We start from the raw sequence: 109,864 nt of genomic DNA on the forward strand, positions 1-109,864 counted from the left end.
CTCCTCTGGGGGTTATCCCATTGCGGATACCCCCTCTCCCCAACCTCCCTCGCAAGCGAGGAGGGAACGCACCGTCACTGGCAAGCCCTTACTGGCAAACCCTCATTGGAGAAGGTCATGTCCAGGCATTTGGAGATGTCGGAGCCGAGGCCGGAGGAGATGATGATGCAGCCGCGGACCTTCTGCGCGCTGACGTCGGCGGCCCAGACCGAGTAGCCGCCGGGGCCGAAGAACGAATTGGTGTTAGGCGGCTCGGTCTCGGTCGCGTCGAAATCGTAATGGCCGTCGGTCTCGAAGACGCGCGGCTTCTTGGTGCAGCCGCCGTCGGTCTGGACGTTGATGACTTCCTTGTTGTCACGGGTCAGCGCCAGCGAGACCTGGCAGCGGAAATATTCCGAAGTCTTGGTATTGAAGAGGTAGGTGTAGGACTTGCAGGTCGCGGTGTTGAGCTTGCCCGGGGCCAGGCCGCGGCTGCACGAAATCCGCTGGTTGTGGCTGAGCTGGTAGTCATCGGCCCGGGCGGCCGGCGCCAGCGCCGTCAGCAGCAGCGCGGCGGCCCAGCAGGCTTTAATGACATGGTGCATCCGAATCATCCCTACCCAATATTTTGTCGAATTGCGTTCTAGCAGTCTGCTGAAAAACCTTGAAATGGAGAATTTTCATTTTTCCGCCGGTCGTTTTTGGAGCGGCGCGGTAGAGTTGGATGTAATTTCTAGCTTGGTATTGAGTGTGCCCCGGCGCGGGGTGGCTATGCGGCGAGCAGTTTGGGAATTCGGATCAGGTTATAGGCGATCAGATTAAGCAGGAAGTCGGCGGCGACGCGAGCGATGCCCCGATGTTTGGTCTTGCGCATGGTGCCATGCTGCTTGCCCCATCCGAAAATGCACTCGACCATCGCCCGGCGTGATTGCGACATGCCGTATCCCGGATGCCGCGTGGTTCGTTCGTCGATCGCGCTGTTACGGTTCTTGCCGGTTTTGGTGATGGCCTGGTTCTGTGTCACATGCGGCGTCACGCCGATAGCGCGAAGGTTGGCGACATGATCGGCCGTATCGTACGCCTTGTCCTCACCAGCCGTGATGCGGCGACCTGCGGCTTTGCGTCTCGCCTTCAGCATGACCTCCGCAGCCCGGCGTTCGGCGGTGCCATTGGCATGCGTGACCCTGCCGGCCACCGCCAGCCCATGCCGGTTCTCCATGGTGGCGTGGCCCATATAGCAAAGCTTGGCCTCCCGTCCGGCCGCCTTGCGATAAAGCCTGCTGTCCGGGTCACTGGTGCTCGCATGGGTGTCGTTCTTGCGTTTCTGGCCATGGAAGTTGGCGCCGTCATCATCGTCGCCGCTGCCGTCCTTGGGGCGAAAACTCTTCTGCGAAGCCCAGGCTTCGATCAGCGTTCCGTCCACCGAAAAATGCTCGTCCGACAATAGCGGCTTGACCTGAGAATGGTTCAGAAGCCTGGTCATGAACTTCGTGAACACATCGCCGTTCTGCAGCCGCTCCCGGTTCTTGGTAAAGGTGGTCGGGTCCCAGACCGGATCGTCCGGCGACAGTCCCACGAACCAGCGATACAAAAGATTGTAGTCCAGTTGCTCCATCAGCTGGCGTTCCGAGCGGATGCCGTAGAACACCTGCAGCAGCAAGGCGCTCAGCAATTGCTCCGGAGGGATCGAAGGACGTCCCTCGCTGGCGTATAGCTCTCCAAGGCTGCGGTTCAAATCATTCAAAACATCCCGGACAAGTTCCCGGACCTTCCGCAGCGGATGGTTCGCTGGCACGCGCTTATCCGGCGCGATGTACGAAAACAGGCCGCCCTGATCCGTAAACCTGCCGCGCATGATCGTCTCCGCCGATTCGAGATGATAAAGTGAATCATCAAGTCCCCTCCCTGGCGAGGCGGTTTTTCAGCAGACTGCTAGACGGAAAGCGGAACATAGTCGCGCGGGGACGATGGGAAAATCACAACTGCTGGGCAAGACGTGATGCGCTGCGGCACTTACGCAGGTTGACCTGTAAATGCCGTTCGTGATTTGTTCAAGACGGGCAACCCCAATGGCGGGGAGGATGGATGATGATATTTCCAAAGAAGACATTTGCACTTGTTTCGGCTGCACTCGTAGCAGTGCTCGGCACGTTCGCGGCTCCCACATCGGCGCAGACCGCGGCCACGCCGTGGGAGCTGAAGCCCGACACGGGCTATGCTTATGACAAGGAAGGCAAGACCTTCTCCTACAAGATGGGCACCAGCAATGCCGGCGAACTTCTGAAGGGTGCCAAGAAGGTGCCGAAGGGCACGCTGTTCTTCATCGGCCACAACGGCCAGCTCTACATGCGCAGCGGCCCTTATCTGGAAGGCGACGGCAAGTTCAAGTTCGGGGCGGATCAGTAGGGGCGGCGCGTTACACTCAGTGTCATCGCCGGCGAAAGCGGGTGATCCAGTATTCCAGAGGCCGTGATGGGGATACGGAGAAGCCGCGGCGTACTGGATGCCCCGATCGAGCCGGGGCATGACATCGACCTGTTCTGACGCCAGCTAAAACGCCCCCGCCAGCTCCCGCGCGCCGGCATTGTTGCTGTTGCTGTCCATCCGCGTATCCGTCACCGCCAGCAGCTTCGCCACCGTGTTGTGGCGGATCGCGACCGGGTTGCGCTCGTAGCCGCCGCGCTGGAAGAAGTTCGAGGTCGGCACCTGCTCGCGCATCGCCTGCGGCATCGTCACCATGTCGAGGCCGGTGCCGTCGCCGGTGAGGTTCATCATCTCGAGCTCGGCGGCAGTGAGCGGACGGCTGTACCCCTTGGTGCGCGCGAACAGCACCGAGGTGAGCAGCTTGTGGGTCTGCAGCATCGGCCCGATATCGATGTCGAGCACCATGGCATGCATGGCCCAGCCTTGCGCGGTGTTGCCGATCTTCTCATGCTCCGACCAGGTGTCGGGCACCGACTTGGCATGCGCCACCATTTTCTTCAGAACCATGAGCTTGTGCTCGAGCGACTGGCGCGCCGGTCCCGAGGTCCGCGCTACCTTGTCGGAAAGCGCGCGGATGAGTTCATGGCCCTGCTCGGCCAGCAGCTCGACGCTGTTTGTGGTCAGCAACTGGTTGTATCCCATCGCGGTCGAGATCGCGCGCTTGCCGCCATGCTCGATGCCCGCCTGCACGTCGTAATTGCCGGTTCCGCCGGTTTCGAACGCATAGACCCGCACCGTCTGCTCGCGCGTCAGCCCCGAGGCCAGCGCGTAGCGTGCATAGACGCGCTTGAACTCGACTTCGCTGGACGGCCGTTGCGGCGTGAACTGGTAGAGCTCCTGCGCCGCGCGCAAGAGATCGGCGACGACGGGTATCGGCTTTCTGGTGGGACGGTCCGGGGTTTCCTCCGGCTCCGGATTCACCGGTCGCTTCGGCCCGTTATAGAGCGGCGGATGCTCCAGCACGTAGTCCTCTAGCGCGACCTGCTGTCCACTGCGCCGCTTGGCGTTGCGGCCACGACGCTTCTCGGAGATCTGGCTCCAATAGGCGCCGGCCTCCTCATCGAAGGCGCCGCGTGCCGCCTGATATTCCTGCAGCTTGCGGCGATACTCGAGCACCGCCGGCGACGCTCCACCCTGCGCAAAGAACTGCGACAAGAGCTGGGCTCTGGCATTGCTGACGGCCGGCGGCAGCGCGTCGGATTCGCTACCGCGCGCGGCGGGCGCGAGCAGGACGAACGCGAGTGGAACCAGCCTCACGGCATTTCGAATCGATCGATGCATGCCGCCTTCTTAGCAGCTAGCCGGTAACCGTCACGTTAACGCGCCGTTTACCTCTTTTTTCGTCTCTTGCATCACTTCCAGGCGAATACCGGCTGTTCCAGCTCGGTGACGCGGGTGTGCCGTCCCGCCAGTACTTCGCGGAACTGGTAGATCAGCGCCGCCGTCGGTGCGTGGATCAGGCTCGTCTGATGATGGAAGCGGATCACACGGCGCGTGCTCTCGGGGATCGCGACGAAATCGAAGGCGTCGTCGCGCTCGATCGTCGCGAGAGCGATGCGGTGAACCGAAGCCACCTCGTCCGGATTTGGTTCGATCGCAACACTGTCGGCGGCCCAGACCACGACAGGCGTGATCAGATAGCCGGAGCGGGTCGGATAATCGTCCAGCGTGCCGAGCACCTCTGCACTGGTGAGACGGAGGCCAAGCTCCTCGTCGAGTTCGCGTAGCGCCGCTTCGATCGGCGTCTCGCCAGCATCGCAGCGTCCGCCGGGCAAGGCCCATTGGCCGCGATGAGCGCGCAGATGCGATGCACGCAGCGTGAGCAGTAACGCCGTGTCATCGCTCTCGCTGGCCGCGGTCAGCGCAACCACCACTGCGGCACGCTTCAACGCCGCCGGCGCTTCATCCTCCGGCAGCCGCGTGAAGGCAGCGCAGGCGGCCGCGATATTCCGTCGTGTGGCATCGTCGAACGGTCTCATGATGCTTGACTACACCACGTCCGGCCCCGATGAAATGAGATCGCAAGGCCCGCGCAGGAATGGACGACCACATGACCAACAAGACGGCCGCAAGGCTCAAGTCAGACGGCTGGACCATCCTGGAGACCACGGGCTTCATGCACCTGATCGGTCCCCTGTGGGAGCGCAAGGTCGACGGCCAATACGAATTCGCCCTTGCGACCGAGGACAAGCACCACAACCGCCGCGGCATGGTCCAGGGCGGCGTGATGATGACGTTCGCGGACCGCACCTGCGGCATGACCGCCCGCTACGTCTCCGGCAAGGAGTTCATGGCGACGGTACAGCTCGACACCCATTTCGTCGAAGCCGGCCAGATCGGCGACATCCTGATTTCCCGCCCACGCGTGGTACGCTCGACGCGCAGTCTCGTCTTCATGAGCACCGAGGTGACGGTGGATGGCCGTTGCGTGGTGATGGCAAATGGCGTGTTCAAGATTTTGAAGGGGCCGGGGTAGGTCGATTGATCAGGCCGCCACCGCTGCCCAACTCCGTCATTGCGAGCGCAGCGAAGCAATCCAGATTCTTTCTGCGGATGCATCTCTGGATTGCTTCGCTGCGCTCGCAATGACGGAGCTAGGTGGATATGCTGTTGGCCAATGAAGCACTGAGGAGCCAGCCCATGCAATACCGCCAGCTCGGCCGCAGCGGCCTCAAAGTGTCGCCGATCTGTTTGGGCACCATGATGTTCGGCGGGCCGACCGATGAAGCTGCCTCAAAGCGCATCATCGCGAAAGCACACGAGGCCGGCATCAACTTCATCGACACCGCGGACGCCTATTCGAAGGGTGCATCCGAAGAGGTCGTGGGGCGCGCGATCGGCAACAACCGCCATGCCTGGGTGCTTGCGACAAAGCTCGCCAACCCCATGGGCACCGATCCAAACCGTGTCGGCCTGTCGCGGCGCTGGGTGTTGCAGGCAGCTGATGAAAGCCTGAAGCGGCTCGGCACCGATCACATCGACATCTACTATCTGCACAAGGAAGAGCATGCGACGCCGCTGGAAGAGACGGTGCGCGCGATGGGTGACCTGATCCGCGCAGGCAAGGTGCGCTATTTCGGCGTCTCGAACTACCGCGCCTGGCGTGTCGCCGAAATCTGCAACATCTGCGACCGGCTCGGCATCGACCGGCCCGCGGTGAGCCAGCCCTATTACAACGCCATGAACCGCATGCCAGAGGTCGAGCACTTCCCGGCCTGTTCCTATTACGGCCTCGGCATCGTGCCCTACAGCCCACTGGCGCGCGGCGTGCTGACCGGCAAATACAAGCCCGATGCAACTCCCGACAAGGAGACGCGCGCGGGCCGTAACGACACCCGCATGATGCAAACGGAATGGCGGCCGGAATCGCTTCAGCTCGCGCAGGAGATCAAGACCCATGCCGAGAAGAAGGGCATCACCGCCGGCCAGTTTGCGGTCGCCTGGGTGCTGAACTCCGCCTTCGTCTCCTCGATCGTCGCCGGCCCCCGCACCGAGGAGCAATGGGACGGTTACATCAGCGCGCTCGACTACCGCTTCACTGCGGATGATGAGGCGCTGATCGACCGTCTGGTGACGCCGGGCCATCCCTCGACGCCGGGCTACAACGACCCCGCCTATCCGATCGAGGGCCGCCGCGCGCGGACGGCTTTAAATCGCGGAGACGACGATGGCGCTTGACGACCGCTACGGCCTGCCGCTCTCCACCACCTCGCATGAAGCGGCAAGCGCTTATCGCGAGGGCATCGATCTCATGCTGGCGGGCTGGACCGGCACGGCGGAAGCGTTGGAGCACGCGATTGCGGCCGATCCGGACTTCGCGCTTCCCCATATCGCCCGCGCCCGCGTCCATGCCTTCTACCAGCAGGGCGATCTCGCGCGAGGCAGGGCGGCGCTCGCGCGCGGGCTCGTTGCGAAACACGGCACGGAACGCGAGCGTTCGCATGTCGAGACGCTGGCGCTGGCAATCGAGGCCCGGCTGCCCGAGGCGATCGCGGCGACGATGAAGCACGTCGAGGCGTGGCCGCGCGACGCATTGGTGCTGTCGCTGCCGCTCGGCGCGTTCGGCCTGTTCGCCTTCTCCGGCATGGCCGATCACGACCGCGCGCGGCAAGAGCTGTGCGAGCGCGTCGCCCATCACTATGGCGAGGACTGGTGGTTCCTCACGATGTACGGCTGGGCGATGACCGAGAACGGCGACATCGCGCGCGGCCGCGGCGTTACCGAGCGCGGCTTCGACCTGCGCCGGCAGAATGCCCATGCCGCGCACGCCGTGCTGCATGCGATGTTCGAGGACGGTTCGATCGCGGCGGCCGATCGGCTCGTCGACGACTGGATCCCCTCTTACGACCGCGCCGGAATTTTGCACGGCCATATCCGCTGGCATCAGGCGCTCGGCGCGCTGGAGCATGGCGATGCCGCGCGGGCGCTTGCGATCTATGCCGATGTGCTGCAGCCGCAGGCCACACAGGCGCCGCCGCTCAACGTCCTCACCGACGCCGCGTCCCTGCTCTGGCGCCTGTCGGCTTACGGCCACGCGGTGCCGAGAGCGCTGTGGGTCGAAGGCGATGACAACGCGCAAAAACTGTTTCCGAAATCGAGCCTGCCCTTCGCCGACATCCACATGGCGCTGTTCGCGGCTGCGACGCAAAATCGCGAGGCGCTCGCCGCGCGCCTTGCCGTGATCGAGCAGCGGCTCACTGAGGGCAAGCTGCCGGCGGGTCCCGTGGTGCCGGCGGTCTGCCGCGCCCTGGCAGCCTTCGCGGACGAGAATTACGCGGCATGCGTGCAAATGCTCGCGCCGGTTCTCAGCGAGGTCGTGCGCCTTGGCGGCAGCCATGCCCAGCGCGAGCTGATCGAGGACACCTTTATTGTCGCTTTGATGCGCAGCGGCGAGCTGCCCCGCGCCCGCGCCCTGCTCGATGCCCGCCTGCACCGCCGCCCATCCTTGCGCGATGCGTGCTGGCAGGCGGCGATGGGGTAGCCTTGCCACGAAAAAAACACCCGGCTGACGGAAAGTGCCAGCTGGGAATGGGTTGGCGACAGGGCAAATCGCCGTTGGGGTGACGCGGTGGTATTCCAGGCGGGTTCGGCAGAACAAACGGGATCGCAACCAATTTGCGGTTCGCTGGTTATTGGACGGAACTTTTCCGTGGTTCCCAGGCATGTGAGCCTTCCGATGCGCCTCTGCCGCCCAGTGCTCGCTGCCGCCCTTCTCGCCTTGGCAAGCCCTTGTCTTGCCGAATCTTTCGCGCCGATCGCCGTCAAGAACCCGCTCGGACAGCAGACCGCTTTTATCGACCTGTTGGCGCTGATGTCAGGCCACTGCAAGACGTTGAAGGTCGCCGGCCGCACCTTCGCCTGCAAGACGGTGGCCTACGCCCATGGCGGCAGCGGCCGGGTCAATTTCGCGGTCGCAGTCGACGATCCCTCCGATGGCAACCACGTCGTGTCGTTCTCCGGCGAGAACGGCAAGCGCGCCGACGACAATTCCTACGAGCTGCCGATCGACCGCATGCTGCTCAACTCCAAGGACCGTCCCAAGGTCGACGGGCTGCCGGTGCCGGCCGAGCAGACCTCCACCGGAGTTTGCCGGCAGACCGGAAATTTCGCCGCCAAGAAGGTGACAGACGTGACCTGCTCGGCCACCGACAGCGAAGGGCGTCGCTACGAGCTGCTGTTCGTCTCCGACGGCACGCCGGTGAGCGTGCGTCGTATCAGGCAGTCGGCGCCGTCGATCCAGGATCCGTTCAAGTAGCGGCATCCTGTCCTGACGAAAACCGGAGCGCATACCCCGGACATCAGTCATTTGTGTATGATCGCGGCCATGCTTCGGAGCGACCCATGACGCGCGACCGCCTGTTTCTGCTGCGCCCCGGTTTCGAGGATCCGGCCTTTCCGGGACACCGCTTCTATTGCTGGCATTGCGCGCTGATCGAGGGCGTGCTGGTTTCGTTTCGGCAGCTCGCGGAGAAGCTCGACGTCGAACGCATCGCGTGGCCGCGCCCGCGGCAGCCAGTGATCGCGCTGGTCGGCGAGGAGAACCAGTCGCTGCCGCTGCTCGTGCTGGCTGACGGAGCGACCTCGCCGCACCAAACCGGCAGCCATCAGGGCCGCGCGTTCATTGCCGACAAAGACGCAATCCTCGCCGCACTCTCCGACCGCCACGGTTTTCCCGATCCGCATCCGTGATGGGTGTGGGCGCGTAGCCCGAAGGAGCGCAGCGAAATCCGGGCTACGGACCTGCCGTCGTAAAACGAGGGAAGATTGACATTGCGCGTTGTCTTCTTCGCCTCGCATAGTCGGTGCAGCAAGCAAGTCCGAAAGCCACTCCTGATGCCTCACCCCCTCCCCGCCCTCATCGTCGTCGACGTCCAGCGTGCGTTCGACGAATGGGAAGCAGCGGGCAAGCGGCGCAACAATCCGGATGCGGTGGCGCGCATTGCCGATCTCCTGAAGGCGTTCAGAACCGGCGGTGCGCCGATTTTCCACATCCGTCATGAGGGCACCAGGCCGACATCGTCGTTTCTTCCCCAAAACTCCGGCTACGCCGTCAAGGACGAGGCGCGCGAGCAGCCGGGCGAGACGGTGATCGTCAAGCGCGTCAACAGCGCCTTCATCGGCACCGATCTGGAAAAGCGCTTGCGCGCAGGCAGCATCGGCACGCTCGTTATCTGCGGCGCCACCACCAATCATTGCGTCGAGACGACGACGCGGATGGCCGGAAATCTCGGCTTCGACGCGCATCTGGTGCGCGATGCGACCTGGACGTTCGAGCGGGTCGGGCCGGATGGCGACAAGCATTCCGCCGAGGAGATCCATGCGATGACGCTGTCGAATCTCAACGGCGAATTCGCACGCATCGTCACTACCGATGACGTGGTTGCGTCATTCGCGGCAGACTGATGGCAGAGTTGCGATCTACGCCGGTGATGCGACAATAAATCTCACGAAACGCACACAGTCGCGCGAATCATACATCCATGAACTGCGTCGATGAACTGCGTCGTTTCGACGCCCGCACTGGCTGGAACGCGCAGCCTGCCCATCTGTTGTCACACGACATTCAACTGGAGTGATGACATGAAGTATCTCTTTGTCGCGATGGCCGTCGGTGCCGCGGCGCTTGCCGGCGGGACGGCGGCAAACGCGGCCAACAATTCAAGTGCGAAGCAGAACGCGCAAGGCCAATCGACCGATATCAGCGCGCAGCACAGGCACCACTATGGCCATCGCCAGCATTGGCGTCCTCACCACCATCGTGGCTATCATCGTCCGCACTACCGCAGCTACGGCTATTACCCGCGGCATCACGGCTATTACGGCGGAGGACCGTACGGAGCTTACGGCCGCGGCGGTCCCGGCGTGACGTTCAGCTTCGGCGGCAGCCGCTGGTAAGACGCAGGCCGGTAAGACGAGGGGCCCGCGGGATGCGGGCCTTTTTCTTGCTCGTCAGCTATCCCCGCAAGATCATACGCGCCGTCTCCAGACCGCTCGCCAGCGCCGCTTCGACTGTGCCCATGTCGGCTCCGCGATAGAGCGCCTCGCCGGAGAACAGCACCGGGCTGTCGGCGCGCGCAAGGATCGTTTGCGCCTCGCGCGTTCGCGGCGTCGCCCAGGAATAGGCGCCGCAAGCGTAGGGATCGTGCGCCCAGTTGGTCGCAGCGGACGCCACGAGCTCGCGCGCGATCTCTTCGCGCGGCTGCTTGAAAATGGCCGCCAGCGAATCGAGCCCGGCATCGATCAGCGCTTGCGGATCGAGATGCGACAGCGCTGCCGTGCGCGGGCCGCCGAACCAGCCGGTGAGCACGGGATGCAGGTCCGGATATCGCGTCCACCACACCGGGATCGTCTCGTCCGAGAGGAGGAAGGTCGTGTTCGCGAGCTCCTGCTTGCGCTCGCGCCACCATGGCCGTGAGAAGCGCAGCAGGATTTTGATCACGTTGCCGAAGCCGATCTCGTCGGCAGCCGCGGCTTTCCCGCGTGCGCTCTCCGGAAGCGCGATGTCGCGCAACAACGGCAACGGAACAGTGAGGATCACACGATCGCAGCCCTGCACGTCGCCGCCGGCGCAGCGGACCGCCATCGTGCCGCCGGCCTCCTCGATCGCCAACACCACGCAACCGAAGCGAAAAATCACGCCAAGCCTGCGGCACTCCGCCACCAGGAAGTCAATCAGCGCACCATAGCCGCCATCGATGCGCGCCTGCGGAGAGTGCCCGCCGTGCATCCACTCCTCGCGCAGCGCCAGCGTGGAGGCGCGCTCGGGGTCGGCCGCGTCGTAGCCTTCGACCATTCGCTCGATCGAATGGCGCATCGGCGCATAATCATCCCCGGCAAAATGCCGGCGCAGGAATTCGGCGACGGTGAGGTCGTCGTTCAACTCCCGAAGCACGGCTTGCAGCTCCGCTTCATGCGGATCGTGGCGATCCTCACGCATGATGTCTGCGCCGTCAAAGCTCCACCGCTCGCCTTCGATCCCCTGAAGGGATAGCCCGGCCTCACGCAACAACGCGCGCGTAACCGGCGCCTCACCGTGGACGAATTCGGCGCCGCCATCGGCGGGATAACCGAACTCCGAAGTCGACAGCGGATGGATGCGACCGCCGCAGCGCTCGCGCGCCTCCAGGATCGTCACCGTCCTGCCGGTGCGCGCCAGCTCGCGGGCCGCCGTCAGGCCGGCCGCGCCGGCGCCGACGATGACGATGTGCTCTGATTGTCCCGGCATGCCGATGCTTTACGTGCCCGCTGCCTGTGGGTCGTTCTGGATGAGATAGCGCAGCAGCAGCACGCCGCCGCCCAGCGCCCGCGTGCTTTCCAGCGTCATCGCTGTCAGTGGCGCGCGCTGCTCGCTGTCCGCGTCGGTCGAATCGAACACGAAGGGTGCGCCCTTCGCGCCATCGATCGCAGGGCTCAGGATCAGATTGAATTCGTCGATAACGCCGGCACGCAGGAATGCGCCATTGGCGACGCCGCCGCCCTCGACCAGCAAGCGCTTCACGCCCAGCTCGCGATTGAGAATGTCCAGCGTCAGCGCGAGGTCGATCTCGGACTTGCCGGCAAAGATATAGGACACGCGCTCGCGGCGGAGCCCGGCGAGATGGGAATCGGAGACGCTCTCGGTCAGCACCACGACGATCGGATCGCCGCCGATATCGGAGCGGCCCCAGCCGATCTTGCCCTGCACATCGAGCACGACGCCATAGGTTTTCGCGTCGCGTCGCGCGAACCAGTTTTCGCGCGGAAGTTTCGCGTCCGTCGTCGTGGGATAGGGCTTGCCCTTGGCGAACTCCGAGCCGGTGACGCGGCCGATCACCCAGGCATCGCCGCCGAGCTCGTCATGGATCTTCTCGAACCAGTCCGTCCCTGCCGCCTTCGGGCGCCAGCGGCTGGGATGCGTGCGGCCATCCAGGCTGGAATGCATCAGACAGATCACGTAGGGCTTCATGCGAATCTCCGGTCGGAATTCAGGCGGCCGGCCCATTCCCGTTGGCCCGATCGTTCACGATCACCGCGAGGGGATTGAGCTTTGGCGGCGCGACGAGTTTTAGTGTGTTGGTGTCGCGATGGTTGAACGGCGCGCCGCGCACGAACAACTCGGTCTGGATCAGATAGGTCCAGCTGCCGTCGCCGTTGAAGGTGATGTCGCAGCGGTAAGCATCAGTGCGGAACGCTTGTTCCAGAAAGTCTGGTCGAGCAAATCCCGTAAGCGGTGTCGCCGCGCTTCGCTGTAACGGAGATCTCTTTGTCGTCCGGCCCGGCCTTGCCCGACGCCAGCAGCACCTGCCCGCGCGGGATCGCCAGCGTCTGCATGATCAGCCCGGTCGCGGGCTCCCACAACCAGTAGCCGACCTGGTCATGGAAGGTGATGTCTTCCTCGGGCGTGTTGATGTGGATGTGATAGCGCAGCCCGTAAAGCAGCTGCGGCCCGTTAGCCTGCGGATCGATCGGGTCCATCCGGATATGCTCGATGAAGGTCCGCCGCTCCGGCCCCTCCGCCTTCGGATTGATGTCGATACCCTTGTCAGCCTGCCAGACGCCGGCGAGACGGCGGAGCGGACCGAGATTGGCAAGACCGTCGGGCGAGACGTCCGCGGGCTCGGTGAAGATGTCGGCGGGAAGGGGCAGCATGGATGTCCTCGCGTCGTTGCGAGGCAGGAATAGCATGAGAGCGCGGGCGTGGCTCGTGCTCAAGCCTCACAATCGCGAATGGACACAAGCGCCACGCGCAGACGATACATGACGCGATGCGGAGCCGAACCTCCTGAGTTCGGCTCCGCCGCCAGGACGTCTAGTAACGGTGGTCGCGGACCTCAGGTTGATTCCGGTGATCCCGGACGATGCCGACGCTTCCCAAGATTTTGTGTTCGGCGCGCCCGTTGCGCCGCCGGCAGCTGGTATTTGCTCGCCGGCGCTGACGCCGCTGAAGTTTCCGGTGTGAACGCCCCTCAAGCAGCTTCCGACGTTGATCTCGCACGCTGCTCGAGCACGCCGATCGTCGAGACCAAATTGTCGCGCCGGGCGCGAAGGTTCAGTGCGAGAAGCGGATATTCCGGCTGATGCACGTCGAACACGCGCGCTCGGGCTTCTTCCTCGAGAATGTCGGTGTTGATGAGTCGAACGCGCCACCACAAATCGGCGATCAACCCATCGAGCCGGAGTTCGCCGGCAGCACCAGAACGGGACATATCTTGCATCGCTTGCCTCAACCTGAAACGGCCTCTCTACCAAGGCCGGAGTTTGGTCCTGACTGAGCAAGCAGAGTGCCAGCAATGGGCGGGCACGATCTGGTTCCGGAATTAAGCTCGGGGCTGCGCATGACGAACTGCTGAACGGACGCTCCTGTCGATCCTCCGCGTTGGCGGCGGAACGGTCGTTGACCCTCGAAACGTCTCGGCTTAGCGTTTCGTCTTGGGAAGCACCATCCTGCCCTGTGTAGCAATGCCACCCCACTTGGCAGACCAGCTGACTTCCGGGGCGGAGGATCGCTTGATACCCTTCTGATCCCACGCCCCCTGCAGCGCAAACAGGGCGCCTTGGGGATCGACACATCGCACGATCCAGCAACCATCGGGCAACTCGATTGGTTCCTGGAGAACCCGACCCCCGCCAGCATTGATCCGCCGGGCCGCCGCGCCGACGTCCTCGACATTGAAGTAATGGAGCCAACACGCCTGCGATACGCTCGGAAGCTTGGTGAGCATGCCTCCGATCGTCTGCCCGGCCGCCGAAAACAACTCGTACACGCTTGCCGGGCCGGCGTCGGCGGAGGCCCGTTGCCAGCCGAGAAGCTCGCCGTAAAACGGAAAGACCTTGCTTCGGTCTTCGGCCAGCAACTCGTGCCAGCCGACGCGCCTGGGCTGGTCCGGCCCGCTCGGTTGCGATTGGCCATATGTCAGCCCGGTGACCAGCGCAAAGGTCGCTCCTTGCGGATCGGCGACCACTGCAATGCGGCCGATGTTGCTGTCGGTCGGCGATACCAGGATCGCGCCTCCAAGCCGGCGGATCTGCGCGGTCCTCGCATCCATGTCATCGACGGCGACGTAGCCGAGCCATCTCGGCGTAGCTCCCATTCGCACCCCCTCTTCGGGGAGATCCATAAGCCCGACGACCGGAGCTTCGCCCGCAGTCAGCAGCGAGTAAGCCAATTCCGCGCTCGACGCATCTTTCACGGCCCAGCCGACGACCTCCGCGTAAAAAGCAGCCGCCGACGGCATGTCCGTCGTCAGAAGCTCGTACCAAACGAAGCGTCCGGGTAGATCGACCAAGCTAGCTTCCCCGTTCGAGCGGGCAGACCATTGCGCACTGCATCATGCGCCGCAGCCCGGTGTCATCGACAGGAACTTACCGCGATGTCGTTCATGAAGATGAATGCGATCTGAACGAGCGCCACTACATTTCGTGTTCACGTGAATCTTGCCCGCTTTGATTGCTCGGCGTAGCATCATTGCACAAGATCGTTCTTCCAACCATGGAGGATGCGGCCATGCGACGAACGAAGCAAGCTTCGAAAAAGAGGCGAATGACCAAAGCCGCGGTCCCGGCGCTCGGATTCGCCGGACTGACTTTTTCGCTGGCGGGAAGCGCGATGGCGTCCGCGGTGCCGCCAAGCGAGCCTCAACAAAGACCGAACTTCGCGCCCGGCCAGTTCACCACGCTCAACGAGGAAGAACTCGCCGACGTCAACCTCGCCACCTTCCATCTCGCCACCGATGAGAGAAGCTTAAGCGGAGTGCTGCTCGCGCGCGGATGCGGTGGCTGTCGTGGCTGCGGCGGTTGCCGTGGCTGTGCGGCCAGAGGTTGCGGTGGCTGCAGAGGTTGCGCAGGCTGCAGAGCCTGTCGCTGCGGCGTCGGATGCGGTGGCTGCGGCGTTGGCGTGATCGGCGTACCAGTGGCATGCACAGGGTGCTGTGCGTCATGGGGCCGCTGCCGCTGGTGCTAGAAAGCAGCACTCCCTGACTGTGTGTCGACAGGTCGCGATTTCATTGGCCGGGCTCGCAAACGACCCGGCCAATTTGCTGTTTTTGTTACAGCGTTCGCTGCGCCCGGCTGGTCAGCTTGCCGATGGCGAGCGAGTGTGTTCCAACTTATCCGAAGAAGAAGGCCGGTGGTCGAGCTCGGTGCACAAGTCGGGCCAGGCCAAGCGTTCGTCGCGCGCCGGCAATCGGGATGACGGGAACAGGATCGGCGTGCTGACCCGATGACAGTCAAGCGAAAGAGCAGCGCTACGAAGCAAACCCGCAAGGACATCTTGCGATTCGCACCGAACTTCACCGCCTATCTGCTTCCTCCCAATGTGGTCTGTCTCTATTCCGAGAACCGCAAGTTCTTCCTGCACGGCGATCTGTATTGCGCTGTGGCGAGCGCGATTGGAAAAAACGGCAAGACTGCGCCGGAAATCATCCGCCTGCTTTCGAAGAGTTTTCCCGTTGCCGAGATCGAGGAAGCCATCAGGCGGTTGCTGGAGCGCAAGTCCGTCATCAGCGGAGCATCGCACGCATTTGCAGGCGCCGTTAATGGATATTGGGCAAGCCTCGGCCTGCCTCCCGAGGTCGCCGAAGAGAATCTGCGCAATTGGCCTGTACGGGTGGAATCGATCGATGTCAAAGGCGCGAGCGAACTGAGCGCGGCGTTGAGCAAGCTCGGGGTTCGAATCGCCAAGCGGTCGCCCCGACTTATCATCACGCTTGTGAACGATTACCTCGAGCGGCGGCTCGCCGAGTTGAACGGCGAACGCGTGACCGCCGGGACGCCCTGGCTGCTGGTCCAGCCGTCCGGCGTGTTTCCGCTGGTGGGACCTGTGTTCATGCCGGGCGAGAGCGCCTGCTGGACCTGCCTGCACGATCGCATGATCCGCAATCGCGAGATCAAGGGGTTTCTCGACCGCGGAGTGGCGCAAGCGGTCGCAATATCGCCCCTGGTCAGCGACACCGTAGGACAAACCGGGATCCACTTCGCTGCGGTTGAAATCGCGAAGGCGATCGCCTCCGGATTTCGCACTGATCTCAGCGATCATATCGCGAGCTTCGACCTGACCGGGGCTGCGATCGTCAAGCACTACGTCGCGAAACGCCCGCAATGCTCGACCTGCGGCAGCAAGAAGCTCAAGAATCCACGACGGGCAGCAGTGCCGATCGAGATTGCCGAGGGCAGAAAGCTCGTCATGACCAGCGGCGGACACCGCACCGTGACGTCGCGAGCCACCGTGGCACGGTACCGCAAACACGTCAGTCCGCTGACCGGCGTGGTGTCGCGGCTCGAGCGGATCGAGGCCGATCTGCCGATGAACACCAATTTTTTCGCCCACCACAATTTCTCTGCGCCGGCCTGGAACGTCGACCAGCTCAGGTCCGGCCTGAGCGGCGGCAGCTTCGGCAAGGGCTCCACGGCCGAGCAGGGCGAGGCCAGCGCGCTGATGGAAGCGATCGAGCGCTACTCGGGCATTTTCCAGGGCGACGAGATCAGGACAAAGCGCCGCTTTGCCGATTTCGCTCCGGGTGACGCTCTTCTTCCCAACGACGTCCAGTTCTTCAGCGACATGCAGTTTCAAGACAGGCATGCCCCGCAGCCGGACGATTCACATCCGGTTCCAGAACCGTTCGATCCCTCGACCAGGACCGAATGGTCGCCGGTCTGGTCGTTACGCGACAAGCGTTTCAAATATCTTCCGACGGGCCTTTTGTATTTCTTCTATGGCGGCTTCCACACGGATTCCAACGGATGCGCGGCCGGCAACACCCGCGAGGAGGCCATCGTTCAAGGCTTCCTCGAACTGGTCGAACGCGATGCCTACGCGATCTGGTGGTACAACCGCGTCCGGCGCGCCGAAGTGGACCTTACGCAATTCGAGGATTCCTATGTGCGGGATCTCCAGAGCCAGTTTGCCGACGCGGGGCGACGGCTCTGGGTGCTCGACATCACCAGCGATCTCGGCATTCCCTCCTACGTTGCGATCATGCACTGGATGCAGAACGGACACGAGAATATCGAGTTCGGGTCCGGCTCGCATTTCGACCGCCGCATCGCCTTGCTGCGTTCGCTCACCGAGCTGACCCAGTTCATGTCGATTGGCATGATGAGCGGCGGAAGCGGCGAGAAACCGTCGCTTGACGGTGTCACGCCGCTGCGGCTGGACGATTATCCGTTCCTGATCCCGAGCGACAATCCGATCATCCCGCCGGCACCTGACCTCGAGGTTCACGCCAATACGCGCCACCAGGTCAATGCCTGCGTCGAGATTGCCGCCGGCGCAGGATACGATTTCCTCGTGCTCGACCAGACGCGACCCGACGTCGAGGTCCCCGTCGTCAGGGTGCTCGTTCCGGGCTTGCGGCATTTCTATCGCCGCTTCGGGCCCGGCCGGCTTTACGATGTCCCGGTGAAGCTTGGGCTGCTGGATCGCCCGCGACTGGAAAGCGAACTGACTCCGTTCCTGCCACACACCTGAAGGCTGGCCTCGTTGCACGTTCCCCGGAAAAAGCCGACGAGGAAGATCACACCGATCATCGCCGCCCGACTGAACGGCCGTTTCTCCCTTCAAATGCAGGCCGACGGAAGCATTGCCGCGGTCTCGGGCGATTATTCGGTCGGTCTGGGACAATTCAACGCCGCGGCGATCGCTCGCGCGGGGCATCTCGCCTCCGGCCTGCCGCTCGCCTCCCTTGCCGGCAAGAGTGTCCTCTCGGGACAAGTTCATGTTCTGGTGCGGCGACTGGCGCAGCATGGGCTGCTCGACTATCGCCTGTTCTCTCCCCGTGACGCGCAAGATTTGGTGGTCATCGAGCCACAGGTCGCCGAATACTGGCCGCAACGCGCGAAGCTATCGAGCAGCGATACGATCGTGTTGTCGCGCTTTGCCTATCTGCGCCGGCGCGGCAACGAGATGGTGCTGGAATCGCCGCGCGCCGGCGCGCTGTTCCGGATTTGCGATCCCGTCGTCGCCGCCACGCTGGCTGCCCTGTCGCAGCCGCAGAAGATCAGCAAGCTTCGCAAGCAGGTGCCTTCCCTGAACCTCGATCTGCTCGGACTGCTGCTCGACAGCGAGATGCTGATCAAGCTCGATACGAAGGACAGAGACGGCCTTCGAGCGAACGAAGGCAACCGCAATCTCGTTCTCTGGGACTTCCACGATCTCGTGTTTCACACGCGGAGCACGGAGGGCCGGCATACCGATCCGGTCGGCGGCGCGTACGCCCATGCGGGGATCGTTCCGCCGTTGCCCGCGGTGCGCCCGCCCTGGCCCGGCAAGAAAATCTCCCTCGGCAAATTCGCCACGCCAGACCCGGCGTCTTCCTTTGCTAAGCTGTTGCGCGAGCGCCATTCAACACGGGATTTCGACGACCAGCATCCGATCACACTCACCGAGCTCGCGCAGTTTCTCGACACGACCGCCCGCGTGCTGTCGAAATGGAAGAGCGGCGCAGATGTCAACGGTGGCCTTGAGGTCGCCTACAGCTCAAGGCCGTATCCGGCGGCAGGCAGCGCCTACGAGCTGGAGTTGTACCTGACGGTCTCGAACTGCGAGGGGCTTGCGCGCGGACTTTATCACTACGACGCCGGTGGCCACGCACTGGTCGCGATCGACGCCTCCGCCCAGCAACTCCAGGCGCTTTCAATGGCCGCCGAGTTTGCCATGGGCGCATCCGGTCCGCCGCAAATCCTGATCACGATCGCCGCGCGGTTCGGGCGGATCTCCTGGAAATACAGCGCGATCGCGTATTCGCTGATCCTGAAGGACGTCGGCTGCATGATCCAGACGTTCTACCTGGCAGCAACCGATATGGGCCTCGGCGGCTGCGCCATCGGCACTGGCAATATCGATCTGTTTGCAAAGATGACGGGGCTCGAATTCCACGTCGAGGGCCCTGTCGGTCAGTTCGCGCTCGGACGCGGCAGGAAGCCAGCGAGCCTAGGCTAGAGGACGATATTTTTTGGATGTTGCCGTTTGGACCGTGCGCAAAAATGGTGCGCCATTCAGAACAAAACTACGAACTCATATATAATTGAAATTCAATTCTATTCGAAAGAGGCCGGACTGGAGGCTAGGTCCGCCGCGCATCTGCCAAGGCCTGCGGCTCGACCAGCAAACCTTGTCGTTCGTAACGGCCACGGGTCGTGCTGAAGCGCACGACCACGGCATGTCGAGTGCTGTTCGCTTTCACGCGCCGCGTCAGCAAGGCATCGCCCGCCGGCAGAAACTCGAGATCGCCGAGGCCAACGCAGCGCAGGCACGCCGGGCCAGGATTCTCCATTATCAACAGATCGCCGGTGCCGCCGCACCGATGGCATCGCCACTCCGCGTTCAATGGCTGGACGACCACCAGTTCCGGCGCGCGGCTTGCCTTTTCCGCCAGGCGCTCACGCTTCTTCTCGGAAAGCTCCGGTGACACCCAATGTGTTCGGTATGACGCTTCGATCGCAGGATTTCCGCTTCGGCTGAAACGCAGCCTCTGGCGTCCCACCGTACGGGCAACATACACCATCTCGCTGGCAGATAATCCCTTGGCCACCGCCCACGACCGGAATAGCCGCATAGCTTCCGAGATTCGCGGCGGATTGGTTCGGACAACCTCCTCCAGGCAGCCGATCTGGCCGCGGCGCCAGCGCTCCACCGCTTCTGGATCAAGCCAACCGAGCTCAAGGAGAATGTCGATGCTGCTCACAACGAGCCGGGCGGCAAGCGCCGTTTCAGCCGCTCTGGCGACACGATCAGCAAGTGGAACCCGATTCTTCCGGCTCATTTTTTAAGTCGAACTCGCTATGCCGGGGTGGAAAGCAAACTTTATCCGTCCAGCGCCGACGCATGCGCCAGGTCCTCTCGTCGCTGCTTGGCACGCCGCTCGTAGCTGGCCTGGTTCTTGGTCGCGATCAGCGTGTGGGGGCTGCCGCGCCTTTCCGTCGTGAGGTCAAGGTCACACGCCGTACTCCGAACGCTTTGCTCGACATGGGTCCTTCGATCCTGGATCGCCTTCAGGCGCCATTGCTGTTGATCCGGCGCGGCCAGGAACGCGCCCAGTCGGCGGCACTCGTCACATGTGCATTTGAGCGGGTTGGTCCTGGTCCAATCCCGTGGTGCCTCCAGCGGCAGGGCGATGCGCCTGCGCAAATGGTCGAGAGACGCCTCGCGGAGCCGCCGCACCGCCGGCCAAACCCTGCTCTCCACCAGCTTGGCAAACGCGCGAGCGGCGGGGACCAGCACGTCGTCTGGTTTGTATGTCTTCGGCCAAGCCAGCAGGTGCTCGATCGCTCGCGCCGCGAGCCCCGCGTCGATCCGGCTTGTCGCCGTCACAAGATCGACGACGAAGCCCGGCTTCACCGGCGTTGGCCGGGTCCAGGTGTCTACCCGCTCGCTCTTGGTCGGATCGCCCGGCAAGGCCTCTATCAAGGCTGCGCCGATCTGCTCCAGGTCGCCCGTCGCACCCGTCGGCGCCGCGACGCATCGCTGCAGCAGATCGCCGCAGGCACTGAGATGGGCCGAAGCGCTATGCCTGACGATCCGGACCAGCAGCTCCGTTGCGCGCGGGGCCGGAAGAAGCGCGGCGGCGCGCACGATGGCGGCGTTGTCGGGCGCAGCGTAATGGCCTTCGGCGGATCGCTCGGCGAGAAACGAATCGATGCGCGCCACGTTCCCCAGCCGGACCTGCAAATCGAGCATCCGGCCGGCTTCGGCGTCGTCGTCCGCCCGCCAGGACGAGCGCGACCAGGAGCGCAGCATGTGCCCCGAAAGCTCATCGGCCTCACGCCACAACGGCGACTGGATCGATGCGTTGCTCGTCTCCCAGCGCGCCGTCAGATCTTCGAGATACGGCAGCGTGATGCGGAGGCCGGCCTGATTGAGCACCGCGAGCCTCCGCGCGATCGGCCACAACACGAAGCCGGCACGGCGATAGGTACGCTCGAAGGACGCGCCTTCGTTGCCTGTCGCTTCGTGAAAATGCTGCTCGTCCGGCGTCAGATCCTCAAAGGCATCGGGCGGGCAGAGCTCGTCCTCGGCAAATGGAAAATCGTCGAACCCGGCCTCGCCGCGATCCGGACGCCGCCACTCGGACAGGATCAGCGCCCGGTCAATGACCTCGGCGGCCTCAAATTCTTCTTCGTCATCCTCCTCCTCGTCGCGACTCCAGCGACGACGGCCGTGGTAGCCGGTATGTTCGGCGCTGCCGCTTTCCTCGATCGACACGAGAGCGAGGTGGAGATCGCAATCCGCCTCTGCGGCCGCTTTGGCCAGCACGGACGCAATACCCGCATCGGCACCCTTGAGTGCCCCGAACGACAGTTCCGTCGGCGTATAGGCGTGCTCCAAGGGCAGGATCAGCTTATCGGGCTCGTCCTCCGCGCTCGCCCAACTCCGCAGCAGCTCAACCACGCGCCCGTGCTCCGCGCGATAATCGGGCGCCTTCAGCTGACGCCTCTTGCCGGCGAAATGCAGGTTATAGACGAGCGTCAGGCGACATCCCTTCTTCACGGGACGCACTTCATGCAGGCAGTCGGCATAGAAGGCCGCGAAGCCGATCTCCGACGGCTCCTCCGGACATAGGTCGAGCACCACCTCCCGGCCGAGATGCTTTACGACCAACTCGCCGCCGCTGTGGGCCGAGGGCAGCACCAGCACCATCGTCGCGAACATGCCGGGCACCTTCTCGGTATCGCGGTGATCGACGAAGAAGCCGCCGGGGTCGTAGACAAGAAGCTTATAGAAGTCGGCCGCAACCGGTTCGCTCACGCCAAGCCCAAGGGCTATGTCGGCGACGAGTCCGGCCAGGGTCTTCTCCCAGTGACGCCCTCCAATCCGAACCTTGGCCGGATCGACCTGCCAAGTTCTCCGGACTTTGCGATCGACCACCGTCTCCTCGCCGCGCCCATGGGGAGCTTCCTCGGCGATCGCGACGAGCCGCTCGGCTTGTACGGGCAGAATCGGAAACGCGATCCTTCCCACGCCGTCGACATCGATCGCCGGCATGAAGATCTCCCGAATTCCACCGATACAAAAGTCGCCCGGACGCTCGACGGAACGAAGACTGTTGAGCAACGCGGTACCGATCGGCGACATGGCAACTCCCTGCAAGCTGGACAGCGTTTCGTGAACGATCGACACGTCGACGCGCTGGGCCTTCAGGAAATTATACGCAGCGAACGCACGCGTGTGAAATCACGGTCATGCGTCACCAGGGCGGCCGCGTTGATCGCCAATGCGCTGGCCGCTTGAACAGCGTCTGCCAGCTTGAGGCGGAGCGACGCCCGCAGCCTCGCAGCACTTTCCGCAATGTCGATGTCAAGCGCGATCGGTTGCCACGATTCGAGGATCGCACGGTAACGCTGCGCGAGCGCGTCATCACGTGCCTGCAGGGGCCCGGTCAGCACCTCGGCGACGGTGATGGTCGTTACGGCGAAGCGCAGACGCCCAGCTCCATGGGCTTCGAAGAGCGGCTTGAAGCGCGGTCCGAATTTCGTGTGTCCCTCGAGAAAGTAGATGATGGGCGCCGAATCGACGAGAACGAGCGCATCCTCCGGCAGATTTCCAAAATCTAGCGGTTCCATTCGTCACGCAGCTTTCGAAGCGTACGGGTGCTATTCTTCCCCCATAGCCCATGTCCGGATCCTGCGACGGTCATCAGCGACTGCTGGCGAATGGCAGCGCCATACGCCTCGATCGGCACTAACGCTGCAACCGGACGGCCATGTCTGGTAATGACCGTCGAACGGCCCTTCTCGGCTGCTTCAAGAAGATCCGGGAGCTGATTGCGGGCTTCTTCCGCGCCTTTACGCAAGATGGGGTTCACTGCGCTTCTCTCCTAAAGAACCGTACAGCACCGTACAGATTCAGTCAACATCCGGCCGCCCGAGCCTCTCGGACCTTCGCTGGAATTTTCCATACCGCATTTTTGCGGCCGCGAGGACGACGACGAAGGGCGGCGCCATGACGGCATCGAACCGGAACGAGCTCGATGATTGGACGGGAGAACGATATGCGGGCTTCCCTTTGCTGACAAAAATCGATGGAGGTTCGAAATCGCCAGTCTTCCAGCGGTATCCGCAGAGTTCGCTGTTTTGATCTGAATGCTAGGTTGATGGTGCCCAGGGGCGGAATCGAACCACCGACACTGCGATTTTCAGTCGCATGCTCTACCAACTGAGCTACCTGGGCGTGCTCCAAAGAGGGGCCAAAGCCCATCGAGCGGGCGGTTTATAGTGGGCTGAAGGCTGCCTGTCCACCCACGCTTCGCCTTCGGCCGAGCGGGCGCGCGGCCTGGCTGTGCACAAGCTGGGGCGGCTTTGCCGCGGCTGGCTCGCGGCACATCGGTGAGAGAAGCAGGCGATTGATATTACTTGCTTATTCTTCACCATCCGTCTCATCGTCGCGGCCGGGGATGACGTAGGAGCCCTTCAGCCAGCGATTCAGATCGACGTCGCGGCAGCGCGGGGAGCAGAACGGACGGGTGGCCTCGGACTGCGGCTTGCCGCAGATCGGGCAGGTTTTGAGGGGGCTAGCGGGCTTTTTCACCTGATCGTCCATAAGGTGCGCAGCTTACACGGGGTGAGGGAGTTCAAGAGCGTGTCGGCAAAGGGGTTCCTCCGGCCGAAGCGTAGGCAGGAGCGGCTGTTCGGCTTACACGGCGGTGGTGTTGAGCCAGCCGAAGCGGATCGGGAAACCTTCGCCGCCGAGCAGCGTGGTGGTCTCGTAGAGCGGCAGGCCGACCACGTTGGTGTAGGACCCCACCATTTTGACCACGAACGAGCCGGCGATGCCCTGCACGGCGTAGCCGCCGGCTTTGCCGCGCCATTCGCCGGAGCCGATATAGGCCTGGATGTCGTCCTCCGAGAGGCGCTTGAAGCGGACCCGGGTCTCCACCAGGCGCTGGCGGAAGGCCTCGCGCGGCGTCACCAGGGTGATCGCGGTGTAGACGCGGTGGTTGCGGCCCGACAGCAGCCGCAGGCACTGCGCGGCCTCGTCGACCAGATTGGCCTTGGGCAGGATGCGACGGCCGACCGCCACCACGGTGTCGGCGGAAAGGATGAAGGCGCCGCGCAGCTCGTCGTCGAGCTGCACCGATTTGAGCGCCGCATCGGCCTTGGCCCGCGCGAGCCGGTTGGCACAGGCGCGCGGCAGCTCGCCCCGCTTCGGCGTCTCGTCGACGTCGGCGGGCCGGAGTGCGTCCGGGTCGATGCCGGCCTGGTTGAGCAGCGACAGGCGCCGCGGCGAACCGGAGGCAAGAACGAATTTGGGGCGGCCAAGCATCAGGTGATTTGGGGATGAAGCAGGGGGTGAATTGCGCGCGGAACCTATCGGAAGGGGGCTGATTTCACAACCCGGGAACCCGGACTTTACTGATTCGACGGGCACAGGATGCGTGTGCCTGCGCTCTGTGACGCGGGTGTTACGGACGCGGAATGCTACCCGTTCGCCGCGCCCACCTTCGAAAACCGCCGGCGGATGCGCAGCATGAGCTGGTCGCAGACCTCACGGTAGGCAGCCAACTTCTGGTCGCGGCTGCCTTCGATGGTGGTGGGATCCTGCGTCGGCCAATACTCGACGTCGGCGGCGAGCGTGCGGGTCAGCTCCAGCGCCTTGTGGTGCGCCTCCGGCGACAGCGTGATGATGAGGTCGAAATTCAGCCCCTCCCAGTCCTCCAGCTCCTCGAAGGTCTGCGGCTTGTGGGTGGAGATGTCCTGGCCGAGCTCAGCCATCACCGACACCGCGAACGGATCGAGTTCGCCGCGCCTGGCGCCGGCCGACTTCACGTAGAGCCCTTGCGGAAACATGTGCCGCAGCAGGCTCTCGGCCATCGGCGAGCGCACGCTGTTCATCGCACAGGCGAACAGCACCGATTGCGGATCGCGTGCGCGTGGCGGACCCGCCATCGCGCCTAGCCCTTCCAGTGCAGAACAGTAATGAGCGTGAACAGCCGGCGCGAGGTTTCGAAATCGATCCGCACCTTGCCCTTCAAGCGCTCCTGCAGCGTACGCGATCCCTCGTCATGGATGCCGCGGCGGCCCATGTCGATGGCCTCGATCTTGTCCGGGGTCGCGGTGCGGATCGCCTGGTAGTAGCTGTCGCAAATCATGAAATAGTCCTTCACGATCCGGCGGAACGGCGTCAGCGACAACAGATGGGCGACCACGGGCGTGCCGTCCTCGCGGCGGATGTCGAACATCAACCGGCTGCCGGTGATGCCGATATGCAGCGTGAACGGCCCCTTCCCGTCGGCGCCCTCGGGGGCGAACAGGTTCTGCTCGATCAGATCGTAGATCGCGATCGCGCGCTCATGCTCGATGTCGGGCCCGGAACGGCCGATCGAGTCCTCGTCGAGCGTGACGCCGACGATGCGATTTTGCGAGTCGTCCTGTTCGGGCGGCTGGGTCATGACAAATTGAGGCGCAATCCGATCGAGCGCGAATGGGCATCTAGCCCTTCCGCCTTACCGAGAATCATCGCAGCCGGACCCAGCGCACGCAGCTGATCCGGGCCGCATTTCAGGATCGAAGTGCGCTTGAGGAAATCGTGCACCGAGAGGCCCGAAGAAAATCGCGCCGAGCGCGCCGTTGGCAGCACATGGTTGGAGCCGCCGACATAGTCGCCGATCGCCTCCGGCGTATGCGCGCCGAGGAACACTGCGCCGGCATTGCGGATCTTTGCAGCGAGCGCGTCGGGATCTTGCGTCATGATCTCGAGATGCTCGGCGGCAATGGCGTCGGCAAGCGGAATGGCGGCGTTGAGATTCTTCACCATGATGATGGCACCGAAATCGGCCCACGAGGCGCTGGCGATCGCGGCACGCGGCAGCGTCTTCAACTGCGCCTCGACCGCCTTCTCGACATCGGCGGCAAGACGCGCGGAATCGGTGATCAGGATCGACTGGGCGCTGGCATCGTGCTCGGCCTGTGCCAGCAGATCGGCAGCGATCCAGTCGGCATTGCCGGTGTCGTCTGCGATGACAAGCACCTCGGAGGGACCGGCGATCATATCGATGCCGACCTTGCCGAACACCAGCCGTTTTGCCGCGGCGACATAGGCGTTGCCGGGACCGACGATTTTTGCGACCGGCGCGATCGTCGCGGTGCCATGCGCGAGCGCGGCCACGGCCTGCGCGCCGCCGACGCGGTAGATCTCGCTGACGCCGCCGAGCTTTGCTGCCGCCAGCACCAGCGGATTGAGCTTGCCGTCGGGCGAGGGCACCACCATGACGAGACGCGCCACGCCGGCGACCTTTGCCGGCACCGCATTCATCAGCACTGAGGAGGGATAGGCCGCGGTGCCGCCGGGCACGTAGAGGCCGGCGGATTCGATCGCGGTGTAGCGCCAGCCGAGCTCGACGCCGAGCGGATCGGTGAAACGCTCGTCCTTCGGAAGCTGGCGACTGTGATAGGTCTCGATGCGGTCGCGCGCGAGCTTGAGCGCGTCCAGCGTCGCGGCATCGCAGGCTCTCACCGCGGCCTCGATCTCGGCGGCGGTGACGCGCAGGCCGGATGCATCCAGCGTCAGCCGGTCGAACTTCGTCGTCGCCTCGAGCAGGGCCGCGTCGCCACGCTTGGCCACGTCGTCGACGATGGCACGCGCGGCAGCCTCGACGTCGGCCGAGGCCTCGCGCTTTGCGGCGAGGAAGGCCACGAATCGCTGGTCAAAATCGGCGCTGCTGCGGTCGAGACGAACGGGGCATCTTGGCTTCTAACTGGTTCTTGGGGGCGCGGTTTGGCTCACCGGGCCCCTGCTCAATGGCGCGGCGGGAAAGCTGCGTCAACCCTTGGCTCAACCCTTGGAAGGCGGCGTTCCGGCGCGGGCCTCAGCGGATTTGGCTGGTATACCGACCACCTCACCCCTCGCCGTCAACCTCCAGCCCTGTCCCTAGCTCATCCGCCCCCAGATCGGTCAGCTCGCATTCCAGGCATTCGACGTCGAGGCGGATGGCGCCGCCTTGGGCAAACAGGAGCAACGCGCTGCCGCCGGGGGCGTCCTGGCCGTGAAATTCGATGCCAATGAGGTCCAGAATCATGTCCGCCGCGGCGAGGTCGATGTTGCGCGACTTGCAGGCGAGCACGCGGTCGAAACGCAGGGCGGCGATCAGCCTGCGCGGCTCGGCCTCGCCGTCCAGCATCTGCTCCCAGTCCAACCGGCTCATGCCGACCACCAGCCGCTTTTCGCTTTGCCGCCAGATGATGTCCGAAGGCTGCACGCGGGCATCCTGGACGTGGGCCGAGATCACGGCGAGGTCGTCGGCGTCGAGCGCGATCAATTTGAGCTGGGGAGACATCGCCGGCGCTTTCTCCTTCGGGCGGACAGGGCTCAACGCGCGCGGGCGCCAAAATTTCCCTGGAACTAACGCTCCACCGGACTAGAGACTATTGATATCCTCCATCTCCAGCACCTTGCGCGGATACCCCTCCCGGGCAACCCGGATCATGGCGCGGCCCATCTGCTCGGTCGAGGTGACGAGCCGCGGCGAGAGCCGGCGCAGCACCGACCAGAGTGGCCAGGTTACGGTATACACCGCCTGCACCCACGCGGTCTTGGAGCGGGCACCGTGCAGGGGCTGGATCGCGCCGGGCCGGAACATGTAGGCCGCCTTGAACGGCAGCTTGAGCAGATCGTTCTCGGTCTTGCCCTTGATACGCGCCCACATTCGCGAACCCTGCTCGGTGGAATCGGTGCCGGCGCCTGTGACGTAAGTGAAAATCATCTGCGGATTGAGCCGCGCCAGCGTCGTCGCCGCCGCGAGCGTGAGGTCGTAGGTGAGATGACGATAGCGCTCCTCGCTCATGCCGATCGAAGAGACTCCGAGGCAGAAGAAGCAGGCGTCGAAGTCGGTCAGTTGCGTTTCGATCGCCGAATAATCCGTGAAATCGCCGCGTGTGATCTCGGTGAGCTTGGCATTGCGCACGCCGGTCGGGCTACGGCCGATCGCAACCACGCGGTCAATGCCGGCATCGACCAGGCATTCGCGCAAAACGCCCTGCCCGACCATGCCGGTCGCGCCGAAGATGACGATCTGCATCGGGACGTTTCCTACAGCGTCGCGGCTCATGCGGCGGCTACGATCTCGTCGAAGGATATATTGGTCAACGTCGCCGAGACATCCCACAGCATGGCTGCCGAGGCAAAATCCTTTGCCTGCGGCATGATCTTCGCCGGCCTGGGTGGTCCCTTCAATTCGTAGAACCAGTTCGGACCGTAATAGCCGCCCGGCTCAGCTGCCGGCGAGGTCGCGGCCAACAAGGTCGGCAGCGCGCCTTCCGCGGCAGACTGGCTGATGAAGGGCTGCAGCCACCGGCTCACACGCGACTGGAACGTGTTCGCACCCGGCCCGTTCGGAATGAGATCGGTCCGCGCGTAGCCGGGATGTGCGGCAAGGCTCGTCAGACCCCAGCCGGCGGCGAGGCTGCGGCGCTGCAACTCCAGCGAAAACATCAGCATCGCCAGCTTGGACTGGCAATAGGCCCGCCACGGACGATAGGAGTGCCTGCTTTGCAGATCGTCAAAATTGATCGCGCCGGAGCGGTGCGCAAGGCTCGAGAGATTGACGACGCGCGCCGCCTTCGCCCGGCGAAGCTGCGGCAACAGCCGCGCCGTCAGCGCGTAATGGCCGAGATAGTTGGTGCCGAGCTGCATCTCGAAACCATCCGCCGTCTGCTGCCGCTTCGGCAGCGCCATCACACCGGCATTGTTGACGAGGAGGTCGAGCTGCTCGTTGCTGGCGGCGAAGCGCCTGGTAAAATCGGCCACGGACGCGAGGCTGGCGAGGTCGAGATGCTCGTAGGCGATCAGCGCATTGGGAAAGCGCCCGCAAATGCCCTCGATCGCGCGCAGGCCCTTTGCGTCGTTGCGCCCGGTGAGTATGACAATGGCACCGGCGCCCGCCAACGCCAGCGCCGTCTCGTAGCCGAGGCCGCCCGTCGCCCCGGTCACGACGGCGGTCTTGCCGCTGAGAGAGGGGATGTCTGCCGTGGTCCAGTCGGTCATGCCATAGCTCCGTCGGGGCTGGGAAAAGGCCCGCGACGGGTCTAAATGTGCACTGGGTGCAAGTTTGCAAGAGGTGAAATGATTTGAAGATTTCGAAGGTCGCCAGGAAATCAGCCGACAAGCGCGCCAAGCCGTTGCCGGCAGGGGTAAAATCCCCCGATGGCCCCGGCCTGCGCGAGCGCAAGCTGCAGGCGACTCGCGAGCGACTGGCCCGCGCGGCCATGGCGCTGTTCCTGGAGCGCGGCTTCGAGGCCACGACCATCGACGACATCGCGGCCGCGGCGGACGTGTCGCGACGCAGCTTCTTCCATTATTTCGCCTCGAAGGAGGACGTGGTGACCGCCTGGCAGGAGGGCGCAGCCGCCGCGCTGGTCGCGGAGGTCGTCGCGCGGCCTGCGGGCGAATCCATGCTGACCGCGGCGGAGAACGCGATCGCGGCGGCGCTCAAGCGGATCGACCCGGCCGAAGCGGCGGCAATGTCGCGGCTCAAGCGCGACAACCCCGCGCTTCGGGCACGCGACCAGCTCAAATACGAGAAGCTCGAGCACGCCCTGGCCGAGGGGCTTTCACAGCGCGCCAGAACCAAATCGGATAAGCTGAACGCGCGGCTCGTCGCCATGATCGCCACCGGCGCGATGCGCGTCGGCGGCGAGAGCTGGATCGGCGAAGGTGCGCGGGAGAAGCCGGAAGCTTTCGTCAAGCGCACGTTCGACGCGATCAGGGCGATATTGGAGTGAGGCCGCTCACCCCTTGAAGAACGCCAGCAGGTCCGCGTTGATGGTCTCGGCGTGCGTGGTCGGCATGCCGTGCGGAAAACCCTTGTAGGTCTTCAGCGTGCCGTTCTTCAAAAGCTTGGCCGACAGCGGCGCGGAATCGGCGTAAGGCACGATCTGGTCGTCGTCGCCGTGCATCACCAGCACCGGCACGTTGATCTTCTTCAGATCCTCGGTGAAGTCGGTCTGCGAGAACGCGACGATGCCGTCGTAATGCGCCTTCGCGCCGCCCATCATGCCCTGGCGCCACCAGTTATGGATCACCGCGTCCGACGGTTTTGCGCCGGGACGATTGTAGCCGTAGAATGGGCCGGCGGGGAGATCGCGATAGAATTGCGTGCGGCTGGCGGCGAGTTGCGCCTGGAGACCGTCGAACACGCTCTTCGGCAGGCCGCCGGGATTGGCCACGGTCTGCACCATCAACGGCGGCACGGCCGAGAGGATCGCGGCCTTCGCCACCCGGCTCTCGCCGTGGCGCGCGATGTAGTGCACGACTTCGCCGCCGCCGGTGGAGTGGCCGACGTGGATCGCATTCTTCAGGTCGAGATGCGCCGTCACCGCCGCGAGATCGTCGGCATAATGATCCATGTCGTGGCCGTCGGAGACCTGCGATGAACGGCCGTGGCCGCGGCGGTCATGGGCGATGACGCGGTAGCCGCGCGCGACGAAGAACAACATCTGCGTGTCCCAATCGTCGGCCGATAGCGGCCAGCCATGGCTGAACACGATCGGCTGGCCACTTCCCCAATCCTTGTAGAAGATATCGACGCCGTCCTTGGTGGTGATAGTAGGCATTGCTAGGCTCCTTGAATGATCAGACGAACGCCATCGGCTTGTAGCGGCGCCAGGCGCCGACGGTGAGCACCACGAAGAACACCAGCACGATGCCCTGCACCACGGCGAACACGGGGCCTCCCGGCGGCGCCGGCGGCACTGCGGGCGCGAGCGCGGCGAGCGCCGGCACCTTGAGGAACGACTGGATCACCAGCACGAAGACGTTGAAATACAGCGAGATCATCGCGGTCACGATGTAGACCGGACGCCAGACGCCCGCGAGCTTCATGCCGTACAGCGCGATGCAGGCGATCGCGAGCAGCACCAGCGAAATGATGCCGATGATGTGCGACGGCAGCAGCTCCTTGAACGGAAACAGGAAACCGGTGGCGCTGGTGAGGATCGTGAACAGCAGGAAGATCGCGGTGAGGCCCGGCATCGGCTTCGAGCCGAGCAGGCCGAACATCACGACGAGGCCGGCTGCGATGCCGATCAGGCTGATGATGACATGCACCATCGTGAAGGCGGGCAAGCTCAACCCAAGAATCATGACATCTCTCCTACTCGTCTCGCATTGAGATCGGAAAGATAGTATTACGGTCCTCATCGAATTGCCACCTGCGCCGGTGTCACATATGCGCGTGCGGCCATGCACCGTCGTGCGAATCGACAAACGCATGCTTTATTTTTTTGCACCGCTGTCACAAACGACGGCAGGTTTTCGAGGAAAGTTGAATCGAACGTCGCAACATCGGCCCGCCATCGGCGGGCCGATGCAAGACGAACTCACACTTCCTTGGTGTCGAAGATCAGCAGGTCGGCGCCGCCGCTGGCGAATTTCGGCACGTCAGCGCCGGTCGCCTTGCCTTCCGGGCTGCCGAATGCCGCCTGGATGTCGGCCGCGCTGTCGAAGGTGAGAATGGCGACCAGATGGATTCCGGACGGTCCGGCGGGGGAGCCGACCGGCCCCTTGCTGATGGCGTACTTCTTCAGGCCTGGAAGTTTCTTGGCCAGCGGAATGTGGGTCTCGGCATAATACTTGTCGAAGGCCGCAGGATCCGTGGGCGTTTTGTACAGCACGACGATTTCAGCCATTTAGTTCCTCCCGTTAAGCGTTTTGTTTGTAGATCCTCTCCATGGTGAGGAGCGTGCGAAGCACACGTCTCGAACCATGCAGGCCCGGCTTTGGCAGCCGGGCCTCGATCCTTCGAGACGCCGCTGTCGCGGCTCCTCAGGATGAGGGGATAGTCACGTATGACACGGCACAATGGCAAGTCACATTCGCCTTGCCATCTGCTTGTCTTCTACTTGGCTCATTGTTTGAGCACGATCTTTTCGGAAAACCGCTGCACACTTTTCCGGTTCGTGCTCTAAAGCGCCGGCTTTGCGGCGTCACCGAGGAAGCCGTGCAGGGAGGCCACGACTTGCGCGCCCTCGCCGATGGCGCCGCCGACGCGCTTGACAGAGCCGGAGCGAACGTCGCCGACGGCATAGACGCCGGGCACGGAGGTTTCCAGCGGCGCCACCAGCCGGCCCTGATTCTGCTCGGACTGCGCGCCTGTCACGACGAAGCCGCCGCGATCGAGCGTCACGCCGCAGCCGTCGAGCCAGTTGGTGGCGGGATCGGCGCCGACGAACAAAAACAGATTGCGGACGTCCGCAAAATCCTCGTCGGTCGAGAGCCGGCTCTTCCAGCGGATGCGCCGCAGCAGCGAGGCCTCGTCGCCTTCAAGCGCCGTGATCTCGGTGTTGAACATTAATTCAATGTTCGGCGTCGCTTCGATGCGCTCGATGAGATAGCGCGACATGCTGGCGCCCAGGCCGCCGCCGCGGATGATCATCAGCACGCGCTTCGCGTGCCCCGACAGGAACACGGCCGCCTGCCCCGCCGAGTTGCCGGCGCCGACCAGCGCCACTTCCTCGCCGGCGCACAGCTTCGCCTCGACCGGCGACGCCCAATACCAGACGCCGCGGCCTTCGAACTTGTCGAGGTTCTCGATCTCGGGCCGGCGATAGCGCGCGCCGCTTGCGACAACGACCGCGCGCGAATGCAGCGGGTCGCAGCCGTCAAGCGCCACCGAAAACGCGCCATCCTTGCGCGTGCAGTCGAGCGACTTCACCGTCACCGGGATCATGATCTCCGCGCCAAAATTTTTGCGCCTGGTTGAAGGCGCGCGCGGTCAGGGCCATGCCGGAAATTCCGGTCGGAAAGCCGAGATAGTTTTCAATGCGCGCGCTGGCGCCGGCCTGGCCGCCAAAGGCACGGGTGTCGAGCACGGCGACCGAGAGGCCTTCGGACGCGGCATACACGGCGGTAGCGAGCCCGGCCGGCCCGGAGCCGACGATCGCGACGTCGTAGATGCGGTCGTTGCGCGGGCCGCCGATCATGCCGATCGCGCGCGCAAGCTCGGTTTCGCCGGGGTTGCGCAGCACCGCACCATCGGGGGTGACGACCAGCGGCCAGTCTTCCGGCTTGGGCGAATAACGCGCGATGACGTCGGCGGCGTCGCGATCGCGCTCGGGATCGAGCAGATGATGCGGCTGGCCGTTGCGGGTGAGGAAACCCTGCAATCGCACCACGCCTGACGAATGCGAGGGACCGATCAGCACGACACCGCCGACACCGCCCTGAAGCAGATTGACCCGGCGCAGGATCAGGGCGCGCATGATGCGCTCGCCGAGCTCGGCCTCTGCGACCAGCAGCGCGCGCAGCCGCTCCGGCGGCAACAGCAGCGTCTCGACATCGCCTTCGGCGCGGCCGTCGACCAGCGCCGGCCGCCCCGAGAGCTGGCTGAGCTCGGCCAAAAATTGCCCCGGCCCCTGGTCGATCAACGGGGTGACGTGACCAAGGCCGTCGCGCTGGGTGATGGCGACGTGGCCCTTCAGCACGACGAACATGCCCGGCCCGGGCTTGCCGGTCTCGAACAGGAATTCCCCATCGGCATAGAGGCGGACCTCGCCGAAATGCCTGACACGCTCGATTTCGGCTGATGTCAGCGCCGGAAAGGTCTGTTCAGGGCGGGTGAACCGCGACATCTGCGCGTCACCGTCGGGTCGTTGCGATTCGTCCTGCCCCATTGCCACGTCCATGCACTCCAAAAAATTCCAGCCGCCGGATTCTAGCCGCCGGTCTTGCCAGCGGTCTTGCCGGCGGCCCCCTCATCTAGGGAACCATCCTCGTTCTGCGAGGGGTCGGCACTTGCGGCGCGTTCCCGCGCCTGCACCTTCCGCCGCTTCAAATTTTCGCGCAGCGCCGATTTCAGCCGGTCGTCGCGGGACGCCCTCGCCTGTCTCGGGTCCTGTCTCGAATCCTGCCGCTCGCTCTTGTCGTTCTCGTCAGCCATCGGGGTCCATTACAGCGATCGGCGATAACATGCCCGAGGAATAAGGCAGCTCAAGAGGCCCGCGCGATCCGATCGTGCGAAAATCGAAATGGATCGAATCCGGCGCATCGGGCAACTGGCCAGTTGGGTGGGATATCGGAACCGAATCCGCGGAAAGGCGGCCGTTTCGAGCCAAAACAAGCATTTTGGGCCCGATATCGACCTGATTTTATCGCTTTGGCGGGGCCTGCAAGCTTGCACAGGCGGGGGGCTTGTGGCAGATATCGGCCCGCTTGGTAGGCCCCTCGTGGCGGCCGATTCTCGATCCCAGCACATGCTGCCGTAGCTCAGTGGTAGAGCACTCCATTGGTAATGGAGAGGTCGACAGTTCAATCCTGTCTGGCAGCACCATTCCCTGGGTCAAATCACGCACAGATCAGCATTCTCGCGGCATCAAGCGCCCGAGTTTTGCTTTTTTCCGTAGCCCTCCTCTGTGAAGAGAGCGCAGGGAAGACCGGGTGCCGGCTGGCACCCGCGGTCCGCTGCGCGAAAGCACACGCAGAAAAACCGCACAGCAGCATACAGGTGTAGCCAATCACTCGGCCTTCCCTGCGCGATGGGTTGACGGCTTATGCCGCGCTCTCCCCGGCGACGAGTTCCTTTTTGTCACCGTCGCCTTGCGAATTGGCGATGCCTCAAGACCCGGTAGAGCCCCGATCCATCTCCGCAAGGCTTGACCGTAGCAACGACGGCCAGGACCACACGATTTTGCCGTACGCAGCATCACCCCGCTTCGCCCTGAAGGGCTTCGCAGGACGTTGGCGCCGTTCGTCCGCACGCAGAAGGACCTCACGAGGTTCATCTCGCCCTGATCCCGCCTCCCCGTGCCCGACGCTGCCGCGTCCACCGCCCCCCGATCCACGTTTCGTTACGACGGACGACCGCCCCTCTCCCTGGACCGGGATGGCGGGATTGATACCGCAATTCCGAATTTCGGTAAAGTGGAATCTTTTTATGATGGGGGATTGACGGGATTTTGGGGGAGGCGGGTGTGTTGCCCGATGGGTCGAATTTGCCCGGCAACTTGCGGGAGCGAAAAGAGCGCAACAACATGGTTCAAGTCTGTGATGGGTTTTTCTGCGCTCTCACGTCATTGGCGTGGGCAGGGTCCATGGCATTCGCCAGAAGTGCAGCATACAGCTCCTGCATTGCATCTCGGCTCTCGCGTTGCGCTTGTTCAAGCAATGGCGTCGCCAAATCTTCGGGGACAGGTTGCGGCTCCTCTAAGGAGCGTTCTTGGATGATCCGTTTTGTTTTGCGGGCGAACGCGTCGGCGTTCCGTTTACGGGCCTCACTCACGCGATCTCCGACCATCCAGCCGTAGATGTCTGCGATGGCTGGCGAGGCGGATTTGACGACCTCGACGGCCTTGCTAAGCGTCTTGGCGGCTTCCTCAACCGCTTTCTCGTATGGGAGATCAGGGCGTTCTTCGGCCATGCTGTTCCTCGCCTGATGGTCTAACGAATGAGACTATAACGCTCTACGGCCTTGCCGAACCTGCCGAAGGGTAAGGCGAAAAAAGCTCATCTGCAAAGGGGTGGTGTTAGGCGGGTAAGGGATCGAGCCTTGGACTCTCCTAAGCGATGGCAGCGCTATGATAATGCTTGTGCTCTATAGGATTTAACGAAGATCCCCGTCTTTTCTCCGTTTGCGTGGGGTTTCAAAGTACGGCCCATTTATTCGGGTGGCGGGCGTTGTTGGTAAGATAGGCCACGCGATGCTCACGTTGTTGGGAATTTGGGGTGTAGTCGTTTGGCAGCTTTCTGACAGCTCGTAGGATGAGTAGAGCGACTTGTCCGCCGTAGCTCGAAGAGGGTAAGCGGAAGCGAAACCCGTCGAGGGCAGTCGATGACGAAACATGATGGGTTTCGCAAATGCTCTACCCATCTTACGCTTGCTTGTTGGTAAGCTCAAACAACAGCTAACATACGCTCGACTGTATTGATTGAAAGGGATTTCAGATGCCGGACCACGCAAAGATACTCGCCCTAATCGCCGCTAGCGAAGACGTCGATAAGCTGCGTACCTGGATCGTGAATGCTCGAAAAGAAAAGCAAGCCGATATTGAGGAAGCCGCATTTCGACGTTTGATCGAAATTCTACCGAAAGAGGCGCCAGGTACGGTAGAGCATGATTTTTGGCGGACGGTCCATGCCTTCGAACACATCCTGAGCGAGGAGAGAGGAAAGACGACGCGGCTTGCGCGCACGCGGCAGAAGGTGGCGCGGGTCGGGGAGATCGAGACGCTTCGGGATTGGGCCGTGGGTAGCAAAAGCACGGATGGTTTTGCCATGCTAATCGAGCGAAACATGCCGGAGCTCACCGGAGAAGCCATTGTGTTGCGGCACACCGATCGGTTTGATGCCGAGGTCGTGTCGGCAGCAACCATGCGCCTCAAAGAAGCGGGGGTAGACGTTTCTCGTTTGCCCAAAAAAGCCGATTAGCTCGTAGGATGGGTAGAGCGGAAGCGAAACCCATCGAGGCCTTGGACTTTCCGCGGCGACCGTGGCGGAGCGATTTTGCATTTCAATCAGCGTCATTTCACCGAAGAAATCGCCGGGCTCCAGAACCGAAATCGGGATGACGCTCCCCGAACTCGCCCGTTTGCTCACCGCCAGCCGACCGGCCTTGACGATGAACATCGAGCGTCCCGGCTCGCCTTCCACCACGACGGTCGCGCCGGCATCGAAGCGGCACTCGACCAACATCGAATCAGGAGATCGAGACTTGGGTCCGGGAGACCACCGAAGAACGGCGTCGCGAGCAGGAACGCTTTCAGATCGGGGGCACTGACAACCATCGCGCGAACATACGCCCCCTCGCCGTCAGCGGCAATCAGCCGGTAGGATGGGTAGAGCGGAAGCGAAATCCATCCTACGCGCTACTGCCGCGCAACGCCCGCTTTCTCCAGAGGTCAGCGATGACCTTGATGGTCGCTGCGAGGACGAGCGCGCAAAGCGCCGCCTTCGAGATCGTCTCCATCGTCCCCTCGATCAGCAGGCAATGGGCCACGCTGGCTGCGACGATGACGATCGCGAGGGGAATATGGACGATGCGCCAGGTTCGCAGCCGCAGGCCCAATCGCCGGCGTAGTAGCGCCAGAAGCGCGACGGTGAAGATGGCCCACATCGCGGTCACGCCGAAGGGGGAGAACGGCGTCGGTGATGTATAGGTCAGGGCGTCGATCATGTCGGGCGGGCTGGTGATCCAGAGGCCAGCGACGTGGATCACCACCGCCAGGGCAAGCGCGCCGCCGATCCAGCGATGGGCGCGCCGGCCACGATAGGCCGACAGTCCCGGCAAATATCCGCCGATCAGCAGAGGCTGAACGAGTACGAGAGCAAGCGCGATCATCCCCGCGAAGCCGGCGAGGATGTAGACCGGGCCGCGCCATGCGAGCTGCTCGCTCCCCGCAGCGAGCGCGATCGGCACGCCAATGGCCAAAGCAAGGGCGACCCAGATCAGGGGCGGCCGCGCCAATCTCCACGGCGTCGTTTGCAATTCGATCAGGCCGGCTGAAGGACGAAATGCGCTTCGAGGCTGGTTTCCTTCGCGCTCCGCATCACCGGACGCAGGAAGACTGTCTTGAATTCACCGCTGTCATAGGCGAGGTGGCCATGCGGCTGGCCGAAGATGGGAATGATCTGCGGCATCTCGAGCCGGAACTTGCCGTCCTTGTCGGTGAGCGTTGCGCCATGGCTCTGCGGCTCGTGCTCCTGCCCTTCGGTCGTATGCGCCCAGATCTGGATGCGCTGCCCGGCAAGCGGAGCCCCGTCACCGGCGCGGCGCACCGTGCCGCTCATCCAGAAGCCGCCCTTGCCGATCCGATCCACGATCGCCGCGCCCTTGCGGTAGTTGTTCGCCCCGCCCGACATCGAATCGGTCGGTGCGAGGCCTTCGGCGCGGGCCGGTAGCAGGAGGCCGGAAACGCCGGTTGCCAAAACTCCGGTTGCAAGGACGGTGCCGCCGGCGACGAGGAGGTTGCGGCGATTGAGTACGACGATGGTCATGTCGGTTCCTCCTGGCGAGTGCAGTGGCTCCACCGAGAGTACAACAACAGGAGAGAGCCGCCCAGTTACCGCGAACGGCGCACCAGACCGCAATAACGGTGTTGTGAACGGGAGTGCAGGCCACTCGAACAGCTTCGTAGGACGGGGGGAGCGGCAGCGAAACCCATCGCCCTTACGCCCATGACAAAACATGATGAGTTTCGCAAGTGCTCTACCCATCATACACGCTGACACTACATGTGACGTGCCAGATGCGCAGATCCTTCACTCCGGACCCCACTCATGATCCCCTTCTCCGTGCTCGACCTCGCGCCCATCCGTCAGGGCGGCGATGCGTCGCAGGCTTTTCGCAATTCGCTTGATCTCGCCCAGCATGCCGAAGCCTGGGGCTACAAGCGGTTCTGGCTGGCCGAGCATCACAACATGACGGGGATCGCGAGTGCGGCGACGTCGGTGGTGATCGGGCATGTCGCGGGCGGGACCAGGACGATCCGGGTCGGCTCCGGCGGCATCATGCTGCCGAACCATTCGCCGCTGATCATTGCCGAGCAGTTCGGCACGCTGGCCTCGCTCTATCCGGGGCGGATCGATCTCGGGCTCGGGCGCGCGCCGGGCACCGACCAGCTCACGGCACAGGCGCTGCGGCGCGACCTCGCGACGAGCTCCGAGAATTTTCCGCATGACGTGCTGGAATTGCAGGCGCTGCTCGGCGACATCAAGCCGAACCAGACCATCCGGGCCGTGCCCGGCATGGGAACTAACGTGCCGCTCTGGATCCTGGGATCGAGCACCTTTGGCGCGCAGCTCGCAGGCATGCTCGGCCTGCCGTTCGCGTTCGCCTCGCACTTTGCGCCGCAAATGATGATGCCGGCGCTGCGGGAGTATCGCGCGCGCTTCGAACCCTCGGCGCAGCTCGACAAGCCCCATGCGATGGTCGGCGTCAATGTGTTCGCCGCCGACAGCGACGTTGAGGCGCAGCGCATGTTCACCTCGCTGCAGCAGCAGTTCATCAATCTTAGGCGCGGCACGCCCGGCCCGCTGCCGCCGCCGGTCGAAGACATGGACGCGCTGTGGTCGCCGGCCGAGAAGGCCATGGTCGCTCAGTCGCTATCGTGCTCGGCGGTCGGCTCGCCTGACGTGGTCGAAGAGAAGCTGAAGGCGCTGATCGCGGAGACCGGCGCGGACGAGCTGATGACGACGGGACAGATCTACGATCACGCCGCCCGGCTGCGCTCGTTCGAGATCGCGGCCGAGGTGCGGGACCGGCTGGCGGGGCAGCCAGCGGCGTGATCACCAGGATTGAGTGCGTGGCCTCCATGGTTCGAGACGCCCGCCTTTGGCGGGCTCCTCACCATGAGGGTCTAACATTCTCGCCGCGAAACCAGACCTCATCCTGAGGAGCCCGCATAGCGGGCGTCTCGAAGGATGGCCGCCGGCAACAGTCAGGCCTGCATCGTTCGAGACGCGCTTCGCGCTCATCACCATGAGGGTTGCGGACTAATCCGCAAATCCGAACAGCTTCGCCGGATTGTGCACCAAAATCTTCTCCAGCTCCGCCTGGTCGGGCGCGTAGCGGTACATCAGCTCCAGCAGATCGGCGTCGTTGGGCGGCTGCTTCACCGACACCGGATGCGGCCAGTCGCTGGCCCAGACGCAGCGGTCGACTGCAGCCTCGATGTAGGCGCGCGCGATCGGGATCACGTCGCCGTAGGGCGGGCCGGCCTTCGAGGTCTTCTCGCCGAGCGACAGCATCACCCAGAAATTTCCCTTGGCGAGCAGCTCGAGCATCTTGCGCAGGTTAGGATCGTCCTTGCCGGCCTCGGGATCGGGCCGCGCCATATGGTCGATCAGCACGGGCACGTCGAGATTTTCGTACTTGGCGACGCTGGAGACGATGCCGTCTTTCTCGGGCTGGATCTTGACGTACCAGCCGAGCTCGCGGATACGCGCGATGGCGCGAGCGAAGTCGGCGTCCGACAGCACCGCGCCAAGCTCCTGGCGGAAGCTGAAGCGCGCGCCGCGGACGCCTGCATCATGCAGCTTGGCGAGATAGGAATCGTTGGCCTCGGCGAACACCAGCGCGTTGGCGCAGCCGCGATAGTTCGGACCCATCGCGGCGAGGCCGTCGAGCACCACGGCATGATCGGCGCCGTACGTCGTAGTCTGCACGATGATGCCGCGCTCGATGCCGAGCGTCTTGTGGACGCGCAGCGCCGCTTCCCAGGTCGCGGTCGGCATCCGATAGGCCGCGCCTGGGACGCTCCGGATATTTATCCACGGGACCGAGCACGTGAAACTGGCTGTCGACGGTCTTGGGCGGCGGCGCCTTAACCGGGCGGCGCGGGTTCGGGTCGAACGGCAGATAGGTCGGCATGCGCGAAACTCCCTCAGTCGATCATTGCGGTGAAGTCGCACTGCACCAGCGCGCCGCCATCCATGTTGTCCATCGGCAGCGCGTGGCGCGCCGGACGCGAATGCTCGTCCGGAAACATTTTGAGCCACTCGACATTGACCGGGCCGCGGTCGTTGCGGTCCTTCAGCCACACCGTCATCTTGATGATGTCGTCGGTGGTGCCGCCGGCGGCCTCCACCGTCGCCTTCATGTGCGCGAACATATTGGCGCACTGCGCGTCCAGGCTCTCGGGCATCGCGCCTGCCGCATCGCGGCCGAGGATGACGCCCGACATCACGAGATTGCCGATGCGGCAGGCGTTCGGGATCGGATTGGCATGTTTGAAGCCGCCGATATGGATGCTCTTGCGACGCGTGTGACCGGTCATGATGCGCTTCCTCTTTATTGCTTGTTCAGACGAACTGGCACGACACCGAGCCGAAGGCGCCATAATCGGCGTGGAAGGTGTCGCCACGGCGGATGTCCACGGGCCGCGTGAACGATCCCGCCAGCACCACTTCCCCGGCGGCGAGATGTTCGTCATGCGGCGCGAGGCGGTTGGCGAGCCAGGCGATGCCATTGGCGGGATGGTTGAGCACGCCGGCCGCAAGCCCGGTCTCCTCGACCTCGCCGTTGCGGAACAACAGCGCGCCGATCCAGCGCATGTCCGCATCCATCGGGCGGAACGGCCGGCCGCCGAGCACCAGCGCGGCATTCGCCGCGTTGTCCGAGATCGCGTCCATGACTTTCCGGGTCTTGCCGGTCTCGGGATCGACGCGGTGCATGCGCGTCTCCAGGATCTCCAGCGCCGGGGTGACGTAGTCGGTGGCGTGGAGCACGTCGAAGATGGTGCAATCGGGACCGCGTAGCGGCGCCTTGAGCACGAAGGCGAGCTCGACCTCGATCCGCGGCGCGTGAAAGCGGTCGAACGGAATCGGCGTGGCGTCGGCATAGAACATGTCGGCGAACAGCACGCCGTAATCCGGCTCGGAGATGCCGACCGCGTTCTGCATCGCCTTCGAGGTCAGGCCGATCTTGTGCCCCTTGATGACGCGGCCGCGGCCGAGCTGGAGTTTGGTCCAGGCCCGCTGGACGGCGTAGGCATCCTCGATCGCGAAATCGGGATACTCCTTCGAGAACATCGGAATCAGCGTCTTGGTGCGCTCGGCCTCGTCGAGCCGCGCGGCAAGGCGTTCGATGGTGGCGGTATCGAGCATGGTCTACTGCTCCGCCGCGACGGTGTTGCGGAGCACGCCGATGCGGCTCGACGCGACCTCGACGACGTCGCCGACTTTAAGCCAGCGCGGCGGGTCGAAGCGGGCGCCCGCCCCGGTCGGCGTGCCCGTCACGATCATGTCGCCGGGGCTTGAGGGTCGCGAAAGTGGAGAGATAGGAGATCAGAAAATCGAACGGGAACATCAGCCGTTCTGTCGTGTCCTGCTGCCGTACCTCGCCGTTGACGCGCGTGATGATGTCATGGGGCCCGCGCGGGTCGAGTTCGTCCGCGGTGACGATCCACGGGCCGATGCTGCCGGAGCGGTCGAAGTTCTTGCCCTGCGTGACATTGAACTTGCCGTGGCGCAGCCAGTCGCGGATCGTGCCCTCGTTGCACAGCGTCATGCCGAAGATGTGCGCCCAGGCCTTTTCGCGCGGAATGTGCCGGCCGCCCTGGCCGATCACGATGACGAGCTCGCCTTCGTAATCGAGCTGGTCGGACACATGAGGCTTCTCCAGCGGCTGACCGGAGCCTGTCATCGAGGACATGCTGCGCACGAACAGGCTGGGATATTTGGGCAGGTCCGAGCTGTCCTTGTACTCGGCGTTGCGCTCGGCATAATTGACACCGATGCACCACAGCTTCTCCGGCGCTAGCACCGGCGGAAGCAGCACGAGATCGTCCAGTGCGTGGTCCGGCTTTTGTCCGGCGATGGCTTCCTGCGCGTCGGCCAGCGCATTGGCCGCAATCAGCGCCCTCACGTCGGAGAAGTCGCGGCCGATCCGCCTGGTCAGATCGACGACACCGCCTTCAACGGCGGCACCGTAGCGCGGCTCTCCGTCCAGAAGATAGCTCACGAGTCGCATTGTCGTTCTCCAATGGTCTTGACGGCGCGGCCCAAGGCTGCGCGCTTACTCGGTCGATTTGGAAGTCTGGAACACGCCGCGCAGCGTCACGATCTCGCCGAGCCGGGCGTAGCGTGGCCCGCCGATCCGCGCGATCGGGTCGAGCGCCGCCGTCTCGACCTTGCCGTCGTTCACGAGGCCGTCGCGAATGTGGAACATCACGACCTCGCCGACGATCAGCCGGCTGCGGGCATCGCCGAATTCGAGGCATTGCCGGAAACGGCATTCCATCGCGACGGGTGCAACGCCAAGCCGCGGCACCTTGATGCGCTCGCTCGGATGCGTCTCCAGGCCAAGCTCCGCGACCTCGCTGATCTCAGGCGGATGCTCGACGGAGCTGTCGTGCACCGCCTGCATCAGCGGGGTATCGGCGATGTGGATGACGTATTCCTCGGTGTCGAGGATGTTGTGCGCGGTGTCCTTGTAGTCCGCGCCCTTGCGGCCGACGCTGATGGCCAGCATCGGCGGCTTCTGCGAGACGAAGGTGAAGGCGCTGAACGGTGCGAGGTTGAGCACGCCTGAGCGCGACAGGCTCGTCACCCAGGCGATCGGACGCGGCACCACGATGCCGGTCATCAGCCGGTAGATGCGCTCGGCGCCGAGCTCAGCGGGGTCGATCCGCATCGATCAATCCGCCTTGATGTTGGCCTTGCGCACGATCGGAATCCATTTGGCGTCCTCACGTTCGAGATAGGCCTTGAACTCGTCCGGCGTCATCGCGACGGCTTCTCCGCCGAGCTTCTCGAACCTGTCGACCACGGCCGGGTCTTTCAGGATCGCGGTCAGCGCCTCGTGCAGCTTGTCGATAACAGGCGCCGGCGTGCCTGCCGGTGCGAACAGGCCGGTGAAGGTCTGGCCGTCAAAGTCCTTGTAGCCGAGTTCAGTGAAGGTCGGTACGTCAGGCAGCGACTTCAGGCGGTGCGGGCTGGTGACGGCCAGCGCCCGGAACAGGCCGGCCTTGATGTGCTGCAGGCTGACCGTGAGCTGGTCGAACGCGAACTGCACCTGGCCGCCGAGCAGGTCGTTGACCGCAGGCGCATTGCCGCGGTAGTGCGCGGTGACCCATTGCAGATCGAGGCTGGACTGCATCAGCTCGCTGAGCAGATGGTTGGTGGTGCCGGGACCGGGCGAGGCCATGGTCAGCTTGCCGGGCTCGCGCTTGGCGAGATCGATGAATTCCTTGAATGTGGTCGCCTGCACGGAGGGATGAACCTCGAGCACCAGCGGCGTCATCGAGATCGTCGTGATCGGAAGGAAGTCCTTCTTCCAGTTGTAGGCGTCGCGCTTATTGATCTCGGTTGCGAACAGCACCGGGCCGTTGGCGCCGACGAACAGCGTGTAGCCGTCGGGCGCCGATTTCGCAAACGCCTCGCCCGCGATCATGCCGCCGGCGCCGGCCTTGTTCTCGATGATGAAGGGCTGGCCAAGCTTTTCCTGAAGCTTGTCGGCGATGATGCGCGCCGCGCTGTCGACATTGCCGCCGGCCGGATAGGGCACGATCAGCTTGACGTTGCGCGCCGGCCATTGCTGGCCCGACGCCGGTCCCGCCAGCATCGTCGCTGCTGCAGCCATGGCAATCCAGATTAATCTCATGTTAACCTCCCGGCAGCGCTTGCAATTCCAAGTCGCTTGCAATTCCAAGTCGCTTCCAATTCCAAGTCTTCGAATTCGACGTCGAATGCCCAGACGTTGCTCATGGCATCTCGATCGGAGCGCAATCTCCGAATGCGCGCTTTACCTGTCGAGTGAATTGTGGCGTTCTTGTCCATATTATGGACAGGACGACTTCCGCAAAATCCGCCCGCCGCATGACGGAACCGCGACAAGGCGCGCAGGCGATCCGGCGCGCGCTCGCGGTGCTGCGTATTCTTGCCGCAGGCCGCGAAGACGGCGTGCCGCTGGCCGAGGTGGTGCGGGCGACCGGCCTCACCCGTCCGACCGTGCATCGCATCGTCCATGCGCTGATCGAGGAAGGCATCATCGAACGGCACGACAAATCCGGCCGCTACGCGATCGGCAATCAGGTGCCGGAGCTCGCGCTCGCACGGGCCCGACCGTCGCGGCTGCTGATCGCCGCCAATCCGTCGCTGCAACGTGCGTCGACCGAGATCGGCGACACGCTGTTCCTGACGGTGCGGACCGGCAACGACACGCTGTGCGTCGATCGCAGGATCGGCGTCTATCCGATCCAGGTGCTCTCGATCGAGGTCGGCGCGCGCCGGCCGCTCGGCGTCTCCAGCGCAGGCGTCGCCATCCTCGCCGCGATGCCGGCGCAGGACGCGCGAAAAATCGTCGCAGCCAACGAGAAGAGATTCGAGGCCTACCGGACCGACGTTGCGACGGTGCTGGGCGAGGTCACTGCCGCGAGGCGGCTGGGATACGGCATGAGGGAGATCGGCCTGGTGCAGGGTACGAAATCGATCTCGACCTGGATCAAGACGCCGGACGGCCGCCCCGCTGCCGCGATGACCGTCTCCGCCGTTCGGACGAGGCTCGGCCCCCGCCGCGAGCAGGAGGTCGCGGAGATTCTGCTGCGGGAGGCGCGCGCGATCGAGCAGGCGATCCGGGGCGGTGTTGCCCAGGACGTGTACTCATAACGTCGGCTTGCCAACGCAAACCGGAAGTTTCCCACCTCGGGCGTGATCTGCGGCTTGTGGACCCATAGGCGACTTTGGGGGCCGCCCATGGATGCCGTCTCATTTTCCCCAGCGGGCCCATTCATCGTAGTACACCATAATTGATCGCGGCGCTGTGACAGTGCATTCGTGGCTTGTTGTCGGCCTCGACGGATTATCCGGAACGCCAATCCAGGTAAGCATTTTCTTGCGCTCATCCCACAGCAGATCAAATTGACCAGAACGACCAGCGACTCCGAACCTAATGAAGCCATCGTCAGCCCCCGTGATGTTGCCCGACATGATCTCGGCCGCGGATTGGGTCTCTAGAACTACTGTTTTTGTAGAGCGATCCAAAGTGACGAAATATGGACCATATTGGCCTGGGCAGGTGAGCGAAAAGGCATCGACCGGGTCGCGACGTTTCGGATCAAATTGCTCCGGCTGCCAGAATGCGGAAAGCATTGTTCTGCCGGTAACTTCCGCGCAGGCGTGTCGCAGCAAAGGTCTTCCCAGTTCTTCTGCGGGCATTCCCGGCCACGTCATCACGTTGCGCTGGCGGTTGAAGGAGAAAAGGATGCGTCCTCCCGTGGCCCTGAGGCTGAAGTCGAGTTGCGCGTCGGTTGCTGCGATGATCTCGCCCGTCACAATGTTCCCACCGGCGCGCTCAAATACAAAATGGTTTGTCTTGAGGTCGTAGGTTACGAAGTAAGGTTGCTGCTGCTGATAGTATTTGCCGTCGCACCGAACGGATGTTGGTTCGGCTTCTGCCTGCAGGGCGCAAGCGAAGACCATGAACAGTGATAGTATGAGATGTCGCATCGATCACCAGCCTAGGTTGCTACCTCCTTATGATGCCTCAGCGTTTATGCTCCGATAACGCGAAGCGCGGCTTTTACACCATTTCGACATTTCGGGTTCGATCAGAATACAGGAATGGACCGAGACGAGCGCGACTTCTGGATCTGGCCCATCTGCGACCTCGGAGGCCATCCGCTCTTCGGCCGATGTTGGCGGTAAACCGGACATCAAGCGGCCAGCCGCTTGGTGAGTGCAGGGCCTAGCGGATGGTCCACTCCCCCGCATGCGAGGAGAAAGGAGCGTCCTGCCGTTGCAGCCACGGGCTCGCATCACACTCTCGTTGCGAGCCGCCGCGCGCCGTAGTCAATGGGCTGACGCAGTGCGCGGTTTGTGGCACAAGAGCCGCCTCCGCCGACCGACCAACGAGGCCACGCATGCCCGCGCCAAAACCGCCCGCCTTCGAGACCCTGAGCCTGCATGCGGGCCAGCATCCGGATCCCGCGACCGGCGCCCGCGCGGTGCCGATCTACCAGACCACGTCCTACGTGTTCCAGGATTCCGATCACGCCGCCGCGCTATTCAATCTCGAACGCGCCGGCCATATCTATACGCGCATCTCCAATCCCACCACCGGCGTGCTGGAGGAGCGGCTCGCAGCACTGGAGGGCGGCGTCGGCGCGATCTGCACCGCGAGCGGCATGGCGGCGCTGCATCTCGCCATCGCCACGCTTCTGAACGCCGGCGACCATATCGTGGCGTCGAGCTCGCTCTATGGCGGCACCATCAATCTGCTGGCGCACACGCTGCCGCGCTTCGGCATCACCACGACTTTTGTGAAGCCGCGCGATCTCGATGCATTCCGCGTGGCGATCAAGCCGAACACAAAGCTGGTGATCGGCGAGACCATCGGCAATCCCGGGCTTGAGGTGCTTGATATTCCGAAGGTCGCGGCGATCGCGCATGACGCGAAAATTCCGCTGCTGATCGACAACACCTTTGCCACGCCCTATCTCAGCCGTCCGATCGAGCTCGGCGCCGACCTCGTCATGCATTCGGCGACCAAATGGATCGGCGGCCACGGCATCGCCATCGGCGGCGCCATTGTCGACGGCGGCCGGTTTGATTGGCGTTCATCCGGAAAATTCGGCGTGCTGACCGAACCCTATGGCGGCTATCACGGCATCGTCTTCGACGAGCAGTTCGGCACGGCTGCCTTCATCATGCGCGCGCGCACCGAAGGCCTGCGCGATTTCGGTGCTTGCCTGTCGCCGACCAACGCGTTCCAGCTCCTGCAGGGCGTGGAGACGCTCGGCGTGCGCATGGACCGCCACATCCAGAACACGCATCTCGTGCTGCAAGCGCTGAAAGCCAACAAGGCGGTGGATTGGGTGCTGCATCCCTCGCTCGAGGACCACGCGGATTACCAGCTGGCAAAACAATTGCTGCCGCGCGGCGCCGGCTCGATCGTCTCCTTCGGCATCAAGGGCGGGCGGCCCGCGGGGCGCAAGTTCATCGAATCGCTGCGCATGATCAGCCATCTCGCCAATGTCGGCGACGCCAAGACGCTGGTGATCCACCCCGCCTCGACCACACATCAGCAGATGGACGCCGAGCAGCTCAAGGCCTCCGGCATCGGCGAAGAGCTGGTGCGGCTGTCGGTCGGCATCGAGACCGCAAGTGATATCATCGACGATCTCAGCCAAGCGCTGCGCATCTCGCAAAAGGTCTGACACCATGAAGCTTTCCGTCAACGGCGCCGAAATGTTTGTCGCAACCGGCGGCCGCGACTTCGACAGATCCCTGCCTGCGGTCGTCTTCCTCCATGGCGCCGGCTTCGATCGTTCGACCTGGGCACTGCACACGCGCTGGTTCGCCCATCACGGTTTTGCGGTGCTGGCGCCTGATATGCCCGGTCACGGCCGCTCCCCTGGACCATCGCTTGGCAGCATCGCCGAGATGGCCGACTGGACGGCCGCGCTGCTGGATGCGGCCGGAGTTACGAAGGCGCATCTGATCGGCCATTCCATGGGATCGCTGATCTCGCTAGAGACGGCGGCGCGTCACCCGGACAAGGTCTCCGCACTGAGCCTGATCGGCACGGCCGCGACCATGACGGTCGGCCCGGATCTGCTGAAGGCGGCCGAGGCCAACGACCGGGACGCGCTCGACATGGTCTCGATCTGGGGCCTCGGCTTCAACGCCGAGCTCGGCGGCAGCCTCGCACCGGGCCTGTGGATGCATGGCGGCGCGCAGGCCGTGCTCAAGACTTGCGAGCCGGGCGTGCTGTTCAGGGATTTGTCCGCCTGCAATGCTTACGCGAATGCGCTCACCGCTGCCGCGAGCGTGAAGGTGCCAGTCACACTCATCCTCGGCGAGCGAGACATGATGACACCAGTGAAGGCCGGCAAGGCACTCGCGGCCGCGATCCCGCATGCGAAGACAATCGTGGTACCGGGCGCGGGCCACATGATCATGGCCGAACGCCCGGATGAACTGCTGGCTGCGCTCAGGAACTGAAAGGATCAATCGTCCATCTTGCGCGTTGCGGTCAGACATCCCTGTGAAATCCAGAGGGAACTGAACCTATGCCAAGACAGGAAGTCATCCGCAAAGCCAGACAAGACAAGCGTGCCGGCAAATCGGCAAGCACGCAGGCCGGCGAATTCGTCAAGGACGAGATCGACAAGATCCGCAAGGGCAAGCATGGTGCGCGCTCGACGCGGCAGGCTGTCGCCATCGGTCTGTCCGAGGCGCGCCGCGCCGGCGTCGATCTCCCGCCGCCGCGAAAGGGACGCGTCAAGAAGACGACGCGCCGCAGCGCCAAATATGCCTACGAGGTCGGCCAGGGCAAGCGCACTCCGAAGCGCCGGCCGCGCGTGTCGCGGGCCGTCGAGGAGGTTTTGAAAAAGGAGCCGCGCTCGACCGCATCGCGCAGTGCATTGTCGAAGCAGGGCAAGCGCGCCGCGGGCCGGCGAACGGCTGCGTCGCGTTCGGCCGCGGCCCGCAAGGCGAGCCGCACCAAGGGCGCCAACGTCCGCTCCGCCGCCGCAAAGAAGGCGGCACGCACCAGGGCGCGCCGCCGGAGTTGAGTCTCGTTTCGCTCAGGAACCCGGCGTCCACTTCCAGACGATGTCGGACACGTTGACCGGCTTCGGAATCAGGCCAAGCTTTGCAAAACGGTCGGCGACCGCCTGCTGGCTCTTGGTCACCTCGGCGTCGAGCGGCACCACGCGATAGGTGGAGCGATTGACGAAGCGGCGGACCGCTTCGATGTCGACGCCGGTCGCCTCGGCCTGTGCCTTTGCGACCTCCTCGTGATGCGACTCCGCCCACACGCCTTCAGACGCAAAGGCCGTATTGAGCTTTGCGACCAACGAGGGATACTTCTCGACGAAATCGGTGTTGGCGATGTAGTAGGCGTTCGGCTTGTGCACATCCTTGTCGAAGACGAGAACCCGAGCGTTCTCCTTCAATTCGGCGAGCGCCAAATAAGGATCCCAGATCGACCAGGCATCGACCGCGCCCTTGACGAAGGCCGCCGTCGCATCGGCCGGCGCGAGCGGCGCCGGGGTGATATCGGACCAGGACAGGCCTCCCTTTTCGAGCGCCACGACCAGGAGATTGTGTGCGCTCGATCCTTTGCCGAAGGCGATGCGCTTGCCCTTGAGGTCCGCCAGCGATTTGATCGGCGAATCCTTCGGCACGATGATCGCTTGATTGTCGCCGTCGGACTTCACGGCCGCGACATAGCGGATCCTGGCGCCGCCAGCTTGCGCGAAGATCGGCGGCGTATCGCCGACAAAGCCGAAATCGACGCTGCCGACATTGATGGCCTCCAGCAGCGGCGGGCCGAACTGGAAGTCGATCCACTTGATCTCGATGCCGAGCGGCTTGAAGGCGCTTTCGAGCGTTTGACGTTGGCGAACCGCAGGGAAGAAGCCGCCCTTCTGCGTACCGATGCGGATTTCGACCGGCTTGTCCTCAGCGCGCGCCGGTGCGGCAAAGGCGGTCGCGAGCAGAAGCGACGTTGCGAGAATGTGTCGTCGATTGATCATGACGTGGCCCTTTCGGTGGGATCAGTTGGCGAAAAATTGGGAATTCGCGCGCCGGCTTCGTTCGGAGAACACCGCACGGGCAGCACGCTCGGCTTCGCGCGCCGAGCGGAACTGGCGACCTTCGAGACTGTCGAACAGCCGCTCGGAGGAGAAGAAACGGAAGCCGCGCGCGTCTCGCGTGACGATGCCGGCGGCGCGGTCGTGGATTTCGATGATGTAGGCGTTGGACTGCTGTTGGGACATGACTGCTCGCTCGCCGGGGTCTCGGCGTTCCTGTCTTGAGATTTGCTGCGTGAAGTGCTGTGAGGCGCTGTGAGGTGGCGCTCAGCAGCAACAACAGGCGCCGGTTGCCGCCGAGAAACAGCGCCGCGTCATGCACGCATGCATGTCGTTGTTGTTGCGCTGGTGATCGGTTCTCATGTGGCGGCTTCGGCTCAAGGAGCAGTTTCGATGCTGCGAATATCGAGGGATTGACGCGTTCGGTCAATGAAATGGGTATCCATATTTGCCACCGGCGCGCATCGGCACTTCTCCCGGTGCGAGCGCAGGCAAACGAATTTATCTCGCGATGAGTTCAACGCCGGTGCGCGGCCGGCCATGGTACTGTCCGCTCCATAAGCAACAGCTGACAGGGAGGCCCGATCATGGCGGAGGTTCTGAAGGGACGCACCGCGCTCGTCACCGGGGGCTCGCGCGGAATCGGCGCTGCGGTCTGCCGTGCGCTGGCCGAGGCCGGCGCGGCCGTGGCGATCAACTGCCGCGAGCGGATCGGGCAGGCCGAGCAACTGGCGGATGAGATCGGCAAGCGCGGCGGCCGCGCCATCGCCGTCGCTGCGGACGTATCGCAGCGCGAGGCCGCGACCGCGATGGTCAACCGCGTCACGAACGAGCTCGGCCCCATCGACATCCTCGTCAACAATGCGGGTATCGCCATCACACGCGGCATCGACGATCTCACCGAGGACGATTTCGACCGGACGATTTTGGTCAACCTGAAATCCGTCTTCCTGTGCACGCAGGCGGTGCTGCCGACGATGCGCGCGAAGAAATGGGGCCGCATCGTCAACATCTCCTCCGGTGCCGCGCGCGGCGCCGGCGCGATCGGGCCGCACTACAACGCGTCCAAGGCCGGCCTGGAGGGCCTGACGCGCGGCTATGCGGCGCGGCTGGTGAAGGAAGGCGTCACCGTCAACGCAGTGGCGCCGTCGCTGATCGAGACCGACATGATGAGTGGCCAGCCGCAGCTCGTCAGCCGCATCCCGCTCGGCCGCTTCGGCACGGCGGAGGAGGTCGCGAAGGCCGTGATGCTGCTGGTCGACAACGCCTACATGACGGGGCAGACGGTCGCGCTCAGCGGCGGCATGGCGTTCAATTAGGGGCAGCACTCGCAGCGAGCTCCCCCTTCACTCTCTCCTCCAGGACGGGGCTATCGCATATGAAGAAAAACGTGGCGGGGAGCTCGCCTGCGGCCATCCTTCGAGACGCCCGCCTCACGGCGGGCCCTCAGGATGAGGTCGCGTTTCGCGGCGAGATGATCCTCATGGTGAGGAGCCCGCCAAAGCGGGGCGTCTCGAACCATGCAGGCCGAGCACGTCCCGCGACCTCAGAGCCCCTCTCCCCGCACGAGCAGGACGAGGAAGACGAGAGAGCGTCACCACATCGTCGCGGCCGCGCGCTCCGGCCAGATTCGGTCATACTCCGCACCGCCGATCTTGTTCTCGCTCATCTCGGCGAGAATCTGCCCCGGTGTCGGCAGCGTCTTGGGGTCGATACGCTTGTCGGGATTCCAGAGGTCGGAGCGGACGATGGCGCGGGCGCACTGGAAGTAGATTTCGTCGACCGTCATCACCATGACACTGCGCGGCGCCTTGCCTTCGACCTTGAACGAGGCGAGCAATTCGGGATCGATGGAAAGATGCGCCCGGCCGTTGGCTCGAACTGCATTGCCGGAGCCGGGGATCAGGAACATCAGCGACACCCGCGGGTCGCGCACGATGTTGCGCAAGGAATCGACGCGATTGTTGCCGCGGCGATCCGGCAGCATCAGCGTCTTCGGGTCATGAATGCGGACGAAGCCGGAGAGATCGCCGCGCGGCGAGCAGTCGATGCCCTCGGGTCCGATGGTGGCAAGCGCGGCGAACGGCGCCTTTTCGATGAAGACCCGATAGAGCGGGGTGACGTGGTCGGCGACTTTCACGGTCGACGCGTCGTTGGTGACGCCGTAGATAGCCTCCAGCTGCTCGACCGTTTCGATCACCGACATTCCAGCCTCCTTGGTGCGCCGGCCGCTATTCGTGCCAGCATTCATTCCTGATCACGCGCACGAGATGGCGGCTGTGATATTCGGCGCTGCCCGCGTTGAGGATGGTGACATCGGCATTGTCCGACGCGTCGACGCTGCGCGACAGCCTCTCCGCGACGTTGCCGTCGCTAATGCGCGCCCGAGCGGCAAGCCGCTGCGCCAGCACATCCGGCGGCGCCGTGATCGCGACCACGACGACGTTTGCATACGCTTGACGCAGTGCGCCAATGATGGTGCGTGAAACGTTGATGACGACAGCGCGCCCGGCACGGATATCGTCGTTGATCTCAAGCGGCAAAGCGTAGGAATGCCCGTGCGCCTCCCAATGCACGGCAAAATCGCCGTGCTCGCGCGCGCGCCGGAATTCGTCGGCGCTCACCGCGACATTGTCCTCGTCAGCGGAGGATTCGCGCGTCACGACACGGCGCGGAAAGACGACGTCGCGATCATCGACACAAGCCGCCTGCGCGAGCCGCAGCAAGGTGTCCTTGCCGGCGCCGCTGGGGCCGACCACGAGCACGAGCCGCCCGGGTCCAATCCCGCCTGTCGCGTCCTGCGCCATGGTCACAGTCTCGCTCATGCGACACGGCTTCCTTCGCGCCAGACGCTGCGGACGACGGGAACACTGCCCGCGACGTGCACGCGGATCAGATCGGCGCGCTTGCCGATCGCGACCTCGCCGCGATCGGTGAGGCCAACCGCTTCCGCAGGCGCCTTCGTCACGGTGCGAACCGCCGCCGAAAGGCTGATGGCGGGCACGTGCTCAGGCAAATGCAGCGCAGCCATCAGGAGGCTCGAGGGAATGTAATCCGACGACAGAATATCGAGCAGGCCTTCGCGGGCGAGATCGACCGCGGCGATGTTGCCGGAGTGCGAGCCGCCGCGCACGACGTTCGGTGCGCCCATCAGGATGTCGATGCCGGCCTGGTGCAGGCTGCGCGCGGCCTCCAGCGTGGTCGGGAACTCGGCGACCGAAACGCCATCGCGCAGGGCGTCCGCGACGTTTTCCTCGGTGGTGTCGTCATGGCTGGCGAGCGGGATCTTGTACTCATGCGCCAGCGCCACGATCTCACGCATGTTGGCCGCGGCATAAAGCTTCTGATATTCGAAGCGCTTCGCGAACAGCTCGTCGAGCTCGGCATCGGTCTTGCCGCCACCCTTGCCGCGATAATAGTCACGCAGCTTGACCTCGTCGCGGAACTGGCGCTGGCCGGGCGTGTGGTCCATCAGCGACATCAAGCGGACGTCAGGACGGTCGATCAGCTCCTTGGCCTCCTCGACCACGCTCGGCATCGGGATTTCGCAGCGCAGATGCAGGAAGTGGTCGGCGCGCAGCAATTTGGCATCGCGCGCGGTCGCGATCGCGGCGGCAAGCACGCCAGCGCGGCCATCGACTTCTTCAGCGCCGTCCTCGCGCCAGACCCGGAGCGAGTCGAACACCGTGGTGATGCCCGATGTCGCGAGCTGGTCCGTCATAGGAGACGACGGCAGCAACCGGATTCCAGAACACTTTTGGCCGCGGCACGTAATGCGCTTCGAGATGGTCGGTGTGGAGCTCGATCAGGCCGGGCATGATCAAATCGCCGCCGGCATCCTCGGCACCCACGGGCGCCCTGCCCTCGCCGATCTCGGCAATACGTCCGTCCGCGAGAGCGAGCCAGCCCTGCTCGATCACCCGTTCCGCCAGCACGATCCTGGCGTTGGCGATCACGACGTCGTTCGGCTTGGCCTTCATTTCCCTCTTCCTTCAGGCGGCGGCGGCAAAACTGGTGACGTCAACGATGCGGTCGGCAATCAGATGACGGATTTCGTCGTCATGGACAATGGCGACCATGGCGACGCCCCGGCGTTTCTTTTCGGCGACCAGCTCAACCACCACGGCGCGGTTGGCGGCGTCGAGCGAGGCGGTGGGCTCGTCCAGCAGCAGGATCGGCAGGTCCGAGATGAAGCCGCGCGCGATGTTGACGCGCTGCTGCTCGCCGCCGGAGAAGGTCGCGGGCGGAAGCTGCCAGAGCCGCTCGGGGATATTGAGACGATGCAGCAATTGGCCGGCACGGGCTTGCGCCTCCGCGCGCGCCAGGCCGTTGACGATCAGGGGCTCGGCGACCACATCGACGGTCGCGACGCGCGGCACCGCGCGCAGGAACTGGCTGACATAGCCGATGGTTGCGCGGCGGACGTTGAGGATCTGGCGCGGCTCGGCCGTGGCGAGATCGATCAGCGCGCCGCGATGGCGGATGCCGATGCGGCCGGAGTCGCAGCGATAATTGCCGAAGATCATCTTCAGGATCGACGATTTCCCGGCGCCTGACGGCCCCGAGAGCACGACGCATTCGCCGGGATCGACCTGGAAGGTCACGCCGCTGACGACAGGCAGCTCGATGCCGCCCTGCAGGTGCATCGTGAAGGTCTTGTTGGCATCGGTGATGTCAATCATGGCGGTCATTGCAAGGCTCATGCTGGAAAGGCCCACGCTGGAAAGGCTCATCTCGGAAAGCTCATGGCGGCAGAATCGAGGAGACGAGGAGCTGGGTATAGGGTTCCCGTGGGTCGTCGAGCACCTGGTCGGTGAGGCCGGTCTCGATGACGCGGCCCCCCTTCATCACCATCACGCGGTGCGACAGCAACCGCGCGACCGCGAGATCGTGGGTGACGATGATGACGGCGAGACCAAGCTCGGCGACCAGGCTGCGCACGAGGTCGAGCAGGCGGGCCTGGACAGAAACATCGAGCCCGCCGGTCGGCTCGTCCATGAAGACGAGACGCGGCTCGGTGACGAGGTTGCGGGCGATCTGGAGACGCTGGCGCATGCCGCCGGAATAAGTGCGAGGCGCATCGTCGATGCGTGCGATGTCGATCTCGACGCGGGTCAGCCAGTCCGACGCGGTATCGCGGATGCGGCCGTAATGATTCCACCCCACCGCCATCAGCCGCTCGCCGACATTGGCGCCGGCCGAGACCGCCATGCGCAGACCCTGCGCGGGATCCTGGTGCACAAAACCCCAATCGGTGCGGAACAGGAAGCGCCGCTCGGCCTCGCCCAGGGACGCGAGATCGCGCGTGACCCCGTCACGCATCCGGTAGGAGACGTGCCCACCGCTGGCCGCGAGCTGACCCGACAGGAGCTGGAGCAGCGTCGACTTGCCCGAGCCGGATTCGCCGACGATCGCCAGCACTTCGCCGGGATAGAGCGAGAACGACACATCGCGGCACGCGGCGATACGGCCATAAGATTTGCTGAGTGACTTGGCGAGGAGCAGGGGCTGGTCGTTTTCGCGCATGTCGGGATCAGCCAAGTCTTGATCAACCATGTGAGCCCGCCTTCTCCTTGTACGGCGCGGCGCTCAGGCTGCCGTGATGGCCCGCGGCCTGGCGGCCCTCGCAATAGTCGGTGTCGGAGCAGACGAACATGCGCCCGCCTTTGTCGTCGGTCACGATCTCGTCGAGATAGGAATTTTCCGCCGCGCATAGCGCACAGGGCGCGTTGAAGCGATACGGCTCGAAGGGATGGTCTTCGAAGTCGAGCGACACGACCTGCGTATAGGGCGGGATCGCATAGATGCGCTTCTCGCGGCCGGCGCCGAACAATTGCAGCGCCGGGCAATTGTCCATCTTGGGATTGTCGAATTTCGGCGTCGGCGACGGGTCCATCACGTAGCGCGCGTTGACCTTCACGGGATAGGCGTAAGCCGTCGCGATATGGCCGAAGCGGGCGATGTCCTCGTAGAGCTTGACATGCATCGGGCCGTATTCGGCGAGCGCATGCATGCGCCGCGTCTCGGTCTCACGCGGTTCGAGGAAACGCAGCGGCTCCGGAATCGGCACCTGATAGACCAGCACCTGATTCTCGTGCAGCGGCGTCTCCGGGATGCGGTGGCGGGTCTGGATCACGGTTGCATCTTCCGTCGCCGTCGTCGTGGCGACGCCGGCGGTCTTGGCAAAGAACTTTCGGATCGAGATCGCGTTGGTGGTGTCGTCGGAGCCCTGGTCGATCACCTTCAGCACGTCCTGGGGCCCGAGGATCGCAGCGGTCACCTGCACGCCGCCGGTGCCCCAGCCATAAGGCATCGGCATCTCGCGGCTGGCGAACGGCACCTGATAGCCGGGGATCGCGATCGCCTTGAGGATCGCGCGGCGGATCATCCGCTTGGTCTGTTCGTCGAGATAGGCAAAGTTGTAGGCGGGCGCGTTCATTCCGCGGCCTCCTTCATGGCGTCGGGCGCATTGGGATCGGCGAATGCTTCAGAAAACTCCTGGCGCAGCTTGCGCAACAGGCCGAGCTCGGACTGGAAGTCGACATAATGCGGCAGCTTCAGATGCTCGACGAAGCCGGTCGCCTGGACGTTGTCCGAATGCGACATCACGAATTCTTCATCTTGCGCCGGGGCGAGTGCCTCTTCGCCGAGTTCGCGCGCGCGCAACGCGCGGTCGACCAGCGCCATCGACATGGTCTTGCGCTCACTCTGGCCAAAGGCGAGACCATAACCGCGGGTGAAGCACGGCGCTTCCGTCGCAGAGCCCTTGAACTGGTTGACCATCTGGCACTCGGTCAGTTCGATCGAGCCGAGCGGCACGGCGAAGCCGACGTCTTCCGCCGAAAATTCGACCTCGACCTCGCCGAAGCGGATCTCGCCGGCGAAAGGGTGATTGCGGCCATAACCACGCTGGGTGGAATAGCCCATCGCCAGCAGAAAACCTTCGTCGCCACGCGCGAGGTTCTGCAAGCGCAAGTCGCGGTCCGCCGGGAAATTCAACGGCTCGCGGGTGAGGTCGCCGACGTTGGCGCCTTCCTCGGCCTGCGGCGAGGATTCGATAAGGCCGTCGCGGCCGAGGATGTCGGTCACCCGCGGCGTTGGCACTGTCGATGCTTCGGCCGTCGCCGGCGCGTCCGGCACAAAACCTTCGGCGAGCGAGGGATCTAGCAGGCGGTGGGTATAGTCGAAGGTCGGACCGAGGATCTGGCCGCCGGGAATGTCCTTGAACGTCGAGGACACCCGCCGCTGCACCCGCATCGCGCCGGTCTCGACCGGCTCGCTGGCGCCGAAGCGCGGCAGCGTGGCGCGGAAGGCGCGGACCAGGAAGATCGCCTCGATCAGATCGCCGCGCGCCTGCTTGATTGCGAGCGCCGCGAGCTCGCGGTCATAGAGCGAGCCTTCGCTCATGACGCGGTCCACGGCGAGGCCAAGCTGCTCCGAGATCTGGTCGAGGGACATTTCCGGAACGCTTTGGTCGCCGCGCCGCGCACTGGCGAGCAGGCGATGGGCGTTCTCGATGGCGCGTTCGCCGCCTTTGACTGCGACATACATGCGGCTAGCTTCCCTTGTTCACGACACGCGTGGTGCGGGGGATCGCAACCACGGCGTCATCGGCGACCAGCACCACATCGGTGCCGCGCGGAAACAGCGTCTCATTGACGCGCAGGCGCTCGAACAGGTCGAACGGCCTGATCGAGGCCTGGAGCGTCGCGACACCGTCGATGCCGGGGCCGCGCAGCTCGAAGCTGCGCCCCGAGGCCAGGCTCTCGACCTGAAGGATCAACGTGGTCGAACGATCCGGATATTCGCTGGTGCCGAGCGCGAAGCGCTCGAGCGAAGGCAGCGCTCCGCCGTCGCTGATCAGCGCGAAGCCTGCGATCGAGGAATCCTGCACGACCGGCGCGCCGGTGTGGAACTTCAGCCATTTTGTCACGTCGGTGCTTTCCGACATGCGCGCATCGAGCCAGAGCGGCGTGTCGTGGTCGAACAGCGTCAGCGCGATCGCGGCGGTGCCGCGCATCATGATATGAGGCGCTCCTGATGTCGGCACGATGCGCTGGACCGACCCCGGCCGCGCCATCGCGTCCATGACCGAACGAAAGGTCGATTGCGCCGACAGCACCTTGTCGGCGAACCCCGGCGGCAGTTCCGCAATCGTGGTCATGATCTCACCCTTCACCGCGCACCATGGTGTAGAAATCAACCTTCGTCGCGGCGGTCTCGGCCGCCGCCTGCTTACGCCTGACCATAAGCTGCTCACGCAACGGCGCGATAATTTCCCGCTCCACCGCGCCGCCGAAATCGCTGGACTGCACCAGCGCATCGCATAGCGCGATCAGCCGCGCCTTCTCACCGTCGCGACCGAGCGTGTAACCGAAACCGACCTCGCCGCTCGCGAGCCTGATCGCGGCGCGCGACACCGTCGCTTCGCCGAGATTGAACGGCGCACCGTCGCCGCCGACCCGGCCGCGCAGCATGACGAGGCCATTTTCCGGCGCACGCAAATCCTGATGCGCCGGCAGGGCGAGAGCGCGGAGGCGAGCGGCGATCTCGCCCGCCTCCGCGTGCGCCAGCACGGCCATTGCGGCCTTGCGCCGGGCTTGCTGATTGTTGTGCTGGGTCACCAAATCCACCGAACCTGTTTGCCGAACTTGCCGAATCCAAGTTGTCTATGATACTAGACAACTTGATACCGGAGCGCCATGACTGTTTCGTGACAAGGGCGTGATTTCTGGAGTAGCTTCCCGGCCACATGAGCATGCAGGATACAGCCTCCTCCGGCGTCGCCTTGTGGCGCCTCGTTGCCGACGGCATCGAGCGCGGCATCGCCGACGGCCGCTTTGTGGCCGGCGACAAGCTGCCGGGCGAGATGGAGATCGCTGAAACCTATCGCGTGAACCGCCACACAGTGCGGCGCGCGCTGGCCGCGCTTGCCGAGCGCGGCATCGTGCGGGCCGAGCGTGGCAGCGGAACCTATGTCGAGGCGCAGAAGCTCGCCTATCCGCTGCGCTCGCGGACCCGCTTCTCCGAGATCGTCGGCGCGGACGGCCGCGAACCGCATGGCCGGTTGATCGAGGCGTCCGATGATGCCGCGACCCGCGAACTCGCGCGGGAACTTGGATTGAAGGCCGGCGCACCACTGGTGCGGATCGAGGCGATGCGCCTCGCCGACCGCACGCCGATCTGCGTCTCCACCACCTGGCTGTCGGCGGAATTGTTTCCGGGGGCGGGCAATGTATTCGCCGCGACGCGCTCGATGACGAAACTGCTCGAGCATTACGGCGTCCGCGACTATCGTCGCGGCGCGACCCGCATCACCGCCGGCATCGTCGACGCAACCGACGCCGCACGGCTCGATCTGGCGCTGGGACGGCCGATTCTGGTGGTCGACGCGACCGACCATGACCTCGACGGCAAGCCGCTGGTCACCAAGCATTCGCGCTTCGCCGCGGAGCGGGTGGAATTTTTGGTGGAGTCGTAGCAACCATGAAATGGAGGCTACGGTGTCTGCGATTAAGCCACCGCCCTTCGCCCGATGATGGCGAAGCGGAGTTTTCCCGAGACGAAATCGATCGCGGCGACCGCGACCAGAATCATCAGGATCAGGAACGACACCTTCTGCCATTCCAGCACGCGGATCTGCTCGGCGAGCTGGAGCCCGATGCCGCCGGCGCCGACGATGCCGATGATGGTGGCCGAGCGCGTATTCGACTCGATGAAATAGAGCACCTGACCGGCGATCACCGGCAGGACCTGCGGCAACAAACCGAAACGGATCTCGTGCAGCGCACTGCCGCCGGACGCGCGGATGCCTTCGACCTGCTTCTGGTCGGCGCCCTCGATCGCCTCCGAGAACAATTTTCCGAAGGCGCCGAAATCGGACACGGCTATGGCGAGCACGCCGGCAAACGGGCCGAGCCCGACCACGTTGATCCACACCAGCGCCCAGATCAGGGTATCGACGCCGCGAATCGAATCCAGGAAACGTCGCACCGGGAAGCGCAGAATGCTCGACGGCACCACGTTGCGGGCGGCCAACAGGCTGACCGGAAGCGCGAACACGGCCGCAAGCGTCGTGCCGAGCAGCGCGATCGACAGCGTCTCGCCCAGCGCCTTCAGATAGATCGGCAGCGACGAGCCGGGATCCGGCGGGATCATCATCAGGCTGATCCAGCCGAGCTGGTTCAGCCCTGCGAAAAACCGCGACGGCGAGAAATCGAGATCGACGAGGCCGTAGACCAGGATCGCGAACGCCGCGACGATCATCGCCGGCATCGCAAGCCGCGCCGAGGCCGGCCGGTCGAACATTTCAGGATAGCGCGCGCGAAGCGCTACGGTGTCGATCTCCTGCCGCCCCGTCACGTCCGCGTCTCCCTGCCGAACAGCCGGCCGCGCAGCCAGCCGGTGCTGATGTCGATGACGAAGACCGTGACGATGATGGTGAGCAGGATCGCGCTGACGTCCGAGTAATAGAACTTGCGGATGGCGACGACGAGCTCCTGGCCGATGCCGCCGGCGCCGACGAAACCCATCACCGAGGCTTCCCGGACATTGACCTCGAAGCGCAGCAGCGCGTAGCTGGCATAGCCCGCGGTCACCTGCGGCACGACGGCAAAGCGCATGCAGGAGAGCCAGCTCGCACCGGTCGAGCGAATGCCTTCGACCGGCTTCATGTCGGCGTTCTCGACGATCTCCGAGAACAGTTTTCCGAGCGCGCCGGTGGAGTGGATCGCGATCGCGAGCACGCCGGCCATCGGCCCGAGCCCGAAGGCGATCACGAAGATCAGAGCGAAGACGATACCGGGCACGGTGCGGGCGAATTCGAGCAGGCGGCGCACCGTGAAGCGCAGCCAGGGCGACGGCGAGGTGTTTTCGGCCGCGAAGAAGTTGAGCGCGAAAGCGAACGTTGCACCGATCAGCGTGCCTACATAGGAGATCAACAGCGTCTCGCCGAGCATCCTCAGCCATTTGCGCCAGCCCCACAGCCACTCGCCGACATCGGTCCAAACCCGCTGGCCATTGTCGAGCGCGAAGATGCGGTCGAAATAGCTGAGGAAGTTACCGTAATGGGCGAAGAGGGTGCGCAGGTTCACTTCCGCGCCGATCGCGGCGAGAAACAGTGCTGCAGCGAAGATCACGGCTCCAAACAGGAGTCGCAGCCGCTTGCGCGCGACCGCCTGGCGATAGGCGGCGTTGAGCACGGCGAGCTGCTGCTCGGGGAGGATCGAAACCGCGACGGTCATCTGGCCAGGAAAAATGGTCGATCAAAGAGAAAGAGCCGGGTCCATCGACCCGGCTCCAATGCCATCATCCTGAAATCAGGACGCCTTCTTCTTACGCAGTGCATCGACGAACTTGATCAGCTCGATCGTGCCATCCCAGTCCTTGGTGGTGGCGGGATGAAAACCCTTCTTCTGGCCATCCTGGAGGCGATCGAAGGCCGCCTTGTCCTTGGCGGGCGCGTCGAAGAACGCCTTTGCGATGGCCGCCTTCGCCTCTTCCGGCAGGTCCGAATTGTAGGCGTAGGGGCCGTTGATGATCGGGTCCGACTTGTGGATGATGCGGAAATCGTCCTTCTTCATCGGCGGACCGTCGGCATTCTTCAACATGCCCTTGGTCAGCATCTGCGCCAGCGTCGAATCGTCATCGCTGGTCCACTGGTTGGCCGCAACGTCGACGGTGCCCTGCGCGAGCGCCAGGATCGCATTCTCATGGCTGCCGGTGAAGACGACCTTGCCGAAATAGGTGTCGGCGTCCGCGATGCCCATCTTGTCGAGCTCGAAGCGCGGCACGTTGTTGCCGGAGGTCGAGTTCGGATCGACGAGGCCAAGGTTCTTGCCCTTGAGCTGATCGACGCTCTTGTAGGGGCTGTTCGCCTTGACGAAGAACACCGAGTAGTAGCCGGTCGAGCCGTCCGCGTTGATGTCGTTGGCGAAGGCGTCGGTCTTGACGCCGGTCAGGCGGGCGCGGGCGAACGAGGCCGAGCCATAGCTCGCGATATGGATGTTGCCGGCGCGCTGGCCTTCGATGACGGCGGCGTAGTCGTTGGCGATGCGCAGCGTGACCTTCACGCCCAGCTCCTTGGAGAGATAGTTCATGAACGGCGCCCAGCGCTCGGTAACGCCCGAGGCGTTTTCCGCCGGAATGACCGCGAAGGTCAGTTCGGGATATTTGGCTTTCCAGTCGTCGGCGGAGGCTGAGGTCGTGAACGCGAGCGCGGCGGCGCCGGCAAGAACTAGTCTACGAGTGATCATGATAGCCTCTTCATCGGTTGGGGTCGGTTGACGCAAGAACTGAAAACAAAACAAGCGCGGCTCAGGCGGCGGCCGCCGTTCCAAGTGCCGGAACGCCCTGGGGCGCCGGCACGGGCATGCCGCCCATGATTTCGGCGGCTTCGAGATCGTAGAGCTCGCGCGCAACGTAATCGGTCAACTCAGCCGGCGCGCCGTCGAACACCACGCGGCCCTGCGCCATGCCGATCAGGCGGTCGCAATAGCTGCGCGCCAGATCGAGCGAGTGAAGATTGCAGAGCACGGTGATGCCGAAATGCTTGTTGATGCGCAGCAGCGCATCCATCACGATCTTGGTGTTGCGCGGGTCGAGCGAGGCGATCGGCTCGTCGGCGAGGATGATGTCGGGCTGCTGCACCAGCGCGCGGGCGATCGCCACGCGTTGCTGCTGGCCCCCGGAGAGCTGGTCGGCACGCTGGGCCGCGAGCGGGGCGATGTCGAACTGCTCGAGCGCGGACATCGCCAGCGCCTTGTCCTGCTCGGGCCAGGTCTGCGTCAGGGAGCGCCAGGTCGGCATCGTCGCGAGTCGCCCCATCAGCACGTTGGTGAGCACGTCGAGCCGGCCGACCAGGTTGAACTGCTGGAAGATCATCGCGGAACGTGCCCGCCACTGCCGCAACGCCTTGCCGCGCAGCGCCGTGACGTCGATGCCGTCGAACACAATGCGGCCTTGCGTCGGCGTCGCCAGGCGGTTGATGGTCCGCAGCAGGGTCGACTTGCCGGCGCCGGATCGCCCGATCACGCCGACGAAGCCGCCGGGGGAAACTTGAAACGAAGCGTCGTCCACCGCGGCTTTCACGCCGAAGCGACACGTCAGACCTTCAACCACCAGCATGCAGGGCTCCAGAGTAGCTTGGGCCCACCGCTAACGCCGGCGCTTGACACTTGTGTGACACGCGCGTTGCGGTGCGGCGATCCTACACACCTCATCGCCTGTTCATCCCCTGTCATCGCGTCGTCATGACATTGTCATCAAGCCGCTCGAAGAGAAATGCCCGCCCTCTCGTTCGGATGCAACATGGCCGCCAAAACTCTTTCGGTCCAGCCGACCATCGATCCCTCGGCCAGGCTGCACGACACCAGGCTTGGGGCCTACACCGAGGTCGGCGCGCGCACGATTTTGCACGATGTGACGATGGGCGATTACTCCTATGTCGTGAACGACGCCCAGATCACCTACACCACCATCGGAAAATTCTGCTCGATCGCGGCGATGACACGGATCAATCCGGGCAATCACCCGATGCACCGCGCCACGCAGGCGCACTTCACTTATCGTTCGAGCGCCTACTTCGAAGGCGAGAGCGACGATACGGAATTCTTCGACTGGCGGCGCCAGCATCACATCCATATCGGCCATGACGTCTGGATCGGCCATGGCGCGATCGTGCTGCCGGGCCGCAACATCGGCACCGGCGCGGTGATCGCGGCAGGCGCCATCGTCACCAAGGACGTGCCGGCCTACACCATCGTCGCCGGCAATCCGGCGCGCATCGTCCGCCGCCGGTTCTCGGAAGAGATCGCCGGGCGGCTCGCCAGGCTCGCCTGGTGGGACTGGGATCACGACAAATTGCGTGAAGCACTGCCCGATTTCCGCAAGCTCGGGATTGAAGATTTCCTCTCGACATATGAAGCACGGGCAAGTTCTCTCAACAGTCCTCTTGGCAGCAGCAAACAAAGCGCGGTCGCGTGACAGACATTTTCCTTGAGGGCGGCCGGACCCTGATCGGCTCCGAGCTCGTCGAGACTTCACTTCTCGTATCCGGAACGGACATTGCGCAGCTCGACGCTTCTCGCGGCCGGACGCGGCTTGCGATCGACGCGCGCGACCTGCTGGTGCTGCCCGGCATCGTCGATCTGCATGGCGATGCCTTCGAGCGGCAAATGATGCCGCGTGCCGGTGTCGACTTCCCGATCGATGTGGCGCTCGCCGACAGCGACCGCCAGGCGATCGGCAACGGCATCACCACGGTGTTTCACGCCACGACCTGTTCGTGGGAGCCGGGCCTGCGCAGCGCCGACAATGCGCGCGGCCTGATGGAAGCGATCGAACGGCAGCGCCCGCAATTCGCGGCCGATACCCGCTTCCACCTGCGCCACGAGACCTACAATCTCGATGCCGAGCAGGAGATGAGCCAATGGCTCGCCAAAGGTCGCGTCGACCTGTTCGCCTTCAACGACCACATGGACGGCACGGTCGGGGACATGGCCAAGCCTCGCAAGCGCAACCGCATGGTGGAGCGTACCGGCCTGTCGAGCGAGGAATTCGACCGGCTGGTGGGACACGTGCTTTCGCGCGCCAGCGAGGTCCCGGCTTCCGTGTCGCGGCTTGCCGCGACTGCCCGCGCCGCCGAGGTGCGGATGCTTTCGCATGACGATGCGACGCCGGCGGTGCGCCAGGGCTTTCGCGCCATAGGCGTGGCGATCGCGGAGTTTCCGATCAACGAGGAGACGGCGCGGGAGGCAGCCAGCCACGGCGATGCCATCGTCTACGGCGCGCCGAACGTCGTGCGCGGCGGCAGCCACACGGGCTGGACCAAAGCGTCCGACATGATCGCCAAGGGGCTCTGCTCGGTGCTGGCCTCGGACTATTATTATCCCGCGCAGCTGCTCGCTGCGTTCCGCCTCGCAGCCGATGGCGTGCTGCCGCTGACCGAGGCCTGGAACCTGGTCTCCGCCGCACCCGCGCGCGCGACCGGCCTTGCCGATCGTGGCGTGCTCGCTGAAGGACGGCGCGCCGACATTCTGCTGGTCGACGACAGCGTTCCGCTGCGACCGCGACTCGTGGCCGTCATCGCGGGCGGCAAACTCGTGCATCTCACCGATGCGACGCGGCTGCTCGCAGCAGTGGCAACGCCGCGCGAGGCTGTCGTTGCGGCCTAAACCGGTTATGCTGCGGCGATGACAGGTCTTTCCCGCTACGCGATCTATTTTGCGGCAGGCAGCAACAGCGCCCTCTCCCGCTTCGGCGCCGAGCTGCTCGGCTACGATGCCCATACCGGCAACGAATTGCCGTTTCCTAGCGACACACTGCATGCTGCGCCCGATTGGCGCGACATCACCGCAGATCCCCGCAAATACGGCTTTCACGGCACGCTGAAGGCGCCGATGGCGCTCGCGCCCGGCACGACCGAAGCGGAGCTTTCGACGGCCTGCGCGGCCTTCGCCGGCGAGGCGCGGACGATACCGGTGATCCGCCCGATCGTCGATTCCATCAGTGGTTTTATTGCGGTCATTCCGGCCGAGCCGGTCGATGCGCTTCAAGAGCTCGCCGCCGATTGCGTCCGCGAGTTCGATTCATTCCGTCCGGCCCTGACGGCGGAAGATCGCGGGCGGCGGAAGCCCGAGAAGCTCAGCGAACGGCAGCGCGACTATCTCGATCGCTGGGGCTATCCCTACGTGATGGAGGAGTACCGCTTCCACATGACGCTGACGGGGCGGCTGGACGCGGAGCGCCGCGGGCCGATCTTGGAGATGCTGCGGGCAAGGTTTGCTGCGCTCGATCTCAACACGCTAGCGATCGATCGCTTCGCGCTGTTCAGGCAGGGTGACGCCAAGGATCGCTTCCGCATCATCGGCGAGTGGGCTTTGACGCAGTCAAGCGTCAGTGCCAGCTCGCGAGATTGAAGGCGAGGGCCACAACGCCAACCAGAATGAGGCTGGTCGCCCAGATGACATCCAGATTGAACCAGCTTCGCGAGACGAATTTCAATCCCAGATGGCGGTAGACCAGCCACGCCAGACATCCGCCGGCGCCGACCATGGCGGCAACGTGCACCAAAGACACCAGCACCGCCATCCCGAGGCTTGCCTTGATCAGCGCGCCGGCGGCCTCGTGGCCGGCATCGAGTTCGAAGGCCTGGCAGAGCCCGAGATAGATCGGCACAAGCATCAAGGCGGCGCCGTGGGCAATGGCGACGGCAAATGACCAGAGCGCCAATTGCGTTGGCGGAATTCGTGCCAGCGTGCGCGGATGGCGCCGCTCGACCAGCCGATAAACGCCGAAACCAATGACGAGAAGGCTCGCGCCGAGCTGGATCGGACGCTGCCACTCGGCCAGCACGAGCAGGAACGCGAATGGCAGCAGCACGAGAAATGTTGCCAGGAGATGTCCGGCCGCCAGAGCCCACAACGCGCGAAAGAGCCCGCGCGGGCTCTTGTCCATGAGCCCGGCCGAAACGGCGAGCGGCCAGCCCATTCCCGGATTGACCCCGTGATAGAGACCGCTCGCAACAAGAGCGAGCCACAGCCCGCCGAGGCTTGCGTGTGCCCAATCTAGGCCGACGGGTAGCAAAACGAGTCCGTCGAACAATCGCCGCCTTCCAGCCTGATCTGGTGCGCACGATATCCGTCGGGGAAGCTCACGAAGTAGTCCTTGTCGAGCTCGAGGCCGCCATTGCGACCGACATTGGCCATGACTTCCACACCCGGAACGCCATCGGGATAGAACTGGTCATCCCAGGTGGAATAGAGCGAATTGGTCCAGTATACGCGCCTGCCGTCGCGGCTGATCTCGACCATCTGCGGACCGGCCGCAAATGCCTTGCCATTCGGATGGGGGGTGCGGCGCGCGACGCCGCCGATGTGAACCGAGCCCGCAAGCTTCGGCTTTCGCGGATCGCTCACGTCGTACTGGCGCATTTGACCCGTGCCCCAGCACGAGACATAGAGAAACCGGTCATCCATCGACAGGTCGATGTCGGTGACCAGCGGCGGTACGGCGCCAAAGCCCTGGAGCAGCGGCGGGAGCTTCTCTTTTGGCGCGGGCTCGGGCGGGATCGTCGCCGTCTTCTCGGCATGGAATTTTCCGCCTTCGCGCCACCAGGTCCAGATCGAGGCTTCGAGATTCGTGGTGTCGACCACAACGCCCACGAAGCCGTATTCGCGAACCGGATCGTGCGCCGGCCGTACCTCCAGCGCCATCTGATGATTGGCGCCGAGGTCGATGGTCTGCACATTGCGACGGGCGCGAAGATCCCAGAAGTGGAGACGGTGGCCATATTTGTTCGCGAGCAGATCTTCCGGGACAATCCCGTTCTCGAACTGCGGCGGCAACGCCCATTCACTCGTCACCATGTAATCGCGCGGCAGGTTCCACCAGAAATCATAGTGCAGCGTCTGCGGACCGCGGTCGATCTCCCACCGCCCGAGGACCTCGAACGTCTCGCAATCCATGATGAAGACGCCTGGAGGCCCGTTGGTGCCATCTTTGCCCCCGCCACCCAGCGTGCTCACATAGATGCCGTCCGGCCCGCAATGGATGGTATGCGGCCGCGAGTAGCCGGTCTTTTTGAAGACTTCCTCAGGCTCGATGATCTTGTGGATTTTGGCCTTGGTCGGATCGGGCTTGGTATCGATGATGTAAATCCGCGACGAGCGTATCCCGGGGATGATGAGATAGCGCCGCTCGATGAAGGCATGCCCGGCGAGCGGTGACAAGGCGGAGGAGCAGGCATTCCAGCCGAAGTGATGAAACTCATCGCCCTTGTTGGGCATCGTCACGGTGTGGACGATTTGGCTGTAGGTCGGCGATCCCGGCTTGACGTCGATGACCGCGAGAGCATCCGGTTTCGAGAAATCCGGACTGAGCAGCAACGTGTAGGCAAAGTTCTCCGCAGGTGCTTCCATCGCAAGCTTGGGCGATGCGTGAAAGGTGGGATCCGGCCTCATCGTCATGGCACTGCCTCCCTGTTTCGTCGGCTCGCTCCAGCCTGGCTCGGAATAGCGGCATAATGAAGAGCTGTTGCGCGATGTCTTGAGATGCTCCGCGGGCCTGGTTGGCGAGCGTACAATATGTCATCGGCGGCTTGCGGGAAACCGCGCGAACCGCGTTAATTCGACGCCTTCAACCAGATGGCAGCTGGCGGGATCAGGCCAGGGCGCGCTTGTCCGGGACGACGGCGGAGGCTACTTCCCCCACCGCAATGCCATTGCATCGCGCTCCTTGGCCAACTCCAGCAGCCCTGCCCGTGTCGCCGGATGCAACGGTTGCAACGGATGCCGCACTGCGTCCGACTTGATCACGCCGCCGGCCTGCATCATCGCCTTGCAGGCGATCAGGCCGCATTGGCGGTTTTCGTAGTTGATCAGCGGCAGCCAGCGTTCGTAGGCGGCTTTCGCCTCCTCGCGCTTGCCCGCGAAATAGGGATCGATGATCTGGCGGATGCCGTCGGGATAGCCGCCGCCGGTCATCGCGCCGGTGGCGCCGGCATCGAGATCGGCGAGCAGCGTGATCGCCTCCTCGCCGTCCCAGGGACCCTCGATCGCGCTGCCGCCTGCCTCGATCAGGTTGCGCAGCTTGGAAGCAGCGCCGGGCACCTCGATCTTGAAATAGCGGATGTTGGCGAAATCGCGCGCCAGCCGCGCCAGCAGCTCGACCGACAGCGGCGTGCCGGCCACCGGCGCATCCTGGATCATGATCGGAATGTCGATCGCGCCGGACAGCACCTTGAAGAATTCGACGACGCCTTTCTCGGGCACGCGGAAGGTCGCGCCGTGATAGGGCGGCATGACCATCACCATGGCCGCACCGGCCGCCTCGGCCTGTTGGCTGCGCGCGGCGCAGACGGCCGAGCTGAAATGCGTGGTGGTGACGATCACGGGAACGCGGCCCGCGACATGCTCCATCACCGCATGCATCACGGTCTCGCGCTCGGCATCCGTGAGCACGAACTGCTCGGAAAAATTGGCGAGGATGCACAGACCATTCGAGCCGGCATCGATCATGAAATCGATGCAGCGGCGCTGTCCGTCAAGGTCGAGCTCGCCGCGCTCGTCGAAGATGGTGGGTGCAACCGGGAACACGCCGCGATAAGGGCGCTGGGCCTTGTGGTGTGGCGTGACCGGCATCGAACTCTCCATCCCTGATCTTCTCGACATCTGCCGCGGCGCTGGCGCAGCGTCACAGATGTACCCGCCGCGCGCAGCGGCAGCAATGCCGATTGCGCGACGTGGGGATAGAGGATTGTCGAAGCTACGCGGTCTTCACCGCACCTAGGAAGCCCTCGACCGCTACGCGGAGACGATCGGCGTCGGCCGACATCTTCTTCACGGATTCGGACAGCACCGAGCCGGCATTGCCGGTCTCCTGGTTGAGCCTGGCGACGCTGCCGATGGTATCGGTGACCTCGCGGGTTCCCTGCGCGGCCTGCTGGAAGTTGCGCGAGATCTCGGTGGTGGCGGCGCGCTGCTGTTCGACCGCGGCGGCAATCGCCGTCATCTTCTCGTCGATGCCGCTGATGGCGCCTCCGATCGCGCGGATGGCAGTGACCGCCTGGCCGGTCGCGCCCTGGATCTCCGCGACCTGGCGGGAGATTTCTTCCGTCGCCGTCGCCGTCTGCGAGGCGAGACTCTTCACCTCGCCGGCGACCACGGCGAAGCCGCGACCGGCCTCACCCGCACGCGCGGCTTCGATGGTGGCGTTCAACGCCAGGAGGTTGGTCTGCCCTGCGATGGCGTTGATCATCTTCACGACCTCGCCGATGCGGCTAGCGGTCTGATCGAGGATCTCGACCGTCGCATTGGTCTGTGCTGCCTGCGACACGGCTTCGCGGGCCTCGCGGGCGCTGGCCTGCACCTGCGCGGAGATCTCGCCGACGGACGCGGAAAGTTCCTCGGTCGCGGCTGCGATGGTCTCGAGATTGTTGGTGGCCTGCTCGGCGGAGGAGGAGACCGCCGCGGTCTGGCTGCTCGATTCCGAAACCAGCGAGCGCACGTCGGTCGCGGTGGCATCGAGTTCCTTCGTCGACGCCGCAACGCTGTGAATGACGGCTTGCACGGTGTCGTCGAAGCTGCGGCAGGCCGCATCGACGGTGCCGGAGCGGGCGAGCTGGAGCGCCTGCTGCGATTCGCGTTCCAGGCCCAGGCGTTCCGCGGTCGCCGCACTCTCGCGCAGGCTTTCGAGCGCAGCCGCCATGGTGCCGAACTCGTCGGGATGTCTGGATTGCGGAACGGGCGTGGCGTAGTCGCGGGCGCTGATCCTGGCGATGGCGTCCAGGATGGCGCGCACCGGGCGCATCAGGCGATTGCGCACCACGTACACGCCGGCCAGGGTCACCGCCAGAGCGAGCAGGAACGCGAGCGACTGCACGACGAGATTGGTGAGCGCCTTGGCCTGCACCGTCTCCGCCCGCGCGATCGACTGGTCGAGCGCCTTGTTCGCCACCGCGACGATGGACGGGAAGGGTGACTGGCACAGCGTGTTCCATTCCGAGGCGGGAAGCGCGGGCTTGCCGCTGCCGTCGAAATTCTTGGTGAGCTCGCCGATCTGCTTCAGGACGCCATCGGTTTTGGCCTTCGCGTCCGTCGCTGCCGTAACCAGTTCCGCCGTCACGCCGGGCGCAGCCAGCAACTCGCCCATGCCCGCCCAGCCGGAGGCGATCGTGCCATCCCACTGCGCCACTGACCGCTTCTGCGCGTCGTCGAGCGGCTTGCTGCTGTTGACGTTGGATCGAAGGGACGAACAATGGATTCCATAGCGGTCGCGCACCTGCCAGGCGAAGCGGCGGACCTGGATCATGCGCGCGATGTAGGGATCGTCCGTCCAGGCGCGGTTCGACACCGCGGTGGAGGCGAGGTTCGCCGTGTCGATGACTTTGGTGACGGCATCGTACCAGGAACTGGTCCGCTCGATCTTGCGCTCGGCGCGCGGACGCTTGGCCTCGTCGTAGAACAGCTGGAATTGCGGCGCGGCGTCGCTCCAGCCCTGCTTCAATGTGCCAGCGAGTTCGTCTCGGCGGGCGAAGTCGACTGTGGCGAGCGCGGCGCCGATGGCGTCATAGCCGCCCTGCTCGGCCTTCTCCGCCGCCTCGAGTTTTGTCCGCGGGTCGTCCTCGCCGAGGATCGCGCTCTGCGCATCGCCGCGATTGTTGCGCAGCGCCAGCACGCCATGGAAGATCGCCTTGTCGGCGGCGGCAAGCCGCGCGGTTTCGAGACTGTCGCTGTAGCGGCCGAACGCCCCGACCATCTGGATCGCCGTGGAGGCCAGCGCACCGGCAGCCAGCAGGGCCATCAATGTCAGGAGGAGCGAACTTACCGATTTCTTGAACATTGCCATGGTGTCGGGGGGCCTGGGTCGGGGGCCTAATCTTTCGAGCGCCACCTTGCCCCGCGACATGCCAATGTTTCGTTAAGGTTTTAATCGAATTGCCGTGAGCTTCCGGCCCGACAAATCTTCATCATGCGGCCCCGATATCAGCAACTTTGGTGAAATCGGGCGGGCGGCGCTCGGCGAAAGCGGTGAAGGCCTCGCGCGCCTCGGCGGTGCGCAGACGCAGTCCGAACTGCTCGCCCTCGGCGTTCATCTGCGCGACCAGCGCTTCGCCATTGCGCATCAGCTTCTTGGTGGCGGTGAGCGCGCCGGCCGGCTGACGGGCAAGACGCTGCGCCAGCGCGAGCGCCTCGGCATCGAGCTTGTCGAGCGGCACCACGCGGTTGGCGAGCCCCCATTCCAGCGCGGATTTGGCCGGCACCGTCTCGCCGAGCGCGAACATCTCGTAGGCGCGCGCGTGGCCGATGCGCGCCGGCATCAGCAGGCTGGACGCGGCCTCCGGCACCAGCGCCAGGCTGACGAAGGGCGTCGACAATTGCGCGTTGTCGGCGAGCACGACGAGGTCGCAATGCAGCAGCATCGTGGTGCCGACGCCGACGGCGCGGCCCTGCACGGCGGCAACCAGCGGCCGGGTGCAGCGCGCCAGCGACTGGATGAAGCGCACGACGTTGCGGCTTCCTTCCGACTTGCCCGCTGCGACCGCGGCGAATTCTCCGACGTCGTTGCCGGCGGTGAACATGTCTCCCTCGCCGCGGATCAGGATCACGCGGGCCGACGGATCGAACTCGGCGGATTCGATTGCATCGGCGAGCTTGCCGTACATCGCATCCGTCAGCGCGTTCTTCTTGTCGGGGCGCGCCAACGTGAGCGTGAGGATTCCGCCGTTGTTCTCGATCCGGACGTGCTCTGTCATGGGTCTCTCCTTTATTCTCTTGGAAATTTCTCTTGAATGCTCGTCAGCCAGCGCGTGACGATGTCGATCTCCGCGCTGGTAAATCCGTCCGTCAACGCCGCGTTGACCTCCGCCGCGTTGGCCTTCGCCTGTGCGAGCGCCGTGCGGCCCTTCGGCGTCAGCCAGACGCGCCAGGCGCGCCCGTCCTCGCGATCGGCGCGCCGCTCGATCAGTTTTGCAGCTGCCGTGCGGTCGACGAGGCCGGAAATGCCGGCGGGCCCCAGATCGAGCGCCGCGCCCGCCTCGCCCATCAGCACGCCGTCCTGCTTGCCGAGGATGAACAGCAGTCCCGCCTGCGCCGGCGTCACCTCGCTCGAAGGCTGCGCCGCCATCCAGCGCTGCAAGCGCCGCTGCGCAACGCTCAGCAGGTAGATCAGCCGATGATGCCTCGCGCCGGCCGATTTAGTTCGCATGCGAAGTAGATAGCCGAGGCCGACCGAGTTGTCAAAAGGACTTGCTAGGCCGCCGCTGCGCGGCAGCCGCCGAGGAACAGAACCGCGCAGGTCTGCACCCGACGCTCGATCTGCTTGCGTGACGGCAGAGGCAGGCCGCCATAGATCGCCGCGCGTTGCGGCGCCGATGCGACCATGCCGATCAGCATGCCGGCGGCCTCGTCGACGTCGTCGAGCGCGATGAGCTTCTTCTTGACCTGGACTCGGAGCCAGCGCGCGAGCGCAGCGGCGGTTCGCGATATGCCGTTCCTGTAGAAATTGGCGGCGAGTTCGGGGAAAGCGGCCGATTCCTGAAGCACCATGCGCTGCAACGCCACGACCTCTGGATCGAGCGCAAGATCGGCGCAGGCCAGCAGCGCGGCGCGCAGGCCGACTTCAATGTCGACTTCGTCGCTGGCCTGGAGATCGACGGCAGAGAGCAACCGCTCGAGCCGGTCCGCGCACATCGCCTCGAACAGCACGGCCTTGCCCGGAAACAGCCGATAGAGTGTCTTGGTCGAGATGCCGGCGCCACGCGCCAGCTCTTCGGTACTGGTCGCGGCATAGCCGTCGACGGCGAAGGCGTGGCGGGCGGCCTCGAAGACGATCTGCTTCGTCTCCTCGTCGCTGCGCAATTGCGGCCGCCCGCGCGGGCGGCATTCACTTGATGGTTTTGCCTGAGCCATGCTTTTGAATGATGCCTGTCATTCCATTGACAGTCCCAAAGCTAGTTCTATTTTGGAAATCGTCAAGTTTCCTAATTCAGGGGAGCCGGCCATGACCGTGCACACCAACCCGTCCAAGTCCGAAGCCGTCGTGATTCCAGGCGATGCATTGGAGGGCATTCTGCCCGCCACGCAATCCCCCGCCCGCACAAGAAAGCTGAACCTTCGCAAGCTGTTGCTGGCAGGTGCGGCGGCTGCCGCGCTAGCCGGCGCAAGCTGGTACGGCTACGATTATTGGACGGTCGGCCGCTTCCTTGTCTCCACCGATGACGCCTATGTGAAGGCCGACAGCACAACCATCGCGCCGAAGGTCAGCGGCTATCTCGACCGCGTCCTGATTGGCGATAACGAGCATGTGAAGGCCGGCCAGGTACTCGCGAGGATCGACGACCGCGACTTCAAGGTCGCACTCGACCAGGCCAAGGCCGACGTCGCTGCCGCCAATGCAACAGTGACGAGCAAGGAAGCGCAGCTCGACGTGCAGCAGGCCGTGATCGCAGCGGCGAGAGCGACCATCGATGTCGACAATGCCGCGAAACTTTTCGCCAAGCAGGAGAACAAGCGCTACACCGATCTCGCGGCGACGGGCTTTGGCAGCGTGCAGAACGCGCAGCAGGCGCAGGCGCGCGACGCCGGCGCCGATGCGGCGATCCAGCGCGATATCGCCAATCTCACCTCCGCCTTGAAGCAGGTCGATCTCCTGAAGGCCGAGATCCTGCAGGCCAAGGCCGCGGCCGTCCGCGCAGACGCGCTCCAGCGCCAGGCCGAGCTCAATCTCGGCTACACCACGATCGTCTCGCCTATTGAAGGCGTGGTCGGCAACCGCTCCTTGCGCGTCGGCCAGTTCGTGCAGGCGGGCACACAGCTGATGGCGATCGTGCCGGCCGAGGGCGCCTATGTCGTGGCCAACTTCAAGGAGACGCAGCTCACCGACGTGAAATCCGGACAAGCCGTCGATATCGAGATCGACATGTTCCCGGGCCAAGTCGTGCACGGTCACGTCGATTCCATCGCACCCGCAAGTGGCCAGGAGTTCGCGCTGCTGCCGCCCGACAACGCCACCGGCAACTTCACCAAAGTGGTGCAGCGTATCCCCGTCAAGATCGCGCTCGACGCCCGGCACGGGCCCGCAATCGCGCTCCGGCCCGGCATGTCCGTGATCCCGACCATCGCAACACGTTCGACCGCGCCGACCGCCAATGCCGCCGCCGCGCCCAAAGCGAAGCTCGTCTCCGGAGGGTCGTGCCATGTCAAACAGCCTCTCACTTTCGACGCAAGCAACACCGGCCGCGACGTCTGATCGCCCGGTCGCCGATCCCAACCGTGCGAGTGCCGCGACCTGGATCGCGGTGCTTGCCGCCATGATCGGCTCGTTCATGGCGATCCTGAACATCCAGATCACCAACGCCTCGCTGCTCAACATCGAGGGCGGCATCGGCACCGGCGCCGACAACGGCTCCTGGATCTCGACGTCGTATCTGATCGGCGAGATCATCGTGATCCCGCTGACCGACTATCTGAGCCGCGTGTTCTCGTTCCGCCGCTACATGCTGGCGAGCGCGGTACTGTTTGCGGCGTTCTCCGTCGCCTGTGCCTTCACCCACGATCTGCCGTCGATGATCGCGATGCGCGGCTTGCAGGGCTTTGCCGGCGGCGTGCTGATCCCGATGGCGTTCACGCTGGTGCTGACCAAGCTGCCGAAGCCGCAGCAGCCCGTCGGGCTCGCGATCTTCGCGCTGTCGGTCACCTTTGCGCCGGCGATCGGTCCGACCATCGGCGGCTATTTCACGGAAAACTACGGCTGGCGCACCATCTTCTTCGTCAACGTGATCCCGACCGCTGTCATGGTGAGCGCGCTCTATCTGACGCTGGAGCGGCAGAAGATGCAGCTCGGCCTTCTGAAGGATGGTGACTGGGCCGGCATCGTCACCATGGCGATCGGTCTGTCGGCGCTACAAGCCGTGCTCGAGGAAGGCAACAAGGACGACTGGTTTTCCTCACCCTTCATCATCAAGCTGGCGGTGATCGCGGCCGTCAGCCTCACGCTGTTCATCACGATCGAGCTCACGATCGAGAAGCCGCTGATCCGGTTGCGCCTGCTGACCCAACGCAATTTTGGCTTCGGTACCGTTGCCATGACCATGGTTGGCTTCGCGTTGTTCGGCTCGGTCTACATGCTGCCCGCCTATCTCGGCCAGGCGCAGGGCTACAATGCCGAACAGATCGGCAATGTGCTGGCATGGACCGGCCTGCCCCAACTCGTGCTGATCCCGCTGATCCCGAAACTGATGCGGCGCTTCGACACGCGTTATATCGCGATCACCGGGCTTCTGATCTTCGCCTACAGCTGCTTCATGAACACGGCGATGTCCCCGGACTATGCCGGCGACCAGCTCTGGATCCCGAACATCGTGCGCGCCGTGGGACAAGCCATGGTGCTGACGCCGCTGACCTCGGTCTTGACCGGCGGCATCGCACCGCAGGACGCGGCAGCGGCCTCCGGCATCAGTAACATGTTCCGCAACCTGGGCGGCGCGATCGGCACGGCGACGCTCGCCACCATCATCACCAAACGCGAGCAATTCCACTCCAACATCATCGGCCAGTCGGTCACGCTCGGCCGCGAGGAAGTCCGCACCCGGATCGCGCAGATGACCGAGTATTTCATGGCGCACGGCGTCCCCGATCCGAACGCCGCGCGCGAGCAGGCCATCGTCGCACTCGGCAAGACCGTGAAGCGCCAGGCGCTGGTGATGGGTTATTCCGACACGTTTGCCGTGATCGGCGTGGTGCTGGTGCTCGCCGCGATTGCGGTGCTGCTGACGCGGCGCGTGAAGGCGGCTGGCGGGCCGGCGCATTAGGACCTCGCCCATCACTCGCAGTTTGTCGCAGCTATCAGGCTTGACGGCCGCTTCTTTTTATGTTCCCTTTTCGTTCTTATCTATTTTAAGTTGTGTAAGGGCATTTGATGAACGAAATTGTGCCGATTCAACTCATCCTGCATAACGACGGAGACGTTCCGCGCGAGTTTTTCGTCGACCTGTTGCGCCGTATCTTTGGCAAGTCGGAGGACGAGGCAGCCTCCGTCATGGCCAGCATCGAGAAGCACGCGACCGCTGTCTGTGGTCCTTATCCACCATCCGTTGCGGACGCACTACTGGAGTCTGCCCGGCGGCGCATCGCCTTCGCCGGCCATCCTCTCCTGATTACGAGCGAAACGGCGAAGCCGTGCTGCGGGCTTTGCGACCAGCCTACCGCAAAATCGGAAGTTCATTTGACGAACCGCACAGTCTGGCTGTGCGCCGAGTGCGTGCTCGCTGCAGCAGCCGCATCCCAAGAACTACCCGAGGAAGAGTTCAACTATGCGTTCGGTGTCTTGAATTGGCATTTCTCCGACATCTCGCGTAGCCAGCTCGTAACCACGGTCCGCCAGTTTCCCGGCCACATGCGAGCAGACGTCCAGACTGCCATCGACCGCCTATTCGCCTCGCCGATCCGGTTGCTAGGCATCGCCGAGAATCGTCACGAAACGGTATCCATGGCCCGACTGATGCAGAACGATAATTTCGCGGTGGCGATTGCACCACTTCAGTACAACGACGTGGACATTGGCGAGCAGGCACCGGCCAAGTGCCTCGACAATGGTCTCTGGCTTTGCTCTGCATCCGGCCTTCGCTACGCGGTGCTGCTGGCCGTTCATCGGGAATATAGCCGCGAGACCGGCGTGCGGATCGAAATCATGGTGCCGGCCGGGGTCGCGGGAGCAGCACTTGTCCAACAATGCTTCACCGCACTGGAGGACGCAGTGCAGGCCGCGCGCACCTATCGCGGCAAAATTTTATCGCTCGATGTCGATTCCGACTATCGCGGCCGTTCTCGCGGAATCACAGTGCACAGACTTCCCTCGGTCGGGCGTGACGAGGTGATCCTGCCCGAGCAGACGTTGCGACTACTCGATCGCAACGTATTGAACTTCGTAGGGACGCGAGACATGCTGCGCCACCTCGGGCAATCGACCCGCAAGGGCATTTTGCTCTATGGACCGCCCGGCACCGGCAAGACACACACCATTCGCTATCTTGCGACCCATCTGCCCGGACATACGACGCTAATCATCACGGCCGAGCAGATCGGCCTGCTCGGCGCCTATATGAATCTTGCCCGCCTCTTGCAGCCCGCCATGGTGGTTATCGAAGACGTCGACCTGATCGCACGGCAACGCGAGAGCATGAGCGGCTGCGAGGAACCGCTGCTCAACCGGCTCCTCAACGAAATGGACGGCTTGAAGCAGGACGCTGACATCCTGTTCCTGCTGACCACCAACCGTCCCCAGCAGCTTGAGGGCGCCCTCGCCGGTCGTCCAGGTCGGATCGATCAGGCCATCGAAGTGCCGCTCCCCGATGAGACCGGCCGCGGCAAGCTGGTCCGCCTCTATGGCAGAGGACTGCCGCTCGACGACGCGGTTATCGCCGAGGCGGCCCGGCGCAGCGCGGGTACAAGTTGCGCTTTTATCAAGGAGTTGATGCGACGGCTGGCGCAGGCGAGCCTCGCGCGCGATGGCGGTAACTCCGTCATTTCCGCCGATATCGACGAAGCGCTCGACGACATGTTGTTTTCCGGCGGGCGGCTGAATGCACAGTTGCTGGGAGGCGCACAGGCGATGGCAGCGGGATGAGACCGCCGCAACCGCGGTCGGCGTCCCCGGACCTCACGGCGCGCAGGTGAAGCTTGCCGCCTCCGTCACCGAGCCGCTCTTGTAGTGCGGCCAGGCCGGCCAGCGGCACAGCGGCAGCGCGCGAAGCGTCGCAAACGACGGTGCTTCGACCTTCTGCTCGGCGACTTCGAGGTCGCCGGGCGCCTTGCCCTTCTCGACCCAGTCGACCAGCGCGCTCAGCATGTCGACATTGGCCGGCGCGCCGGAGCCGACATGGTCGACCCCGGGCGCGGTGTAGAGCCGCGCGAATTCGGCCGTCTCGGCATTGCCGAGCTTGCGTTCGACGCTCTCGAAATAACGGATGCCGGCATAGGGGCTCTGCGCATAGTCGGCCATGTGCTCGAGCATGATCAGCCGGCCGCCGCGGCTGCGAAAGCGGCTGAGATCGGGATCGGTGGAATCCATCAGGCTGGAGACCTCGAGCAACCGCGCCTTGTGCTGTTCGGGCTTGTACGTCGTCACGTCGAGCTTGGGATCGCGCGCGAACACATATTGAATCCCGCCGGCGCCGTAGATCCAGGCGATGCCGTTATTGGCCGCAGGCGGTTGCGCGGGCGATGCCGTGCCGAGCCACCACGCGACCCAGCCGCCAGTCGGGCCAACCGCGGGCGTGTCCTCACCCGACACGCCCCAGCCCGGATAATCGTCGAGGCCGTTGGCCAGCGCGAACGGGAATTTGTAGGTCGTATGCAGCGTGTCGACCGCCTTGATCTGCGCGTCGGTGAGGCACTGGTCGCCCGTCTTGCCGCTGGTGCAGCGCAGGGTCTCGACCTTGAACGCCGCCTTGCAGGCGACGGGGTCCTGCACCAGCGCGTCATCGGAGCCGTCGGCCTTGTCGCAAGCGGCCCGCACGGCGTCGCCCACGAGCTTCACCTGCTTCGGATTGATCCAGCCGTCGCCCATGGTCGCGAGACCCGAACGGGTGCCGGCATGCTGCAGCCCGACCCAATTGATGACGGGCACGCGGGCAAAAATGCCGTCGAAGTCGTCGGGATAGCGCTGCGCCATCGTCAGGCCTTCGCGGCCGCCTTCGGACGAACCCATGAAGTACATTTTCTCCGGCCTCTTGCCGTAGGCGCGCTGCATCAGTGCGACGGCGGCATCGCGCACCTTCTTGTAGGCGCGATGGGCGAAATTCTCGAAGGCTTCGTCGTTGAGCGCGAACAGTTGCGGCGGTTCGCCCGGCTTGGACTCGTGGCCGGAGTCGGTGCCGTAGGTGACGAAGCCGCGCGCGAGCGGCGACGGCTTGTCGAAGGGGTAGGCCGGCGGCAACGTCAGACCGGTGATCAGCACGCCGTTGAAGCCGCCGCCGCCATATTGCAGCGAACGGCCGTTCCATTCGACGGGTAAGTTGACCTGAAACTTGATCGGCGGCGCCTTGGTATCGGTCGGATCGATATGGCCGAGCACCTTGCAGAAGCCGGGATTGGCGGGCGTGACGCGCCCCGACGGCGTCGGGCCGCGTTCGGCCACGGCCAGTTGCGACGGCGCCTGCAACGTTGCGGAATCGATCTTCACGGCATCGGTCCCGCCGACGAGACCCTTGCAGACCGTGTCTGCATCCTCGGCCATGGTCGCTGCCGACGCGCTGCTTGCGCCCAGCGCAGCTGCCGTACCTACAAGCAATGCACACAGCTTCGCACTCGCTCGCGTCATCGTTTTCACCCCGGCCTGTTGCGTTCGACAGTTGGCCGCATTGAATGCAACCTTCGCTCCTCCGTCAATCGCTCATGCCAGAATTCCGTTCAGAACGATCCCAACGCGCCGCCCAAAACGATCACGACCACCAGCGCCAGCAGCGACGTCACGATGCCGACCATCACGATGTCGAAATAGCTGTCGCGATGGGTCAGGCCACAGATCGCGAGCAGGCTTACCACGGCACCATTGTGCGGCAGGATGTCCAGCGTCCCCGAGCCGATCACCGCGACGCGGTGCATCAGCGAGAGGTCGACGCCGGTGCGCGCGGCAAGGTCGACATAGGTCGGGCCGAGAGCGTCGAGCGCGATGGTCAGGCCGCCCGACGCCGAGCCGGTCAGCGCAGCGAGAATATTGGTCGCGACCGCGAGCGAGACCAGCGGACCGCCTTCGATCGCAAGCACCCAGTCGCGCACCGTTTCGAAAGCCGGCAGCGCCGCGATGACCGCGCCGAATCCGACGAGGCTTGCAACGCTGAGTGCGGGCAGGACCGATGCATTGGCGCCGGCGTCCATGGTCTGCCGCAACGAGGGAAGCCGGGTCCAGTTCAGCACGATGGTCGCGACGATGGCCGCGCCAAGTGCGACGCTGACCGACCATACGCCGGCGACAGCGGCCAACGATATTCCGCCGAAGCGCTGCTCGCTCAGATACGACACATCGAGCCGCGGCAACACCAGGAGTGACATCACGAGATTGACGGCCACGACGACTGCCAATGGCAGGATGGCGCTCGCCACCGGAGCAGCCCCGTCGCTGCGGCGACCGTGCCGGATCTCGGCCGGATCAAACTCGCGTGCGGTCGTCGCGCGCTCGCGGACCAGCTCGTCATCGGCGGCGTGCTCGGCCGCGCGCCCCGCACGTCCTCGCCATAACCTTCTCCGGCACGGCGGGCCGCAGCCTCGGCTCGCTGCAGCCACCACAGGCCCGCGCCGAGCATGATGAGGGACGCGACGATACCGAGGCCTGGCGCGGCAAACGGCGTGGTGCCGAAGAACGGCATCGGTATCGCGTTCTGGATCGACGGCGTGCCCGGCAGGGCCGACATGGTGAAGGTCGACGTCCCGAGCACGATCGCGGCCGGAATCAGCCGGCGCGGAATCGCGGCCGCGCGGAACAGCGACTGGGCCATCGGAACGATGACGAAGAACGCGACGAACAGGCTCACGCCGCCATAGGTGACAAGCGCGCCGGCCAGCACGACCGCGAGAATCACGCGTCGCTCGCCGAGGCATTGCGCCATGAAGCCCGCCACGGCCCTCACCGCACCGCTGTCGTCCATCAACTTGCCGAAGACGGCGCCGAGCAGGAAGATCGGGAAGAACTGCGCCAGAAACCCCGCCGCATTCACCATGAAGATCTGGGTCAGGTTCGCGAGCAGCGGCTCGCCGCCGAACAGCGCCGCGACGAGCGCAGCGAACGGCGCGAGCAGCAGGACGCTCCAGCCGCGGAAGGCAAACAGGACGAGCAGACCGAGCCCGACGAGAATACCGAGAAGACCCACGCCTCAGCACTCCGCCAGGAGGACGTCGAGATCGGCGGTCGAACGCTGGCCGATATCGGCGCCGTGCTCGTCGAGAAACGTCTGCGCCGCCAGACGTCCCTCGGCGCGCAGCATCGAGACGAACTCCCATTCCGCGTTGAGCTTCGACGACGCCCCGAACTTCGCCAGCATGTCGCTCTTGACGCGGTGGGTCCGCATCTTTGCCCAGCGCGCGCCCTCGCCGCTGCCGGGGTCCGCCGCCTGGCGCAGCAGCGCGATCATGCGCAGCTCCTTCATCAGCGGCGAATTGAACGAGATCTCGTTCAGACGGTTGAGAATCTCCGCAGCCGTCCGCGGCTCCTCGAACGTTTCAGTCGGATTGATCTGCACCAGGATGGTGTCGTGCGCATCGCTCTCGCGCACCAGCGGCGTGATCGTCGGGTTGCCGGCATAGCCGCCGTCCCAATAGGGCTCGCCGTCGATCTCGACCGCCCGGAACATGGTCGGCAGGCAGGCCGATGCCAGCAACACATCCGCCGTGATCTCCGCGTTGCGGAAGATGCGTCCGCGCCCAGTGCGCACCCGCGTCGCGGTGATGAACAGCTTGATGGGTGAGCTCGCGAGCCGCTCGAAATCGATGCTCTCGGCCAGCACTGCGCGCAGCGGATTGTAACCGGTCGGATTGAGATCGTAGGGCGACAGCACCCGCGACATCAGGTCGGTCAGGATGTAGAAGGGCGACGTGTCGAGCGTCCAGCGCCCCATCAGCCGGTCGAGCGGCGAGCGCTGGAGCGGACTGAAGGCCGCGGCCTTCGAAACGCGGCGCCAGTATCTTTCGAGCGCGTCGCGCGCGCCCTCGGCGCCACCCGCGATCCAGCCATCCGCCAGCACGGCCGCATTCATCGCGCCCGCGGATGTCCCGGAGATCGCGGCGATGGTGAGCCACTTTTCTTCCAGGAGACGGTCGAGCACGCCCCAGGCGAAGGCGCCGTGCGAACCGCCGCCTTGAAGCGCGAGATCGATCAGTACGGCGTCCCGTTCCATGGCGGCACTCACGCAACTGAAACTCAAATTCGACGCGATTTGTCACACGTAGTCGAACACCATGGCATACTGTAGAGAGCTTTTGCTGCGAGATGCAACTGGAACGTGGGACCTCCCGCGATCTAGCCTAGTGCTCGAACACCAGCCGCGCGCCGACCGTGCCGTCGAGGACGCGGATCTGCTCCAGCAGCGCGCCTGAATCCTGGCCGCCGAGGTCGGCGTCGAGCACGACGTAACCGAGGTCGCCGGCGGTCTCCAGATATTGCGCGGCGATGTTGATGTCGCGCTGGAGGAAGACCTCGTTCAGCCGGCGCAGCATGCCCGGCACGTTGCGATGGACGTGGCTGAAGCGCGCGCCGGAGGGCCGCAAATGCAGCTGCACCTCCGGGAAATTCACCGCCCCCGTGGTCGAGCCGGTGATGAAAAAATCGACCAGCTTGCGCGCCACCTCGCCGCCGATGCGCTCCTGCGCCTCCTCGGTCGAGCCGCCGATATGCGGGGTGAGGATGACGTTGCCGAGGCCCTGCACCGGACTCTTGAAGCGGTCCGAATTCGAGGACGGCTCGACCGGAAACACGTCGATGGCGGCGCCGGCGAGATGGCCGTCGCGCAGAGCCGCCGCCAGCGCTTCGAGATCGACGACGGTGCCGCGGCTGTTGTTGATCAGGAGGGAGCCGGGCTTCATCGCCCGCAGCTCTTTCTCGCCGATCATGCCTGATGTCTCCGGCGTCTCCGGCACGTGCAGGCTGACGACGTCGCTCTGCGCCAGCAGCTCTTCCAGCTTCTCGACCGGCTCAGTGTTGCCGTGACGGAGCTTGTCGGTGCGGTCGAAATAGATCACGCGCATGCCGATCGCCTCGGCCAGCGTCGAGAGCTGCGAGCCGATATTGCCGTAACCGATAATGCCGAGGGTGCGGCCGCGTACCTCGCGGCTGCCGGTCGCCGACTTGTCCCAGCCGCCCTCATGCGCCGACACCGAGCGCGGGAAGATGCGCCGAAGCAGCATCACGATCTCGCCGATCACGAGCTCGGCGACGCTGCGCGTGTTGGAGAACGGCGCGTTGAACACGGGAATGCCGCGCTTGCGCGCCGCCAGCAGATCGACCTGGTTGGTGCCGACGCTGAAGCAGCCGACGGCGAGAAGCTGGTCGGTTGCCGCGAGCACCTCATCGGTGATCTGGGTGCGCGAGCGGATGCCGAGCAGCGACACGCCCTTGAGCGCCCGCCGCAAATCTTCGCCGTCCAGCGCCTTGGTCAGGCGCTCGACATTGGTGAAACCCGCAGTTCTGAACAGGTCCACGGCGCTGTCGTTGACGCCTTCGAGCAGCAGCGCCTTCGCGTTCCGCTCAGGGCTTTGGCCTGGGGCTGGCATGAAATCTCCGTGGGTCACAGCTTTGCCGCAGCTCATAGACCGCGGCGGATGCGCAGCACAATAGGGTTTGGATACGGGGAGAAGATGGCGGTGCGGTCGTCAGATCACGTAAAACCCGTGCGTTCCGTCAAGACGCAGTTGTTCGACCAGGCCGTATTCCCATTCGAGATAGGCCTGCATCGCACGCTCGTCGACGCCGGTGCCTTCATAGGGGCGGCGGTAGCGGTGGGCGGGGTCGGGCTTGGGCAGGACGCGCGGCGGACCGATTTCGAGCGCGCCGTCATAGCCGCCTTCCCGCACATGGACCTCCCAGCCCATCTGCGCGAGCCAGGACGCCGTCATGTCGGCGCGGACGCCCTCGTCGTCGGTCAGAACAATGTGCGCGCCGCGCACCGGCGCCGCCATATCGGTTTCCTGGACGAGCTGGCCGCCGGGATAGTGGCGAAAGCCCGGAAGATGGCCAGCGGCATATTCTTCCGCGTCGCGCACGTCGAAGCGATAGAGCGTGCGATCGGTCTGCGCGACAAGCGCAGCCATCTCGCGCGCGCTGATATGGCGGACACCGGCGCGATAGGCGACATCGCGTGCATTGGCCGGGCCGCTTTCGAATGGGCCGATCGCGCCGCGCCGGTCGGCACCGTGGTCGAGCGTATGCCGCGCCAAGGTCCAGCCGATGGTGCCATTGCGCAGCGCGCGGACCTTGTTCGGCACGCCGGCATTGATCAGCGATTGCGTGCCGATGATCGAGCGGGTGCGGCCGGCGCAATTGACGATGATGGTGGTCTCGGCATCAGGCGCGGCCTGGCCCGCCCGCAGCACCAGCTCCGCGCCGGGCACGCTGACCGAGCCCGGAATGTTCATGGTGGCATATTCGTCGAAGCGGCGAACGTCGAGGATGGCGATGTTGGCCTTGTCCGCGATGAGTTTTGCCACCTCGTCGGCACTGAACGAGGGCGTGTGCCTGCGCGATTCGACCAGCTCGCCAAAGGCCTTGGAGTAGGAGTTGACGTCCTCGAATACTTGATAACCCGCAGCGCGCCAGGCCTTCAGCCCGCCGTCGAGCGCACAAATATTGGTATAGCCGAGGGCGGCAAGCCGTTCGGCGCCGGGCGCGACGAGCCCTTCCCCGTCATCATAGAGCACGATCGGCACATTTTTACGCGGCAGCTTCACCTCGGCTTCGACCGCGATCCGGTCCGCGGCCATGTTGGCGGCGAACAGCGGATGACCGGTGGCGAAACCAGCCTCATGCCTGAGATCGAGCAGCGCGATCTCCTCGCGCAACAGCAGTGCGCGGCGGATATCGGCGGGGGTGACGGTGGGAATCGTCATGGGCGGCTAACCATGGAGGGTTTCGGACAGGAGCGTTTTTGGCCGATCGGCGCCCGATTGACCAGCACAATCGAGGCATACTGTCCCTGCTTGGCAATGCCGCAAATCCCAGTCGTCCGCACAAAGAATCGTTTTTTCTGCAGGATCAGACGGGCTACAGTTCTGCCTCAGGCTGGGGGGCGCACGATGAGAATCATGAAATTCCTGATAATCTTCCTCGTGCTGCCAAGCATGGCGATGGCGACATTGACCGATGCAGAGCGAAAATCACAATTTGAACGAGCGATGGCTGCGATTATCGCGGCGGCAACCCCCGCTTTGAGTACCTCTCGCGATACGCTGATCAAGGACTACGTCGCCTGTAAGTCCAACAAGGGACAAGCAGTAGAGCTTATCGGTGCAAGCTATTTTCGTTCCTGCGAGCATGAAGACGCGTCTGTCACCGGCGACCGTTCGCTTGAAGCGTGTCAGCTGCGCTACGGCAAGCCATGCGCTCTGCTGGCTGTGAATGAGGAGATCGTTGTGGAGGGCGAGCTGATGTCGAAAGACATGCCGCGGCTGCACTATGCAGGTAAGTACGACTTGTCGCAGATTCCGATCATCCGGCGGATCACGCGGCAGCGCCCTGACGTGCAGAACTACGACAAGGCCATGGAGCCCAAGGCGATCGCGATCCATCCTTGGGGCAAGCTGTTCATCTCGGCAGGGGATCCCAGCCTGAAGGACGCTCAAACCTCTGCGCTGGCGAAATGTAACAGCGATCCCGCGCGGAATGGCCGAGATGGCGGCTGCTTCGTCTACGCCATCAACACCGACGTCGTCATCGACGAACGGCGCATGCAGGCGAAATGACATGAGGACGGCGGGTCATCCGGGCGCCGCAGCCTGCGGCGCGACAGATAGAGCAGGACGTCGGTGACCGCGAACTGCGGCATCAGCGCAGCCGCGAGCATCAACGCGAGCTTGCCGGGCCAGCCCAGAAATGCGCCGCGATGGATGTCGCGCAAGTTCGCGATGATCTTCTTGCCGAACGTCTTGTCGGCGTAGCGTTCCGCGAAAACGAATTTGGCCGGTGACGGCATCGACGCGGAATTCGCGGCCACGCACCGCGGCGGACGGGTCGGTCCGCCAGCGCGCGAATTCGCGGCAACGTCTCGCGGTTTTGCGCGATCTCACGCGATGGCGGGAACCATCAGCTCGTCGAGCTTCCGCTTGAGCGCGGTGCCGTCGGACAAGGCCCGGAGCGGCGGCCGCACGCGCAGCCAGCTCGCATCGCCCGTCTGTGCCGCGAGGATGGCTTTCAGCGTCGTGAGGAAGGATGGGGATTTCACCACGATGTCGACGGCGGCCTGCATGCGCGGTTCGACATCCTTGCCGTCGATCATTGCCTTGACCAGCTCCGGCGCGATGTTGGCCATGCCGCAGATGGTGCCGGCACCGCCGGCGGCGATCGCGCGGGTGATGTCAACCTCGTTGCCGACGGTGATGGCGAGCTCGGGGGCGGCGGCACGGAACGCCTGGAACTGCTTGAAGTCGCCGCTGGAGTCTTTCAGCCCAGCAACCATCCTGCCGTAGCGCTTGCGCAAATTCGCGGCGACGCTGGTCGGGATCGCAACACCCGAGATCTGCGGGATATGATAGAGGTAGGCACGCAGGCGATCGTCGGCGACGCCGTCGAGGATCGCAGCAAAGGCATCTTCGATGCCTTCAGGGCTGACGCTACGGTCGAAGTAAGGCGGCAACAGCAGCACGTGGCGCAGGCCGAGACCGAGCACGGCGCGCGTCAGCGCGATGCTGTCGCTGATCGCGGGGAAGCCGCCGCCGATTCCAATTCGTTCCGGCGCCACCCCGGCCTTGAGCACGGCCTCGATGGTCGCGACGCGCTCGGCGACACTGAAGGAGGTGCCCTCGCCGGTGGTGCCGAACAGCACGACGCCATCGACGCCCTTGCCGAAGAGTTGCTTGGCGTGAGCGGCGAGCTTTGCGGAGTCCACGCTGCCGTCGGTTGCCAGCGGCGTTGCTGACGCTACCCAGAACCCGCGAATTGCCTCCGTCATCACACCCACCTGTTGCTGCGGCTTCGGACCAAGCCTCGGATCTCGAAGGATCTGAGGAGGGCTTGCCGAGCCTTGTTTTTGCTTTACTTTTCGTCTTGTACCTTACATACAAGAAAGGCGCAAATCTTTTCCGCCATCCCGGCGCGCATGAGACGCAGCCAGATTCCGAGGAGGTCTCGCATGAACATGGTGACCCCCATTGGGCGGCCCGACCATTTGCTCGGCGCGTTGCGCGACAAGCTCGGCGCCGCCGCCGTGCTTGTTGGCGCCGACGTGCCTGCCCGCAATTGCAACGACTGGAGCGCGAGCCTGCCGCAAACGCCGCTCGCGGTGATCCGCCCGGCCGACGCGCAAGGCGTTGCGGATGCGATCGCGACCTGCCGGCAGGCGCATCTGCCGTTCGTGCCGCAGGGCGGATTGACCGGGCTGTGCCGCGGCGCATCGCCGGAAGCAGGTTGGGTCGCGATCTCACTGGAGCGCATGAGCGGCATCGAGGAGATCGACCATGCGTCGATGACAATGACGGTGAAATCAGGCACGCCGCTGGAGACGATCCAGAAGGCCGCCGACGAAGCCGGTTTTTTCTTTCCGCTCGACCTCGGCTCGCGCGGCTCCTGCGCGATCGGCGGCAACCTCTCGACCAATGCCGGCGGCAATCGCGTGATCCGCTACGGCATGACGCGCGAGCTGGTGCTCGGGCTCGAAGTCGTGCTGCCCGACGGCACCATCATCACCAGCCTCAACAAGCTGATGAAGAACAATGCCGGCTACGATCTGAAACATCTGTTTATCGGCTCGGAAGGCACGCTCGGCATCATCACCCGCGTGGTGCTGCGGCTGTTTCCAAAACCGCGCTCGACCATGGCCGCGCTCTGCGCGCTCAAGGACTATGCCGCCGTGATTGCGCTGCTCGGCGCCGCGCGCAGCGGGCTCGGCCCGCTGCTGTCGGCGTTCGAGGTGATGTGGCCGGATTACTGGGACGTGATCACGAATCGCGCCGGCGTCAAGCCGCCGGTCGCCGCAGGCCACGGCCTCTACGTTCTGGTGGAAGCGCAAGGCACCGACGAGAGCGTCGACGCGCCGCGCTTCCAGAACTGGCTCGAACAGCTGATGGAACGCGGGCTGCTCGCCGACGCCGCCGTGGCGCAATCGCTGGCGCAGACGCAAAGCTTCTGGCGCGTGCGCGACATCTGCGCCGAGTTCGGCCAGGTGCTGGGGCCGCACATCTCCTACGACATCGGGCTTGCGGTGGCGCGGATGGACGAGTTCGTCACGCGCTGCAAGGCCGCGCTGGCTGACGGCATCGAGGGATGCGAGAGCGTCTATTACGGCCATATCGGCGACGGCAATCTGCATCTCGTCTCCTGGGTGACCGGCCTTGCCGTCGAGCAGCAGCCGAAGGAAGCGATGGACGCGATCATCTACGGTCTCGTGCGCGAGATGGGCGGCAGCGTCTCCGCCGAGCACGGCATCGGCACGCTGAAGAAGAAGTGGCTGGGGCATGCCCGGAGCGAGGCCGAGATCGCGCTGATGCGGACGCTGAAGGCCGCGCTCGATCCCGACCATCTGCTCAATCCCGGCAAGGTGATCTGAGGGAGCCTATGCGATCGATGAAGCTCGATGCGCCGAAATCGCTGTCCCAGCGGGTGATGCAGCGGCTGCGTCAGGCCATCATCGACGGCGAGTTCGCGCTCGGCGCCGCGATCTCCGAGGAGATGGTGGCAAACTCCTTCGGAGTCAGCCGCACGCCGGTGCGCGAGGCGATGGGCCAGCTGCAGGCGCAGGGCCTCGTCGTGATCCGGCCGCAGGTCGGCAGTTTCGTGTTCACACCGAGCGCCGAGGACATCACTGCGCTCTGCACCTTCCGTATTGCGCTGGAGCCCAAGGCCGCCGAGCTCGCCTTCCACCATGATCGCGACGGTGCGATCGCGACGATGAGCGAGGCGATCGCGGCGATGGAGCCGGCAATTGCGGCCAAAGACAATATCGCCTATGGCCGCGCCGACGCCACCTTTCACGAAGGGCTGTTCGCCCATTGCGGCAACCGCTATCTCGCCGAATCCTATCAGCTCGTCTCCGGCCGCGTCGCCGCACTGCGCACCAATTTGACCTCGCCGATCGACGTGCGCACCCGCACGTCCTTCGACGAGCATCGCAAGCTGCTCGACTTGTTTTCCCGCGGCGAGTTCGCCTCCTTCGCAGCGCTGATGACCACGCACGTCACCAATTCGGGCCTGGTCTATGCCAAAGCGCTGAAGGTCGACTGAGCGCTGCTATCGCGCGCCTTTCGAGCCAGGCCTGTCCAGGAATTCCAGCGCGGTGTTGATCTGTTCGAGCTGATGCTCGATTTGGTCGCGGTCCTCGACTGACGGCGCCTTCTCGAGCTGCTCGACGAGCTTTTGCTTTCGCAACAGCAAGTTCTCTATGACTGTACTCACGAGTTCCCCATCCGCCAGAGAGCGCGCGCGAACCGGGCCCGGCGCAAACCCTGCATCAGAATGTTCGTTGAGACAGATGGTTCCTGCGATTGAACCACAACACATCCATTGGAACCGAAGGCCGCGGCTTGCTTCACGCCCGCCTTCAGATCGCGTTACGGATGGTGCTGGCATTCGGCCGAGCCGTTCAAGGCGTTGGGCAAGCCAAAAGTGTTCTTCGGCGTCACCGGCGGCAACATGGACTCCATGGTGAACCGCTACACCGCGGATCGCCGCCTGCGCCATGACGACGCCTATACCGCGGGCGGCGAAGGCGGCAAGCGGCCGGACCGCTGCACCGTCGTCTACGCGCAGCGCTGCCGCGAGGCGTTCAAAGGCGTGCCGGTCGTGCTCGGCGGCATCGAGGCCTCGCTGCGCCGGATCGCGCATTACGATTACTGGTCCGATAAGGCTCGGTGCTGGCGGACGCCAAGGCGGACCTGCTGCTCTACGGCAATGCCGAGCGCGCCGTCGTCGAAGTGGCCAACCGTCTTGCCGCCGGCTAAGCGCCGCGCGAGCTCGACGACATCAGGGGCGTCGCGCTGTTCCGCCGCGTGCTCGAGGACTATTCCGAGCTGCACGCGGACGTTCTCGATTCCGCCGATGAAGGCGCGTCGCGGACGAAAGGCTTAACCGTGATCCGGTTGCCGGCGCTGGAGCAGGTCGAGCAGGACCGCGAGGCGTATGCAAGGGCTTCGCGCGTGCTGCACCGGGAGAGCAATCCCGGCAACGCGCGGCCGCTGGTGCAGCGTCATGGCGACCGCGACCTCTGGCTGAACCCGCCGCCGATCCCGCTGACCAGCGACGAGATGGGCGCGGTCTACGATCTTCCTTACGCGCGCGCACCGCATCCGTCCTATGGCGAGGCAAAGATCCCCGCCTGGGACATGATCAAGTTTTCGGTGACGATCATGCGCGGCTGCTTTGGCGGCTGGACCTTCTGCTCGATCACCGAGCACGAGGGCCGCATCATCCAGAACCGCTCCGAAGGATCGATCCTGCGCGAGATCGAAAAAATCCGCGACAAGACGCCCGGCTTCACCGGCGTCATCTCCGACATCGGCGGTCCCACCGCCAACATGTACCGGATGGCGTGCAAGGATCCGAAGGTCGAGGCGGCGTGCCGGCGGCCGTCCTGCGTCTTCCCCGAGATCTGCCCGAACCTCAACACCTCGCATGACGATCTGATCCGGCTCTATCGCAAGGTGCGCGAGACCAAGGGCATCAAGAAGGTGATGGTCGCCTCCGGCGTGCGCTACGACCTCGCGGTCGAGAGCCCCGAATACATCAAGGAGCTCGTCACCCATCACGTCGGCGGCTACCTGAAGATCGCGCCCGAACATACCGAGCGCGGCCCGCTCGACAAGATAATGAAGCCGGGCATCGGCGCCTACAACCAGTTCAAGCGGATGTTCGATGCCGCGGCCGAACAGGCCGGCAAGAAATATTACCTGATCCCGTATTTCATCGCGGCGCATCCCGGCACGACCGACGAGGACATGATGAACCTCGCGCTCTGGCTCAAGAAGAACCGCTATCGCGCCGACCAAGTGCAGACATTCCTGCCCTCGCCGATGGCGACCGCAACCGCGATGTACCACACCGGCGTCAACCCGCTGCGCGGCGTGCGCCGCGGCGGCAGCGACAAGGTCGAGGCGATCAAGGGCCTGCGGCAGCGCCGCCTGCACAAGGCCTTCGCTACCACGATCCCGACAATTGGCCGGTGCTGCGTGAAGCCCTGAAAGAGATGGGCCGCACCGATCTGATCGGCTCCCGCCCCGAGCAGTTGGTCCCAGCACACCAGCCGCCCGGCGCCGGCAAGGCCGCGGGTACACGGCGGCCGGTTCGTCCCGGAGACAAGGCGCAGCGGTTTACGACCAAGGGTCTGCGGATAACGAAGTAGCGGCAAGCAGGATGCGATCGGGTTTCAGCCTGACGCTTTCGTGCCCTCCAAAACAAATATGTCGAAAACAACCCCATGCACAGTAGCCGGCATGAGCGGGATCAATGGCTTAAGCGGAGTGCGAATTCGTTGACCCGTCGGGCAAAACAGGCGCAGGATGGCATGATCGGACAGATTGCCATTGCGCGGTGGGTCAGGCCGCATCGGCTCGGCGTCGCGACCAAGATCGCCGATCCCCGCACCAGCGCCGTAGCAACGTCGAGACCAGAGCCAGCGGCCATCCCCTTGCTTCGCGAACAGCACTCAGGAAGATCGGCGGCCCATAGAAGCCAAACCCCAGGCCGAGAACGGCGAGACCAAAGGCCACGGCGACAAGGCCCATGGGACGTTCCGTTTCGCATCGTCGTCAGCCGCCTGAACTTTGCGACGAGATTCTGCTTCCGGTCGAAGCGTGAGATCGGAAGGCTCGCGCCGAAATCAGTTGACCTGAAGACAATCATGTAACATGTAAAGTTACATGAAACGAGACAGTCGATTATCCGGCGTGCTGCACGTCCTGCTGCACATGGCGCAGCAGCCCGGCACCTTCACGTCCGAGACCCTGGCAAAGGCCATGGACACGAACCCGGTGGTGATCCGGCGCATCATGGCGGGCCTTCGGGACCTCGGTTACGTCCGCTCCGAAAAGGGACATGGCGGCGGCTGGACGCTGGCTTGCGATCTCACGAAGGTGACGCTGCGCGACGTCTACACCGCGCTCGGCAGTCCCTCGCTTCTGGCCATGGGCAACCGGACAGAGGCGCCGGGTTGTCTCGTCGAGCAGGCCGTCAACGCCGCCCTCGATCAGGCATTCGGCGATGCGCAGGCGCTGCTGCTGTCGCGCTTTGGCGAGGTGACGCTGGCGATGCTGAGCGACGATCTGCGCAAACGCCTCGGCTCCCGAAAGCTTCAGGGCATGAGCGCACATGGCGCGTGATCGGCTCCATTCAGCAAGGACGACATCATGACCGACGTTCAGAACATGTTTTCCGATCCGCAAGCGGTGGCGAGATACACGGAAGGCCCGCCACGGTTCGTCCCGGGCTACAATGCCATGCTGTCCATGGCGGCGATCCTGCTGGCCGAGCGCGCGCGTGAGGATGCGCGGATTCTCGTGCTCGGCGCCGGCGGCGGCCTCGAATTGAAGACGTTTGCGCAAGCGCAGCCGCGCTGGAGCTTCGACGGCGTGGACCCCTCCGCGGCGATGCTGGCGCTTGCCGGGCAAACCCTGGGCCCGCTCGCATCGCGCGCGCGCCTTCATCAGGGCTACATCGACGATGCTCCGCAGGAATTGTTTGACGGCGCCAGCTGCCTGCTGACGCTGCACTTCGTCGACGTCGAGGAGCGACGCCGCATCGCCTCGGAGGTCCGCCGACGGCTCAAGCCGCGCGCAGCTTTCGTTATCGCCCATTTAAGCGCGCCCGATGGCGATGAGGAGCGCCCGCTATGGCTGTCGCGGTACTCTGCGTTCCTGGCCTCCTCCGGCGTCGAGCCCGAGCAGGCCGCGGCCGCGCGGAACGCCGTTACCAACCATCTGGAAATCCTCACGCCCGCGCAGGATGAGGCGATTCTGCGCGAGGCCGGCTTCTCCGAGCCGACCCTGTTCTACACCGGGTTCACCTTCCGCGGCTGGGTGGCCTACGCGTGAGGTGGCCCGGCTTCGCCAACGCGGCTGAGCATCATGCAAAGCCGGATGTATCCGGGGGTGCGGTCACAATCTATGAGTCGCGACATTGGCCGCGTCCGTTCTGCCTTCAATACCGGACATCGCCAGCTCGCCCCTGCGTATCGGCAAGGGGCCAAGAGCCGACGTCAGCGAGCGCGCCGCTGCGATCGATTTTGAGGTCCTCGCTTTCCAATCCGCTATCCACCACCGCCAGCGAGGCAATCAGTTGGAGCGCCGGGAGCGCGAAAGCTTGGTAGCAGCGGTTACAACCCTGTCGTAGGCCTCAAGGGCAGCGTCGGTCGATAGTTCGATCATCTCTCGGAAGCGTGCATCGCTCACCTGCGTGAAGCTTTGGCCTATAGCGTCGGTGAGTTGATCATCGCTGACCGATTGCTCCTTCGGAGCTGTTCGCCCGGTGAGCTGACTGAATAAGTTCAGCCGATAGGTGTCTGCCGCAACTATCCAGGCCCAGTCATGCAGGTGCACTGTCTTGCGCATCTTTCCAGCTGCCCAGAACGGTCAATCACCCGGTCAGAATATCCTCACACTTTTCAACATCAACTATAATGTTCTCGTCCTTTTAGGGCAGGCTAAGCAAAGACTGCCGCCATGTGCCCAATGGGCCACAGGCTGACTTCCGCCCGAGTTGAGCTGGGATCGGCTTATTTCCTGAAGGCAGACATAGCGGCTGTGTTGGCGGAGGTCGGTAACGGGCCAGATTCAGTCTCATGCAGCGCAGCAAATCGCGCCCGATGATCAGCCCGTCGATGCGGCGAGCACGGTCTATTCGGGCAACCCCGCTTTCCTAAGTCCCTCACCGCTTCCTCCGGCAGCCCCGCATTCTTGCACGTGGCGTCTGCCACACCATGCGGCAGATGAGTTAATCAAGCAGATCGAACACCTGTGGTGCAAACGAAGACGGCGTCCGCCCCGCGATACAGCTCGCGCGCGTCATTGTCGAATACGTACTCCGCGAAGGGATAGCGCAAGATGCGGATCCCATTGGATGAGGGTTCCCGTAACCGGGTAGCGCTTTGGCCTCGCCGACAATCGCGAGAATAAGCCGCCGGTAGAGAAAATGTAAGCTGCCGGTTAAGCGTCCCCGCCAATCTCGCGGCACTCTCTCGTCGGTGGAAAAACACCATCGAGGAGACACCGCAATGACCACGACCACGACGCACAGCACTTCGTGGCTGGAACGGACATCCGTATCGACCCGGCATGTCGCCAATTTCATCTGGAAATGTTGGAATGCCTTTCAGGAGCGCCGCGAGCGCCAAAAGTTGAGCGCCACCTTATCCGACCTAAGCAACCGAGAACTGACGGATATCGGCACCACGCGTGGCGAGATCGACTACGTCGCCTCGCACCGAGGTATTGACCCGCGGGGCATCCGATCCGGCGAATGGCCGCGATATCTGCCAACGGTGGATGGCCAGATTGGGCCTACCGACTCCCGATAGGGGTCAGGAGCGCCGTTTTTGCTGCGCCCGAAGTCCCTTCTGATCTTCCTCAGACACCAGACATTGGAATTGGGTGCGGTAGGCCCAGAAGGGCCACTTCCGGATGCACGCACCGTAACAGTAAAGAGACGAAGCCTCTTGTCTTAACGAAACTGAGCAACCGATCTCAATGCTTGGGACCATCGAACTTGGATCATGCACTGGGTGCATCAGAGGATGGTCCGACGTATCAGGTCATGCTGCCCGGGATGAAACAGCGGACGCGAGGATGTCCATCGATGTAGTGCTTCCAGACCATCGTCCGTCCGGCAAGGTTGGGTTGCTTGATGACGGCGCCATCCGGCACGAGCACCCATTCGTCGTCGATGCGAACGCGATATTGTCCGTGATCGGACTTCCAATTGGGTTCGGAGACGACGTAGGCGTCAGACTCCTCACAGCACTTCCCGAATTCGCTTTGCAGACTCTCGAACCAGGGCTTCAGCGGGGAATTCGCATAGCGCCCATCATCTCGCGCAAGTATCGCGGTCGACGGCAGCAGCAGCAGACAAATTGGAACCGCCATGTGCTTCATCGCTCTGATCGCCAGCATTTCGCCCCTCGGCCATCTCAGTTTCGAATCAGCGCCGCTGGCGTCGTGGGCAAGGAGCGCAGGAACACGAAGCGGGAGGTCACTGGTATTTCCGCATCGGCGCGACCATCCTGGCCAACGAGGATGAGGCCCGCTCCCCCATTTGCCACGGTCAGGATGACTTCTTCACCAGCCCATGTCCGGATCGGGTTCATCCCGATGACGAGAAACTCACCTACGGGCTGGTCCAGATATTGAAGTCTGAGCTGCGGAGCGATTTCGGGCGGCGCAAGCCGGAAGCCCAGTTGCTGCGCGAGTTCGTAGATTTGCCGCAACGGCACCGTCTCACTCTTGAAGCCCAGGTCGGCCGCGGTCACTGTCAGAAGCGTCACCGCCGTTCTGGTGCCGCTAACGGTAAACGCAGGTCGAGCAAGGGCCTCCGCTGCCGAGTTACCGACGCCACAACCAATCGCACTCAGTGCGGTGAGGACAGCAAACGTATCCGGGAACGTCCCGATGCTTATTGTTTTCCATTCGGCAACATCCGAAACGGACGTTACTGGACCCATGCGTGTTGGGACAAATGGCGTCGCCTTGAGAGTCAACTGCCTCTGCAGCACATCACGCGGCGAGCATTGAGCGTGAGCGCGGTTCGCAGAGGCGAGAACGCAAACGACCCAGACCAAGAGCCTCGCTGCAGCCGCCGCTCCCGTCAGCGCAACCATCCGACTCATGATATCCTCCCTCGTGACGCGGGATCGGCGAGCAGTTCATACTGTTCAGCCGCGCACGAGGATGCACCGAGATCATGGGAAGCGCTTTACAAGCGGCTTCCATTCTTCTTACCGTCTGCTTACATCGCAGCTCTGCTGGGGTGCGATCGTACAATAGGAGGACGCATTTGCTTTACTCCTTTGCGGACTTCACGCTGGATACGGACCGGCGGGAGCTGCGGCAGGGAGCCGACACGATTGCTGTCACGCCGCAGGTATTCGACCTTCTGAACTATTTGATCCGGAACAGGGAACGTGTCGTCAGTAAGGACGACCTCATCGCTGGCGTCTGGAATGGTCGCATCGTCTCGGACGCCGCTCTGACGACGCGCATCAATGCCGCTCGGAGCGCCATCGGTGACACCGGCGAGAAACAGCAGTTGATCAAAACATTGCCGCGCAAAGGTTTTCGCTTCGTTGGTGCAGTGCAGGAAGCCCGGAGGCCCGCAAATGAGACGGTTCGCGCAGTCGAGCGAACCGGCGACACGCCGCCGCGCCTATCCATCGTCGTGCTACCCTTCACGAACCTGAGCGGTGATCGTGAGCAGGACTATTTCGCGGATGGTGTAACCGACAGTTTGACCACGGACTTGTCGCGCATCAGTGGTTCATTTGTAATCGCACGGAACAGCGCCGTCTCGTACAAGGGTAAAGCAGTCGATGTACGGCAAGTTGGCCGCGAATTAAACGTTCGCTACGTGCTCGAAGGCTCAGTGCAATGCAGCGGCAGTCGGCTTCGGATGAACGTGCAGTTGATCGATGCTGAGAGCGGCCGGCATCTTTGGGCCGAGCGCTTCGAGAAGCCTGTCGTAGACCTGTTCGACATGCAGGACGAAATCATAGCGAGGCTCGCCAATACATTAGGTGCCCAGCTCATCGAGGCTGAGGCGCGACGAGCCGAGCGTATGGTGCATCCCGATGCGATGGACCTGTACTTCCAAGGCCGGGCCTGGTTGATGAAGGGGTTTAGCCTTGAATGCGTGACGCAAGCGCGGAGCTTCTTCGAACGCTCTCTAGAGTTCGACCCCTGCAACGTCGAAGCAATGATTGGCCTGGCAAGTGTTGATACGGCAGTTGCGACCAGCTTTACGACGGATGACGGGCCTGCGCGGCTTGCAGCTGCCGAGGCGATGGCGAATAGGGCATTGTCCATCAGGCCAAACCGTACTTCGGCCCACTTGGCCCTGGGTTACGTCCAGATCTTTACGAACCGGGCCGCCCAAGGCATCCGCGAATTCGAGCATGCGTTGGCTCTGGATTCGAATAGGGCGAACGCTCATGCTGCCCTTGGCCTCGCCAAGTTCTGCATGGGTCGCGCTGCCGAGACCGAAGGCCATATACGCGAGGCTTTACGTCTCTCCCCTCGCGACGTTGAAGCCTACCAGTGGACGTGTTATGTGGGTGTGGCCAAGCTACAGCTTGGTTCGGACGTCGAAGCCGTCAGTTGGCTGCGACGAAGCACCGAGGCGAACCGCAACTTTCCTCTCGCTCATTTGTCGCTCGCCGCTGCGTTGGGCCTGACCGGCGCGCTCGATGAGGCGCGAAATGCTGCAAGAACGGGACTTGCGCTCAACTCGGGTTTCACCATCCGTCGCTTTCTTGCTGCTCAACAAAGCGACAATCCGATTTACCTTGCTGGGGTCGAGCGCGCGTGTGAAGGCTTCCGCCTCGCTGGCGTGCCGGAAGGGTGACGGGCGCTTCCGGTCACAACTAGGTCCGCGACCCGCGTCAGCGACGCGCGTAGGTTCCCCGTTTGAATACCAGCACTAGCGTGACGCCGGCCGGCGTGCGTGGATTCGCTCCGAACAGTTTGGAATATGAACTCGTCTCTATGTTGACGTGGATCTTGGTGGCCTCGTCCACTGTGTACGTCCCGGTGTGGGGCACCACACCCGACGCAATCGCATGACCTCCTCCGGCGAGAGACGCGCGGAATCTCCTGATGCGTATTTCGGCGCATCGAAGGAGGCGCAACTGCCGCTTTCGGCCAAAAGCAGCTGTTGGCCAATCCGTCAGGCGGCGTCAGGCTTCCCCCCAAACAGCAGACATGACGATCGCTTTCGTGGTGTTCAGCTCAGGCTTCACAGTCCTTCTTGTGACCAGATTCGGCCTGCCAACACCTGAGCGGGAGCATTCTTGGCACGTGCGGGAGCATCGCCGACGTTAACTGTCAATCGGCTTGCAACTTTGACCCCTCATCGGCGTCCAATTTTGACCCCTTTGCGCGGCGATGTTTGCTGGTAGCGCTCGTCTCGTCGGAGCTGGCCGGGATAGCGGAGGCGAGACGAGCGCGGGTGGCGTGATCGTCGTCTCGGCTTTTGAACCGCCAGCTGTCGTTGCCGGTCTCGACGATGTCACAGTGATGGGTCAACCGGTCGAGCAGCGCGGTGGTCATCTTGGCGTCGCCGAACACGCTCGGCCATTCGCCGAAGGCGAGATTTGTCGTCACGATGACGGAGGCGCGCTCATAGAGCCGGCTGACGAGGTGGAACAGAAGCTGGCCACCCGACTGGGCGAAGGGCAAATAGCCGAGTTCATCCAGCACGATGAAGTCCATCCGGGTCAGATGCTCGGCGAGCCGTCCTTGCCGTCCGTTGCGGGTCTCGGTCTCGAGCCGGTTGACGAGGTCGACGACGTTGTAGAAGCGTCCTCTAGCGCCATCGCGGATGCAGCTTCTGGCGATGGCAATGGCCAGGTGGGTTTTGCCTGTGCCGGTGCCGCCAACCAGTACGACGTTGCGTTGCTGGGCGATGAAGCCGCCGCCGGCGAGGTCATTGACGAGAGTCTGATTGATTGGCGTGCCATCGAACTGGAAGTCGGCGATGTCCTTGGCAAGTGGCAGCTTGGCAATGGTGAGCTGGTATTTGATCGACCTGGCTTGCTTCTCATTGATCTCGGCGTTGAGCAGGTCGCCGACAATGCGCTGAGGTTCGTGCTGGCGTTTGACAGCGATCGCCATGATCTCGTCGAAGGCCGCCTTCATGCCATAGAGCTTGAGTTCGCCCATGAGGTCGAAGATTTGGGTTCGTTCCATCAGATGGTCCTCCGGAGGTTGTCGTAGCGGGCACAATCGGCGATCGGTGCATGACGGAGCGTCAGTGCGGCCGGCGTCATGATGTTGGCCGGTGGGGCGAGTTCACGTTGCCGGGCCAGGATATTGAGAACGACATCTGCGGAATGGACGCTGTGACTGAGCGCTTCGGCACAGGCCGCTTCCACCGCGGGGAGACCGTCAGTCAGCACCGCGTTGAGGATGTCGACCATCTGCCGATTGCCATCGTCGGTGCTGGCAAGCTTGCGCCGGATCCGCTCGATCGCGGCCGGCAGCACCCAGTCCTTGAAGGGAGCACCGTTGCGCAGGGCGCCGGGTTTGCGGACGAGCACCGGCACATAATGCCAGGGGTCGTAGACGGTATCGCCGCGACTAAAGGATCGCGGGTGCTCGGCAACGATGCGTCCATCCTGACGGATCACGATGCGATCGGCATAGGCTTGAACCTCGACCGGTCGTCCGACTGCGCTGGCTGCGACCGAGTACTTGTTGTTGTCGAAGCGCACCAGGCAGGTCTTCGAGACCGACGCCGTCACGGCATGGAAGCCGTCGAAGCGGCCGGCATAGGGAACGAGCTTGGGGCGTTCGGCTTCGAACACGTCCCAGATCGTCTGATCAACCAACTCCGGATGGCGATGAGCCTTGGCGTAGGCGATGCATTTGTCGAGCAGCCAGGCGTTTAACTCGTCGAGGTTTTTGAACCGCAGCCGCGGCGTGAAGAAGCGTTCCCTGACCAGCCCGACCTGGTTCTCGACCTGCCCCTTCTCCCAGCCCGACGCTGGCGTGCAGGCGACCGGATCGACCAGATAGTGGCTGCACATCTGCAAGAAGCGGCGGTTGTAGAGACGCCCTTTACCGACGAAGATCGTCTCTACCGCGGTCTTCATGTTGTCGTAGATGCCGCGAGTGCAGGTGCCTTTGAACAGGGCGAACGCCCGGTCGTGGGCGTCGAACACCATCTCCTGCGTCTCCCGCGGATAGGCTCGCACGAACAGCATGCGGCTGTGACAGAGCCGGACATGGGCGGCCTTCACCATCACCGTGGTGCCGCTCAGCAAGACCACCTCGTGGCTCCAGTCGAACTGGTAGGCTTCGCCTGGGGCAAAGCTCAGCGGAACATAAGCGGCTGCGGTCGATTGCCCGCGTTCTTTGCTCCAGCGCCTGGCGTAACGCCGCACCGCATCGTAACCGCCGTCATAGCCGCGGCCGCGCAGCTCTTCGAAGATCCGGATCAACGTCAACTGTTCACGAGCGGATTTAGTCACGTTCGACGCAAGCAGCCCGTCAAGTTCGACTGCCCATTGTCCGAGCTTTGGCCGCGGCTGCACCTGCCGCTCGTACTCGAATGAGGTCTCTCCCGACCTCAGCACCTTCCGGACCGTGTTCCGCGACACCTTCAGGTCACGGGCGATCTCCTTGATCGTCTTGCCCTTGATGAAGTGCTCGCGCCGGATCCGGGCAATCGTCTCCACGATCAGCATCCCCCACCACCTGCTTTGTTACGAAGCAGGCAGCGCAACAGACCAACCTGTAGGGGGTCAATTTTGGACGCCGATCCCCCGGCTTAGGGGGTCAATATTGCAGGCCGAATGACACACGGGACCGCGCCGGGGTCAGAGTTGCGCCAGGCCGCCGTCGACGGCGACTTCGCTGGCGGTCATGAAGCTGCTGTCCGACGATGCGAGAAAGGCCGCCACGGCCCCGATCTCCGCCGGATCGGCCATGCGCTGGAGCGGAGTCATCGAGGCGAAGACCTTCTGGCCGTCCTCGCCCAGCGCTTCCTTTGCGAGTTCGGTCGCAGTCGCCCCGGGCGACAGCACGTTGACCCGGATGCCGCTGCCTTTCAGGTCCTCCGCCCAGGTTCGCGCGAGGTTGCGCACTGCCGCCTTGCTCGCGCTGTAGGCGCTCATTGCCGGGGCGCCCGTGGTGCCGGCGCTCGATCCGGTCAGGATGATCGAACCACCCTCGCCCATCAGCGGCAGCGCCTTCTGGACCGTGAAGATCGTACCCTTCACGTTGGTGTCGAAGGTTTCGTCAATGTGCGCGGCGGTGATCTGGCCGAGCCGAAGCTGGCTTCCCGCTCCTGCATTGGCGAAGACGATGTCGAGGGTTCCGCGCTCGGACTTCACCGCCGCATAGAGTCGGTCGAGGTCGGCCTCATCCGAGACCGAGCCCTTCACCGCGCGGGCATTCGGCCCGAGGGCGGCGACAGCAGCGTCGAGCGCCTCCTGTCGGCGGCCGAAGATGAAGACGAAGGCGCCTTCTTCGATGAAGCGCTTTGCTGCGGCGCGCCCAATGCCGGTAGCGCCACCCGTGATAACTGCAACCTTACCCTCTAGCTTTCGCACAACTTCTCCTTTCGTGATGTCGGGACAGCATCTGCCCCCGAGAACCTCGACATAGGTCGGTCGGCGTCAGGCGTTGAGTGCGGAAGCGCGCACATCGGTGGTGCGAAATCGATCCGGCCGGACGACTCACGGCAGCCGCGGCGATCGGTGTCCGCCGTTCGGGAATTGGGCGGTGCTTGCGGGCATAGGCTATGATGACGGCCCGTACTGCTGTACGAGACGTTAGATACGGGCTTTGGAAGGCGCACCGCGCGGTGCGGGATCGCACCATGATCGACTGGGATGACGTTCGCTACTTTCTTGCCGTCGCGCGCGGAGGCTCGGTGCGGGCTGCCGCCGAGCGCCTCGGTGTGAATCACGCGACCGTGCTGCGACGCATCGCCCAGCTCGAGGAACGGCTCGGGGTCCAAATGTTCGAAAAGCTGCCTTCGGGCTACCGCCTGACGGCTGCGGGCGAGGAGGTCCTCGAGTTCGCGGACCAGATGGAAGCGTCGTCGCACCTGCTGGAGACGCGCGTCTTCGGGCGCGACCAGAGCGTGCGCGGGCTTCTGCGGGTGACGCTGGCGCCGCCGCTGGCGACACACCTGCTCATGCCGGACTTCGCCGACTTCGCGCGTCTGCATCCGGACATCGAGATGGATATCCTGTCGTTCGGCGAACTGGCTAATCTGACCAACCGGGAGGCCGACGTCGCGATCCGCGTCGTCTACGACCGCAAAACCCTGCCGCTCAATCTTCACGGCATGAAGGGACCGGAGCTGTTCGGCGGCGTCTACATGTCCCGGGATCGACTAGCCGCGTGGCGTACGGGCGCGCCGGATCCCATCCGGTGGATCGTCATCAGCATTCATGGAATACCGGACTGGGCCAGCGAGGGTGAGGTTCGCACCACGGGGGTTCCGTTCAGGATCACGGACGCCGAGGCGCAGATCGTTGCAGTACGGCAAGGGCTCGGGATCACGACGCTGCCGTGCTTCATTGGCGATGCCGACCCCCTGCTGGTGAGGGTGCCGGGCACCGACCTGCACATGTACGGAACGCTCTGGCTTCTCACACACGGGGAGACCCGCAAGACGAAGCGCGTGCGGCTCTTCACGGAGTTCGTATCCCGCAGGCTCGCCGCATACGCTCCGCTTCTCGCGGGGCTGTCCATATCGCGCGACTGACGCCCGGCAGGTCGCCGGCGAGGCTTGCATCCTTTCGTCGCAGCATTTAGATCGCACCCGATTTAATCGGATACGATTTATATCGGGGCGACCTCGCAAACTCCGGAGGGATCCATGAGCCGTGTCCGAAAGCCTGCATTATAGGAAGCAAGGATGTGCTGGAGAGAGTCGAGCTGGCCAGTCAATCGGGGCCAAACCGCATTCGGAGATGAGTACCAAATGGCGCGCCCGGAACGAGGCGACCGACGCCCAACCTTCACGTTGAAAAATCAAGACAAAATCGCTAACCGCCGGGCTGGTTCGTACCACCACTTGTGACCACCTGCAAATTGTCTCCTGCACAAGGGCTGCAAGCTGCTCGTGGTTACGATAAAGGCAGCATCACCTACAAGCATTTCTCAGTGGCGAACGTGCGGGGACGCCATCGACCGGCTGGACTATGGCCTAGAGATTATGAATGCTCTTCCTGTTCCACTGGGGCTGAGCGTTAATGCTGACGAAGAAATGCACCATTTGCGGCGAGGAGAAGCCCGCGACCTTGGACTATTGGGGTTCTACACCCGCCGGAAATCTACGCGGCTACTGCAATGTCTGCATGAACCAGCGGTCGCGCCAGTATGAAGCCCAGAACAAGGAAAAGCGGAAGGTTCGAGATGCAAGGCGCGCAGCAAGAGCGCCGGGTGCCCGGACCGGCTTTGGATCGACCCTCAAGCGAGAGCTATGGGATAAGCAAAATGGCATCTGTCCGTGCTGCTTCCAGATGATCGACTTTGCTGAAAATGGGGAAGTGGATCATATGATACCCTTGGCTAAGGGCGGTGTGCATGACAGGTCCAACTTCATACTGGCACATTCTAGATGCAACCGCGACAAGAAGGACAAGACGCTAGAGGAGCATTGGGATTGGCGGGTCAAAGTCGGGCATGATGTCGAGAACCTTGGAAGCAAGCATGGTCTCGTTCCACCGAAGAGTTCACGTGAGCTGAGCCGTCGATGACCAACCCTGCTCGCATCATTCGCTATGTTCTTCCGGGAACGCTTCCCGGTCGTGATTTGCTGTCGCTCTATGACAGGAGCGCAAATTTGCTCATTGTGGACAGGGATCATTTCGATCGCCTCTGCGATGAGGATCGGGAGGTTGTCCTGCACACCCAAGAGCCAGCTCTACTGATCGAATATCTGGCAAACAAACCGCCGCGCATAAGGCGATAACGGTTCGCTGACTTTGGCAGGCGCAACAGCTTCGCCCGCGCTGGATTGGAGCTATGTCGAAGGCACTCCCGTCCCAAGCATCACATTCAAAACGTTCATCGCTCCCGAGGCAATCAAACTACCTGCTGCGCCGCTTAGGGAGTTCCGCACGTCTGTTAGTATCCCTCTCAGAGCCGATCGGTCGTTCTTGGCAATCGCTGTTTCTAACGCACCCAGCCTCTCTTCGAGACGCTTGCCATCGGCACCGGCTTCCACGAGCTCGACGCTGTGGTTGCGCAGTTGAGAGACGATTGAAGTGAGTTGATCGATTTTGATGCCGTCGCTCGCGTCGATATCGCCCGAGCTGTTGCCTTGCCCCATGTTGCCAACAAACTGACCAATGCTCCCGATGTTGATCGTGGGACTAGCAGCCTGAGCCTTCTGCTTCTCAGCTTGTCCAAAACTATCTTCCGTTCCCATAATTCCAGCCTTCTCCAAATCCAATGCCCACTCCAAGATGAGCGTTCGGACGCGATCAAGGATGCGCCCCAGCTCACTCGGCGAAATTTCCAAACAGTAGTTCCAGCGAACTCCGTTCTGCTCATCCAACATCTCTTTGATTTTGTCTGGATAGGAGACTTGAAGCGAGCCTCCGCGAGAGCACGAGCGGATTAGGTCTTCCAGCACCGAAACGGGTTCCGGGTTTCTCATCCACGAGAGCTGCTCCGTATGCCCGCCCATGGCCATCCAGCCATGGTACGGGTTGAACGCCATTGGCCGTCCATGCACCTTGCGGTACTCAGGCGGTTTGACCTCGTAGCCCTTTAGCTCGTGCTCGACCCAGTCCTCTACAGCTCCCAAGCCCAGCTTCACTGCAACGAATTTCACCCGGCGCAGGAGGTCACTCACCGGGCACTGACGCGTTGAGCGCGTCGTGCTGCAGCTTTTCCACAATGGTTCCCATACCCTCGCTCTTCCGTGCGTTGTCCTTGCCTCACTTTCTGGATTTGAGGCGCTGCTGTTCGGCGTCCACCAGGTCGGAAGCGCACTGCATAAACGTACTTGCAGCTTTGGTTGATCGGATCTTCTTCCCACTGTCGTCTGTGTCGTCAATGCTCAGGTCGATGGGCACTTGCATATCCGTGCCCCCCTTCTTACGGGCGAACGCGATGGTGACCACGCCTTCACCGACCGCTTTGAGCAACATCGCGAACGTTTGCTCCGCGTTGTAGACCGCAACGATTGCGCCGGGTGTGTCGGTCCCAAGCGATTGATTGACTAGGTACGGACGGCTGGTCGCGTTGCCTGAAACGAAGAACGCGCTCACAGGAGCGTTAGGCATCAGTCTATAGGTGGTGTCCTCGAAATCGTTAACCACAACCTTCAGCAGGATGCCGATGTTGTTCTTTGCGGTCATGAGATTGAATGAGCCGTCTACGCGGGCAAAGCCTCCCGTGCGGTAGGTAAAATCTCGGATAAGCGCAGCGAAGGTGACGCCACACCCTGTAAGAACGCCTTCTGTGAAAACGGGCGCAGCTTGGCTCGATAGCGTGCCAAGTCGCTGTGTAAGCGTCTGCTCGATAACAGCATCTCTTGCGTGAGCGGGATTACCCATCAGCGCAATCAGAATGGCGCTGCCGCCCCATATTTTGCCCATGTCGCCCCCAAATCGTTGTGCCCGCAACATAACACAACCGACATTCGGTCCCGATACCCACCTCCGTAGGGTCTACCCTTCCGAGACACCGCTGTGAGACACGATTTCTGCCTCAATAGGGTTGACTTATGAGTTTTGAGACACCAGTGTCTCATGGTCTAGACCCTAACGAGACAGGACTGGCAAATGACCGTCATCGGGTACGCCCGTGTGAGCACCAACGATCAACAACTCGACCTCCAAGAGAACGCATTGCGCGCAGCAGGCTGTGACCTGATCCGCTCCGAGAAGCGCAGCGGCACCTCCACCGCAGGCCGGGAGGAGCTTCGCACCGTGCTCGACTTCCTCCGCGCGGGGGATGTGCTGATGGTAACCCGCATTGATCGGCTTGCGCGCAGCATTGGCGACCTTCAGGACATTGTTCGTACCGTGAAGGCGCGTGGTGCTTCCCTGAAGGCAACAGAGCAACCCATCGACACCAGCACTGCAGCTGGCAAGTGCTTCCTCGACATGCTTGGTGTGTTCGCTGAGTTCGAGACCAATCTTCGCAGGGAGCGGCAGCTAGAAGGCATCGCGGACGCCAAGGCACGCGGGGTCTACCAAGGGCGCAAGGCCTCCATCGACACCGCCAAGGTGAAGGCGCTCAAGGCTCAAGGATTGGGTGCTTCAGCTATCGCCAAGGCTCTCAACATTGGTCGTGCGTCGGTCTACCGGGCTCTGGAGACCTAAGTGGCGCAGGGACAACGCAGCATTATTCACTCTCCTCGCCACCGTCTTCTGCCGTGATGTGCGGCGATGCTCCGCGCCTCCTCCGCTCGGGAGGGGCGGGCTTGGGTGGCTGGTCGCGGCTGCTCATAGCCACAGCGTGAACGGGGGTGGCACGAAGGATGTTGACCAAAATCAATGGGTCCTCGTTTCGAATAGAGGTCCCAGTCTGAAACGTCCCCTACCCCCACGTTTCAAATAGTGGGCTTGAAGGGAGCGAATATTGCCGAGCTTGTCGCTGCGCTGGATCGTTCTTAGGAACGCCGGCTCAGCCTTGAGAGCTTTCCGTGCTCGAGCGGATCATCCTATAGGCTTGGGTGCGCTCAAGAAGGTCCATCTGCTTCGCCAAGGCGCGCCATTGGTTGGCCGCCTCACGGAGGGCAAAGACCACATTCGGATCGGTTGCCGTGTCAGCCATCGCGTCACACGCGTCGGAACGGGTCAGCATTTCGCTTGCTTTCATGGCGCTGCTAATCCGGTAACGCAGGCACCGTTCCTACTGGCAAAGGAGCCTCCTCGGGTGCCGTAGTTCCAGCTATGGCGTCCCCCAACTCTTCCTATCGGGGCCGGGGATGCGGCGGATCAGCTACCCTCGCGTGGGGTCTCCACAAGCTCCCGCAGGCGCTCCTCCAGCTGCTCTGTGAGCCTCCTCAGGTTGTCCGCAGTGACGCCCACGTAGGCATGCGCCAGCCTGCGACACATGGCTAACTGTGCCTCCAGACGCTCTTTTTCGACTTCAGGGTCCATACGGAGAAGACGCAGGGGGCTTCAGGTTGTTCACAGCCCAGCGTTCAGGGCGGCTTCCTATAGCCCCGGCTGGGGCCGTAGGGTGCCTCCGGGCAGACCTTCGCCCGAGAGCCTGTCCCCTCGCGTCCCGTTGGGTTTGATCCCAGTCAGGCTCAGGGGCCGCTTGGGCGATTTCAGCCCAGTGCTTTGCTTCCCAGTGCTGGACCGGGGCCTGTTATAAACTGTGGCCGTAATCACCTTCGGTCAGCGCCAACATTCGTTCCCTGATATGGGATGTATGTGCGCTGTGGTGACACAGGGTAAGTTACATCGATTCTATTCTATATATTCATATACTTAGGTACCTCGTAGGCTTGTCCTATAGCCTAAAAGTCCCATCCCTCCGGTCTGGTGATGCCGAGCTTCGGAGTTGCTCCGGTATGGGTCTGAAACTGCTCTTTCAAGGTATCCACCGCCACCGCCTCGTGTCTGGACTGCACAATGAGGCTATCGTGCACAGGCAGGCTCGGGACACCTTGAGCCATCAATTCCTGCATGGTCCCGATGATGATCTTGCTCTCAACGAACATGAGGTCACTCCAGTCTCGTACACGACCCCTAATCTCTCCTCCCCAGCGCTGCAGAATTGGGTGGCGTTGTAGAACCCGCTCGCAGACCCGTGACATGGGGTAAGCCTTGGCATCGAAAGCGTCCGGTCGGATGCCCTTGCGCTCCAAACGGTCCCGGACGTTCTCCTTGATTTCCGTCGTCCATTTCGTCCGAAGTTGGCCGCCTCCGAAGGACATGTTGATCCAGCACTTGGCCACCTCTCGATCCAGCACGGTGTCGCCAAGTATTCCGGCGTAGGCATCTGTGTTGGTGTCGAGCTTTTGATCGCACCAAGCGTAGAAGATGCTCAGGTATGCCGATGAGATGTCGATTTCGACCACAGCCTCACCGTCAATCCGCATCTCACGCCGCGCGGCCCCGCTGAGGTGCTGATAGCATGCAGTGTTCTGTGGATAGGAGTAGAGGCGGCCGCCCTTATTCCAACGGAAGTCAGGATGGCCTGCGTGGTGAAATATCCGCACCCAGCCCAGATGCTTAATCTCAGTGGTCGGGTGCGTGATCGAGTGCTGGCCGACGAACGCGTTGAGTTCCGCCACCTGTTTCCGAAGGCGCTCTACCGCAACGATGTCCGGTGTTTTCCGCGAGGGCTTCGTGAGCCGCACCAGCTCGGAAGGCATTACCTCCTCGGAATTGAAATGTTGCCACACCGTTGCTGGCGTGATGCCGTGGGCCTCGCAGAGGGATAGAAGAGACGGTGTTGCACGGAAGCGCGACAGCTTCCCATGCGAAGGCCCCGGATTTCCGAAGCCGTAAGCACCTGGATAGCCCGGCTGGTGCTCGACCAAGCCCGCCTCAGTCAACGCTTGCCGCACCCCGTTGAACATGTGCCATGAGACAGCTTTGCCGGTGTACGTCTCTTTCTTCAGAGAACACCGCAGCCAGCCCTCGCTGAAGTCTCTTTCGATTACGTCCAGCAAATCGGCAACGAAGGCCGCCATAGCGTTGGCGTAATCTTCTTTGGTCTTGTTCCGAGCATAAGCCTTGCCCTTCGCCGCCATCGACCTCGGATAGCGCGCGGCCAACTCACTTGCGAGCACGCGGGCCTTCAGGCTTGCTGGTGTGGCTCGCAAGGTAGCCAAGGGTGCCTTATGCAGGACCTTGGCCTCCTCACGTGAAATGCTCGGCGTCGGCACGATTTGCTCGGGCACGTCAGGCTCTTTGTCTGTCATCTTCCGACTTCCCGCCTCGGGGTCTTACGATCAGAACCCATAAGCCCGGTTGATCATGTAAGCGCTGATGTCGATGCTGTACCGAGCAGCCACGCCGTCTACAGGGGCCTCCCCCGAGAGCGGCGGTGGTGATCGGTCATCATGACGCGTGGTGCTTTCGTGGCTATTCAGGCGTTGCTTTACGCTTTGCCGGTGGTTGCTTTGATGTGCCGCTAGTACGCGTTGGTACGCCCAGCGGTTTGACACGCGACAGGTCAAGGCCGGGATAGGAAATGCGATTGATGGCGTCAGATAAACCGGAAGCAGTGAACCGGGCTAACATGGCAGGCGCGCCGTAACCCCAACTCACCGTGGATGCTTGAGCATGACCGATCAGAGCTTCGCGCGCCTCGTGATCCGCCCTGCCCCTACGTAGCGCGTCTTTCACGGTGTGCCTGAAACTGTGGAACACCTTGGCCTTATCCGTGACGCCTGCTGCTCGGAGATAACGACCAAACCACTGGGAAAACGCAGGCACGCCAGCACGCCCCTTATCGGGAGATACCATAGGGAATAGCCACGCATCCGGGCCATCAGCCTTCCTTCGCTCCTCGACATAGCCGATTAAGCCTAAGCGGATCACTTCGGGATGCGCGGGTACAACACGTTCGGAGGCTTCCGTCTTCAGCCTCTTCCCTCGTGCCCGCTCGCTTTCGAAGTAGAGCAGGGTCGCCCCTGTCTCTACGTCCGTCTGCACGTTGGCGGCGGTGAGGCCCCCCAGCTCCGCTTGGCGTGCCCCGGTGAACAAGGCAAGGACGGGCAACCAAAAACCAGCGTCCCCATGAGCACCCAATGGGAACTGATGCTCGGTAAACACCGGCGCATTGAATAGCAGTTGCAACTCTGCCGTCCCGAAGGATGTTCGCTCGGAGCGCTCTTCTGGAAGCCTGATCTTGCTGAATGGATCGACCCACTGCTGCCCGTCATCCGGCACAAGGCCGTTCTCCTTTGCCCAGACACAGATGGACTGCACCGCACCCAGTTGCTTGTTGATCGTTGCTGCGGTGATCTTCGGCTCTTCCGGGTGCTCGCGGCCCCACTCAGCCTGCGCAGGGAGAGGCGCGCCTAGCAGAGGTCCTTGCCGCAATCGAGGGACATCCTGAAGCGCTCTACGGTAGTCCAAAGCCTGCTTCTTCCTGATCGCCGCGACCGGCATGTTACCGTGGACTTGGATGAACATGTCCACGCT

At 63.7% G+C, this 109,864-nt stretch carries 107 protein-coding genes, 2 tRNA genes and 10 pseudogenes (1 of these 119 cut by a window edge); 40 read left to right on the forward strand and 79 right to left on the reverse strand.

What is annotated here, in order from left to right:
- Nucleotides 1-74: 74 nt before the first annotated feature.
- Together ACVWYI_RS36580 and ACVWYI_RS36585 are read right to left on the reverse strand one after the other, a co-directional pair.
- The gene (locus tag ACVWYI_RS36580; RefSeq protein WP_456664411.1) at nt 75-584 is read right to left on the reverse strand and encodes a hypothetical protein; all 510 of its coding nucleotides are present in this window, start codon (nt 582-584) and stop codon (nt 75-77) included.
- A gap of 164 nt (nt 585-748) precedes the next feature.
- The gene (locus tag ACVWYI_RS36585) at nt 749-1,834 is read right to left on the reverse strand and encodes an IS5 family transposase (RefSeq protein WP_456664412.1); all 1,086 of its coding nucleotides are present in this window, start codon (nt 1,832-1,834) and stop codon (nt 749-751) included.
- Between the two features lie 233 nt (nt 1,835-2,067).
- Between ACVWYI_RS36585 and ACVWYI_RS36590 the strand changes: the two genes are divergently transcribed.
- The gene (locus tag ACVWYI_RS36590) at nt 2,068-2,385 is read left to right on the forward strand and encodes a hypothetical protein (RefSeq protein ID WP_247351480.1); all 318 of its coding nucleotides are present in this window, start codon (nt 2,068-2,070) and stop codon (nt 2,383-2,385) included.
- Between the two features lie 144 nt (nt 2,386-2,529).
- Here the strand turns inward: ACVWYI_RS36590 and ACVWYI_RS36595 are convergent, their stop codons facing one another.
- A complete protein-coding gene (locus tag ACVWYI_RS36595) occupies nt 2,530-3,744 on the reverse strand; it encodes a hypothetical protein (RefSeq protein WP_247351259.1) in 1,215 nt (404 codons plus the stop codon).
- Between the two features lie 71 nt (nt 3,745-3,815).
- Nucleotides 3,816-4,445 (reverse strand): NUDIX hydrolase, encoded by a 630-nt coding sequence (locus tag ACVWYI_RS36600; protein ID WP_456664619.1) that lies wholly within the window; start codon nt 4,443-4,445, stop codon nt 3,816-3,818.
- 68 nt (nt 4,446-4,513) lie between these two features.
- Here ACVWYI_RS36600 and ACVWYI_RS36605 point away from each other — a divergent pair, with 68 nt between their 5' ends.
- The 7 genes from ACVWYI_RS36605 (at nt 4,514) to ACVWYI_RS36635 (ending at nt 9,858) form a co-directional block, all read left to right on the forward strand.
- A complete protein-coding gene (locus ACVWYI_RS36605) occupies nt 4,514-4,939 on the forward strand; it encodes a PaaI family thioesterase (protein WP_247351264.1) in 426 nt (141 codons plus the stop codon).
- 164 nt (nt 4,940-5,103) lie between these two features.
- Nucleotides 5,104-6,141 carry an aldo/keto reductase gene (locus tag ACVWYI_RS36610; RefSeq protein WP_456664413.1) on the forward strand — a complete coding sequence of 346 codons (1,038 nt, stop codon included), beginning with the start codon at nt 5,104-5,106 and terminating at the stop codon, nt 6,139-6,141.
- Complete coding sequence (locus ACVWYI_RS36615) at nt 6,131-7,444, forward strand: tetratricopeptide repeat protein (protein WP_247351269.1); 1,314 nt, start codon at nt 6,131-6,133, stop codon at nt 7,442-7,444. The genes ACVWYI_RS36610 and ACVWYI_RS36615 overlap by 11 nt, the downstream gene beginning before the upstream one ends.
- A gap of 195 nt (nt 7,445-7,639) precedes the next feature.
- Entirely contained in the window at nt 7,640-8,218 is a 579-nt protein-coding gene (locus ACVWYI_RS36620; RefSeq protein ID WP_247351271.1) for a hypothetical protein, read from the forward strand.
- 86 nt (nt 8,219-8,304) lie between these two features.
- Nucleotides 8,305-8,652: a DUF3088 domain-containing protein gene (locus tag ACVWYI_RS36625; RefSeq protein ID WP_247351274.1), complete on the forward strand. Its 348-nt coding sequence runs from the start codon at nt 8,305-8,307 to the stop codon at nt 8,650-8,652.
- Nucleotides 8,653-8,796: 144 nt separating this feature from the next.
- Nucleotides 8,797-9,366, forward strand: coding sequence for a cysteine hydrolase family protein (locus ACVWYI_RS36630; protein WP_247351276.1), 570 nt, complete (start codon nt 8,797-8,799; stop codon nt 9,364-9,366).
- 177 nt (nt 9,367-9,543) lie between these two features.
- Nucleotides 9,544-9,858 (forward strand): hypothetical protein, encoded by a 315-nt coding sequence (locus ACVWYI_RS36635; RefSeq protein WP_354050408.1) that lies wholly within the window; start codon nt 9,544-9,546, stop codon nt 9,856-9,858.
- A 58-nt stretch (nt 9,859-9,916) separates the two neighbouring features.
- On the opposite strand, the gene ACVWYI_RS36640 is transcribed toward ACVWYI_RS36635, so the two are convergent.
- The 3 genes and pseudogenes from ACVWYI_RS36640 to ACVWYI_RS36650 all read right to left on the reverse strand — a co-directional run bounded on the left by ACVWYI_RS36640 (nt 9,917) and on the right by ACVWYI_RS36650 (nt 12,591).
- On the reverse strand, nt 9,917-11,188 hold the full coding sequence (locus tag ACVWYI_RS36640; protein WP_456664414.1) for a flavin monoamine oxidase family protein: 1,272 nt from the start codon (nt 11,186-11,188) through the stop codon (nt 9,917-9,919).
- A 9-nt stretch (nt 11,189-11,197) separates the two neighbouring features.
- Complete coding sequence (locus tag ACVWYI_RS36645; protein WP_456664415.1) at nt 11,198-11,908, reverse strand: RibD family protein; 711 nt, start codon at nt 11,906-11,908, stop codon at nt 11,198-11,200.
- 19 nt (nt 11,909-11,927) lie between these two features.
- Nucleotides 11,928-12,591 (reverse strand): annotated as a pseudogene (locus ACVWYI_RS36650) (FABP family protein).
- A 169-nt stretch (nt 12,592-12,760) separates the two neighbouring features.
- Here ACVWYI_RS36650 and ACVWYI_RS36655 point away from each other — a divergent pair.
- Nucleotides 12,761-12,901, forward strand: a complete 141-nt coding sequence (locus ACVWYI_RS36655) for a hypothetical protein (RefSeq protein WP_247351281.1) — start codon at nt 12,761-12,763, stop codon at nt 12,899-12,901.
- Between the two features lie 7 nt (nt 12,902-12,908).
- On the opposite strand, the gene ACVWYI_RS36660 is transcribed toward ACVWYI_RS36655, so the two are convergent.
- Both ACVWYI_RS36660 and ACVWYI_RS36665 read right to left on the reverse strand, forming a co-directional pair.
- A complete protein-coding gene (locus tag ACVWYI_RS36660; RefSeq protein WP_247351282.1) occupies nt 12,909-13,157 on the reverse strand; it encodes a hypothetical protein in 249 nt (82 codons plus the stop codon).
- A gap of 201 nt (nt 13,158-13,358) precedes the next feature.
- The gene (locus ACVWYI_RS36665; protein WP_247351283.1) at nt 13,359-14,228 is read right to left on the reverse strand and encodes a VOC family protein; all 870 of its coding nucleotides are present in this window, start codon (nt 14,226-14,228) and stop codon (nt 13,359-13,361) included.
- Between the two features lie 717 nt (nt 14,229-14,945).
- Here ACVWYI_RS36665 and ACVWYI_RS36670 point away from each other — a divergent pair.
- From ACVWYI_RS36670 to ACVWYI_RS36680, 3 genes are all read left to right on the forward strand, one after another.
- Nucleotides 14,946-15,164: a hypothetical protein gene (locus ACVWYI_RS36670; RefSeq protein WP_247351285.1), complete on the forward strand. Its 219-nt coding sequence runs from the start codon at nt 14,946-14,948 to the stop codon at nt 15,162-15,164.
- Nucleotides 15,161-17,407, forward strand: coding sequence for a TOMM precursor leader peptide-binding protein (locus tag ACVWYI_RS36675; RefSeq protein ID WP_247351286.1), 2,247 nt, complete (start codon nt 15,161-15,163; stop codon nt 17,405-17,407). The genes ACVWYI_RS36670 and ACVWYI_RS36675 overlap by 4 nt, the downstream gene beginning before the upstream one ends.
- A gap of 93 nt (nt 17,408-17,500) precedes the next feature.
- Nucleotides 17,501-18,877, forward strand: a complete 1,377-nt coding sequence (locus ACVWYI_RS36680) for a SagB/ThcOx family dehydrogenase (RefSeq protein WP_247351481.1) — start codon at nt 17,501-17,503, stop codon at nt 18,875-18,877.
- 124 nt (nt 18,878-19,001) lie between these two features.
- Here the strand turns inward: ACVWYI_RS36680 and ACVWYI_RS36685 are convergent, their stop codons facing one another.
- The 13 genes from ACVWYI_RS36685 to ACVWYI_RS36745 form a co-directional block, all read right to left on the reverse strand.
- Complete coding sequence (locus tag ACVWYI_RS36685; protein ID WP_247351287.1) at nt 19,002-19,700, reverse strand: hypothetical protein; 699 nt, start codon at nt 19,698-19,700, stop codon at nt 19,002-19,004.
- Nucleotides 19,701-19,741: 41 nt separating this feature from the next.
- Nucleotides 19,742-22,054: a 2OG-Fe(II) oxygenase gene (locus ACVWYI_RS36690; RefSeq protein ID WP_456664416.1), complete on the reverse strand. Its 2,313-nt coding sequence runs from the start codon at nt 22,052-22,054 to the stop codon at nt 19,742-19,744.
- Nucleotides 22,055-22,071: 17 nt separating this feature from the next.
- On the reverse strand, nt 22,072-22,497 hold the full coding sequence (locus tag ACVWYI_RS36695; protein WP_247351291.1) for a type II toxin-antitoxin system VapC family toxin: 426 nt from the start codon (nt 22,495-22,497) through the stop codon (nt 22,072-22,074).
- The gene (locus ACVWYI_RS36700; protein WP_247351293.1) at nt 22,485-22,739 is read right to left on the reverse strand and encodes a type II toxin-antitoxin system Phd/YefM family antitoxin; all 255 of its coding nucleotides are present in this window, start codon (nt 22,737-22,739) and stop codon (nt 22,485-22,487) included. The genes ACVWYI_RS36695 and ACVWYI_RS36700 overlap by 13 nt, the downstream gene beginning before the upstream one ends.
- Before the next feature lie 289 nt (nt 22,740-23,028).
- Nucleotides 23,029-23,104 (reverse strand) — tRNA-Phe (locus tag ACVWYI_RS36705).
- A 186-nt stretch (nt 23,105-23,290) separates the two neighbouring features.
- Nucleotides 23,291-23,473 carry a DNA gyrase inhibitor YacG gene (yacG, locus tag ACVWYI_RS36710; RefSeq protein WP_247445257.1) on the reverse strand — a complete coding sequence of 61 codons (183 nt, stop codon included), beginning with the start codon at nt 23,471-23,473 and terminating at the stop codon, nt 23,291-23,293.
- Between the two features lie 93 nt (nt 23,474-23,566).
- Nucleotides 23,567-24,196 (reverse strand): Maf-like protein, encoded by a 630-nt coding sequence (locus ACVWYI_RS36715; RefSeq protein ID WP_247445258.1) that lies wholly within the window; start codon nt 24,194-24,196, stop codon nt 23,567-23,569.
- Nucleotides 24,197-24,351: 155 nt separating this feature from the next.
- A complete protein-coding gene (locus tag ACVWYI_RS36720) occupies nt 24,352-24,819 on the reverse strand; it encodes an arsenate-mycothiol transferase ArsC (RefSeq protein WP_247351297.1) in 468 nt (155 codons plus the stop codon).
- Between the two features lie 5 nt (nt 24,820-24,824).
- On the reverse strand, nt 24,825-25,322 hold the full coding sequence (locus ACVWYI_RS36725) for a UPF0262 family protein (RefSeq protein ID WP_247351299.1): 498 nt from the start codon (nt 25,320-25,322) through the stop codon (nt 24,825-24,827).
- Nucleotides 25,319-26,566, reverse strand: coding sequence for a histidinol dehydrogenase (hisD, locus tag ACVWYI_RS36730; RefSeq protein WP_456664417.1), 1,248 nt, complete (start codon nt 26,564-26,566; stop codon nt 25,319-25,321). The genes ACVWYI_RS36725 and hisD overlap by 4 nt, the downstream gene beginning before the upstream one ends.
- Before the next feature lie 202 nt (nt 26,567-26,768).
- On the reverse strand, nt 26,769-27,206 hold the full coding sequence (locus tag ACVWYI_RS36735) for a DUF2948 family protein (RefSeq protein WP_247351301.1): 438 nt from the start codon (nt 27,204-27,206) through the stop codon (nt 26,769-26,771).
- 81 nt (nt 27,207-27,287) lie between these two features.
- A complete protein-coding gene (locus ACVWYI_RS36740; protein WP_247351302.1) occupies nt 27,288-27,947 on the reverse strand; it encodes an NAD(P)H-binding protein in 660 nt (219 codons plus the stop codon).
- Between the two features lie 26 nt (nt 27,948-27,973).
- Nucleotides 27,974-28,912, reverse strand: coding sequence for an SDR family oxidoreductase (locus tag ACVWYI_RS36745; protein WP_247351303.1), 939 nt, complete (start codon nt 28,910-28,912; stop codon nt 27,974-27,976).
- Nucleotides 28,913-28,995: 83 nt separating this feature from the next.
- On the opposite strand from ACVWYI_RS36745, the gene ACVWYI_RS36750 reads away from it, so the two are divergent.
- Complete coding sequence (locus tag ACVWYI_RS36750; protein ID WP_456664418.1) at nt 28,996-29,649, forward strand: TetR/AcrR family transcriptional regulator; 654 nt, start codon at nt 28,996-28,998, stop codon at nt 29,647-29,649.
- A 6-nt stretch (nt 29,650-29,655) separates the two neighbouring features.
- Here the strand turns inward: ACVWYI_RS36750 and ACVWYI_RS36755 are convergent, their stop codons facing one another.
- The 5 genes and pseudogenes from ACVWYI_RS36755 to ACVWYI_RS36775 form a co-directional block, all read right to left on the reverse strand.
- Nucleotides 29,656-30,480: an alpha/beta fold hydrolase gene (locus ACVWYI_RS36755; protein ID WP_247351305.1), complete on the reverse strand. Its 825-nt coding sequence runs from the start codon at nt 30,478-30,480 to the stop codon at nt 29,656-29,658.
- A gap of 19 nt (nt 30,481-30,499) precedes the next feature.
- The gene (locus ACVWYI_RS36760; RefSeq protein ID WP_247351307.1) at nt 30,500-31,009 is read right to left on the reverse strand and encodes a hypothetical protein; all 510 of its coding nucleotides are present in this window, start codon (nt 31,007-31,009) and stop codon (nt 30,500-30,502) included.
- A gap of 236 nt (nt 31,010-31,245) precedes the next feature.
- Nucleotides 31,246-31,554, reverse strand: a complete 309-nt coding sequence (locus ACVWYI_RS36765; RefSeq protein ID WP_247351310.1) for an EthD family reductase — start codon at nt 31,552-31,554, stop codon at nt 31,246-31,248.
- Between the two features lie 275 nt (nt 31,555-31,829).
- Nucleotides 31,830-33,537, reverse strand: a pseudogene (locus tag ACVWYI_RS36770) (FAD-dependent oxidoreductase).
- 41 nt (nt 33,538-33,578) lie between these two features.
- Nucleotides 33,579-33,803, reverse strand: coding sequence for a hypothetical protein (locus tag ACVWYI_RS36775; RefSeq protein ID WP_247351315.1), 225 nt, complete (start codon nt 33,801-33,803; stop codon nt 33,579-33,581).
- 315 nt (nt 33,804-34,118) lie between these two features.
- Between ACVWYI_RS36775 and ACVWYI_RS36780 the strand changes: the two genes are divergently transcribed.
- Nucleotides 34,119-34,193: transfer RNA gene (locus tag ACVWYI_RS36780), tRNA-Thr, on the forward strand.
- A 705-nt stretch (nt 34,194-34,898) separates the two neighbouring features.
- Here ACVWYI_RS36780 and ACVWYI_RS36785 read toward each other — a convergent pair.
- On the reverse strand, nt 34,899-35,279 hold the full coding sequence (locus ACVWYI_RS36785; protein ID WP_456664419.1) for an Abi-alpha family protein: 381 nt from the start codon (nt 35,277-35,279) through the stop codon (nt 34,899-34,901).
- Nucleotides 35,280-35,803: 524 nt separating this feature from the next.
- Here ACVWYI_RS36785 and ACVWYI_RS36790 point away from each other — a divergent pair.
- Nucleotides 35,804-36,286 (forward strand): hypothetical protein, encoded by a 483-nt coding sequence (locus tag ACVWYI_RS36790; RefSeq protein WP_247351507.1) that lies wholly within the window; start codon nt 35,804-35,806, stop codon nt 36,284-36,286.
- Between the two features lie 42 nt (nt 36,287-36,328).
- On the opposite strand, the pseudogene ACVWYI_RS36795 reads toward ACVWYI_RS36790, so the two are convergent.
- From ACVWYI_RS36795 to ACVWYI_RS36805, 3 genes and pseudogenes are all read right to left on the reverse strand, one after another.
- A pseudogene (locus tag ACVWYI_RS36795) lies at nt 36,329-36,642 on the reverse strand (cyclic nucleotide-binding domain-containing protein); the annotation flags it as partial.
- A 74-nt stretch (nt 36,643-36,716) separates the two neighbouring features.
- Nucleotides 36,717-37,322: a ferric reductase-like transmembrane domain-containing protein gene (locus tag ACVWYI_RS36800; RefSeq protein WP_247351319.1), complete on the reverse strand. Its 606-nt coding sequence runs from the start codon at nt 37,320-37,322 to the stop codon at nt 36,717-36,719.
- A 26-nt stretch (nt 37,323-37,348) separates the two neighbouring features.
- Complete coding sequence (locus ACVWYI_RS36805; protein WP_247351321.1) at nt 37,349-37,852, reverse strand: peptidase associated/transthyretin-like domain-containing protein; 504 nt, start codon at nt 37,850-37,852, stop codon at nt 37,349-37,351.
- Between the two features lie 282 nt (nt 37,853-38,134).
- Here ACVWYI_RS36805 and ACVWYI_RS36810 point away from each other — a divergent pair, with 282 nt between their 5' ends.
- Nucleotides 38,135-39,142 carry an LLM class flavin-dependent oxidoreductase gene (locus ACVWYI_RS36810; protein ID WP_456664420.1) on the forward strand — a complete coding sequence of 336 codons (1,008 nt, stop codon included), beginning with the start codon at nt 38,135-38,137 and terminating at the stop codon, nt 39,140-39,142.
- 207 nt (nt 39,143-39,349) lie between these two features.
- On the opposite strand, the pseudogene ACVWYI_RS36815 reads toward ACVWYI_RS36810, so the two are convergent.
- The 6 genes and pseudogenes from ACVWYI_RS36815 to ACVWYI_RS36840 all read right to left on the reverse strand — a co-directional run bounded on the left by ACVWYI_RS36815 (nt 39,350) and on the right by ACVWYI_RS36840 (nt 43,958).
- Nucleotides 39,350-40,226: pseudogene (locus tag ACVWYI_RS36815) on the reverse strand (amidohydrolase family protein).
- Between the two features lie 13 nt (nt 40,227-40,239).
- Entirely contained in the window at nt 40,240-40,632 is a 393-nt protein-coding gene (locus ACVWYI_RS36820) for a RidA family protein (protein ID WP_456664421.1), read from the reverse strand.
- A gap of 25 nt (nt 40,633-40,657) precedes the next feature.
- On the reverse strand, nt 40,658-41,461 hold the full coding sequence (gene hpaH / locus ACVWYI_RS36825) for a 2-oxo-hept-4-ene-1,7-dioate hydratase (RefSeq protein WP_456664422.1): 804 nt from the start codon (nt 41,459-41,461) through the stop codon (nt 40,658-40,660).
- 3 nt (nt 41,462-41,464) lie between these two features.
- Nucleotides 41,465-42,326 (reverse strand): annotated as a pseudogene (locus ACVWYI_RS36830) (fumarylacetoacetate hydrolase family protein).
- Nucleotides 42,327-42,371: 45 nt separating this feature from the next.
- A complete protein-coding gene (locus ACVWYI_RS36835) occupies nt 42,372-42,989 on the reverse strand; it encodes a flavin reductase family protein (RefSeq protein ID WP_456664423.1) in 618 nt (205 codons plus the stop codon).
- Between the two features lie 3 nt (nt 42,990-42,992).
- Nucleotides 42,993-43,958 carry a Bug family tripartite tricarboxylate transporter substrate binding protein gene (locus ACVWYI_RS36840; protein WP_247445277.1) on the reverse strand — a complete coding sequence of 322 codons (966 nt, stop codon included), beginning with the start codon at nt 43,956-43,958 and terminating at the stop codon, nt 42,993-42,995.
- Nucleotides 43,959-44,137: 179 nt separating this feature from the next.
- Between ACVWYI_RS36840 and ACVWYI_RS36845 the strand changes: the two genes are divergently transcribed.
- Nucleotides 44,138-44,962, forward strand: a complete 825-nt coding sequence (locus ACVWYI_RS36845) for an IclR family transcriptional regulator (RefSeq protein ID WP_247445279.1) — start codon at nt 44,138-44,140, stop codon at nt 44,960-44,962.
- A gap of 99 nt (nt 44,963-45,061) precedes the next feature.
- On the opposite strand, the gene ACVWYI_RS36850 is transcribed toward ACVWYI_RS36845, so the two are convergent.
- Nucleotides 45,062-45,802: a hypothetical protein gene (locus ACVWYI_RS36850; protein ID WP_247445280.1), complete on the reverse strand. Its 741-nt coding sequence runs from the start codon at nt 45,800-45,802 to the stop codon at nt 45,062-45,064.
- 413 nt (nt 45,803-46,215) lie between these two features.
- Here ACVWYI_RS36850 and ACVWYI_RS36855 point away from each other — a divergent pair, with 413 nt between their 5' ends.
- The 3 genes from ACVWYI_RS36855 to ACVWYI_RS36865 all read left to right on the forward strand — a co-directional run bounded on the left by ACVWYI_RS36855 (nt 46,216) and on the right by ACVWYI_RS36865 (nt 48,870).
- Nucleotides 46,216-47,511 (forward strand): O-acetylhomoserine aminocarboxypropyltransferase, encoded by a 1,296-nt coding sequence (locus ACVWYI_RS36855; RefSeq protein WP_456664424.1) that lies wholly within the window; start codon nt 46,216-46,218, stop codon nt 47,509-47,511.
- A gap of 4 nt (nt 47,512-47,515) precedes the next feature.
- Complete coding sequence (locus tag ACVWYI_RS36860) at nt 47,516-48,298, forward strand: alpha/beta fold hydrolase (protein ID WP_456664425.1); 783 nt, start codon at nt 47,516-47,518, stop codon at nt 48,296-48,298.
- A 68-nt stretch (nt 48,299-48,366) separates the two neighbouring features.
- Nucleotides 48,367-48,870 (forward strand): DUF6496 domain-containing protein, encoded by a 504-nt coding sequence (locus tag ACVWYI_RS36865; RefSeq protein ID WP_247351340.1) that lies wholly within the window; start codon nt 48,367-48,369, stop codon nt 48,868-48,870.
- A 12-nt stretch (nt 48,871-48,882) separates the two neighbouring features.
- Here ACVWYI_RS36865 and ACVWYI_RS36870 read toward each other — a convergent pair whose 3' ends face one another.
- Together ACVWYI_RS36870 and ACVWYI_RS36875 are read right to left on the reverse strand one after the other, a co-directional pair.
- Nucleotides 48,883-49,836, reverse strand: coding sequence for an aliphatic sulfonate ABC transporter substrate-binding protein (locus ACVWYI_RS36870; RefSeq protein WP_456664426.1), 954 nt, complete (start codon nt 49,834-49,836; stop codon nt 48,883-48,885).
- Nucleotides 49,837-49,857: 21 nt separating this feature from the next.
- Nucleotides 49,858-50,079: a hypothetical protein gene (locus ACVWYI_RS36875; protein WP_247351482.1), complete on the reverse strand. Its 222-nt coding sequence runs from the start codon at nt 50,077-50,079 to the stop codon at nt 49,858-49,860.
- 401 nt (nt 50,080-50,480) lie between these two features.
- Here ACVWYI_RS36875 and ACVWYI_RS36880 point away from each other — a divergent pair, with 401 nt between their 5' ends.
- Nucleotides 50,481-51,212 (forward strand): SDR family NAD(P)-dependent oxidoreductase, encoded by a 732-nt coding sequence (locus ACVWYI_RS36880; RefSeq protein ID WP_247351344.1) that lies wholly within the window; start codon nt 50,481-50,483, stop codon nt 51,210-51,212.
- A 275-nt stretch (nt 51,213-51,487) separates the two neighbouring features.
- On the opposite strand, the gene ACVWYI_RS36885 is transcribed toward ACVWYI_RS36880, so the two are convergent.
- From ACVWYI_RS36885 to phnG, 9 genes and pseudogenes are all read right to left on the reverse strand, one after another.
- Complete coding sequence (locus ACVWYI_RS36885) at nt 51,488-52,099, reverse strand: pyridoxamine 5'-phosphate oxidase family protein (protein ID WP_247445285.1); 612 nt, start codon at nt 52,097-52,099, stop codon at nt 51,488-51,490.
- 25 nt (nt 52,100-52,124) lie between these two features.
- Nucleotides 52,125-52,718 carry a phosphonate metabolism protein/1,5-bisphosphokinase (PRPP-forming) PhnN gene (gene phnN / locus ACVWYI_RS36890; RefSeq protein ID WP_456664427.1) on the reverse strand — a complete coding sequence of 198 codons (594 nt, stop codon included), beginning with the start codon at nt 52,716-52,718 and terminating at the stop codon, nt 52,125-52,127.
- Nucleotides 52,715-53,873, reverse strand: a pseudogene (locus tag ACVWYI_RS36895) (alpha-D-ribose 1-methylphosphonate 5-triphosphate diphosphatase). Before ACVWYI_RS36895 ends, phnN begins: the two are co-directional and overlap by 4 nt.
- Nucleotides 53,874-53,885: 12 nt before the next feature.
- Nucleotides 53,886-54,584: a phosphonate C-P lyase system protein PhnL gene (gene phnL, locus ACVWYI_RS36900; RefSeq protein WP_456664428.1), complete on the reverse strand. Its 699-nt coding sequence runs from the start codon at nt 54,582-54,584 to the stop codon at nt 53,886-53,888.
- A 52-nt stretch (nt 54,585-54,636) separates the two neighbouring features.
- A complete protein-coding gene (gene phnK / locus ACVWYI_RS36905; RefSeq protein WP_456664429.1) occupies nt 54,637-55,449 on the reverse strand; it encodes a phosphonate C-P lyase system protein PhnK in 813 nt (270 codons plus the stop codon).
- A complete protein-coding gene (locus tag ACVWYI_RS36910; protein WP_456664430.1) occupies nt 55,442-56,332 on the reverse strand; it encodes an alpha-D-ribose 1-methylphosphonate 5-phosphate C-P-lyase PhnJ in 891 nt (296 codons plus the stop codon). The genes phnK and ACVWYI_RS36910 overlap by 8 nt, the downstream gene beginning before the upstream one ends.
- Entirely contained in the window at nt 56,329-57,444 is a 1,116-nt protein-coding gene (locus tag ACVWYI_RS36915) for a carbon-phosphorus lyase complex subunit PhnI (RefSeq protein WP_456664431.1), read from the reverse strand. Before ACVWYI_RS36915 ends, ACVWYI_RS36910 begins: the two co-directional genes overlap by 4 nt.
- 4 nt (nt 57,445-57,448) lie before the next feature.
- Nucleotides 57,449-58,057 carry a phosphonate C-P lyase system protein PhnH gene (gene phnH / locus ACVWYI_RS36920; protein WP_456664432.1) on the reverse strand — a complete coding sequence of 203 codons (609 nt, stop codon included), beginning with the start codon at nt 58,055-58,057 and terminating at the stop codon, nt 57,449-57,451.
- A gap of 4 nt (nt 58,058-58,061) precedes the next feature.
- Nucleotides 58,062-58,475, reverse strand: coding sequence for a phosphonate C-P lyase system protein PhnG (gene phnG, locus ACVWYI_RS36925; protein ID WP_247351357.1), 414 nt, complete (start codon nt 58,473-58,475; stop codon nt 58,062-58,064).
- Between the two features lie 170 nt (nt 58,476-58,645).
- Between phnG and phnF the strand changes: the two genes are divergently transcribed.
- Nucleotides 58,646-59,374 (forward strand): phosphonate metabolism transcriptional regulator PhnF, encoded by a 729-nt coding sequence (gene phnF, locus ACVWYI_RS36930; RefSeq protein ID WP_247351358.1) that lies wholly within the window; start codon nt 58,646-58,648, stop codon nt 59,372-59,374.
- A 32-nt stretch (nt 59,375-59,406) separates the two neighbouring features.
- Here phnF and phnE (ACVWYI_RS36935) read toward each other — a convergent pair whose 3' ends face one another.
- The 4 genes from phnE (ACVWYI_RS36935) to phnC form a co-directional block, all read right to left on the reverse strand.
- Nucleotides 59,407-60,255, reverse strand: coding sequence for a phosphonate ABC transporter, permease protein PhnE (gene phnE / locus ACVWYI_RS36935; RefSeq protein ID WP_247351359.1), 849 nt, complete (start codon nt 60,253-60,255; stop codon nt 59,407-59,409).
- Nucleotides 60,252-61,136 (reverse strand): phosphonate ABC transporter, permease protein PhnE, encoded by an 885-nt coding sequence (phnE, locus tag ACVWYI_RS36940; RefSeq protein WP_247351360.1) that lies wholly within the window; start codon nt 61,134-61,136, stop codon nt 60,252-60,254. Before phnE (ACVWYI_RS36940) ends, phnE (ACVWYI_RS36935) begins: the two co-directional genes overlap by 4 nt.
- A 75-nt stretch (nt 61,137-61,211) precedes the next feature.
- Nucleotides 61,212-62,147, reverse strand: a complete 936-nt coding sequence (gene phnD, locus ACVWYI_RS36945) for a phosphonate ABC transporter substrate-binding protein (RefSeq protein ID WP_247351361.1) — start codon at nt 62,145-62,147, stop codon at nt 61,212-61,214.
- Between the two features lie 61 nt (nt 62,148-62,208).
- Entirely contained in the window at nt 62,209-63,018 is an 810-nt protein-coding gene (gene phnC, locus ACVWYI_RS36950) for a phosphonate ABC transporter ATP-binding protein (protein WP_456664433.1), read from the reverse strand.
- Between the two features lie 183 nt (nt 63,019-63,201).
- On the opposite strand from phnC, the gene ACVWYI_RS36955 reads away from it, so the two are divergent.
- Genes ACVWYI_RS36955 through ACVWYI_RS36965 form a run of 3 tightly spaced genes read left to right on the forward strand, consistent with a single transcriptional unit; the run spans nt 63,202 to nt 65,810 of the window.
- A complete protein-coding gene (locus ACVWYI_RS36955) occupies nt 63,202-63,876 on the forward strand; it encodes a transferase hexapeptide repeat family protein (protein ID WP_247351363.1) in 675 nt (224 codons plus the stop codon).
- Nucleotides 63,873-65,066, forward strand: coding sequence for an alpha-D-ribose 1-methylphosphonate 5-triphosphate diphosphatase (locus ACVWYI_RS36960; RefSeq protein WP_456664434.1), 1,194 nt, complete (start codon nt 63,873-63,875; stop codon nt 65,064-65,066). Before ACVWYI_RS36955 ends, ACVWYI_RS36960 begins: the two co-directional genes overlap by 4 nt.
- An 18-nt stretch (nt 65,067-65,084) precedes the next feature.
- Nucleotides 65,085-65,810, forward strand: coding sequence for a DUF1045 domain-containing protein (locus tag ACVWYI_RS36965; RefSeq protein ID WP_456664435.1), 726 nt, complete (start codon nt 65,085-65,087; stop codon nt 65,808-65,810).
- Here the strand turns inward: ACVWYI_RS36965 and ACVWYI_RS36970 are convergent.
- From ACVWYI_RS36970 to ACVWYI_RS37000, 7 genes are all read right to left on the reverse strand, one after another.
- Nucleotides 65,788-66,381 (reverse strand): hypothetical protein, encoded by a 594-nt coding sequence (locus ACVWYI_RS36970; protein ID WP_456664620.1) that lies wholly within the window; start codon nt 66,379-66,381, stop codon nt 65,788-65,790. The genes ACVWYI_RS36965 and ACVWYI_RS36970 overlap by 23 nt on opposite strands.
- Before the next feature lie 77 nt (nt 66,382-66,458).
- Complete coding sequence (locus ACVWYI_RS36975; RefSeq protein ID WP_247445299.1) at nt 66,459-67,859, reverse strand: selenium-binding family protein; 1,401 nt, start codon at nt 67,857-67,859, stop codon at nt 66,459-66,461.
- Between the two features lie 231 nt (nt 67,860-68,090).
- Nucleotides 68,091-69,032: a dihydrodipicolinate synthase family protein gene (locus ACVWYI_RS36980; protein ID WP_456664436.1), complete on the reverse strand. Its 942-nt coding sequence runs from the start codon at nt 69,030-69,032 to the stop codon at nt 68,091-68,093.
- Nucleotides 69,033-69,156: 124 nt separating this feature from the next.
- A complete protein-coding gene (locus ACVWYI_RS36985) occupies nt 69,157-71,238 on the reverse strand; it encodes a methyl-accepting chemotaxis protein (RefSeq protein WP_456664437.1) in 2,082 nt (693 codons plus the stop codon).
- A gap of 121 nt (nt 71,239-71,359) precedes the next feature.
- Complete coding sequence (locus tag ACVWYI_RS36990) at nt 71,360-72,145, reverse strand: enoyl-CoA hydratase (RefSeq protein ID WP_456647886.1); 786 nt, start codon at nt 72,143-72,145, stop codon at nt 71,360-71,362.
- A gap of 11 nt (nt 72,146-72,156) precedes the next feature.
- Nucleotides 72,157-72,597, reverse strand: coding sequence for a MarR family winged helix-turn-helix transcriptional regulator (locus tag ACVWYI_RS36995; RefSeq protein ID WP_456664438.1), 441 nt, complete (start codon nt 72,595-72,597; stop codon nt 72,157-72,159).
- A 44-nt stretch (nt 72,598-72,641) separates the two neighbouring features.
- Complete coding sequence (locus ACVWYI_RS37000) at nt 72,642-73,250, reverse strand: TetR/AcrR family transcriptional regulator (RefSeq protein ID WP_345946905.1); 609 nt, start codon at nt 73,248-73,250, stop codon at nt 72,642-72,644.
- Nucleotides 73,251-73,392: 142 nt separating this feature from the next.
- Between ACVWYI_RS37000 and ACVWYI_RS37005 the strand changes: the two genes are divergently transcribed.
- The 3 genes from ACVWYI_RS37005 (at nt 73,393) to ACVWYI_RS37015 (ending at nt 78,015) form a co-directional block, all read left to right on the forward strand.
- A complete protein-coding gene (locus ACVWYI_RS37005) occupies nt 73,393-74,640 on the forward strand; it encodes an HlyD family secretion protein (RefSeq protein ID WP_247351379.1) in 1,248 nt (415 codons plus the stop codon).
- Nucleotides 74,588-76,201, forward strand: a complete 1,614-nt coding sequence (locus ACVWYI_RS37010) for a DHA2 family efflux MFS transporter permease subunit (protein ID WP_256467558.1) — start codon at nt 74,588-74,590, stop codon at nt 76,199-76,201. Before ACVWYI_RS37005 ends, ACVWYI_RS37010 begins: the two co-directional genes overlap by 53 nt.
- A 107-nt stretch (nt 76,202-76,308) precedes the next feature.
- The gene (locus ACVWYI_RS37015; protein WP_456664439.1) at nt 76,309-78,015 is read left to right on the forward strand and encodes an ATP-dependent Clp protease adaptor ClpS; all 1,707 of its coding nucleotides are present in this window, start codon (nt 76,309-76,311) and stop codon (nt 78,013-78,015) included.
- A gap of 33 nt (nt 78,016-78,048) precedes the next feature.
- Here ACVWYI_RS37015 and ACVWYI_RS37020 read toward each other — a convergent pair whose 3' ends face one another.
- From ACVWYI_RS37020 to ACVWYI_RS37040, 5 genes and pseudogenes are all read right to left on the reverse strand, one after another.
- Nucleotides 78,049-79,710, reverse strand: coding sequence for a tannase/feruloyl esterase family alpha/beta hydrolase (locus ACVWYI_RS37020; RefSeq protein WP_456664440.1), 1,662 nt, complete (start codon nt 79,708-79,710; stop codon nt 78,049-78,051).
- An 89-nt stretch (nt 79,711-79,799) separates the two neighbouring features.
- Nucleotides 79,800-81,256, reverse strand: a pseudogene (locus ACVWYI_RS37025) (GntP family permease).
- Between the two features lie 3 nt (nt 81,257-81,259).
- Nucleotides 81,260-82,279 (reverse strand): patatin-like phospholipase family protein, encoded by a 1,020-nt coding sequence (locus ACVWYI_RS37030; RefSeq protein ID WP_247445306.1) that lies wholly within the window; start codon nt 82,277-82,279, stop codon nt 81,260-81,262.
- A gap of 127 nt (nt 82,280-82,406) precedes the next feature.
- Nucleotides 82,407-83,651 (reverse strand): phosphoglycerate dehydrogenase, encoded by a 1,245-nt coding sequence (serA, locus tag ACVWYI_RS37035; protein ID WP_354104326.1) that lies wholly within the window; start codon nt 83,649-83,651, stop codon nt 82,407-82,409.
- A 99-nt stretch (nt 83,652-83,750) separates the two neighbouring features.
- A complete protein-coding gene (locus tag ACVWYI_RS37040; protein ID WP_456664441.1) occupies nt 83,751-84,983 on the reverse strand; it encodes a rhodanese-like domain-containing protein in 1,233 nt (410 codons plus the stop codon).
- A gap of 195 nt (nt 84,984-85,178) precedes the next feature.
- Here ACVWYI_RS37040 and ACVWYI_RS37045 point away from each other — a divergent pair, with 195 nt between their 5' ends.
- Nucleotides 85,179-85,835 (forward strand): hypothetical protein, encoded by a 657-nt coding sequence (locus ACVWYI_RS37045; RefSeq protein ID WP_456664442.1) that lies wholly within the window; start codon nt 85,179-85,181, stop codon nt 85,833-85,835.
- Here ACVWYI_RS37045 and ACVWYI_RS37050 read toward each other — a convergent pair.
- Together ACVWYI_RS37050 and ACVWYI_RS37055 are read right to left on the reverse strand one after the other, a co-directional pair.
- Nucleotides 85,781-86,081: pseudogene (locus tag ACVWYI_RS37050) on the reverse strand (hypothetical protein); the annotation flags it as partial. The gene ACVWYI_RS37045 and the pseudogene ACVWYI_RS37050 overlap by 55 nt on opposite strands.
- Nucleotides 86,082-86,155: 74 nt before the next feature.
- Complete coding sequence (locus ACVWYI_RS37055; protein WP_354104322.1) at nt 86,156-87,040, reverse strand: dihydrodipicolinate synthase family protein; 885 nt, start codon at nt 87,038-87,040, stop codon at nt 86,156-86,158.
- 180 nt (nt 87,041-87,220) lie between these two features.
- On the opposite strand from ACVWYI_RS37055, the gene ACVWYI_RS37060 reads away from it, so the two are divergent.
- Nucleotides 87,221-88,633, forward strand: coding sequence for an FAD-binding oxidoreductase (locus ACVWYI_RS37060; protein WP_456664443.1), 1,413 nt, complete (start codon nt 87,221-87,223; stop codon nt 88,631-88,633).
- A gap of 8 nt (nt 88,634-88,641) precedes the next feature.
- Complete coding sequence (locus ACVWYI_RS37065; RefSeq protein ID WP_456664444.1) at nt 88,642-89,307, forward strand: GntR family transcriptional regulator; 666 nt, start codon at nt 88,642-88,644, stop codon at nt 89,305-89,307.
- 6 nt (nt 89,308-89,313) lie between these two features.
- On the opposite strand, the gene ACVWYI_RS37070 is transcribed toward ACVWYI_RS37065, so the two are convergent.
- Nucleotides 89,314-89,478, reverse strand: coding sequence for a hypothetical protein (locus ACVWYI_RS37070; protein ID WP_247351402.1), 165 nt, complete (start codon nt 89,476-89,478; stop codon nt 89,314-89,316).
- Between the two features lie 168 nt (nt 89,479-89,646).
- On the opposite strand from ACVWYI_RS37070, the pseudogene ACVWYI_RS37075 reads away from it, so the two are divergent.
- From ACVWYI_RS37075 to ACVWYI_RS37085, 3 genes and pseudogenes are all read left to right on the forward strand, one after another.
- Nucleotides 89,647-91,420 (forward strand): annotated as a pseudogene (locus ACVWYI_RS37075) (YgiQ family radical SAM protein); the annotation flags it as partial.
- Between the two features lie 517 nt (nt 91,421-91,937).
- Nucleotides 91,938-92,396, forward strand: coding sequence for an Rrf2 family transcriptional regulator (locus ACVWYI_RS37080; protein ID WP_456664445.1), 459 nt, complete (start codon nt 91,938-91,940; stop codon nt 92,394-92,396).
- A 45-nt stretch (nt 92,397-92,441) separates the two neighbouring features.
- Nucleotides 92,442-93,107: a class I SAM-dependent methyltransferase gene (locus ACVWYI_RS37085; RefSeq protein ID WP_456664446.1), complete on the forward strand. Its 666-nt coding sequence runs from the start codon at nt 92,442-92,444 to the stop codon at nt 93,105-93,107.
- Nucleotides 93,108-93,347: 240 nt separating this feature from the next.
- On the opposite strand, the gene ACVWYI_RS37090 is transcribed toward ACVWYI_RS37085, so the two are convergent.
- Nucleotides 93,348-93,623, reverse strand: coding sequence for a hypothetical protein (locus tag ACVWYI_RS37090; RefSeq protein WP_247445319.1), 276 nt, complete (start codon nt 93,621-93,623; stop codon nt 93,348-93,350).
- A gap of 662 nt (nt 93,624-94,285) precedes the next feature.
- Here ACVWYI_RS37090 and ACVWYI_RS37095 point away from each other — a divergent pair.
- Nucleotides 94,286-94,588, forward strand: a complete 303-nt coding sequence (locus ACVWYI_RS37095) for a DUF1127 domain-containing protein (protein WP_247445321.1) — start codon at nt 94,286-94,288, stop codon at nt 94,586-94,588.
- Between the two features lie 229 nt (nt 94,589-94,817).
- On the opposite strand, the gene ACVWYI_RS37100 is transcribed toward ACVWYI_RS37095, so the two are convergent.
- Nucleotides 94,818-95,180 carry a hypothetical protein gene (locus ACVWYI_RS37100; RefSeq protein ID WP_025576246.1) on the reverse strand — a complete coding sequence of 121 codons (363 nt, stop codon included), beginning with the start codon at nt 95,178-95,180 and terminating at the stop codon, nt 94,818-94,820.
- Nucleotides 95,181-95,197: 17 nt separating this feature from the next.
- On the reverse strand, nt 95,198-95,893 hold the full coding sequence (locus ACVWYI_RS37105; protein WP_025576406.1) for a hypothetical protein: 696 nt from the start codon (nt 95,891-95,893) through the stop codon (nt 95,198-95,200).
- A 167-nt stretch (nt 95,894-96,060) separates the two neighbouring features.
- Between ACVWYI_RS37105 and ACVWYI_RS37110 the strand changes: the two genes are divergently transcribed.
- Nucleotides 96,061-97,623, forward strand: coding sequence for a winged helix-turn-helix domain-containing protein (locus tag ACVWYI_RS37110; protein WP_247445322.1), 1,563 nt, complete (start codon nt 96,061-96,063; stop codon nt 97,621-97,623).
- A 479-nt stretch (nt 97,624-98,102) separates the two neighbouring features.
- Here ACVWYI_RS37110 and istB read toward each other — a convergent pair whose 3' ends face one another.
- From istB to ACVWYI_RS37125, 3 genes and pseudogenes are all read right to left on the reverse strand, one after another.
- The gene (istB, locus tag ACVWYI_RS37115) at nt 98,103-98,966 is read right to left on the reverse strand and encodes an IS21-like element helper ATPase IstB (RefSeq protein ID WP_456661642.1); all 864 of its coding nucleotides are present in this window, start codon (nt 98,964-98,966) and stop codon (nt 98,103-98,105) included.
- An 8-nt stretch (nt 98,967-98,974) separates the two neighbouring features.
- Nucleotides 98,975-100,465: pseudogene (istA, locus tag ACVWYI_RS37120) on the reverse strand (IS21 family transposase); the annotation flags it as partial.
- A gap of 132 nt (nt 100,466-100,597) precedes the next feature.
- Entirely contained in the window at nt 100,598-101,332 is a 735-nt protein-coding gene (locus ACVWYI_RS37125; protein WP_456664447.1) for an SDR family NAD(P)-dependent oxidoreductase, read from the reverse strand.
- A 269-nt stretch (nt 101,333-101,601) separates the two neighbouring features.
- On the opposite strand from ACVWYI_RS37125, the gene ACVWYI_RS37130 reads away from it, so the two are divergent.
- The 3 genes from ACVWYI_RS37130 to ACVWYI_RS37140 all read left to right on the forward strand — a co-directional run bounded on the left by ACVWYI_RS37130 (nt 101,602) and on the right by ACVWYI_RS37140 (nt 103,710).
- On the forward strand, nt 101,602-102,498 hold the full coding sequence (locus tag ACVWYI_RS37130; protein WP_456664448.1) for a LysR family transcriptional regulator: 897 nt from the start codon (nt 101,602-101,604) through the stop codon (nt 102,496-102,498).
- A 490-nt stretch (nt 102,499-102,988) separates the two neighbouring features.
- Nucleotides 102,989-103,495 carry an HNH endonuclease gene (locus ACVWYI_RS37135; RefSeq protein ID WP_456664449.1) on the forward strand — a complete coding sequence of 169 codons (507 nt, stop codon included), beginning with the start codon at nt 102,989-102,991 and terminating at the stop codon, nt 103,493-103,495.
- Entirely contained in the window at nt 103,492-103,710 is a 219-nt protein-coding gene (locus tag ACVWYI_RS37140; RefSeq protein ID WP_456664450.1) for a hypothetical protein, read from the forward strand. Before ACVWYI_RS37135 ends, ACVWYI_RS37140 begins: the two co-directional genes overlap by 4 nt.
- Nucleotides 103,711-103,761: 51 nt before the next feature.
- On the opposite strand, the gene ACVWYI_RS37145 is transcribed toward ACVWYI_RS37140, so the two are convergent.
- Nucleotides 103,762-104,598 (reverse strand): AbiTii domain-containing protein, encoded by an 837-nt coding sequence (locus ACVWYI_RS37145; protein ID WP_456664451.1) that lies wholly within the window; start codon nt 104,596-104,598, stop codon nt 103,762-103,764.
- Between the two features lie 85 nt (nt 104,599-104,683).
- Nucleotides 104,684-105,346, reverse strand: coding sequence for a hypothetical protein (locus ACVWYI_RS37150; RefSeq protein WP_456664452.1), 663 nt, complete (start codon nt 105,344-105,346; stop codon nt 104,684-104,686).
- A 186-nt stretch (nt 105,347-105,532) separates the two neighbouring features.
- On the opposite strand from ACVWYI_RS37150, the gene ACVWYI_RS37155 reads away from it, so the two are divergent.
- Nucleotides 105,533-106,075 carry a recombinase family protein gene (locus ACVWYI_RS37155; protein ID WP_456664453.1) on the forward strand — a complete coding sequence of 181 codons (543 nt, stop codon included), beginning with the start codon at nt 105,533-105,535 and terminating at the stop codon, nt 106,073-106,075.
- A gap of 304 nt (nt 106,076-106,379) precedes the next feature.
- Here ACVWYI_RS37155 and ACVWYI_RS37160 read toward each other — a convergent pair whose 3' ends face one another.
- From ACVWYI_RS37160 to ACVWYI_RS37170, 3 genes are all read right to left on the reverse strand, one after another.
- Complete coding sequence (locus ACVWYI_RS37160) at nt 106,380-106,574, reverse strand: hypothetical protein (RefSeq protein ID WP_456664454.1); 195 nt, start codon at nt 106,572-106,574, stop codon at nt 106,380-106,382.
- A 649-nt stretch (nt 106,575-107,223) separates the two neighbouring features.
- Nucleotides 107,224-108,636, reverse strand: coding sequence for a hypothetical protein (locus tag ACVWYI_RS37165; RefSeq protein ID WP_456664455.1), 1,413 nt, complete (start codon nt 108,634-108,636; stop codon nt 107,224-107,226).
- Nucleotides 108,637-108,799: 163 nt separating this feature from the next.
- Nucleotides 108,800-109,864: the 3' portion of a site-specific integrase gene (locus ACVWYI_RS37170; RefSeq protein WP_456664456.1), read on the reverse strand. 732 nt of this gene lie beyond the right edge of the window; the window shows 1,065 of its 1,797 coding nt (coding positions 733-1,797); the start codon falls outside the window, past its right edge; it ends in the stop codon at nt 108,800-108,802.

It is taken from the genome of Bradyrhizobium sp. LB13.1 (genome assembly GCF_054056815.1).

What these genes read in the sequence shown, in the direction of transcription:
- ACVWYI_RS36580 (WP_456664411.1), bottom strand. Translation starts at nt 584, where the DNA reads ATGCACCATGTCATTAAAGCCTGCTGGGCCGCCGCGCTGCTGCTGACG.
- ACVWYI_RS36585 (WP_456664412.1), bottom strand. Translation starts at nt 1,834, where the DNA reads ATGCGCGGCAGGTTTACGGATCAGGGCGGCCTGTTTTCGTACATCGCG.
- ACVWYI_RS36590 (WP_247351480.1), top strand. Translation starts at nt 2,068, where the DNA reads ATGATATTTCCAAAGAAGACATTTGCACTTGTTTCGGCTGCACTCGTA.
- ACVWYI_RS36595 (WP_247351259.1), bottom strand. Translation starts at nt 3,744, where the DNA reads ATGCATCGATCGATTCGAAATGCCGTGAGGCTGGTTCCACTCGCGTTC.
- ACVWYI_RS36605 (WP_247351264.1), top strand. Translation starts at nt 4,514, where the DNA reads ATGACCAACAAGACGGCCGCAAGGCTCAAGTCAGACGGCTGGACCATC.
- ACVWYI_RS36610 (WP_456664413.1), top strand. Translation starts at nt 5,104, where the DNA reads ATGCAATACCGCCAGCTCGGCCGCAGCGGCCTCAAAGTGTCGCCGATC.
- ACVWYI_RS36615 (WP_247351269.1), top strand. Translation starts at nt 6,131, where the DNA reads ATGGCGCTTGACGACCGCTACGGCCTGCCGCTCTCCACCACCTCGCAT.
- ACVWYI_RS36620 (WP_247351271.1), top strand. Translation starts at nt 7,640, where the DNA reads ATGCGCCTCTGCCGCCCAGTGCTCGCTGCCGCCCTTCTCGCCTTGGCA.
- ACVWYI_RS36625 (WP_247351274.1), top strand. Translation starts at nt 8,305, where the DNA reads ATGACGCGCGACCGCCTGTTTCTGCTGCGCCCCGGTTTCGAGGATCCG.
- ACVWYI_RS36630 (WP_247351276.1), top strand. Translation starts at nt 8,797, where the DNA reads ATGCCTCACCCCCTCCCCGCCCTCATCGTCGTCGACGTCCAGCGTGCG.
- ACVWYI_RS36635 (WP_354050408.1), top strand. Translation starts at nt 9,544, where the DNA reads ATGAAGTATCTCTTTGTCGCGATGGCCGTCGGTGCCGCGGCGCTTGCC.
- ACVWYI_RS36640 (WP_456664414.1), bottom strand. Translation starts at nt 11,188, where the DNA reads ATGCCGGGACAATCAGAGCACATCGTCATCGTCGGCGCCGGCGCGGCC.
- ACVWYI_RS36645 (WP_456664415.1), bottom strand. Translation starts at nt 11,908, where the DNA reads ATGAAGCCCTACGTGATCTGTCTGATGCATTCCAGCCTGGATGGCCGC.
- ACVWYI_RS36660 (WP_247351282.1), bottom strand. Translation starts at nt 13,157, where the DNA reads ATGCAAGATATGTCCCGTTCTGGTGCTGCCGGCGAACTCCGGCTCGAT.
- ACVWYI_RS36675 (WP_247351286.1), top strand. Translation starts at nt 15,161, where the DNA reads ATGACAGTCAAGCGAAAGAGCAGCGCTACGAAGCAAACCCGCAAGGAC.
- ACVWYI_RS36680 (WP_247351481.1), top strand. Translation starts at nt 17,501, where the DNA reads ATGCAGGCCGACGGAAGCATTGCCGCGGTCTCGGGCGATTATTCGGTC.
- ACVWYI_RS36685 (WP_247351287.1), bottom strand. Translation starts at nt 19,700, where the DNA reads ATGAGCCGGAAGAATCGGGTTCCACTTGCTGATCGTGTCGCCAGAGCG.
- ACVWYI_RS36695 (WP_247351291.1), bottom strand. Translation starts at nt 22,497, where the DNA reads ATGGAACCGCTAGATTTTGGAAATCTGCCGGAGGATGCGCTCGTTCTC.
- yacG (WP_247445257.1), bottom strand. Translation starts at nt 23,473, where the DNA reads ATGGACGATCAGGTGAAAAAGCCCGCTAGCCCCCTCAAAACCTGCCCG.
- ACVWYI_RS36715 (WP_247445258.1), bottom strand. Translation starts at nt 24,196, where the DNA reads ATGCTTGGCCGCCCCAAATTCGTTCTTGCCTCCGGTTCGCCGCGGCGC.
- ACVWYI_RS36720 (WP_247351297.1), bottom strand. Translation starts at nt 24,819, where the DNA reads ATGGCGGGTCCGCCACGCGCACGCGATCCGCAATCGGTGCTGTTCGCC.
- ACVWYI_RS36725 (WP_247351299.1), bottom strand. Translation starts at nt 25,322, where the DNA reads ATGACCCAGCCGCCCGAACAGGACGACTCGCAAAATCGCATCGTCGGC.
- ACVWYI_RS36735 (WP_247351301.1), bottom strand. Translation starts at nt 27,206, where the DNA reads ATGTCTCCCCAGCTCAAATTGATCGCGCTCGACGCCGACGACCTCGCC.
- ACVWYI_RS36740 (WP_247351302.1), bottom strand. Translation starts at nt 27,947, where the DNA reads ATGCAGATCGTCATCTTCGGCGCGACCGGCATGGTCGGGCAGGGCGTT.
- ACVWYI_RS36745 (WP_247351303.1), bottom strand. Translation starts at nt 28,912, where the DNA reads ATGACCGACTGGACCACGGCAGACATCCCCTCTCTCAGCGGCAAGACC.
- ACVWYI_RS36755 (WP_247351305.1), bottom strand. Translation starts at nt 30,480, where the DNA reads ATGCCTACTATCACCACCAAGGACGGCGTCGATATCTTCTACAAGGAT.
- ACVWYI_RS36760 (WP_247351307.1), bottom strand. Translation starts at nt 31,009, where the DNA reads ATGATTCTTGGGTTGAGCTTGCCCGCCTTCACGATGGTGCATGTCATC.
- ACVWYI_RS36765 (WP_247351310.1), bottom strand. Translation starts at nt 31,554, where the DNA reads ATGGCTGAAATCGTCGTGCTGTACAAAACGCCCACGGATCCTGCGGCC.
- ACVWYI_RS36775 (WP_247351315.1), bottom strand. Translation starts at nt 33,803, where the DNA reads ATGGCTGACGAGAACGACAAGAGCGAGCGGCAGGATTCGAGACAGGAC.
- ACVWYI_RS36785 (WP_456664419.1), bottom strand. Translation starts at nt 35,279, where the DNA reads ATGGCCGAAGAACGCCCTGATCTCCCATACGAGAAAGCGGTTGAGGAA.
- ACVWYI_RS36790 (WP_247351507.1), top strand. Translation starts at nt 35,804, where the DNA reads ATGCCGGACCACGCAAAGATACTCGCCCTAATCGCCGCTAGCGAAGAC.
- ACVWYI_RS36805 (WP_247351321.1), bottom strand. Translation starts at nt 37,852, where the DNA reads ATGACCATCGTCGTACTCAATCGCCGCAACCTCCTCGTCGCCGGCGGC.
- ACVWYI_RS36810 (WP_456664420.1), top strand. Translation starts at nt 38,135, where the DNA reads ATGATCCCCTTCTCCGTGCTCGACCTCGCGCCCATCCGTCAGGGCGGC.
- ACVWYI_RS36820 (WP_456664421.1), bottom strand. Translation starts at nt 40,632, where the DNA reads ATGACCGGTCACACGCGTCGCAAGAGCATCCATATCGGCGGCTTCAAA.
- hpaH (WP_456664422.1), bottom strand. Translation starts at nt 41,461, where the DNA reads ATGCTCGATACCGCCACCATCGAACGCCTTGCCGCGCGGCTCGACGAG.
- ACVWYI_RS36835 (WP_456664423.1), bottom strand. Translation starts at nt 42,989, where the DNA reads ATGCGGATCGACCCCGCTGAGCTCGGCGCCGAGCGCATCTACCGGCTG.
- ACVWYI_RS36840 (WP_247445277.1), bottom strand. Translation starts at nt 43,958, where the DNA reads ATGAGATTAATCTGGATTGCCATGGCTGCAGCAGCGACGATGCTGGCG.
- ACVWYI_RS36845 (WP_247445279.1), top strand. Translation starts at nt 44,138, where the DNA reads ATGGACAGGACGACTTCCGCAAAATCCGCCCGCCGCATGACGGAACCG.
- ACVWYI_RS36850 (WP_247445280.1), bottom strand. Translation starts at nt 45,802, where the DNA reads ATGCGACATCTCATACTATCACTGTTCATGGTCTTCGCTTGCGCCCTG.
- ACVWYI_RS36855 (WP_456664424.1), top strand. Translation starts at nt 46,216, where the DNA reads ATGCCCGCGCCAAAACCGCCCGCCTTCGAGACCCTGAGCCTGCATGCG.
- ACVWYI_RS36860 (WP_456664425.1), top strand. Translation starts at nt 47,516, where the DNA reads ATGAAGCTTTCCGTCAACGGCGCCGAAATGTTTGTCGCAACCGGCGGC.
- ACVWYI_RS36865 (WP_247351340.1), top strand. Translation starts at nt 48,367, where the DNA reads ATGCCAAGACAGGAAGTCATCCGCAAAGCCAGACAAGACAAGCGTGCC.
- ACVWYI_RS36870 (WP_456664426.1), bottom strand. Translation starts at nt 49,836, where the DNA reads ATGATCAATCGACGACACATTCTCGCAACGTCGCTTCTGCTCGCGACC.
- ACVWYI_RS36875 (WP_247351482.1), bottom strand. Translation starts at nt 50,079, where the DNA reads ATGTCCCAACAGCAGTCCAACGCCTACATCATCGAAATCCACGACCGC.
- ACVWYI_RS36880 (WP_247351344.1), top strand. Translation starts at nt 50,481, where the DNA reads ATGGCGGAGGTTCTGAAGGGACGCACCGCGCTCGTCACCGGGGGCTCG.
- ACVWYI_RS36885 (WP_247445285.1), bottom strand. Translation starts at nt 52,099, where the DNA reads ATGTCGGTGATCGAAACGGTCGAGCAGCTGGAGGCTATCTACGGCGTC.
- phnN (WP_456664427.1), bottom strand. Translation starts at nt 52,718, where the DNA reads ATGAGCGAGACTGTGACCATGGCGCAGGACGCGACAGGCGGGATTGGA.
- phnL (WP_456664428.1), bottom strand. Translation starts at nt 54,584, where the DNA reads ATGACCGCCATGATTGACATCACCGATGCCAACAAGACCTTCACGATG.
- phnK (WP_456664429.1), bottom strand. Translation starts at nt 55,449, where the DNA reads ATGGTTGATCAAGACTTGGCTGATCCCGACATGCGCGAAAACGACCAG.
- ACVWYI_RS36910 (WP_456664430.1), bottom strand. Translation starts at nt 56,332, where the DNA reads ATGAACGCGCCCGCCTACAACTTTGCCTATCTCGACGAACAGACCAAG.
- ACVWYI_RS36915 (WP_456664431.1), bottom strand. Translation starts at nt 57,444, where the DNA reads ATGTATGTCGCAGTCAAAGGCGGCGAACGCGCCATCGAGAACGCCCAT.
- phnH (WP_456664432.1), bottom strand. Translation starts at nt 58,057, where the DNA reads ATGACCACGATTGCGGAACTGCCGCCGGGGTTCGCCGACAAGGTGCTG.
- phnG (WP_247351357.1), bottom strand. Translation starts at nt 58,475, where the DNA reads ATGGCCGTGCTGGCGCACGCGGAGGCGGGCGAGATCGCCGCTCGCCTC.
- phnF (WP_247351358.1), top strand. Translation starts at nt 58,646, where the DNA reads ATGAGCATGCAGGATACAGCCTCCTCCGGCGTCGCCTTGTGGCGCCTC.
- phnE (WP_247351360.1), bottom strand. Translation starts at nt 61,136, where the DNA reads ATGACCGTCGCGGTTTCGATCCTCCCCGAGCAGCAGCTCGCCGTGCTC.
- phnD (WP_247351361.1), bottom strand. Translation starts at nt 62,147, where the DNA reads ATGATCACTCGTAGACTAGTTCTTGCCGGCGCCGCCGCGCTCGCGTTC.
- phnC (WP_456664433.1), bottom strand. Translation starts at nt 63,018, where the DNA reads ATGCTGGTGGTTGAAGGTCTGACGTGTCGCTTCGGCGTGAAAGCCGCG.
- ACVWYI_RS36955 (WP_247351363.1), top strand. Translation starts at nt 63,202, where the DNA reads ATGGCCGCCAAAACTCTTTCGGTCCAGCCGACCATCGATCCCTCGGCC.
- ACVWYI_RS36965 (WP_456664435.1), top strand. Translation starts at nt 65,085, where the DNA reads ATGACAGGTCTTTCCCGCTACGCGATCTATTTTGCGGCAGGCAGCAAC.
- ACVWYI_RS36970 (WP_456664620.1), bottom strand. Translation starts at nt 66,381, where the DNA reads ATGGGCTGGCCGCTCGCCGTTTCGGCCGGGCTCATGGACAAGAGCCCG.
- ACVWYI_RS36975 (WP_247445299.1), bottom strand. Translation starts at nt 67,859, where the DNA reads ATGACGATGAGGCCGGATCCCACCTTTCACGCATCGCCCAAGCTTGCG.
- ACVWYI_RS36980 (WP_456664436.1), bottom strand. Translation starts at nt 69,032, where the DNA reads ATGCCGGTCACGCCACACCACAAGGCCCAGCGCCCTTATCGCGGCGTG.
- ACVWYI_RS36985 (WP_456664437.1), bottom strand. Translation starts at nt 71,238, where the DNA reads ATGGCAATGTTCAAGAAATCGGTAAGTTCGCTCCTCCTGACATTGATG.
- ACVWYI_RS36990 (WP_456647886.1), bottom strand. Translation starts at nt 72,145, where the DNA reads ATGACAGAGCACGTCCGGATCGAGAACAACGGCGGAATCCTCACGCTC.
- ACVWYI_RS36995 (WP_456664438.1), bottom strand. Translation starts at nt 72,597, where the DNA reads ATGCGAACTAAATCGGCCGGCGCGAGGCATCATCGGCTGATCTACCTG.
- ACVWYI_RS37005 (WP_247351379.1), top strand. Translation starts at nt 73,393, where the DNA reads ATGACCGTGCACACCAACCCGTCCAAGTCCGAAGCCGTCGTGATTCCA.
- ACVWYI_RS37010 (WP_256467558.1), top strand. Translation starts at nt 74,588, where the DNA reads ATGTCAAACAGCCTCTCACTTTCGACGCAAGCAACACCGGCCGCGACG.
- ACVWYI_RS37015 (WP_456664439.1), top strand. Translation starts at nt 76,309, where the DNA reads ATGAACGAAATTGTGCCGATTCAACTCATCCTGCATAACGACGGAGAC.
- ACVWYI_RS37020 (WP_456664440.1), bottom strand. Translation starts at nt 79,710, where the DNA reads ATGACGCGAGCGAGTGCGAAGCTGTGTGCATTGCTTGTAGGTACGGCA.
- ACVWYI_RS37030 (WP_247445306.1), bottom strand. Translation starts at nt 82,279, where the DNA reads ATGGAACGGGACGCCGTACTGATCGATCTCGCGCTTCAAGGCGGCGGT.
- serA (WP_354104326.1), bottom strand. Translation starts at nt 83,651, where the DNA reads ATGCCAGCCCCAGGCCAAAGCCCTGAGCGGAACGCGAAGGCGCTGCTG.
- ACVWYI_RS37040 (WP_456664441.1), bottom strand. Translation starts at nt 84,983, where the DNA reads ATGACGATTCCCACCGTCACCCCCGCCGATATCCGCCGCGCACTGCTG.
- ACVWYI_RS37045 (WP_456664442.1), top strand. Translation starts at nt 85,179, where the DNA reads ATGAAATTCCTGATAATCTTCCTCGTGCTGCCAAGCATGGCGATGGCG.
- ACVWYI_RS37055 (WP_354104322.1), bottom strand. Translation starts at nt 87,040, where the DNA reads ATGACGGAGGCAATTCGCGGGTTCTGGGTAGCGTCAGCAACGCCGCTG.
- ACVWYI_RS37060 (WP_456664443.1), top strand. Translation starts at nt 87,221, where the DNA reads ATGAACATGGTGACCCCCATTGGGCGGCCCGACCATTTGCTCGGCGCG.
- ACVWYI_RS37065 (WP_456664444.1), top strand. Translation starts at nt 88,642, where the DNA reads ATGCGATCGATGAAGCTCGATGCGCCGAAATCGCTGTCCCAGCGGGTG.
- ACVWYI_RS37080 (WP_456664445.1), top strand. Translation starts at nt 91,938, where the DNA reads ATGAAACGAGACAGTCGATTATCCGGCGTGCTGCACGTCCTGCTGCAC.
- ACVWYI_RS37085 (WP_456664446.1), top strand. Translation starts at nt 92,442, where the DNA reads ATGTTTTCCGATCCGCAAGCGGTGGCGAGATACACGGAAGGCCCGCCA.
- ACVWYI_RS37090 (WP_247445319.1), bottom strand. Translation starts at nt 93,623, where the DNA reads ATGCGCAAGACAGTGCACCTGCATGACTGGGCCTGGATAGTTGCGGCA.
- ACVWYI_RS37095 (WP_247445321.1), top strand. Translation starts at nt 94,286, where the DNA reads ATGACCACGACCACGACGCACAGCACTTCGTGGCTGGAACGGACATCC.
- ACVWYI_RS37100 (WP_025576246.1), bottom strand. Translation starts at nt 95,180, where the DNA reads ATGCTGGCGATCAGAGCGATGAAGCACATGGCGGTTCCAATTTGTCTG.
- ACVWYI_RS37105 (WP_025576406.1), bottom strand. Translation starts at nt 95,893, where the DNA reads ATGAGTCGGATGGTTGCGCTGACGGGAGCGGCGGCTGCAGCGAGGCTC.
- istB (WP_456661642.1), bottom strand. Translation starts at nt 98,966, where the DNA reads ATGGAACGAACCCAAATCTTCGACCTCATGGGCGAACTCAAGCTCTAT.
- ACVWYI_RS37130 (WP_456664448.1), top strand. Translation starts at nt 101,602, where the DNA reads ATGATCGACTGGGATGACGTTCGCTACTTTCTTGCCGTCGCGCGCGGA.
- ACVWYI_RS37135 (WP_456664449.1), top strand. Translation starts at nt 102,989, where the DNA reads ATGCTGACGAAGAAATGCACCATTTGCGGCGAGGAGAAGCCCGCGACC.
- ACVWYI_RS37140 (WP_456664450.1), top strand. Translation starts at nt 103,492, where the DNA reads ATGACCAACCCTGCTCGCATCATTCGCTATGTTCTTCCGGGAACGCTT.
- ACVWYI_RS37150 (WP_456664452.1), bottom strand. Translation starts at nt 105,346, where the DNA reads ATGGGCAAAATATGGGGCGGCAGCGCCATTCTGATTGCGCTGATGGGT.
- ACVWYI_RS37155 (WP_456664453.1), top strand. Translation starts at nt 105,533, where the DNA reads ATGACCGTCATCGGGTACGCCCGTGTGAGCACCAACGATCAACAACTC.
- ACVWYI_RS37160 (WP_456664454.1), bottom strand. Translation starts at nt 106,574, where the DNA reads ATGAAAGCAAGCGAAATGCTGACCCGTTCCGACGCGTGTGACGCGATG.
- ACVWYI_RS37165 (WP_456664455.1), bottom strand. Translation starts at nt 108,636, where the DNA reads ATGACAGACAAAGAGCCTGACGTGCCCGAGCAAATCGTGCCGACGCCG.